The following is a 115,343-nucleotide window of genomic DNA, read 5'->3' on the forward strand; positions in this document are numbered from 1 at the left end:
ATAGACACAGACAGTTGAATGATAGGATCGCTTTGTGTTTGAAATTTGAGTTGTTTTAAAGTGTCAGTAAGAGAGGCAATAGCCTGTGACAACGAGTAGACAGCCAATTCAAACTCCAAAACATATCAGAAATAACGAAGATTACAGCTAAGGCCAGATCCCTAAATAGTGGGGAATAGCAAAGTATCAAGCGTGTGAACAATAATCTTTAACACAAAGTAATGTGCGCGGGAAAAAGTGTCAAGTTGCAGCCTGCCAAGCTGTGAGGTTAGCCGTAAATTCAACACTGAACCTCCTATTTTGAACGTATTTTCATGAGCTTGGCTATATTCGTTAAGCGTGTTTCTTTTTGTCCAAAACCCTGTCCATCTTAGACATTTTGTCCTTCTTGTGTTGCCTCTTCCTCAGATAATGTATGAATTAGTCGATCTAGGTTTGTTTTATGATTTTATTTGCTTGAGCGATAGTGAGTGCTCTTTAAAAATAGCGCCAAATATATCGTTAGGGTTATGAAACTAGATGAAAAAACAACAAAAAGTGCTGAGAGTATCTAGCTTGGCGCTAGCCATGAGCTTGGCTTATCAGGTTCAGGCTGATGAAATCGAAAGAGATCCAATTCTTGATGTGACAGACGTTATTGTGGTGCACGGTGAGCGCGCTTCAGTAACCGAGGCCGCTACGACTCATTGGAGCGTAGATGCGGAAGAAATTAAGGCGTCAGGCGCACAGAGTTTAGATCAAGTTCTTGAAAACGTTCCAGGGGTTTATGTGCGCGTGGGTGGTGATTCAACTCCACGAGTTGATATTCGAGGTTTAAAAACGCGCCACATTACTTTCTTAATTAACGGTGTACCAGCAAGTAGCACCGAAGATGGTCAGTTTGATCCAAGTGTTATCCCAACGAATCTAATTGCTCGAGTTGATGTTTCTGTTGGTCCTACATCTGTGCTGTATGGCCCGGGTGGAAGTGCGGGTGTGATTAACATTATCACTAAGCAAGGTGATGAATCATCTTCGCTGTCAGGTAAAGTAGAATCCGCTGCTGACAATACGCTCAATGCTGATATCAGTGCAGCAGGTTCAGGTGATAACTGGCAAGGTATTATGAGCGTGACTCATCAAGAAACTGATGGCACTCCAATGCCTGATGATTTTGAAGATACGCGCAATCAGATCGGTGATCTGCGCTTTAATTCAGACAGAAAGTTAACTAACTACTACGCCCAAGGTAGTTACTTCATCAACGATTCAACTAAGTTAATGGCTAATTACACTCAGCGTGATGGTGAGTGGGGGAAAGCACCTACCGTTGACCGCAAGAAAGCTCCCTCAAGGATTGAAGATTTCAATGAGCAAAGCATGCAACTTGGTGCAGCCCATGAAATAAACGAGAAGTATGTTGTTCGTGGTTTTGTCTACTATAACCAAACAGATATGGTTGAAAACTTCTATAACCATAGAATGAACAACCTAAATAGTATTGTTGAAAGTACCTCTAAAGTCAGCGGTACTAACCTTCAATTTATTAGCGAATTTGATTATGGCGCAGTGTTAACCACCTCTGTCATTGTTGAAAAGCAAGATTGGTTCTCTCATACAGATAAAATTCGTAGTGAAAAAGGCACGGGCAGTGGTGGCGGCTCTGGCGGCGGTCAAGGCAGTTCTGGTGATATCGATGAAAGCTTGATGGTTTATACCGGTGCTGCAGAGTACCAATATCAAGATGACGGTATATATGGCTACAGCTTAGGTGTTGCGGTTCACAATTACGATCTTGATGTGAACAGTGAGACAGACTTTTCAGCGCAAGCGTCTGCATTTTACCAAGTCACAGACTCAAGCCGTATCCATACAGGTCTTGCTCGAAAAGTTCGTTATCCATCGATCAGCGATCTTTACGCGCCTAACAGCGGTAACGTGAACCTAAAAGCCGAAGTTGCTAACCAGTTTGAACTGGGTCTACAGCAATCTCTACCTTTCGATACTCAGTTAGATATCAGTAGCTACATAACTGATGCCAATGATTACATTGCTAAAGATGATAACAACCACGAGCAAAACATTGGTGATTATCGCTTTATGGGGGTTGATTTGCAGATGACGAATCAATATTTCGATAGCCTAGGTTTAACGTTTGCCTATAGCTACATCGATACCGAGGACCGTGCTACTAATGAGCGTTTGCAATACCGTCCGACCCATAACTTGCGCCTGCAAGCGAGCTATGACTTCTCCTTTGGTTTAACGACACGTTTAAATGCTGAGCGCGTTATTGATCAAGTGAATGGCAAAGGTGTTCAGCTAGATAATTACACCTTAGTTGACCTAAGTTTGAGCCAGAATATCTGGCATGACAATTTAGAGTTATATGTCCGAGCTACAAACCTATTTGATGAACTTTATTATCAAAGCGACTTTATGCCACAGGCGGGTCGTCAGGTGTTTGTCGGTATTAACTGGCAGCTTTAGTCCATGAGTTTACTTGAGCTAGATGGGGTGAGTTTTCGCTATGACTGTGGCGAGCCGTTTATTCTGGAGGATCTTAATCTCCAGATTAAACCGGGTGAGTGTCACTGTATTAGCGGGCCGACTGGCTCAGGTAAATCGACGCTGCTTAAGTTGATTATGGGTGTTCTTTCACGGCCCTTTGACGGTGAAATGATTAGAACTGGTGACTTAACACTGGGTCTAGTGATGCAAGATCCCAATGTGCAGTTTATCCGTCAAAGTGTGGGGGCTGAGGTTGCTTTTGCACTGGAAAACTTATGTGTTCCGCTTGAGTTAATGCGGGCTAAAGTGATCTCCGCCTTAAGAAAGGTGGGTCTGTTTGTTCGCTTAGATATGCCGATTGAGCAGTTGTCTTTGGGGCAGAAGTACCGCGTCATGATAGCGGCTCAACTGGTTTTCGAGCCCGAGATACTCCTACTTGATGAGCCTTGGGCTCAACTCGATAACTCTGGGGTTGAAGAGCTTATATTGGTCTTGTCACAGCTAAAACGTGACGGGGTTGCGGTGCTGCTGGTGGATCATAACCCAAGGGCGTTTAGCGAGCTGGTTGATGCTTTTTATCATATGAAAGATGGAAGCTTAGTGGCTGGCTGTTTACCACCTGTTACTGTCGAGCATCTTGTTGGTGCTCCTGTATTGCTCGACACTTGCGTGGTGCAAGCTGAACCATTTGAGTTCAGCTTTATCGATCAAGCGCCACTGTTTAAGAGCGTAGAACCCTTAGCTATCTATAGTGGCGAGATTATCGCTCTGATAGGCGATAACGGTACTGGCAAGAGCAGTTTTTTGAAAACTCTTGCGGGGATCCAAGCGGATATCGGTAAGCTGCCTCTCACTGTGCTAGGCAAGCAACCTAAATTAGGTATTTTTGGCGCTGAGATGGGACTCCTGCTACAGGCGCCTAATCGTCAACTGTTTGAAGAGACTGTTTTAGGGGAGTTGCAGTTTAGCCTAAAGCGTTTCGGCTTGCCGCTACATCGGGCTGAGCAGTTGTTGGATGAGCTGGAGTTAAGCCATTTAGCCGAGCACTCTCCTCACAAACTCTCCTATGGTCAGCAACATATGGTGGCATTGGCCTCTTTAGTCTGCCTAAGGCCTAAAGTGCTTCTGCTCGACGACCCGTTTGCTGGGTTAGATGCTGAGTACCTTAATCGTGTCTGGTCTTTGCTGGTCAATCTTAGTCATAGGGGAAGTGCAATTTTACTGACGAGTCATCGGCAGATGGTAAACCTACCTGTCACTCGGTATTGGCAGGTCGAAGCGGGCTTTCTGCGCTGCGAATATGATCCCTCTGTTACTCAAACCTTGCAGTTCGGTTAGGTGAGTTTTGACTATGAAAACTAGGAGAGGTGTTCGTCATTCAACACTGGAACGAAACGCTGATAGAGGCTCAAAGTCCATTGGCTGGACTGCTGGTGCGCTGAGCTTAGCGTTAATCTTATCGAGTAGCGCATTTTTCATCCCACAAGATTATCTATTGGCGCTTATCGTTTGTGACATTGTCTTGGTTATCCATGGTGTTTTTCGCCGTGGTGACTTTTGGGTTCTGGGACGGGTGTTTCTCGTTCAACTTGCAATCACTCTGACGCTCTATTACTTAATTCACGGCCAAGAACAGCTAGTCCAAGGGGCCTTAGCTGTGGTTAGGGTGTTGCTGGCATTTATTCCTGGTTGGTGGCTATCAGTGAGCTGTAAGCCTGAGCAGATAGGTGAAGTCCTTGCCTGGATATTACCAGTCAAATGGGCCTTTGTTATCGCTGCCTCGTTAAGTTTACTGCCGACAATGACAACTGAGATTCGAGAGATATACCAAACTCAATGTCTGCGAGGGGCAAAAATATCCCCCAAGGCGTTGAGAGATCCAAGAAATTGGGCCGAGTTGATCCATTGCGTTGTTTTTCCACTCCTTATTCAACTGCTTAAGCTATCTAAGCAAACTGCGATGGCTGCTCAACTGCGTTATTTTGGCAAACATAAACGCACGACTCACTGGCGTTAGTCGTGCTCATCATTAAAGAAGGTTGTTATGGGTAAAGTTTTAAATTTCAGTCTGCAGGATGCACTTTTTATCGGTTTTTGCGCCACCTTACTGGTCGCACTAAAGAGCATGTTACGCCTTAAGTTAGGCATAACAGGTCACTCTATGTTTCTGATGACATTTTTCTATCTTATCTGCTACGGGGTTGTTGGTCGTGTGGGCTGTATTACCGCCTGTGGTCTGCTGTCTGGCTTGGTTGCCATGATGCTGAGTATCGGAAAAGGGGGCCCTTTGATCCTGATAAAGTTCGGTTTACCTGCCTTAGCGATGGACTTGAGCATGTTGCTGTTTTCTGGACTGTTGACCTTAAAGCTACGCTGTATTGTCGTTGGTTTAGTTGGTTGCTTTGCCTGGGCTGCCAAAAGCTGGGTTGAAAATCTGCTGGTGGGGATGACTATTCAGGTAGCCTTGGTGCAGTTTATGTTGAGTATGCTCAAGGGGGGCGTATTTACCATTTTGGCTGCATTAATGGTTCCCTCTGTGTTAAGTCGATTAAAAGCACATGATCTACTGTTTAACGAAGATGTGAAGTAACTCCTTGTGAGTGGTTACTTAGCTTGATTGCTAATTCTATTGCACTATTTTTCTAGGAAAAAAAAATGAATCTACCCCCATTGAAATCTTGGCTTATCTGTATTGATGATACCGATGATATTGGCACTAAAGGTACCGGTGAGATTGCTGAAGAGATTGCCAATCTGCTTTGTGATAGCACAAGTCTGCAACCTTGGGTGACCCGCCATCAGCTATTTGTACATCCAGATATCCCCTATACCTCTCACAACAGTGCCATGTGTTTTCGATTGGAGACTCAGGCGCAGCTTGAGCAGATAAAGCAGGTAGCGGTGAAGCATCTAGTTGAACAGAGTGCGCCAGCATCGGATCCTGGTTTAGCGATATTAGAGCTCGACACTGAGTTTGACTCAAACGCATTGGTTGAGTTTGGTTTGCTGGCCAAAAAAGAGGTGATAACTAAACCACAAGCCTATGAGTTGGCAGAAAAGTTGGGTGTATCACTCAGTGAGCATGGTGGTACAGGGCAAGGGGTGATTGGTGCGTTGGCTGGGTTAGGCTTACGCCTTTATGGTCAAGATGGCCGGGTGAAGGGGCAAGTTGATCTAGGTCAAGAGGAGTCTGAAGAGGGGGTTAAGTTAACCGTTGCCGAGGTACTTAAGCGGACTGGGCTGGGTAGGGTTATCAGCATCGAGGGTGAGATCTTAGATGCTTGTGAAATCTTGCACCTCACTAAGAAGGTAAAAGCTATCTACTATCAACATGAGTTTTCCTTGCTGGTTTATCGCCATGAAGGGCGCTGGTGTAATGCACTGAAAAAACATCTGAAGGCATATTAATCATGGAGAAAGTTATCGCGAGTTTTGAGTTTGATGGACAAGTGTTTCGCTTCAGGTTTGGTAATGAAAATGAGCTTGAGTCACGGAAAACTGCCAATGAGTGTTATCAATTCACGCCCGATGATGAGGATGAGCAGATCGATGACTTCCCTACCTCCTGCTATAACTGCATGAACAGACGTTGGCTTATCGATGGGATGGCATGTTCAAAGATTGAACGGATTTAATGTTGAATAGTAAAATCTATTTACTAAGAGGTATTTAATTTATATGAATCACTTAACCATAATGGCACTAAGGTTTTATGTTTTGATTTTTATCGGTTTTTTAGTTTATTAGTTGGTCTGGCCTCGCTAGTATATACTCTTCTAAAAAAATTAAAGAAGGTAAGCCGTACTAATATATTAATAAACGCTTACTGGTTTTTATCTTCTTTGGGAGAGTTTGTTCGTATGGTTGAATCGGTAGAATCTAAGGCTCATGTTAAGTTTCCTGTCTCAAAATTGAGCGTAGGTATGTTTGTTACATCGATTGATAATGATGGGCAAGTGGCCATAACCAATGCTGGTCAGATTAAAGACAGAGAAGCGATTAACAAGCTCATCAAAAATGGTATTAAATATGTTTGGGTCGATAAGGAGAGATCTGCCGACTCCTGTGGTTTTAAAAATACGGTCCAACCTCCTCCAACAGTAAAGAAGAAAGCCCCATCTAGAGAAGCATCACAACAAAAAGCCAAAAAGTTAGTGACCGAAGCGAAAGATCTATTAGCTAAAGTCTTGTCTGAAACCTTCGAGGGAAAGGCGATAGAGGTCGCACCTTTTGAGGAGTTTGCTGATAACCTTATTGATTCTGCTCTGCTTGATTCCGATGCACTCAAATGTGTGTCAGCATTAAGAACAAAAGATGCCTATCTGCTTGAACACTCCGTCAATGTCGCCTTTTTATTGATCACCTTTGGTCAGCACCTTAACCTTGATAAGCAAAAGCTTAAGGAGATGGCTGTCGGTGGCATATTGCATGATGTGGGTAAGATTCAAGTCGATGATAAAGTACTCCACAAACCGGGCAAGTTGAGCCAGGAGGAGTTTGAGCACATGAAGAAGCATCAGAACTTCGCCATGAATATTATGTCAAAAACCGATGGCATATCGCAGATAAGCAAAGATGTTTGTTTGATGCATCATGAGAAGCTTGATGGTAACGGTTACCCCAATGGATTAAAGGGAGAGGAGCTGCCACTTCATGGGCGTATGAGCTGTATTGTGGATATTTATGACGCCTTAACTGCTAAGCGTTGTTACAAAGATGCCATGAGTCCAGCAGCGGCATTTAAAGTGTTACTTAGCTTAACCCCTTTTCACTTAGATGAAGCATTGGTTTATCAGTTTATTCGCTCTGTTGGCGTCTATCCCGTAGGCTCTCTTGTTGAGCTCTCTGATGGTCGAATAGGGATTGTATGGCATGCAAAAGGTAGAGATGCACTACACCCGATACTGAAATGCTTCTATTCTATTAAACATAAACGCTATCTCGATGTGACGTTCGTTGATCTGCTTAAGAGTGATGCCAATATTGAACGCGGTATTTCCCCCTGTAGCCTCGATGTCGATCCAGCTCCATTTTATTGATCTATTTTATAAGTATATGCTTTTAAAGGGGCTAAGCCCCTTTAGGGCCATTTTTCGTTTTATGGCGTTGAAATTGATATAATTCACTCCATGTTTCGCTGCTTCTAGGTATTCCTCTTGTCAAAAAATCGCATATTTACCACCGCTATTTTGCTTATCTCCCTCGCTCTTTTAATCCCAGGTGTCACTCAGCCAATTCTGAGCATTAGTGGATCCATAGAGAAATCAGAGCTGACTAAAGCGGGGATAGATCAGCTGGCAACAAGCTTGGGAGATAACTCTGCGAGCGGCAATACCAGAGGTATGCTCTCCATGTTTAGTGGAATGTTAGGACTCAATGATCTGGAGGGGGAAGTTGAAGTCTTTCAGAAAACACGCAGTATCTGGGGAACAGTAGATGAGCTGTTTAGATCAGGAAATGCTGCCGTTGCAGCTTTAGTTATGCTGTTCAGCGTTATTATTCCAGTATTAAAGCTCTCATTAATGTTGCTACAACAACTGCCGATCACCCCCTCATTTAGACAGGCGATCACAGGCTTTACCACTAAGATTAGCAAGTGGTCGATGGCCGATGTGTTTGTGGTTGCGCTCATCGTCACCTATATGGCGGGTAATGCCTCGGCAGGCATGGGAGAGATGCTGAAAACCACGGCGAATTTTGAGGTCGGTTTCTACTATTTCAGTGCTTACTGTCTCTTTTCTATTGCCAGTACCTATCTGGTTAATACTGATGTTACAGAGTCAGATACTAGCTTGCCAGAAACTGAGAGAACTTAAGGTTTTCACCTGTTTGAGATCTGCGTGAACTCTCAAAAATCACTTAGGTAGGCCTGTGCTCACAAGTTTGTTAGTCGTTAGATATTTAATTGAATTTAACAGTGTGAATTAACTCTATCTCAGTATGATTTTATCAATTGAGAGACCTATGAAACGTCGAGATTTTATCACTGCTGGCGGCATTGCTGTTGCGAGCGCCCTATTTGCACCACACTTGTTTGCTACACCAAAGGGGAAGCCCTTGAAGATTCTCGCTTTAGTGTTTGATGATTATGAAACACTAGACTTACACGGTCCTGTTGAGATGCTGGGACATATGAGTCATGTGCAGATTCTGTTGGTGGGGGCCAAATCTATCATTAGAAGCTATCAGGGCCCTAAAGTGGTGACCGATATCTCGATGGAGCAGGTGACGCCCTGTGATCTTTTGATTGTCCCCGGTGGGATCGGCACCCGAACACTCGTTGAGGACAGTGAGTTGTTGAGTTGGCTACAAGCTCAGGAAAAGGTCTCTAAGAAGGTGTTTTCTATCTGTACGGGCTCCGCTCTATTAGCTAAAGCTGGCATTTTAGACGGTGTTAATGCCACGACCAATAAGATGGCTTATCAATGGGTAACAAGCTTATCTCAGAGAGTCCACTGGCAACCAAGTGCACGTTGGGTTGATGAGGGGAAGTTTCTGACCTCATCTGGCGTCTCCGCTGGAACAGATGCAGCCCTGTTTTATGTCCGCCAACTACGTGGTGAAGAGGAAGCAAGACGTATTGAACGGTTAACTGAGTATCACTGGAATGATGACTCGACTAATGATCCTTATGCCGTTGAGGTGTAATTAAAATTTCCGCCTTAGTTGTTATAGCTATTTATTAGTAAAAACGAGTATTTGTGAATTAATTGGAATATGAGAAATAATAACCACTTCTAATAGAGCTGCTTTGCATCTCTATTTATGCCACTACGTGGCGTTATATGGATTGAGTTCAAAGCGATGGAACTCTAGTCTGTTGGAGGACTGGCATGAAGAAGTGGTTAATTGTTTTATCTTGTACTGTATTCGTTGCAGCCTCACTGCTGACTAGCGGACTGACTCGTGCGCTAATTGATCTTGTTGCCTTTGCTAGTCTGCTGTGGATCGTACTGGTAATGAGATCAGATCCTAGCTCAAAGCAGGATATATAGCAGAGAGCTCACTCCGATAGCCAACCAAAGTATTACCCCTAAGGCGAGAGGTTTAACGCCTGCCGCCCGCATCTTTTTGACCGTGATCCCCGCACCAATTAAAAATAAACAAAGCACTAAAACACGCTTCGATAGGGCAAATATCACCTCAAAAGCCGCTTCTCCTTGAGGAAAAAAGTGGGCTATGGCGATGGCCAGACAGTAGAAGCCGATAAAGTAGGGGATGGTGATGCGCTTCTTATCTCCACCAAAAATGATGGCACTGATCAGCGCGATGGGAATGATCCATAGTGCTCTGGCTAGCTTGATGGTGGTCGCTGTAACGAGTGCTTCTTCACCATAGGCAGATGCAGCACCGACCACTGAGGAGGTGTCGTGGATCGCAATCGCACTCCATACGCCGAAATCATATTGGCTCATTGACAATAGATGACCTAGAGTGGGAAAGAGAAACAGGGCGATGGAGTTGAGTATAAATATGGTTGCTAGCGCAATGGCGGTCTGGTCGCTTTTTGCATTGATCGCTGGAGAAACTGCCGCAATGGCACTTCCACCACAAATCGCTGTGCCTGCAGAGATTAGATGGCCAGTTTTTGTATCAAATTTTAGGGCTTTGGTTAACACTGCACCCAATATTAAGGTGAAGACAATAGAGCCTAAGATAAGCGGAAGGTTAGCTAAACTCACTGATATCGCTGTCTGCAGATGGATCCCAAAGCCGAGTCCTATGATGGAGTAAGAGAGTAGCTTCTTAGTCAAAGTCGCGAGATCGAGATGTGCTGGCACTAGGCCTAAACTAGCCAAGGTAAACCCTAATACTAAGGCAATAGGAGAGGATATCTGAGGTAACAGACACAGGAAGCCAGTAATGACAAAAATAGCGACATGTATTTTATTCTGGGTTTTAGTGTTCATTAAAAGGCTGTCATTAGGTAGCTGTTCAGCCGTAAATTATAGCGTTTGGAATATGTTTAATAAATTAAATAGTGCTGACGGTTAGCGTAAGAAAAATTGAATCTAAGTTCTAGGTACTAGGAAAAGAAGATACGAGGACGGGCTTCGCCCTGCGAGAAAAGGCAAAGAAGGTCCTAGGTTCTAGGAAATGCAAAGATGGAAAAGCATATTTTCAGTAAGTTGGGCTTTAGCCCATCTAGCTTGGTTTATATTAAACATTTGACGGCATAAATGCCGACCTACAGAAAGACTAGAAAGGTTCTAGGAAAGCAGGTCCTAGGAAAAGAAGATACGAGTCGCCCTGCGAGAGCGCGACCTTGTCGCTTCTAGAAAAAGATAGATCCTAGATACGAGGTTCTAGGCCCTAGGAAAAGCACAAGCAAAGAGGTTTCATGAGCCTGCCTTTGAGATGCTTTTTACGCTTTTCCTAGCAGCCAACTTGTTGGCGCCCTAGCAGGTGCGTAGCACCGACCTCGCAGTGAGCTTGCGAACGCCCTAGGATCTATATTTAGAACTTATTTCGCTGTGCTTAGTGCACCTTCCCAAACGATTTGACGGTAACGGTCTGGGTTAGTGTCGCCTTCAGTGCTGAACAGCATGATAATCGCATCTTGGTCTAGACCAAGTTGAGTGCGGTACTCAGTGTACTCTTCACGGCTAGCTAGCATGTACAGTAGGCCAAGATTTAGTGCTCCTGACTCACCGCTAACAATTTTGGTATCGCCTGCTAGCGGGTTACCAAGAATACGCATACCTGTAGCTGTCACTTCATCTTCAACTGATGCGAAGAAGCTGCTGCACTGCTTTAGGATAGGCCAAGTCACTGGGTTAGGCTCGCCACATGCAAGACCTGCCATGATAGAGTTTAACTCGCCAGTTACGGCAACCATCTCACCTTTAATACCAGAGTTGTAGATGCAATCTGCTTTTGCAGGCTCTGCAATAATGGTCTTGAAGTTAGTCGCGCCAACTTTGTCAGCAAAATACCCTAAAATGCCGCCAGCCATTGCGCCAACACCCGCTTGTAGCATTAGGTGAGTTGGCTTAAGACCCATGGCGTCAACTTGCTCTTGGGCTTCAACTGCCATGGTCATATAACCTTGCGAGATCCAAGTTGGGATCTTGTCGTAACCTTCCCATGCAGTATCTTGTACTAGCATCCAACCATTTTCTGTGGCGGTTTGGTTAGCGATACGTACTGTGTCATCGTAGTTACAGTCAGTAACGATACACTCAGCACCTAGATTCTGAATACGAGTTACGCTTGCTTGAGATGAACCTTTTGGCATGTAAACAACAGCCTTTTGGCCCATTTCACGTGCAGCCCAAGCCACACCTGTTCCGTGGTTACCCGCTGTTGCTGTGGCAAACACCAATGGCTCGCTTAGCTTAGCTGCAACGGTTTTCATATCAATTTCACTGATATCTACATTTAAGTGCTCAGCTAATTGTTTACCTAATGCGTAAGAACCGCCTAACACTTTAAAAGCATTTAAACCGAAGCGGTAAGACTCATCTTTTACCAGAATCGCTTTAACACCTAAACGTGCGGCTAGCTGCTCTAGCGAGATAAGCGGAGTCGGTTGATAAGCTTCGATCTGCTGGTGGAATTGACGAGTTTGTTCTGCAACCTGGGCTGTGAAAAGCTCAGAGGTCTCGCCGTTAAAGAAATCATTTTGAGTCAGCTTTAGCATCATAGTAACCACTATATATTATGAACAAAGAGACCTCTGCCACCCTATCTGGAGGAGACAGAGAGGCAGGGGTTGGTAAAACAGGCTTATTACTTAGTAAAAGCGATCGCTTCTACTTCAACTAGCGCGTCTTTTGGAAGGCGAGCAGCTTGAACACATGAACGAGCTGGTGCTGCTTCAGTACCGAAAACTTCAGTGTACACTTCGTTGAAAGCAACGAAATCTTCCATATCGGCTAAGAAACAAGTGGTTTTAAGTACTGTATCAGTGCCTGCGCCAGCTTGCTCTAGAACAGCTTTAAGGTTCTTTAGTGATTGGTAAGCTTGCTCTTTGATCCCACCCTCTACGAAAGCCATAGTTGCTGGATCCAGTGGTAGCTGACCTGATGTAAATACTAACTTGTCGAAAGCAAGTGCTTGAGAGTATGGACCAATTGCAGCAGGAGCATTTTCAGTATGGATTACAGTTTTCATAGCTTAGTTATCTCTGATAATTAGGATTTAAATTCACGGATGTACTTGTACACCGCATGCTTGGTAATGCTTAAATGGTTAGCAACAATATTTGTTGCCTCTTTCAATTCAAAGATGCCGTTATCAAACAACACCTTAGTAATAGCTTTATTGCGGCCTTTTAGGTTAACGCTAGTATCTGCATCGACCTCAGATATCGCATGAGTTAACGCTTGCTCGACCACATCGCCAGCAGAAGCGCTGAAGTTCTCTGTCATATCGAAACTTTGATGCTGTGACGTATCAGGCATCAGAGTCTTGATGATCTCCGGAAATGGATGCGACAGGTTCATGTTGACGCAAAACATACCAATTGGCTTGCCATCTTCACCGGCGAGGATACAGGTGCTGGATTTCAACATCTCACCCCCCTTGTTATTACTGAAATAACTTTTAGGGGTGACCTCTCCGGTTTGCTCATAAAGGCGCAACATCTTCAGGCCAAGATCGGTAATGGGTGAGCCCTCTTTTCGGCCCGTGTGATGTCCATTGACTATTTTGACTACTGACTGTTCAAAGTTCTCTAAAGAGTGAATAACGACTTCACAGTGAGGGCCAATCAGATCAGCCATGCTGTCAGCTAAACGAAAGTAGCCTTCCAGTAACTCACGATCCCTTGAAGTAAATTCCGTTTTGTAGGTATGTTCTGTCGTTTTGATCATTTCAGATTACTTTTGTGAACTATAGATGCTGTTATTGTCAACGTTTTAGCTTTTTAACACAAGCCTACAATTAACTTTATGTAACTATGGGACGTTTTTTTGGGCTTTTACGCAAGTTAATTTTTCTGATAGTTCAATTTATTTGACTTTGATCATGCTTTTTCTGTTTGAGTACGCTGCCTTGGTCAACAAATTTTAACTGCAAGATCTAGGTCACATTTTTAAATTCTGCAAACAGTATGATGCGCAACAAGTTAACGATAGTTGACTAAAACAGGTTTCCGGTCACTTTAGTGACCTTTTGGCAAATAGGCCAGTTGTGTGGGATGTGGAGATAAAAATGAAAAGCATATTACAGCGTGGATTTACAACAGCAGAATTTGAGATGCGTGCAACTAAAGCTCAGCAGAAGATGCGTGAGTTAGAAGTTGACGCCATTCTGTTAACTACTGAGCCAAATGTGCGTTACTTTTCAGGTTTTCACACCCAGTTCTGGCACAGCCCAACTCGTCCATGGTTCCTAATTCTTCCCGCAGAAGGTAAGCCAATCGCAGTTATCCCTGAGATCGGTGCAAGCGGTATGGCGGGCACTTGGGTTGAAGATATCCACACTTGGGCTTCACCACGTCCAGATGACGACGGTATCAGCATCGTAGCTAGCGTACTTAACAGCCTACCTGCACGCTTTGGCCGTGTAGGTGCAACGCTAGGTATTGAGTCTCACCTACGTATGCCAGTGGCTAACTACTTACAGTTAACCACATTAGTAAGCAAAGAATTCGTTGACGTATCGCTAGCTATCCATGAGCTACGTCAAGTTAAGTCAGTGGCTGAGATCGACAAGGTTCGTGAAATCTGTCGTATCACTAACGTGGGCTTCGACAAGATCCCAGGTTACGCCAAAGCAGGCATGACTGAGCGTGAGATCTGTAAACAGTTCGGTATCGACATGCTGATGGAAGGCGCTGATGAATGTCCATACATCATCGCAGGTTCAGGCCAAGACGGTTACGACAGCATCATCATGGGGCCAACAGACCGCGTGATTGAAGATGGTGACGTATTAATCATCGACACAGGTGCGGTACGTGATGGTTACTTCTCAGACTTCGATCGTAACTGGGCATTTGGCCACGCAAGTGAACAAACAAAAGCGGCTTACCGTGCAACGTACGAAGCAACCACTATGGGCTTCGAGGCTGCACGTCCAGGTAACACCACTTCTGATATCTACAACGCAATGTGGAAAGTACTAGAAGCTAACGGTGCATTGGGTAACGACGTGGGTCGTCTAGGTCACGGCTTAGGTATCGAGCTAACTGAGCGTCCATCAAATACAGCAACTGACAACACAGTATTAGTGCCAGGCATGGTGATGACATTAGAGCCAGGCATGGTTTACGCACCGGGTAAGTCTATGGTGCATGAAGAGAATATCGTTATTACTGAAACTGGGGCTGAGTGGCTAAGCAAGCGCGCAGAACCTGAACTACTGATTATCAAATAATTTTAACAGCCATTGATCTCTCAGGAGGGGACTTGAGAGATCATCACTTAAGAGCATCTCATTATGATGAGTTTTGAAGCATTTACATCGTTTGAACAGCCGCTAGAGCATCAGCAGGCACCAAGAATCAACCGCGTACATATTGGTTTAGTGCAGTTAAGCACTGATCACAGTCTAGAGATGGACTGGGCTAAGTTACTCGGTACACAAGCAGGCGTATTTAGCTCTCGCGTCTACTACTCAAGCGAAATGACACCTGAAGCACTCGATCAAATCGCTAACGGCATCGTTGAAGCGTCTGATTTGATCGCAACAGGTCTGCCAATGGATGTGATGGCATTTGGCTGCACATCAGCTTCAATCATTATTGGTGAAGAGAAAGTAGCTGGTCTACTGACTCAAAACCGTGGCGACATTCCTGCTACCAACCCATGGACAGCGGCTAAAGCATCGTTTAAACATCTGAATGCGAAAAAAATCGCGGTGTTCTCTCCATACCCAACCAGCGTTAATTACCCTCTTTACCAACAACTAACCGATGCAGACTTTGATGTCGTGACCTTAGGTTCATTAGGTATCGAGCGCGATACAGACATTACTTTGGTCTCTAAAGAATCTATGTTCGCAGCACTTGAGCTAATGCTCAAAGATTCAGACGCTGAACTGGTTTTCATGTCATGCACCAACCTACGCGTACTCGATTATATCGAAGAGATCGAAGCTAAATTTGGTATCCCAGTTGTTTGCAGTAACTCAGCCATGTTCTGGCATGCGATGCACCTAACTGGCAAAGCCGCGATCTGTCCAGGTTACGGAAAATTACTTAATAATCAATCAGCATAAGCTGTTGACTACCGATAAAAAATTGTTGGAAGAATAATAATGTCTAATACACAGAAAGGTTGGTTGGCTGCTATTTTCGTTGGTCTATTGTGGGGTATCCCGTGGATCGTTGGTACACCTATTCTTGAGGTGATGGATCCTCAAGTGCTTGTTTGGTTACGTTACACCGTTGCCTTTATTACCTTAGGTCTAATCTTCAACATAGGTCTTGCGTCAGGCAAGATGACCAAGAAAGCCGATTTTAAACTGAATTGGCAGAACCGTAATGACATCTTTTGGGCTGCATGCTGCGGTATCATAGGCCAAGGCTCTTTTAGCTTCCTATCTTTCCTCTCTCTGGACTACATCACCGCCTCTGAAAACGGTGTGATCCAGGGTTTGATCCCAATTCTTATCTTGAGTGTCGGTTTCCTACGTCATAACGAGCGCTTCACTGTGATGCAGATGATGTGTGCACTAGGTGCTTTCCTCGGTGTGGCGATTCTAGTGATGGATCCACAATCTGAAACTCAAGGATTCAACATAGGTCACCTGATCTGTTTCGGCTCAGCAGCAAGCTTTGCCTGTATGGCTTACGCTCGTGCCAAGTTGGCAGAAAAGTATGGCTCTGTAGCGACGATGTTCCACCAGTTTGTCTTCGCATCGCTAGGTTTTGGTCTGTACCTGTTCGTTGTTGGCGCTGATTTTAGCTCTGCATTGAACGTATTCAGCTCGCCATTACGCATTATGTGTATCGTGATTTTAGGTGTATGTATCTCTGGTATGAGTTACCTAGTTTACATCTACGGTATGGAACGTGTTGGTGTTGACGGTACCGGTATGGCACTGAACCTAATGCCACTATCTTCATTCATCTTAGCGGTATTCGCTCTTGGTGAGCAGGTCACACCGATGCGCTTAGTGGCTATCGCTGTGGTTATCACCTCGATGATCGCCTTTATGAAGTTAGGCAATCAGAAGAAGGACAAGCCAGTTGAACAGGCTGCACTGAACACGACTAAACCTTGTCGTAGTCAGTAATAGAGTTATCAAGTTATCCAAGCTAAAAAGTCAATTTCTGAGTTTGATAGAAGTTAAACAAAAATAATATAAGGCTAATGATATGACTGTAACGAATAAAGATAATCTACTGGGATGGACTGCTGCGATTGCAGTGGCTGGGATCTGGGGCGTGACAGGGGTTGTATCTAAACCTCTTTCAATGGCCGTTGACCCTATGACTCTAGTGTTCTTTAGGTATGTTACAGCTGTCATTGGTCTCTCTGTTATCTTTATGATCACTTCAAGGTTCACATCTTTAAGCAAAGATTTGGGATCGTCCTTGAAGATAGATAAAGGGGATATCGCTAAAATTGCTCTGTGCGGCATCATTGGGCAAGGTGTGTTCTCACTGTTTAACTTCCTATCACTTTCCCACATCGGGGCGACAGAGAATGGCGTGATACAGGGGATGCAGCCTTTTGCGACTGTGTTTTTCGGAATGATGTTCATGAACTTTAAGATGAGCAAAATTCAGTGGGGCGCATTTATCGCATCGGCAGTGTGTATCTATGCCATGAGTGTGGGGCCAACTAACCAAGTTGAGAATGGCTCCTCTGTAATGGGTTATGTCTATGTTACTTGCTCCATGTTGTCTTTAGCGTGGACAGCTCACCTTAGGGCGAGCTTAGCTGAGAAGTATGGCTCTGTTGTGTCGATGCTATATCAATATATCTCAGTGGCGGTTATGGGCATTATCGTTGTGGTTGCGATGGACTTAGATCTATCACAAATCAACATTATTCTTGCGAACCCACTCCTGCTTGGCCTGTTGATCTTCCTAGGTATGGGGATCTCAGGTGGTAGCTACTTAATCCAGCTTTACTCTTTTAAAAAGATAGGTGTTGAAAAGGCCACCATGGCCCTGAACCTGATGCCACTTGTTGGCTATATCGTTGCGGTATTGACCTTAGGTGAGCAGTTACATCTCTCTAAAACCATCATTGTTTCGCTGATTGTAGTGGCGCTGTATGTGTTCACTAAATTTGAAGCAAAACCAGAAATAAACAAGTCACTGAAGCCACAAGAAGCTTAGTGGCTAGCTGTAAAATACGTAGGAAAACAGATGAATATCGAACAGAAAGTTATTGAATGGCGTCACCACATTCACCAGCACCCAGAGTTTGGCACCCAGGAGCACGAGACTGCTGCATTTGTGGCAAGCAAACTGGAAGAGTTTGGTATTGAAGTGCATACAGGTATCGGCGGCACAGGTGTTGTGGGTATTTTAAAGTGCGGTGACAGTGAGCGTTCAATCGGTCTACGCGCCGACATGGATGCACTGCACATTCATGAAGAAAACACCTTCGATTACGCATCGGTAAATGAAGGCGCAATGCATGCTTGTGGTCACGACGGTCACACGGCAATGCTACTTGCTGCAGCCCATGAGCTGGCACAAACTAAGAACTTCGACGGTACGGTTTACTTCATCTTCCAACCAGATGAAGAGCGCGGCACTGGCGCTAAAGCGATGATCGCTGACGGCTTATTCACCCGCTGGAAAATCGACGGCGTGTACGCGATGCACAACCTACCGGGTATTGAAGCTGGTCACTTCGTGACTCGCCCACACTCAGTAATGGCCAGTGAAAGCAGCTTTGAAATCGAAGTGCTAGCGACTGGCGGCCACGCGGCAATGCCACACATGGGTACAGACCCTATAGTTGTTGGCGCGCAAATCGTCACTGCAATTCAAACGATTGTATCGCGTAACCTAAGTGCGATTGATGAAACTGCGGTTATTTCGGTCACTGAGTTTGCCACTAACGGTACCGTTAACGTTATCCCAACTAAAGTGACCATCACAGGTGATACTCGTAGCTTTACTGATGGTGCGTTAAACAAAATCGAAAAAGCCCTTGAGCGCGTGGTTGCGGGTCAGTGTATGTCTGCAGGCGTTGATTACACTTACAAGTTCAACAATAGCTTCCTATCGACTATCAACACGCCAGCTGAAACGGCTTTCGCGGTTCGCGCTGCACAGACGGTTGTTGGCGAAGATAAAGTTAACGGCAGCTGCCAGCCATTCACTATCAGTGAAGACTTCTCGTTCATGCTACGTGAAGCGCCAGGTTGTTACATTCTAGTGGGTAACGGCGCAGGCTGTGGTTGTGGTAGCGTGGCGCTACATAAGCCAACTTATGACTTTAACGACAACATCTTGGTATCTGGTTTGAGATACTGGCAGACGCTTGTAGAGCAGTGCTTGGCTAAGTAGTTCGTTATAAACTATTTGCTATAAACAGCAGTGTATAGATTAAGGCTATGAGTTTAGGTTCATAGCCTTTTTTGTGTCTAATCTGTGGTTGATTGCGGCTATACCAGTTTGTGAACCTTTTAAATTAGATACCGATATCAGCGCCATAACTCATTTGAAGCTCTAGCCGAATAGATAAGGACTTACTCCTGTCACTCTTCTCAAATTTCAAAGCTCATTTTTAAAACTAAATTCAAAAAGCTGAACCTAGATTAAGGAATTTCTTATATTTTGCAGGTAACCTCCCGCGCCTGCTGTTTTTGCTATTTGGCTACCTGCTAGTTAGCACTGAATATGATTTTAAGAGGATTGCACTTGAGCACTTTGTTTTCACCGGGCCGCATTGGCAACATGACACTGAAAAATCGCTTTGTACGAAGCGCGACGTGGGAAAATATGGCGACTGAAACAGGCCATATGACCGACAAGCTGTACTCTGTGTATGAGGAGCTGGCTCAAGGTGAGGTGGGGCTGATAGTGACTGGCTATGCAAACATTGTTGCCGAGGAAAAGCCTAACGCAGGCATGATGGGTATGTACGATGACTCGTTTATTGTTGAGTACCAAAAGCTAACCGAACTTGTACATGGCTATGATTCTAAAATCGTCATGCAGCTGGCCTATGGTGGCACTAAGACTACATTCAATGTCGGTGAGCGAGTGATCTTTGCACCGAGCGCCATTGCTGAACGTGGTACTCAAACCTTAGGTAAGGCGATGACGAAGGAGGAGATTGATTACATCGTTAAAGCATTTGCACAGGCGAGCCTTCGCGCGCAAAAGTCTGGTTTCGATGGGGTTGAGATCCATGCAGCGCATACCTATCTTATCAACCAGTTCTTAAGCCCTTACTATAACCAACGTCAAGATGAGTATGGTGGCAGTTTAGAGAACCGTATGCGTTTCTTACTGGAGATCTACGCTGAGATCCGCAAGCTGGTGGGTGAGGATTATCCCGTTTTAGTGAAGCTTACTGCCTCTGAGTTTTTTGAAGGCGGATTAACCTTTGATGAAACGCGTACCATCTGTAAAAAGTTAGAATCGATTGGTGTTGATGCCATTATTATCTCAGGCAATATCCATGGCAATGCTAATACGGTGGTGGGTGAGTCATTTGATGGCTATACCATTCAAAATGAAGGCTACTTTCGTGAATTTGGTGCTGTTGTAAGTGAAGAGGTGAACTTGCCAATTATCACGGTTGGAGGGCTTGCTGATATCTGTGCCATCGAAGAGCTAGCTGAAACTACAAATATTCAATTTTTTGCGCTATCGCGACCTTTACTTGCAGAGCCACAGTTAATCAAACGTTGGTTAGCGGGAAGTAAGGTGGAGGTGGATTGTGAGCGCTGCTCAAAGTGCCGCACCAAACGAGGTAACTTTTGTGTCGTGTATAGAAAGCGCAGATAAGGGAAGTTGTACTGAGTTTAGTGGTGATTGAGGGGCGGTTGCTTGTTATTTGGTTCGTTTTCTAGATAAATGTCTCGACTCTTATTGCTAGTGTAGATTATTTTATCCTTTGGTAATGCTACAAATGGTTTAAAAGGATTTTTAATTATGCTCAACGAGAAGGTTCCAGTCGTCATTCATAACACACTAGAGAAGGTGTTCGAATCGGCACGATTAAGTAATAGTAAAACAGATATTGAAAGCTTTTATACCGAACTTATTCAGTCACCTTTATACCTGTTAAGTGATGCCTCCGATCCCGCTGATAATGAAGATGCTGAGGAGTTAGCAGGTCAAGGTGCGCAATCTATCAGTATTATGCAGTGGTATATCGATTTAGAGGATGGGGATGCTTTTCCTTTTACTCCAGTGTTTACTTCGCAACAAGCACTTGATGCTGCAAAAACACAGATGGAAAAAGAGGGCACAGAGTACCATGGTCAGCTTGAGTTGGAAGCCAGTACTGTTCTACAGATGTTAGTGAATGCCGATAGCGATATTATGCTCAACCCTAATACATCTTTGTCGAAAGCGATTGATGAGAATGAGATTAGATATATGCTCTTTCCTAGTGTGGGTTTGATTGAGCATCGAGGCCAGCTACAAATAGTGGGAGAGGTGTTGAATGCTGGACTGCCACTTCTGGACGTACTTCGTCAGATGTTATCGTCATATTCGAAAGTGAACGCTGCTTATTTAATTGATTCATGCCGTTTAGATTTTCAGAAAAGTTGCTCCGATCATCAGTTTTATCTAGGGTTAACCTTTGATGATACTGATTATGCCGATGAACTCAGTCGGATCCGTTCTGAGATTTTTAATATTCACCGTAAAATTGAGCTTAACGGTTGGGATATTAGCATCCACCTTGTTGAAACTGGTGATGAGATGAGTGAGTATCTTCTTGCTCAAACCTCACCGTTTTATAACAGATCCTTGATGAGTCGAATTAAATCTTGGTTTAGCTGATTCTATATCGTTCAGAGTCGATAGTTACTAGCCACACAGCGATAGCCTATAGCTAATATCGAGTTGGCCGTGTGTATTTAGCCTCCATTATGGGAGGCTAAAAGCTGGTTGATCTCATTATCTGTAAAATAGTGTTGATATTATACCAATCAGTATAAGAGGTTGATCTACTCAGAGTGTCTTTTGGCAAACTAATTCAAGGCGAATGGATGATAGAATGGTTGTTCCCTTGTGAATTCATTCAACGCAGAAGTAGGCAGCCAAAAACACTCCTTACAGGCGAGTTTTAGCGGTGCTGATGCTGTGTTAACGAGCTAAACCGTAGAATAACTATGCTTTTCACTCGTTGTCTTGCCTCAGAACCGCTAAACTCTCGCTGAGCGATCAAATCTTTATACTGATTGGTATTACCCCTCTCTAGTAACAATGAGTAATAGACAAATCTGTAAATCACCTTTTTATACTACAAAACTTCCAGCAATTAATTATTCAAAACTTTATAGCTAGTAACTAACGATTAAAAATACAGTTAGGTATAGATAGTGCCGCTTTTAATACTTATCGTTGTAGTGCTTTATTTACTTTTGGCTACCTAACTGAACCTATTAAATTGTTTTGTTAATTTCAATTAAAACAATTGGATAATTACAATGTTATTAGTGTAATTAAAACCACATCAATATGACATGTTTAACTAGTGAATACCGCCATTATTAATATTGCCTTTATAACAAAGACTTACTTTATATTTATATGTGGATAGTAAAATCAATAGAGTTGTACTGGTGCTTTAGATACTTTTAAAAACCTTTTTACTGTTCACACCCTGAGACGGATCTATTTTATAAAAATATTAACGAGGGTTTTATGGATATTAAAAATATCAAATATTATATCGGCGCCGCCGGTATTTTTCTAAGTTTAGGTGCTCAAGCGGCCCCACCTCTCTCTTTGAGTCAACCTGAATTAGCAAAAAATACAGAAATCAAAGAGATGCCAGCGCAAGATAATATGAAATTAAGACAGCGTGATGAGGTTGAGCGGGCACTCAATACCGACAGCTACCTGCTTAAGTTTGCTGAACCAATTCAAGTCGCTATTACGCCTGATAAGTGGCAATCGCAACTGGTGACCCAAGATGGTAAAAGCAGTGAAATGTCTATTTGGCGTACCAAAATTGTCTCTAGCGATGCGCTATCACTGAACTTTGGTTTCAGTGAGTTCTTTATGCCTGAAGGTGGTTCACTGCATATCTATACGCCAGATGGCTCGCAAAAGATCCGTCCCTTTACTGCAAAAGATAATGATGATCATGGTCAACTCTGGACACCCATGTTGAGAGGGGATAGCGCGGTAATCGAGGTCAATATTCCAACCAAGCAGTTAAAGCAACTCAAACTTAAGTTGAGTGCGGTCAACCATGGTTATTTAGGGGCCAATATAAAAGATATTTATGACACTCTATCTGGCTCCTGTAATGTTGATGTAGTCTGTGGTGCTGGTGATGAGTGGCGTGATCAGATACGTTCAGCCGCGGCAATCAGTTTAGGTGGTTCAGGTTTCTGTTCTGGTGGTGCGTTGAACAATACCGCCAATGACGGACGTGGCTTCTTCCTGACCGCTTTCCATTGTGGCATTAATGCTGGTAACGCAGCTTCATTGGTAACCTATTGGAACTTTGAGAGTAGTTACTGTCGAGATCCAGGTAGCGGTGATAGCGGTGGCCCGGGTGATGGAACCTTAGATCAGTTCAATACTGGTGCGATCTTTAGGGCTGGTTACTCTCCATCTGATATGACACTGGTTGAGCTTGATGATCCTTTCGACCCTGGTCACAACGTCTTTCTTGCGGGTTGGAACGCTGCCGATGAGACCTCCACATCTGCGGTTGCTATTCACCACCCTAGCGTAGATGAAAAGCGTATCAGTTTTGAAAATGACGCAACCACAATTACCTCATACGGTAGTAATCCCACTCCAGGAGACGGTACTCATATTAGGGTTATCGACTGGGATCTGGGTACAACCGAAGGTGGCTCCTCGGGCTCACATCTATTTGATCAGAATAAGCGAGTAATTGGTCAGCTCCATGGTGGTGGTGCTGCATGTGGTAATGATCTGTCAGATTGGTATGGACGCATACATACCTCATGGGATGGTGGCGGTACTGCTAGCACCCGATTGAGTACTTGGCTTGACCCTGAAAACACTGGCCAAATAGCCATAGACGGAATGAATGCAACCGATCCAGGTGACAATCAACTTCCTGTGGCTAACATGAATGGCCCATATCTAGGATTTGTTGATACGACTGTAGACTTCAGTAGTGCAGGCTCTGAAGATCCAGATGGAACGATTGTAAGCTTCCTTTGGGATTTCGGTGATGGTAGTGATACCAGCGAGCTTGAGAACCCATCCCATGTTTATACGGCCCGTGGTAACTTTGAGGTATCACTTAAAGTAACCGATGATGAGGGCGCGTCGAGAACGGCTTACACTCAGGCAGCTATCTTCGACCAAGGTGAGGATGAGCTGGTTAATGAGGTACCGAGAACCGATCTTGCAGCGGGTACTGGTGAAGCCATCTACTTCTATATGCAGGTGCCTGCAGGTGCGACGGATCTGGAGTTCATTACCGAGGGGTCAAACGGTGATGCAGATCTTTATGCTAAACAAGGTACTCTGCCGACGTTAAGTGACTACGATTGTCGCTCCTACTCATCAAGTAGCAATGAAACCTGTAGCTTCCCTACACCGACATCAGGTGTGTGGTATGTGATGGTTAATGCTTACTCTACTTATGATGGGCTGACATTGACCGGATCCTATAGCGCCGATCAGACTAACCTGCCACCAGTTGCCAGTTTCGATGCCAGCTTTACTGATGGTGAAGGCACCTTTACCAGTACCAGTACAGATGCCGATGGTAGCATTGTAACTTGGGCTTGGGACTTTGGTGATGGCAGTACTGGAAGTGGTGAGAGTACAACTCACAACTACAATAGCTCTGGTAACTATACTGTTTCGCTGACTGTTACTGATGATGACGGTGCTCAACACGCTGTGAGTCAGAGTTATGATGTGACTATTCCTGTTAGTGATATCGAGGCTTCTGTTATCCGTGCGCTTAAGTCACGCCGCGGCAGTGTGATGGTTGATCTCAGATGGGATGGCGCGATCGGAAACACTGTCAGCATCTACCGTGATGGTGAGATGGTGGCTGAGACGAGTAATGATGGTCGTTTCCGTGACCGTTTCAGAACTACCACAGCTGATAGCGCTGAGTATAAGATCTGTGACTCCTCTGGATGCTCTAACACCTTTACTGCAAGTTTCTAGACTGTATAGGTGATTGACGATAAACCCGGCTATATGCCGGGTTTATTTTTAATAGGAGAGATACCAATAGCATTACTCTTGATATGTTAGCTTGCCTGTTTCGTCGTAATACTTGCTGCTAACCTCTTTTCCTTTACCGTCTAGTTTCCTGAGTATCATGAGCTGGCCATTTTCATGGAAGACTTTAACTTGCTTATCTATAATGATGCCATCGGCATAGTGCTCGCGCTTTTGTAGTTGCCCGTTACAGTAAAACTGTTCGAACAATCCATGTTCAATATTTTTACGGTAATGCTCTATGGCTTGCAGTTGCCCGTTTTCTTGGCAAAATCTGAGTACTTTCCCGTCAAGCGTGATGGAGGGGTAGATGTAATGCTTCTCTGATTGACGATAGCCATTGGGCCAGTACGTATCTAGTTGTGAACGGTTACTTTGCCTATCATAGTTGAATTGGGTACGAATTTTACCGCTAAAGAAATAAGTGATTTCATTAAGCTTCTTTAGATCTTCATCTCGAAATTCACCATTACTGGAGAGCTGGCCATTGGCATAATAGCGTTTCCAGCGTTGTCGCTTCTCACCATTTTGAGCAAAATAGGTATGTATCCATTCTCGACCTTTTTCGTAGCTAATGCTCTCGACTATATCTTCGCCATCAAATCGTTTAAAACTATTGATAATACCCTCTTCGGTATAGAAATCTTCAGTTAGCTTTTCACCCTCTTGATATATTGTGCGGCTTCTTAATTTATCACTTTTATAGTGGTAAACCAGATGCTCACCATCTTTGAGGCCTTGATTAAACCAACCTTGGAATTTGAGATGTACTTCGTTAGCTGAAAAGCTAAAGCCGTGTTTTAGTCCGTCTTTATATTGAGCTGCGTTGAAATGATTGCCATACATGCTGGTGCTAACACCAATGCCAGTAAAGGGCTTACCACGATAACCCGTTAGGCAATCTTGATTGATGGTGAGCCCTTGCTCCTCTGTTTCCGAGCACTCTATCTGTTCAAGCTCTTCTTCATTAATGGGATGAGTTGGCACCTGCTCACAGCCGCTAAAAAACAGCAGTGTTACAATTAACGCTATAGGATTAGAGCTAAGCTTTACAGGCTTATTGAATGACAATTAGTGATGCTCCGTTTTAATGAGCTTACCGAATTGATCATAGTAGACCCAGTCACCAGATTGTCGATTGCTAATGTAGCTGCCTTCGCTGCGTTTCTCGCCATTGGGCCAGTAACTTTGCCATAATCCCTCTTTTCTCTCTCTTAAATAGGTGCCTTTTTCAGATAACTTACCGTTAGGGTGGAAGTAGCTGGCTTCTCCCTCCTTTTGCCCTTTGAGCCACTGCTCTTGATACTTTTTCTTACCTGTTTGAAAGTAATGAATAAGCTCGCCATCTAGTTTACCTTTTGCATAATGTGCTTGCTGCTTTAGCTGACCATTGCTGTAGTACTCAAGTTGCTTTCCATGTTGTTTTCCATCAAGAAACTCAACACTTAAGGACTGCATGCCATCTTCAAACCAAAGCTCCCAATGGCCAATCTGCTTTCCTTCAAGCATCTCTCCTTGACGCTTTACTTGACCGTTGTCGACGTAATACTCAGCGTAGGGACCTGTTTGCTCACCATTTTTATAGGTTTCACTGCGATAGCGTATTTTTTTAAAGCTGAAGTATTCGCGAAGGCCATTTAGCTTATTCTGTTGATATTGACTGGTACGATAGATATTGCCCTCAGGGATGGTACCAAAGGTGGGATCGCTCTCTTGATAGCGATAGTCTGTCCATAGTCCATCTCTTTGATTATCTAAATACTGCCCTGTGACGCGTCTGCGGCCGTTATAGTATTCAGCATAATCGCCATTAAGCTTGCCCTCTTTAAAGGTTTGCTTGCGGCTGACTAGTCCTTGTTGATAATGAAGCCAAAGACCCTCTTTTTCACCGTTAAGGTATTTACCTTCATCATTGGGATCGCCATTTGCGTACCAACGGGCATAGTTGCCGTGGTATGGGAAACGATAATTTGAGTCGCTTTTTTCTGTGGCGTAGTGAATAAGCTCTCGTGGAGAGCCTGTATCGTAAAATGATTCATATTTACCTGCCCACTTGCCATCAATTCGGGTTCCACGCTCCTTTAGAGTGCCGTCTTCAAAGTAGCTCTCAGCAGTTCCAGTTTGTTTTCCCTGCTTATACTGATTTAGGCTACGTACCGTATCTTTATCATAGTAGACGATTTGGTCCCCATGACGTTCACCTGCATGCCACTGTTCCCGTTTATGGATAACCCCCTGCCGATAACGCTCAAACTTTCCCTGTTTTAGCCCCATCTCATAATAGCCTTTTGAGATTAACCGGCCCTCTGAGTCATAGGTTTCTTGTATTCCCTGAAGTGGATATTGGTCGTTATCAGTTAAGTTTGAAGTGTGATAGTTGGTGACTTTTTTTAGCTCACCATTATCAAAATAGGTTTTTTGAGTGCCAGCTTGTTTGCCCTCTTTATAGTTCTGCTCAATGATCAATACACCAGAAAGGTTGTAGTAGGACTGAGCACCATCTAATAGCCCATTTTTGTATTGCTCTTTCTCCAACAAGGTTCCATTGTCACTGTAACGCAGTAACTCTCCTTGGCGTAGATCGTTTTGATAGTGTGATTGAATTGAGACCTGACCATTGGGATGATATTCAAGAGCATTGCCATTACGGCTATCTGCCTCATAGTGGGTTTCACTTTCAGGCGTGCCATCATCATAGGATCTCAGCCATTTTCCTTGGCGTTGTCCGTCAGCATTGTATTGACCTTTGACTAAGGTTTGCCCTTGGTTATTTTGTTCTAGATAGGGGCCTGATACTTGGTTATTAGCATATTGCTGACTGAGCGCCAATGTGCCATTTTCATGGTAACTCTCCCATAAACCATGTCGAAGATTATCTAAATAGCTCTCTTTAGCCTGTAATTTGCCGCTATTGAAAAATCGTTTTACAAGGGACTTTTGGCCCTCTTTATAATCCGTGGTTTGATAGATAGAGCCTTGACGATTATATTGCTCCCAGCGGCCAGTGGGCACACCTTTGATATAGTGCTGAATTTCATTTATGCCACCACTCATATCAAACAGCTGCCACTTACCATCTTGGTAGCCATTGAGGTACAGGCCATCGACCAGCTTTTGATTGTTGGGGAGAAAGACTTGCCATTGACCGTTTGGAAGCCCCTGTGAGAATTGCCCTAAGGTATAGCCTTGGTTATCCCTGACGATAGAGATATCGCCATTCAGTGCCATACCATTGGCTATGTTGTAATAAAAACCAACTCCGTCTTGCTGACGAACCTCTATCATGGCGGAGGAGATATTTTGTGTTGCTGATGCAGGTAAACTGATTAGTGTTACGCTAACCATGATGAGGCTTGCGATTATGGATTGGTAAAAATGCATTAAAACTTCCCTGACTTAATATCTTGTTAAAATCTAGTTATATCAATTACTCCATTGTCTGCATTATACATAAAATTAGAATCTCGGAGTAAATCAGGTTGGTTTTATCATCTTTTTACAATTCACCTTTTGATGTATTCGTCTGTTCTTTGTGGCGGAAGCATTGTTTATCTACTGTATCGGCTTCAGTCTATTTATTGCTTTTTCATCAATTTTAGGCTGTTCACTTTTACGAAAATTAAGGGGACGGTTTTCCGCACAGTGCATTCGTCATTTATTTGCTAAAACTGACTTTATTTTTGCGACTAACGCTTTATTTTTCGAGGTGTTTAGCGCATCTGGATGAGGTGATGTAAATCGGCCTACATCATTGTCAAAGTATCTACCCGAAGCGTTGGCAAACTCATCTGAAAGTGCGGCACGGCAAAGTATATCGACACCGATGTTTAAGTCTCCCCCTTTAATACCATAGGCCTCTTTTACCATTTTACTTCCTAATAACGAGGCTGGATTGAGCGAGATAATTGCTGGCCCCTTCTCTTTGTATTGCTCTGCCATATAGATTGACCACATGATTAGACCCAGCTTACTTTGTGCGTAAATGTTACTGTCTTCAATATCATTATTGGGTCTGGTTAAACTGTCTAAATCGACATGAGATTGGGCTGCCGATGAAAGATTGATGATTCGACCTGAGGTATCAAATAGGTCTACTAGCCGCTGCGTAAGTAAAAATGGCGCTATGGTATTTACAACAAAGCGAACATCTAGGCCATCTTCCGTATCTATTTTGACAGTTTTATATACACCAGCGTTATTGATTAGCACATCAATTTTTTGATGTTTATCCATAATTGTATCAGCGAGTGCTTCAACATCGGAAAGGTTAGATAGATCAGAGCAGTAACTTTCAACCACTCCTGCTCCTGCTAACCCTGATAATATTTCACTAACGTCTGCTAGCTTAGTTGGATTACGGCCATGGATTAGTACATGGTGCCCGTTTGAAACAAGAGCTTTAGCAGTCTCCAGCCCTATGCCATCTGTAGAGCCAGTAATAAGAATAACTTTTTTCATTGAGGAACTCCGTTAATAGCGATATAAGAGTCACCTCCTAGTAAGTACAGGCTTCACTAGGAGGTGATTTTTATATATAGCTAAGGCAATAAATAGTATTGAATAGATAACCGTAGTTAGCGTTGAAGCTTACTATTAATTAGTGTTTAGTTAATCTGGTATTAGTTAATATCCTGAACTTTCATGACCAAATCATCCCAATTACGCTGGTTGTCGATATCGTGTTGTAACCCTTGTTCATCAGCAATTGTAAAACGTTTAATAGCAGCTGTTTTACTGGTTGACTGGTAAAGCCAATATGCTTCTGCCTTAAGGGCCTCCTCAATCGGTTGATCGATAGATTCATATACCGCTCGCTTGCAAGCATTAATCGACTCTGCGGGAAATCTAGCAATACGCTGAGCTAGGTTTTTTACATAATCGTCAATTTCATCTGGCTCTAGTGCTTTATTGATAGTGCCGTATGCTTCTGCTTCATCTGCACCAAAATCTCGGGCGCTAAGAATTATTTCTAGTGCGCGGCCTAGCCCTGTTTGACGTGCCATACGAGATGCACCTCCACCACAGGGGAGAATACCCATCGCAACCTCCATCTGCATGAATTTGTATTTACCGCGTGCTGCAAAACGCATATCACACGCAAGAGCGAATTCATGTCCCCCACCGCGTGCAAAGCCTTCAAGTTTAGCAATGGTTGCTTGAGGTAATTTACTGATGCGATCTAATACTTTTTGTAAATCTAGAAGTTCCACCTCGCTGCGTGAAACGGCTTTGGTTGAAAGATCTTTAAGAAGATTAGTATCGTAGTGGCAAACCCAGATCTCTGGGTTTGCTGACTGGAATATAACAACCTTTACTTCATGATCTCTTTCCAGTCGCATCGCAAGAGAGTTCAAATCCGATATCATCTCAAGACCTTGTAGATTCACCGAACCGAAGTTAAAAGTGATGGTAAGGATTGAATCTTCAAGTTTTGCATTAAATGTTTTGTAACCTTCATAAGTCATGATCGTATTCCTTGTAATACCTTGCTATGGCGTTTTAGATACTTTATTTTTCAATTGAAAGTAAGGTTAACAATGTGTTGCTGAAATGATAATTGGACTGTTTAATAAAACAGTTATAAACATTCTTTAATAAAAGTGGGTTATGTTATTTAAGGAGATAGAACTGAAGAGTTAAATCTTTTGACGACGAAGAGTTGTCATATTTTATGTTCAATAAGGATAGAGATGAATATTGAAGATCTTAGACTTTTTGTTCGGCTTGCGGTGACAAATAACATTAGCAAGGCAGGACAAGATTTGGGCCTTTCTCCTCCTCTTGCAAGTATTCACATTAATCGATTGGAGAAAACCTTAGGCGCGCGTCTAGTTCATCGCACCACTCGAAAGGTTTCGTTGACTGAAGAGGGGATAACGTTTCTGCCCCATGCTGAGGAGATTATTCTTCGGGTAGATGAAGCTATGGAATCTGTAGGAAAAGGACTTACAAGACCTCAAGGAGTACTAAAAATTTCTGCGCCATCTTCATTTGGTCGCATGCATTTAATGCCCGCATTGAAAGGGTTTCTTACTCAGCATCCTGCTATTTCCGTCGACATACAGTTAACCGATACCATGGTTGACTTAGTTGCAGGTGGATTTGATGTAGGAATAAGAAATTCTGAATTAAAAAGTTCGAGTTTAGTTGCAAGAAAGCTAGCTGTAGATAGACGAATAATATGTGCCTCTCCTGAATATATTCGTGAAAATGGACAACCGAGTAGCCCTGAGGAGCTTAGAGATCACCAATGTATTAACCTTAAGGGCTTAGAAGGTTGGACTTTTGAGACTTTAAACGGAAACGTGAATATTAATACTAAGGGAAACGTACGTGTTGATCAGGGCGAAGCAGTAAGAGATGCATGTATCAATGGTATGGGGGTTGCTATGTGCGCAACTTGGATTGCTTACGAACATCTGAAACGAGGTGATTTGATTCAAATTTTAAAAGATTACCCCTTAATCGACGATGCATCAATCTGGGCAATATACCCGAGCTCAAAACTTCTTGCTCCCAAAATAAGGGCTTTTATTGACTATTTCTCAGTGTATTACGGAACTCCTGCATATTGGGATACTTAAGTGTCAGGAGTGTTTCGCTTTATGTATATTTTTTCTTAATGCTATCGAATCGAGTTAAATATAGCTGCGTCAGTACCTTTATCGTGTAAGACGCAGCTTTATAAAGCAATTAACGCATAGTAACGAACTCTTCGGCGCCAGTTGGGTGTATTGCGACAACGGCATCAAATTGCGCTTTGGTTGCGCCCATCTTCATGGCAACACCGAAACCTTGCAGTATCTCATCCATGGCGAAGCCTATGCCGTGAATACCGACAACGGTCTCCTCAGGGCCTGCACATACTAGCTTCATCTTACAGGCTTGACGGTGCGCCGTGACCGCTGTGTACATGGAGGTGAAACCTGAGGTGTAGCACTTAACATTTTCTGCACCGTATTGAGCAACGGCTTCAGGCTCTGAAAGTCCCATGGTACCGATAGCTGGGTGGCTAAAGACTACCGTAGGTATAAGCGTGTAATCCATCTTAGCATCAGCCATACCATTGAATAGACGCTCTGAAAGTAGACGGCCAGCTTTAACGGCAACTGGAGTTAGCTCAACGCCACCTTCGATGATATCACCGACACAGTAGATACCTGGATTGGTCGTGTTTTGCTGTTCGTCGACAACCACATAACCACGATCGTTTAGCTTAACTTGGGTATTTTCCAGACCGATATTGTTGGTTGAAGGTTTACGGCCAATCGCCCAGATGAGGCTATCGACTTCGAAGCTTTCGCCATTCTCAAGCTTAAGGGTTAGGCTGCCATCAGCATTTTTACTGACCGATTCTGGGGTGCTATTGGTATGAAGTGTCGGGCCATCAGTTGCCATTGACTCCATTAGCGCTTCGCTTAGCATAGGATCGAAGCTACGTAGCGGTGCATGCTTACGGACAAAAAGTTGGGTTTCACTGCCAAGTGAGTGCAGTACTCCGGCAAGCTCTACGGCAATATAACCAGCTCCGATAACAGCAACACGCTTAGGTTGCTCTCTTAGCGCGAAGAAACCGTCAGAATCGATACCATGTTCAGCACCAGGAATATTGGGAATGCTAGGTGAACCGCCTGTGGCGATCAGAATGTGATCAGCTGTGTACTCTTGGCCATCAACCTCTATGGTGCGCTCATTAACAAAGCGGCCATAACCGCGGACGAGTGTGACCTTGTTACTTTCAAGACCACGATCGTATGAGCCATGGATTCTTTCGATATAGGCTTCACGGCTGGCAACTAAGGTGTTCCAGTCAAACTTATTGACGGTGACATCGAAACCATAGTCTTTAGCGTATAGATGTAGTGCCTCAGCGACTTGAGCACCGTACCACATCACCTTTTTAGGGACACAGCCTACGTTGACACAGGTTCCACCTAAGGCTTTTGCTTCGATTAATAGTACCTTAGCACCGCGCATCGCCGCTCGGTTTGCCGATGCTATACCACCACTACCTGCGCCAAGACAGATATAGTCAAAATGTTGGGCCATTATTATCTCCAGAAGGGTTATACACTATAATCATTGTCCACATTGTAGGGGGAAAACTAAGCGCAAACCAGTAATTGATTATTCGTGCTCTGACTGGAGGAGTAGACCTGATGGCTAATCATTTTATTGCTCGCTAAAAAACTAACGTCGATATTGGCAATGGTCATGATCTGTCTGCTTGGGTCCCTCGGCGCCGCACTTCAAGCATTTCCACTCCTGCTCTCTGATACTTAGCTCCTTTTTATGGTAGCTATTTGCATTTGAGTTCCCCTTATCGTTGAGCTTTCTTTCAAGGTGATCCATACGTGCATCGAGCCAGCGACAGCCGGGATCATTGGCCACACTTGTTCGACTGGCAAGTTGCTGTTTACGCGAAAGCTTGCTCTTTTTTGATCTACTTTGACTTCTCTTTCTGCTCTTAGCGGGAGTGGATTGATACTCTTTGGTTGGTTTTATCGAGGGGATCTCCAGTGCACTCTCCTGTTTTGATGGTAGCTGTATGGGGTTACCTTGACTGTCGAGTACGGAGCCCAGCGGTAAGGGTTTGGAGTTACTAGCATGGGAAGGGGGGATTAGGCTGAGAAATAAAATGGTGAGTAGCAGTGGTAAATGAGTCGCAGCATTCAGCCTTGGGGTATGAGAGAGTGACATTCCATGTTCCTCTGTGAGAGTTTAAAGACAATCCCTGTCCTTTGTTCTATCTGTATCAAGACTATAAATCTAGTCAACAAGAGTGACTTTTTCAAACCGATATTTAACCTAATTGGTATTAGAATACCCAGGTTAAGTGAACCCCAGCAAAGGTTTGATCTAAACTGGATTCTACTTCATCCATCTTAGCTTCTAGTTTGATATCTTCTTGCGCGATCGTGTGACTAACATGCCCAGAGATAATGACATTTTGAGCTAACTGGTACTCAGCTTCGACACCAAACTGGAAATGGTTCGGACCATTGTGATCTTCGGTTGCATATTGAAAGTCAAAGGCTTGAGTTACATAGGGGGTAAATGTAAACCCATCTAAAAGCTCCCAACTGCTGTGTAGGCTGGCCTCGACAAAGTAACCGCTGGCCTCTGTGGCATAGGTGTAATTAATCGAGGGAGTCAGCCATTCTACGCCTGAGTAGCTAAGTGAGCCAAACAGCTCATTGTCGCTACAACGCTCATCACCATAAGACTCTATTCTTTGGTAGCCTAAAGTGGTTTCCAAGTTTTCAGTCAGCGCTATGCTGTATTCCAGGCCTAAATTCCACTCGGTGTAGTGCTGGCTATCGGCGCGGCCCATGGTGGCGTAGACATTGAGGTTTCCATGTTGAACAGCGGCGCTGCTCCAAAAGATGCCGCCTTTGTCTAAGTTGTTTCGCCCCTCTGAGATATAATCAGAGTCCCAACCTAGATCGATTAAATACTGTGTTTCATTGTCTTGATTTGGCGTGAATTTGTTAGTGCTATGGGAGTCGTCGATAGCCGAATTTGTGTCAGCCGCAGCAGGAGCTGCCATACTGATCAAGCATGTTAGTAGTGTGAGTGTCAGTGTGTTTTTCATATATGACTCAAATATAGGCTAGGTGTCTCAGTTTTGCGGATGATACAGCTCAGCTTTAATGTGTAAATGATAACGCTTTGTATTTGCGATCGGCTTATCAACTCCGGCAGTGTAAAGATTTGGTAAAGTATTTTTTTGAGCTGGGTCAAAGTATTGGCCTATTTAGCCTGATAGTCAGCCATATTATGCGCATAAATGTTTTACTTGAATATTGAAGTAAAAGCCCCATATCTATCTTAATCAGATTTTTGCGCTTTTTTCAGCGCTCCAATCTCTCTCTATCGCAGATGCTGAGGAATAATCATGAGCAACCCTTTGCTAACCAGCACCGTTTTACCCCCTTTTTCCAAGATTAAACCTGAACATATTCAAGCTGCTGTTGAGCAAGGCATTGCAGATTGTCGTAGTAAAATCGATGAAGTATTAGCCCAAACAGTGCCTTTCACCTGGGATAATCTTGTTGCTCCACTTGAGGAGACGGATGATGCCTTAGGTAAGATCTGGTCTCCAGTCTCCCATATGAATTCAGTTGTGAGTACGGAAGAGTGGCGCGCAGCCCACGATGCTTGTCTGCCACTGCTATCTGAATATGGCACTTTTGTCGGTCAGCATCAGCCCCTGTATCAGGCTTATAAATCATTGAGAGCTTCGGCAGAGTTTGAGCAGATGACTCAGGCGCAGCAAACTGTGATCGAGCATAGCTTACGAGATTTCGAATTGTCAGGGATCGGGCTAAATGATACTGATAAGCAGCGTTATGGAGAGTTGGTTAAGCGTATGTCTGAGCTAACCAGTAGCTTTTCAAATCAGCTACTCGATGCCACTCAGGCTTGGACCAAGCTAGTGACTGATGAAGCTGAGCTGGCTGGACTACCTGAATCTGCCGTTGCCGCAGCAAAAGCGATGGCTGCTGCGAAAGAGCAAGACGGTTGGCTATTTACTTTAGATTTCCCTTCATACTTGCCTGTGATGACCTATAGCGAGAATCGTCAGCTCAGAGAGGAGTGTTACCGCGCCTTTGTGACCCGAGCTTCAGACCAAGGGCCTAATGCCGGTGAGTTTGATAACGGTCCGTTAATGGATGAGATATTGTCACTTCGCCATGAGCTTGCCCAGCTACTAGGTTTCGATAGCTTTGCCCATAAATCTCTAGCCACTAAGATGGCTGAAAGCCCAGAGCAGGTGCTCGAGTTTCTTAATGAGTTGGCACTACGCTCCAAAGAGCAAGGTAAAACTGAGCTTGCTGAGTTAACCGAATTTGCAAAGCAGGAGTATGGCGTTACTGAATTAGCGTCATGGGATTTGAGCTTCTATGCAGAGAAATTAAAGCATCACAGATATGAGATCTCTCAAGAGCTTTTACGCCCATATTTTCCTGAAGACAAAGTTTTATCAGGCCTTTTCTACACGGTAAATCGCCTATTTGGGCTGAATATCACCGAGCAGAAAGAGTTTGATTCTTGGCATAAAGATGTGCGCTTCTTTACGATAGAGGACAGCGAAGGTGAGCACAGAGGTAGCTTTTACTTCGACCTTTATGCCCGTGAAGGCAAGCGTGGTGGCGCTTGGATGGATGATTGCCGTGCTCGTCGTCAGACGCCTAACGGCCTGCAAAATCCAGTTGCTTACTTAACCTGTAACTTCAATGCACCTGTTGATGGTAAGCCTGCGCTCTTTACTCACGATGAGGTTACGACACTATTCCATGAATTTGGTCACGGCATTCACCATATGCTGACCAAGATAGACGTGGCTGGAGTTTCTGGTATCAATGGCGTGCCTTGGGATGCGGTAGAGCTACCAAGCCAGTTTATGGAGAATTGGTGCTATGAGGAGGAAGCGCTGGCTGAGATCTCTGGTCATCATGAAACCGGTGAGCCACTGCCGAAAGCCATGCTAGATAAGATGTTGGCGGCTAAAAACTTCCAATCGGGTATGGGGATGCTACGTCAGCTGGAGTTTTCTCTATTTGATTTCAGAATGCATCTGGAATATGACCCACAACAGGGTGCAGATATTCAGGGTAAGCTCGATGAGGTGCGTAGTCAGGTTGCTGTCATTAAGGCTGCCGATTTTAACCGTTTCCAACACAGCTTTGCCCATATCTTTGCTGGTGGTTATGCCGCTGGATACTACAGCTACAAATGGGCTGAAGTACTTTCGGCTGATGCGTTTTCTCGTTTTGAAGAGGAGGGGATCTTTAACGCGGAAACTGGCCGCAGCTTCCTTGAAAACGTACTGCAGATGGGCGGAAGTGAAGAGCCGATGGAGCTATTTAAACGATTCCGTGGCCGTGAGCCACAAATTGATGCCCTGCTGCGTCATTCAGGGATCAATGCTTAAGTCTGTTTAATCTCAAAAATGCCAATCGGTTTAAATCGATTGGCATTTTTTATATTCATATTCATCAAGTTCAGAGCTAGCTTTCCCACAGGAGTAGTTTGCGCCAGCCATTTACATTTGCTGGACCGCCTTTTCTGACAACAAAGTTACGTATGACCCTTCCCAAGAATGTTCGACCTTTAGAGGCTAATTTTATGATCCGGTTAGACTCGTCGATGACCCAAGATATTCGCTCTAATCTTTGTTGTTTAAAGAGGTTGAAAATAGTATCAAGGTCTTGATGCTTATCGAGTAGATCCGCAAGGCAGTGAACATCCTCCAGTCCCATGCCAACACCTTGCTGTAGCGCAGGAGGGCAGCCGTGCAGTGCGTCACCAATTAACAAAACTGAGCCCGAGTATACCTCTCTAGATACGACGGATTGCAGGCGACCGGGAATAATATCTTCATCGCAAGCTACTGCCTGAATAGCTTCTACTACTTTATCTTCAAAGCCCTTAAAACGTTTTAATAGCCATTGCTTGTCTTGTAGCTTTGTCCATTGATGACCTTTATCCAACACATGTGCGTAACAGTAAACCTTGTTGTCTGGCATTGGGTAGCGCATAAAGAAGCTGTCTGAGCCTAAGTAGTAGGTTGGTTGAAGACCGGCTGTTGGTTGATCGATTAAAAATCGCCAATTGGTCACCTGTAGATCTTCAAGCTCCGGCTGATTAAATGTCAGTTCACGCACTTGTGAGTTGATACCATCTGCGCCTATTACACAATCGAACTCCTCTATACGGGAATCGCTAAAGGTGACCCTAACTCCTTTATCTAGCTGCTCTATGTTACGTGGACTGGTATTGAAAGTGACTTTACTCTCCATGTCTTTGCGTAATAGTGCCAGAAGCTTAGCCCTAGGAAGGGCAAGGAAAGGTTGATCATTAAATGGTGGAGTAAGTAGAGAAGCCGAAGATAGTAAGTGACCGTTAGGTTTTACATATTTTATCTTCTGCACTGCGTAGGAGAGCTGAAGTAATTCATCTTTCAAACCTAGCTTTTCTAAACCAGCTACAGCATTGGCAGGTAAACAGATCCCTGCACCATCCTGACTCCACCCTGGTGATCGTTCAATTAGTGTGTATTTTTGTTGTAACTGGTCAAGGCGGCGAGCGAGAGCTAATCCTGCTATTCCTGCGCCAACAATTAAGATTTTCATCGATTATCTTTATGCTTATCAAAGGAAAATTTTCCACAGTATGGCATATAAATAGTTTATCCATAGCTGATCTTATCGACCCGATTAAGTGCATGAGAGTGAGTTAGTTTAAAAGCCGAGAGAGGATAGGTGGTATAGCTTGTCTTGTTATCTGGTATGACCTTTGTTAGCCTTTGCGCTCTTAATTTTCAAGGATGTGGGCTAAGTTCTAGATGAATCTCTATTTTAGGCTGTTTTGGTTGTTTGTTTGGCGTGTACGCCACTGTAACTCTATCGGTTTTTTAGGCACCAGCCGTATTGCTTATCGTGCTTTGCCCTGTGACTGTGATATCAATTTTCACGTGACTAACTCTCGTTATCCTGCATTTTTGGATCTGGCCAGAACCTATATGTTGGCTGAAATGGGCTTTTTGAACCGTTTTATTAAACTAAAATGGATGCCGATTGTTAATGCGGCCGAGTTCACCTATATCAGAGATATAAAACCTTTTACTAAGTTTGAGATTGAAACCAGGCTAGTAGGGTGGGATGAAAAGTATTTCTATATTGAACAAAGGTTTGTCAGTGACAATACCCTGCACTGTATCGTGCATGTACGTGGTGTGTTTGTGTGTAAGGGTAAACAAGTTCCGATTGATACCATGGTGAAAGAGGTCAATTTTGAAGGCCCTGCCCCTGAACTGCCAGCAGAAGTGGTGAAATGGAAGGAGTTTTTGCAGTTAAAGAAAGAGCAAAACATGTAGAACCCATTGCATTTTAATGATTAAGCTTTTGCTAGAACCTAGAACCTAGAACCTAGAACCTAGAACCTAGAACCTAGAACCTAGAACCTAGAACCTAGAACCTAGAACCTAGAACCTAGAACCAGCTAGTACTCAAGCCTAGAGCCTAGAACCAGCTAGTACTCAAGCCTAGAAGTTAGCTTAGAGCTATTATGGTATTGGCCTGCGGCCTATTAATACCTCTGTTTCGGCTAACTCTATCTCCTCTTTTACTTGCAGGTAGGCTCCTCGCAACTGAGCTTGAGCCCAGTAACGGCTTAGGTTGTCATATTTAAAAATTTGAAAATGATCTTTAGCGTAGAGTAGGCAGGGGATGAGTGCACAATCGGCTAAGGTTAAGCTGTCGCCGCATACCCAGTGGCTAGTTTCGAGAATATCATCGAGGTATTGCAGAAAGCGTTTGATGCTTTTTTCTAACTGTTTAAGCTTTATATGATTGGTGTCCTCAGGGTTAAGTTTTTGCTGCTCATACTCAAAAAGTACATTACTGAGCTCAAGATCGATCAATCTGTCCTGTAGTCGAGTATCAAGAGCGAGTGAGGGGCTAATTGGGAGCAAGCGAGTGCCTTTTTTAGAAAACTCATTATCTATGTACTCAATAATAATGCTGGATTCAGGCAGCAGTACTCCCTTCTTACTCTTAAGTAGCGGCACTTTCCCCGGAGGGTAAAACTGACAAAAATCTTGTCTGGAGAGGGGATCGGAAAGCTCTACTACTCTAGGATAGAAGTTTGCCTGCTTTTCATAGAGTGCAAGTAAGACTTTTTGCGAATAACGGGAGAGAGGGTGATAAAACAGTTCCATTCCCGCCTCCTAGATCGTTGTGCTTTTGTGACTGTATTCGTTTTTAGGTTTGCAGTAGTTAATTCGACTGCTGTTATTGGTAACTCTAGCTTATTATTCTTAACTCAGTTCCGTATCAAATTCAATCTTTCATATTCTCAGGTTTCATCTTGATTTGGATAAAGTCTAAAAATGCTTTTACTCTTGGGGGGATAACTTTGTCGAATGGGTGAATTGCGTAGACTCCACCTTCATCGAGGTGATAGTCAGGTAGAATATGTATTAACTCACCTTGTGCTATCTCATCTTCTACTAAGTAGCTGGGCAATATAGCAATACCCGCTCCCTGCTTAACCATCTGCGAAATTCCATGTCTGCTATTGCAGCAAATAAATGGAGAAACCTTAATGGTAAATTTATCGCCATAGCTGTTCTCTAACAGGAATGATTGAGGCAGATGAGTCGACGTTTGCAATATCCATTGGTGGTTTAACAGCATGTCCGGATGTAGGGGAGAACCATGCTGTTGAACATACTCTGGCGTAGCCACGATATATTCATCGAACTGACCTAGTTTGATGAAGCTGGTATCTGTTGGTTGTTGAGTCTCATTTTGAATGGCGATATCAACACTGTTTTCCAAGCGGTTGATGCGCCTGTCATCTAATTGAAGGTTGATCTCGAGTTTAGGAAACTGTCGACGAAACTCACCAATATGGGGAGTGATAAACTGCTCACCAAAGCAGATAGGGGTTAATAATGACACTCGTCCCCTGAGCTCAGTGCTTTTTGGCTGAGTGGTCTCTTCAGCTTGTTTCGCCAGTAGCAAGAGTTCAGCGCAGTGATGGTAAAGTTGCTGGCCATCTTCCGTTAGCGCCATCTTGCGTGTTGTACGCTCAATCAGCTGAGTCTCACACCTCAGCTCCAACTTTTTAAGGTGTTGACTCACCATAGAGCGACTGATCCCTAGCTCATCAGCCGCTCCAGTTAAGGATCCCTGTTCGACCACGTTAGCAAACACTAACATTCGATAGAGCTGAGCTGAGTCCATCACCATCCCCTCATGTAGTACCTCAGCTCAAGCCCACTCTTTGTTTATTGATAGTTAGCAACAAGCCAAGGTATATAAAGATTGTTTATTAAAACTAGGGCGAAGAGAGGAGTTTGTCCAGAATACTTTAGGGCAATAGTAGCCGCTATCAATGGAGCTTGGGGATGAGAGAAAAAAGCCGCTAATGGATGGGGTCATTAGCGGCGGTAAATAGGTTGGCAATTATAGTCGTTTATGGGGGACTCAGTAGTGATGCCGAACCTATGGCACTAGAATGACTGTTAGCTCTTCAATGGACAACTCGCCTAAAAAGCAGTTGACAGCTTAAGATGCCTTAAGTGGATTTAGTGAGATGGGGTTGTGGCTAAAACCTGGCTTTACTAGCAGCTCTGGGATCATTTTTCGTTGCTAATCCCTCTCTCTCTAGCTTGCTTTCTCTTATTGTTTTCATACTATAGAGCCCAATATTTGTTTGAATGTCAGTATAAAAATATGAGCCAGTTAGAATCTTTTTCAACTATTTATCAAAGAGCAAGTGAGCGTAAGGGGGGAGATGAGAGCCTTGAAAGTTTGCTTACTTCCAGTTTGACGCCAGATGAGATTGGTCAATATAAAGATGCTGAACTTCTCTCTGAGATGAGTAAAAAGGTATTCCAATCAGGGTTTATCTGGCGAATCGTTGAGAATAAATGGTCGGCGTATGAAGAGGCTTTTTTTGGTTTTGAGCCACACAAGGTATTGATGTTATCTCCTGAGCAGTTACAGGAGCGGGCGAGCGATCCTAATCTTATTCGTCATATGAAGAAGACCATGGCTATCTATGATAATGCCTTGATGACCCATGATATTGCCCGTGAGCACGGTAGTTTGGCTGAATATATCGCTAACTGGCCAAGTGAAGAGATCACACAACTTTGGGCAGTGCTTAAACGCCGTGGTACTCGATTAGGTGGCAATACTGGCCCCTATTTTCTGCGAGCGATAGGCAAAGATACTTTTTTGCTTACTGGGGATGTGCAAGGCTACCTCACTTCTCATAAGCTGGTTGACTTTGGTTTTAGCTCCAAGAGCGGTTTAAAACAGGTTCAGGGGGTCTTTAATACTTGGCAGCAGCAATCTGGTCGCAGTTTAGCTGATATCAGCCGAGTGCTTGCTTGCAGTGTCGGGGACAATCGAATTTAAATTTTTAAGCAAAAAAACCAGCCCGGTAGGGCTGGTGGATGTTCGCCAAGAAATTAGCAATAAATAGAGATAAAGATTGAGCTATGTAGCAGGGTAAAACTTAGAACTTAAAAGCTTTTACTGACACCGATTACAAATCGGTCATCAAAAATTTCTGTTTGTGTACCATAAACCTTATGTGTCTCATCGACGGTGCTGCCGTGGTATCTAAGGTCAAACTTTAGGCCTGCATAAGTTTTGCTGATACCTAAATTCCAGTGACCCCAACCTTCGGCGCCTTCGCCATCAAGGTCTTGGTAACCAACTGAGCCTGAAAGGTTAACGCCATTGCTGAACTCATAGCTTGGGTGAATTGCGTAGTTAACACCTTGCCAGCCATCGACACCAAACCAATCATCTATCGTTGGTGTTACTTCCAACTGTATGTTGGCTTGACCAAACTGCTTACCCACTTTAAGCCAAAGCTCAGTGTAGTTTGAGTATGAAGCACCTGGGTAAAGGTATGAGAAGACCATCACGTCATAGGTGATACCGCTGTCACCAAATTCACCTGCTTTACCGATAAATGGCGCGGTAACGATCTCAAGATTTGGATCGGCGAACTTGATGTTAGAAGCGAAAACACCACCATACCAACCATCATCGTTACCCCAACCTAATGTACCTTGTACTACAGGGACATCACCGTCTAAGGTTTCAGATTCACCACGGAAAACATAGTCAGATGCAAAAGTTAGGTTGCCATTGATGGTACCGCCTAGCACTTGATTATTCTCTTCAGCCTGAACCTGAGTCACAGAGGCTGCTGATAGTAGTAATCCACTTAGTAGTAACTTGTGTTGAAGTGTCATCTTGATAGTCATGGAAGTCATCTCATTTAATGTATTTGTTAGCACAGAAGCACTATAGGGGGTAGTTGTGAATAGCAATGGGGTGTGGGATGAATCAATCGCTAATAAATATGAACAATTATGAATGAATTGCTATCAGACGGAGTCAACTGAAGGTGTGAAAAATTTAGTTAATTACTCCAATAGTTTCAGCGGCCATTAAACATGCAGGCAACAAGCATATCTAACTGACGATGGATTTAACTTATCTGTAACACAAGAGTCTGATCTAGTGTATAAATTTGCATTAGCTTACAAAATTCCGACTGCTTCTCCTTGTTGCAAACCGCCAGTTATGAGATAAAGACAAGTTCAAATCTTACACAAAAAATTATGCTGCCCACGTGTATAAGCTGCGGAGTTTCCTGCTGCTCGTATTTGTGACCTCGACTGGTGGCGTCAATTAGGAGTTCTCATGCGGCAAATAGTGAAAATTGCCTCTGTTATAAGTGTGGCGTTATGGATAACTGGCTGTGACCAAAAACCAGAAGGTTCAGGTACAGCTGCAGGCCCACAAAGTGTACCTGTAAATGTGATAAAAGTGGCAACTCAACCTCAGGAGATCACCTTAGAGTTGCCAGGCCGAAGCCGTGCGTATTTAGAAGCAGAAGTGCGTCCACAGGTCAGTGGTATTGTACTGGCTCGTAGTTTTAATGAGGGTGGAGAGGTCAAGAAAGGCCAGTCTCTTTATCAAATTGATGCGTCGCAGTATGAAGCTGCGCTAGTGAGTGCGAAGGCCGAGCTAGAGCGCGCACAGGCAGCTGAAAAGTCGACTAAGGCAACGGCTAAACGTTTTAGCTCACTGATTAAAAGTAAATCTATTAGTCAGCAAGACTTTGATACTGCAGAGGCTAACTACCTAGAAGCTAAAGCCAGCGTTGCTGTTGCAAAAGCGGCAATTAACACTGCTGAAATTAACCTTGCATACACTAAAGTAGAATCACCAATTTCAGGCCGTATCGGCAAATCTAACGTGACTGCGGGTGCGCTAGTTGGTGCAGGTCAAGCGCAAGCATTAGCCAATATTTCACAGCTTGATCCGATTAATGTTGATATCGTTCAATCGAGCACGCAGATGCTACGCCTTAAGCAACGTATCGCCAGTGGCCAGTTGTTGAATGATAATACAGCTCCAGTTGCCCTGTTTTTGGAAGATGGCAGCCGTTACAGCCATAAAGGTAAGCTGCAGTTCGCAGAAGTTACCGTCAATGAAAACACCGGTGCCGTGGTATTACGTGCTGAGTTCCCTAACCCGGATGGTTTACTACTACCTGGTATGTTTGTTCGTACTGTACTGACAGTGGGAACAGACCCTGAAGCGATTTTGGTGCCGCAAAAAGCCGTGACTCGTAACCCTAAGGGGCAGGGTGTTGCAATGGTGGTCAATGCTGAGAACAAGGTTGAGCCTCGTATTGTAGAAACTGCTGAGGTTATCAATCATCAGTGGCTGATCACTAAAGGCTTAGAGGCTGGCGACCAACTGATTGTTGAAGGTCTGCAGAAGATACGTCCTGGTGCGCCAGTTACACCTCAGTTAATTTCTGAAGCGAAAGCTCAAGCAGAATAGTAGGGCAAATTTATGGCACGTTATTTTATCGATCGCCCCATTTTTGCTTGGGTGATCGCCATTATTATTATGCTGGCGGGACTGATGGCCATTAAGGGCTTGCCCGTATCCCAGTATCCCAGTATTGCGCCGCCAACGGTGGCTATTACCGCTAACTACCCAGGTGCTTCAGCTAAAACGGTTGAAGATACTGTAACGCAGGTGATTGAGCAGCGTATGACTGGTCTTGACCACCTGCGCTATATCAAATCTACCAGTGATAGTTTTGGTAATGCAGAGATCACCCTAACCTTTAATGCTGAAGCAGATGGTGACATCGCTCAAGTACAGGTGCAGAACAAGCTACAGTTGGCGATGCCTTTGTTGCCTCAAGAGGTACAAGCACAAGGTGTAGGCGTCGCGAAAACCAGTGCTGGCTTCTTGATGGTACTGGGTTTTGTTTCTGATGATGGCAGCATGGATAAGGCGGATATTTCCGATTATGTTGCGGCTAATATTCAAGACCCAATGAGCCGTGTTGCAGGTGTGGGGGACATTCAACTATTTGGTGCACAGTACGCGATGCGTATCTGGTTAGATCCAATGAAGCTGAAGCAGTACTCATTGACCAGCGCCGACGTGGTGATGGCGATCCGTGAGCAAAATGCGCAAGTTTCTGCCGGTCAGTTAGGTGGTTCACCAGCGGTGATGGGACAGGAGCTAAACGCGACTATCTCGGCCCAGAGTCGTCTACAAACCGCTGAAGAGTTTGAGCAGATTGTACTGAAATCCGATGTGAGCGGCGCCAAGGTATTCCTCGGTGATGTCTCAACAGTCGAGGTCGGTGCAGAAAGCTACATGGTGAACTCTTTCTATAATGGCAAACCTGCATCAGGTATGGCGATCCAGCTGGCTGCTGGTGCTAACGCACTGGATACAGCAGCGGCTGTTATGGCTCAAATTGATGAGATGAAGCCATTCTTCCCACAAGGTTTGAATGTGGTTCTGCCATTCGATACGACACCATTCGTGAGTAAGTCTATCGAAGGGGTTGTACATACTCTTCTGGAAGCTGTAATACTGGTATTCTTTATTATGTACCTGTTCTTGCAGAACTTCCGCGCAACGCTAATCCCTATGATTGCAGTTCCAGTGGTATTGCTGGGTACATTTGGGATCTTGGCGGTGACGGGCTTCTCAATCAACACCTTGACCATGTTTGCTATGGTGCTGGCCATCGGTCTTCTGGTGGATGACGCCATTGTTGTGGTGGAGAACGTCGAACGGGTGATGGCTGAAGAGGGCTGCAGCCCACTGGAAGCGACTCGTAAGTCGATGGATCAGATCACTGGTGCCTTGGTCGGTATCGGTTTGACGCTGTCAGCCGTATTCGTGCCTATGGCATTTATGTCTGGCTCTACTGGTGTTATCTACCGTCAATTCTCTATCACTATCGTGTCAGCCATGGCGCTGTCGGTATTGGTCGCTGTGATTCTAACTCCTGCGCTATGTGCCACTATGCTCAAGCCTGTGGAGAAGGGTCATGGGTACACCAACAAAGGCTTCTTCGGTTGGTTTAACCGTACGTTCGATCGCTGGACGTCACGTTACGAAGCAAGTGTCGCCGTTATTATCAAACGCACTGGTCGTGTATTTGTTATCTATCTGGCGCTAGTGGTTGCTACTGCTTGGGTATTTATGCGCTTACCAACGGCATTCTTACCGGATGAAGATCAGGGCGTTATCTTCTCTCAGGTGATGTTGCCAGCAAACGCAACTCAAGAAAGCACCATGAAGGTGATGGATAAAGTGAGTGACTACCTGCTGGAATCTGAAAAGGAAAACGTACAATCTGTATTTGCGGTTTCTGGTTTTAGTTTCGCGGGTATGGGTCAGAACATGGGTATCGCCTTTATTGGTCTGAAACCTTGGGATGAGCGCTCTAACCCTGGTCAGGATGTACAGTCGATTGCCAATCGCGCTATGGGCTACTTTATGACGATTAAAGAAGCCTTCGTGTTTGCATTTGTTCCTCCTGCGGTATTGGAGTTGGGGACAGCGGGTGGTTTCGATCTCTTCCTACAGGATAAGAACGGTCAAGGCCATGATGCGCTTATTGCAGCCCGTAACCAGTTGTTGGGCATGGCGGGACAAGATCCTAATCTAGTGGGTGTACGCCCTAATGGTCAGGAAGATGCACCTCAATACAAGCTTAATGTCGATCATGCCAAGCTCCGTGCTTTAGGTCTTAGCATCAATGATGTGAACAGTGTATTGGCAACGGCTTGGGGTGGTAGTTATGTGAATGACTACATAGATCGCGGCCGTGTTAAGAAGGTATTTGTCCAAGGTGAAGCTGAGTCGCGCATGCAGCCAGAAGATCTAGACAAGTGGTTCGTACGCAACGATCAAGGTGAGATGGTGCCTTTCTCAGCTTTTGCTACTGGTAGCTGGGAGTTTGGTGCACCGCGTCTGGAGCGTTTCGGTGGCTTACCTGCGGTAAACATTCAAGGTGCAACCATACCTGGTTTTAGTACTGGTGCTGCCATGGACAGTATTGAGACGATGGCGGGTAAGTTACCTGCTGGTTTCGGTATCGCTTGGAATGGTCTCTCCTATGAAGAACGCTTATCGGGTAATCAGGCGCCTATGCTATATGCCTTGTCTATCTTAGTGGTGTTCTTGGTATTGGCGGCCCTGTATGAAAGCTGGTCAGTACCTATTTCGGTCATATTGGTGGTTCCGTTAGGGATTATTGGCGCGCTGTTGGCGACCTATGGTCGTGGCCTTAATAACGACGTATTCTTCCAGGTGGGTCTGTTGACCACTGTAGGTCTGGCGACTAAGAACGCTATCTTGATCGTAGAGTTTGCGAAGGAATACTATGAGAAGGGCGCCTCTTTGACCGATGCAACCTTGCATGCAGTAAGAGTGCGTTTACGTCCAATTCTGATGACCTCACTGGCCTTCGGTTTAGGTGTTGTGCCGTTAGCTATCAGTACTGGTGTTGGTTCTGGTGCACAAAACGCAATTGGTACCGGTGTTGTGGGTGGCATGCTAAGTTCTACCTTCCTAGGTATCTTCTTTGTGCCACTATTCTTCGTGATTGTTGAACGTATTTTCAGTAAGCGTGAGCAGAAAAAGAAAACAAGCACAGAAGTTGCTGAGTGATCTAATTACTCTTTGATAAAAAGCCCGGCACCTGCTGGGCTTTTTGTTGCTTCATACACAAAATGGAGCCTTAAATCTCTCTTATTAAGAGAATAAAATTCACTCTTAAATTGCAACTTCTTCAGTGCTAAAAATGGGTCTATTTTATCTTTTAAGTGTCTTTATAAAGACTTATATATCAGCTACACCTTTAATATCTTCTATAATAGAGCTAGTAGGTTCATTTTTAGCTGCTAAATCTCAGGGTAAACTCTTAGTGATTATTGGCAGTAAAGAGCCCATTTTAAACAGGAAATAGAGAGAATATAAAAGTAAGAAATATAAGCCAAATATAAAAATAAGAACTGTTTCCTTGGATATATATTTCAGGAGGAGGGCTATGGTTAGTCGTAGAAATTTAAAGCAGGAGCATGAACTTGCCGTGCTGAACTCTTTTGCCGACCACTTAAAGCTAGAGGGAAAGTCGCTTGAAATTTTAGAGCAACCAGACCCGCCTGAAGCCATTGTTAATATTGATAAAACCAAAACTTGGATTGAGATCACCGATGCATTTCTAGATGAGGAACATGCTCGCAGTTTAATGAATAGTATCGCCGATGATGTCCCTCACATTGTTGATGAAACACGTGACGAGGCTGAGATTGAGCCTGACTTCCAATCTGTGGTTCATGGGGTGATTGCTAAGAAGTATGATAAGAAAACTATGCTGCAAGCCCATAGAACATTCGGGCGTGGGATCTTACTCGTCGGTATCTTTACTCCGTTTAACTCTGCCAGTGGTATTGCTGATGAGGAGAGAGAGAATATACGTGAGCTGGTGGACAATAAAGCCAAGGCGATATTCGATAAAATCTATGTTTACGATGGCACCCTAAAGCACAAGTTTTATCTTCTATTTGAGCAGTTGTAACAGTAAGGAAAGAGTGGCTCGATAAACAGAATTTACCGAGCCATGTTTCATGCTAGTTACTCAATAACTCTATGGCGTGTAGTAGGTGGCAGCACCTGGGCCTACAGGGAAACCAAGTACGAATACCCACAGGAAGAAGAAGCAGGTCCAACCGATAAAGAAGACGATTGAGTAGGGCAGCATGGTTGCGATTAGCGTACCTATTCCTAAGTTCTTCTTATACTGCGAAGCAACCGCTAAGATCAGTCCAAAATAACTCATCATGGGGGTGATAAGGTTAGTCACTGAATCTCCAATACGATAAGCCGCCTGAATGGTTTCAGGTGCGTAACCAACCAGCATCAACATGGGGACGAAAATCGGTGCCGTTACAGCCCACTGAGCCGATGCACTGCCGAGCATAAGGTTGATAAACCCACACATCATAATAAACAGTACAAATACTAGCGGGCCTGTTAGGCCGATAGCGTTTAGGGCATCGGCGCCAGATACCGCAAGCACTGCACCTAAGTTGGTCCATTTAAAGAAGGCAACGAACTGAGAGGCAAAAAAGACCAGGACAATATACATGCCCATTGAGCTCATGCTGTTAGACATGGCATCAATTACATCTTTATCACGTTTCATGGTGCCGACGACTTTACCGTAAACAAGGCCTGGGATCGCAAAACAGATAAAGATAAAGGCGACGATCCCTTTAAGGAAAGGTGAGCCTGCAACGAGTCCTGTTTCTGGGTCTCTAAGCGGGCCACTCTCAGGTACTACGGTGAGTGCAACTAATACTGAGAGGATCAAAGTGGCGATACCTGCTGCTTTTAGTCCCTTTTTCTCTAGCGTGGTGACGCTGTCCATCGATTGATTAGACAGATCAATATTGGCCTCACTTGGATCGTACTTTCCAAGTTTAGGCTCGACAATCTTCTCTGTGACTAAGGCGCCCAAACCTGTGATAAGGAAGGTCGAAACAAACATAAAGTACCAGTTCACCTCTGGACCAACGATATAGTCAGGGTCAATCATCTGGGCTGCTGCTTCAGTGATCCCCGAGAGTAGAGGATCGACAGTACCTAGCAGTAAATTTGCGCTGTAGCCACCGGAGACACCGGCGAAGGCGGCCGCTAGACCTGCCAAGGGATGACGACCAAGGGAGTGAAATATCAAGGCTGCCATTGGGATAAGCACCACATAGCCAAGCTCTGAGGCGGTGTTCGATACGATACCTGCGAAAACTAAGGTTAAGGTAACAAGGCGTTTAGATGCGCCCATCACGAGTAAACGCATGGCAGCCGAGAGCATGCCAGAGCGCTCAGCAATGCCGACACCTAAGAGTGCTACTAGTACGGTACCAAGTGGAGTAAATCCGGTGAAGTTGGTGACAAGGTTTGAGACTATCATTCTCAAGCCTTCGGCGTTCATTAAGCTGACGACGTGGATAAGACCATCTTCGCTGCGGCCAGAGGCGCCAACAGGTCTTGGATCTGTCACGGTAAGCTCAAAATAACCAGCAATACCGCTGATCACGATTACGGCCATACAGAAGATGGCAAAGAGTGTAATGGGGTGGGGAAGTAAATTACCTAGACGTTCGACAATATTCAAAAAGCGGACAAATGCGCCACTTTGTTTCTCAGGAGACCCTGAAGAGTTGAGATCTTGCGGCAAGCTCTCATCTTTATTCAATCCCATTTTTTATCCCTTTTATTATATTTTTTACCGTCTGTGTACTAATTATCATTAGTCGCGGCTTTTTCTTACTCGAAATATCCGAGTGGACTCTTCATAGTGTCCTAGTTGCTTTAATTCAAACTTAATTTGGCTTAAAAATGGACGTGGAAAGGCGATAATATCACCATTATGGCTCCTTGTTAGACTTCTTAAATTGGTTTGGTGTCATCTGGGTTCGGCGTTTAAATTCAGTATAGAAGGAGGACTTGCTGTTATAACCCACCTCGTAGGCGATATCTATGATGCTCATATTTGTATTGATGAGCAGATGTTGGGCATCTTTAATTCGATATTGGTTGATCAGATCGAAGTAGTTTCCTTGAGTTTGTTGGTTGATGATCTGAGACAAGTGGTGGGTACTGAGCTTAAGCTGTGAGGCTAGTTTGCCCAATGATAGGGTTGAATCTTTATAGATCCCCCCCTCCATCAATATATTAAGGTGATGGATCACCTCTTTTGCCAAATCATTGGTCACCGATGAGCGGTATTGTCTATCCGGTGTATCAGCTTCTGGGCTTGTTTGGCCTACCTCTTGTTGGAGCTCTTGTGCTTTTGGGGGTAACAGCTGATGCAGGTCGGCATCTGATATGAGCTTCTTCCCCAGCACTGGCAGGTAGTAAAAGATCATGCAGCTGATTGCTGTTATCACCAGGAGTATGGATGAAATCATCCAGGTAAATTGGTGTGGTAGCCGAAATAGAAAGAAGAGAAAAATCACGATAAAGCTGAGGCTTATTCCTAGAAATGCACCCTTGAGTTTGTTCATCTCTCTGAGTACATCTTGCTTCTTATTGTTGAGTTCTATATGCAGTTCTCGCCAGCTTAGGTAGAGGTAGAACAAGCCTAAGCTACTGATAATGAGCAGACGAGAGAAGCGGATAGGCGTCATTGACAGCGGCCAAGATATCACCTCTTTGGCATAAACCTGTGAGAAAAAGTGGCTCTTACCTACTTCATCCAAAAGGTTATAGGGCATCATGATAGCGAGATAGATAAATGGAATTACTAGGTGTCTAGCATTTCTCCATTGAAACTCATCACTTAAACCAACACTGGCTTTGAAATAGAGATAGAAAAAGATAGGAACCGAGACAGATAGAGGGCCAGAGATTGAGATGATGTAGAGAAAACTCCCTCCCTCCTCAAAAATTGCCAGTTCGATCATCAAGCTTATCAAGCCCACCAACATCAGTGAAAAGCAGAGTCGCGCCTTGGCATTTTGATGGGGCGTGGTGGCCGCATATCCCATCATAAAGAAACTCATTCCAACAGAGATAAGCAACAAGATTGTCATTAACTGCATGGCTTTCCTCTGCTGTACCTTGTGATGTCCATAAGTGGCTTGTGTTACTGCGCTTTAACAATTTAAACACTAAAAATTGAGGTGCGAATTATAACCTTATGATTTTTATTGTAAATAAAAAAGTCCGAACGGGTCGGGGCGGTCGAGTAGAACCGATATAGATAATAAAGTAACAAATGGTTATCAAACCATGAACTTTTATTTTGATGAAGTGGTGTGCCCATGGAACTCACAGGGGGGCAGCTACCAGAGGTTTAATTGCGATGAAATATAATAATAAACAGAGACACCTTACACCGATCGCACTGGCATTAACATTTGCGTTAGCCGGTTGTAATAGCAGTGATAGTGAGCCAGAAGAGGAGGTGGTGCTACCAAGTACCGCCAAAATTGAGTACACCTCCTTTGGTGTTCCCCATATCACAGCATCAGATTTTAAAGCCCTAGGTTATGGGCAAGCCTATGCCCATGCTCAGGAAAATATGTGTACTCTGGCTGAACAGATCGTTGAGGTTCGTGGGGAGCGAGCAGTGACTTTTGGTGCCGGCAACGGTAACTCAAATCTCATCACAGATTTTGGTACTCAGGCCTTAAATATCTATAGCGATGCAGAAAACTCCATTGAGGGGATGACCGAGGAGCAGTTTGACTTGCTGACAGGTTACGCGGATGGTTTTAATCAGGCGGTGATCGATAAAGCGGGCTCACAAAACTACCCCTCTCCCTGTCGTGGCGTCGATTGGGTTCCTGAAATAACGGTGACCGATCTGCAAGCTTATCATCTTAAATTAGCGCTATTTGCCAGCGGTGGTGCATTAAGTGCGCAAATTGCGACAGCCTCGCCCACCACGAGTGAAAAGGCATTAGGGCAAACCTTCAATGAGATCGCCGCTCAAAATGAAGGCTTAGGCAGTAATGGCTGGGCGCTAGGCCGTGATAAAACCGAATCTGGTAGCGGTATGCTGCTCTCTAATCCACATTTTCCCTGGAGCGGTAACCTACGATTTGTGGAGAATCACTTGAAGATCCCCGGTGAGATGAATGTTACCGGCGTCTCTTTTGTTGGTGTCCCTGGCGTGTTAATCGGCTTCAATGAACATGTTGCTTGGACTCATACCGTTTCTCAATCTAAGCGTTTGACTACCTATCGCCTGACGCTAGACCCTGCCGATCCGACTCGTTACCTCTATGATGGTGAGTATAAGCAGATGACGAGCCAAGATTATAGTGTCTCAGTTCAGAACGAAGATGGTAGTCACTCTGAGGTGAAAAAGACCCTCTACTCCTCCCATTATGGCCCCATGATTGGCTGGTATCCTGATGGCAGTGCAGTGACCTATCGCGATGCGAACCTCAATAATGGTAATATGGTTAGTCAATGGTTTGCCATGGGACGAGCGACCTCCATTGAGGAGTTTGAAGCGGCTTTCTCGACTTACCAAGGGATCCCTTGGGTCAATACCATGGCCACAGATAATAAAGGCAACGCCTTCTACATCGATGGCTCAAGAGCACCTAACCTTAATGCCTTTGCGCTGACTCTGTTAAAAGACTTTGTTAATAATGACCCTGTAGGTAAAGCGTTGTGGCAAGGCGGTCGTGGTCAGCTTGTACTCGATGGCAGTATGTCACTATTTGAGTGGATAGATACTGGCACTACGCCTATCCCTGGCGTTGTTCCCTTTGAGCGTGCCCCCAAAGTGATGCGTAGTGATTATGTTTTCAATGCTAACAGCAGCCACTGGCTTACCCATGGTACTGAGCCGTTAGAGGGATACTCCCTTGTATATGGTCCAGAGCAAACGATCCGTAGCCCTCGTACCCGCATGAATGCCACTATGTTAGAGGAGCATTCACCTCAAGGGATCTCAGGTGCTGACGGTAAGTTCAATATTGATGAGCTGAAAGGAGTGGCTACCAGTGAGCGAGCACAAGTTTCTGAGCTACTTAAAGATCAGTTAGTGGAGCGCTGTACAGGCGTGACGAATATTATTCTTGAGAGTCAGGAGGTTGTGGATATCTCAGCTGCATGTACCACATTAGCAAATTGGGATGGTCTATACCGTAATGACAGTCAGGGAGCTCATGTTTTCAGAGAGTTTCTTAAAGTGTTCGATGTTGGCGGTGAGCAAGCCTTGAGCGATAGCCTCTTTAGCAAAGGGTTTAATGTTAAAAGACCTATAGCAACACCTTATCAATTGATGAAGCATGAAGGCAGCAGTAACAGCGACCCTATTTTGCAAGCATTAGCTGGCACAGTTCAGCATCTTGCTAGCGTGAATATTCCACTGTCTGCACCACTAGGTTCAATCCAATATCATATGAAGAATGATGAGAAGCTTGCTATTCCCGGCGGTGGAACCATAGATGGGGTCTTTAATATCAACACAGGTAGCAGTGCTAAGGTTGCCGCTTATGGTTACCCAGTATTTCATGGGGCGAGTTGGCTAATGGCGCTGGAGTTTACAGAGTCTGGACCTCAAGCTGAGGCCTTCTTAACCTATGGTCAGTCACACGACCCTGAATCTGAGCACTTTGTAGATCAAACGCGTCTGTTCTCTAAGGGGGAGTGGCGACCTGTTGTGTTTACTGAAGCGCAGATAGAAGCTGATTTGGTTGATACGATTGAGTTAACTTTAGATTAAATTTATCTTGTTGATGTTCATTGGGCGTACTCTTCTGAGTGCGCCCTTTTTCTAATTTTTAGGCAAAAAAATGGACCCATGCAGGTAGAAGCATGAGCCCAAAAAGGGGATGATGGTGGTGCGATTAACCTCTAGATATTATCTAAAAGCTAATTATTTGGTTGAGCCTAATATAACGATAACTGTCTGAACCGAGACTGAATGAGATATCCAAATTAGTCATAATTTAATCATGGTTTTACCGATAGTTTTTAGGCTGGATTTAGTTTGGATTTATCGCTCAGTAGATAAAAAAATGGCCTCTGGGATAGAGGCCTAAGTAAGACACGATTAATAAGCGTCCTTGGTGGGATATACCCAAACAACTTCAAGATGCAGGATTCAGCATGTCGAGGTTGCTTGGGTATACATATTAAACGTTATAGCCTGTACGATTGCTGAATAATGATACAGAAGCGAAAACTATTCCTTTACCCAGCATACAATCTCCCTCTAATAAGGATTATCTTAGCTTTAGTTAGGCTTGAAGGGCTGTGAGGCGAGTTTTTTTTGAGGTGGTGGTTATTTTTTACCGTTTCTATTTTTTGCTTAGTGTTACTGTTAACAAAGGGTTACACTATTTCTCGCCTAAGAATTTATTTTAAATCGTAATTAAAGGCATTAATTACCGGTTTTACTTTATCTGGTTCGTTTATTCGGGCTTAACTAACCTAGAAAGGCTTTTTTAGTCAGACTATTTTGAAATATGCACAATTAGCACCCTCTTTAATTCGGTTTTTCTAGTTGATAAATCGCTGGAAATAGTGGAGAAAATAGGTGATGGTAGTGGGTTGTGGCTTGATAAAGATTGAATATCTGGATAAAAAATAAAAGCAATAAAGAACAATAAGGACATAGTATGGATGGAGTGTTATTAGGTTTAGGTCTGGTGGTGATTATTGCCTACCTTTGGTATGTCAGCTTAGTTAAAAAGCGCAATGCGGGGCGTGAGGCGCTTTCAGGTATAGATGTACAACTGAAGAAAAGGGCTAATGTCGTTCCTAATATTTTAACGATCGCTAAGAAGTTTATGGATCATGAGAAATCACTTCTTACTGAGATCACTGAGTTAAGAACCCAAGTTACTAATAGTTATGATAACAGTGACGCCACGGAGATTAAGCAACATCTGGCTGCTGCTGAACGCCTTAATAGCAAGATGGGGCAGTTGATGGTGACGGTAGAAGACTACCCTGAGCTTAAGTCTGACAATACCATGCTTCAGGCGATGCAGACCTATAATGAAGTTGAAGCGCATATTTCAGCTGCGCGTCGTTTCTATAATGCATCGGTGACAGAGTTGAATAATGCGGTGGAGATCTTCCCCGGTTCAATTATCGCTTCGATGGCCAATATTAAGGTGATGCCTTTTTATGAAGCTGATGAAGCCGCTAAAGCGCCAGTTAATGCCGCAGATTTCCTGAATTAATCTTAATTGCGGCCCTTGGCCGCAAGCTGCCACCGAGCTTAAATGAATATTGTTAGTTTTATTTTTGGGGCGCCGATTAAGCCTAAACGTCAGTCTAAACCTCTCGTTGCTGTCGGCGATGAATTAACCTCTCTACAGGCTCACTATGATGAGCATATTGAGCCATTAACCCGTAAGTTTGAAAACCGTCGTGTTGCTAGTTTAAAAGCTCTTAGACAGCGACTGTATATGAGCTTGGCTATATTTGCCGGTGTTCTTATTATTTCGGTGCTTATCGATAATCAACAGAGATTAGGGCTTCCTTGGCCGTTTTTTCTTCTTCCTCTTATCCCCTTAATCTGGTGGTCCTCACGACCCGTTTCACGTTATAAATCCGATGTAAAACAGCGAGTCTTCCCTAAGATTTTTCGCTATTTTGGTGATGATTTTATCTTTAGCTCTACTCACCAAATGAGCCTCTCGGCGTTAAAGCGCTCTAAGCTACTCCCCAGTTATGATAATGCGAGTTTTGAGGATTATGTTCAGGGAACTTATAAGGGGGTAGAGATAGCTATTAATGAGCTTGAGCTAACTAAAGAGGTGAAGCGTGATAAACGTCGTGAGACACAAACTGTATTCAATGGGGTGATGGTGCAGTTGAGCTGTCATAAGCCTTTTACTGGCCATACTGTGGTAGTAAAAACTCGAGGAGGATTAATCAACTTCCTTTCAGATTCTTTTAAAAGCCTCTCTCGAGTAAAACTTGAAGATGTGAGGTTTGAGAAACAGTTTGATGTGTTCTCTTCGGATCAAATTGAAGCAAGGTATCTGTTAACTGTGACCTTTATGGAGCGGCTTCAGGAGCTGGCTAGTTGCTTCAGTGGCAAGATACAGTGCGCATTTTATGATGATAAGTTACTTATCATGTTGGCAAGCAGTGAGGATAGATTTGAGTTGGGGTCCATCTTCCATGGTGCCACCTTTGAGTATGAGTTCAGTCAGATTAACAAAGAGATGCGTCAGTTATTTGCTATGATTGAAGTACTCAAACTCGATGAATATACGGGCCTATAGATGATATTAGCAAGTAGAGAAGTAAGCTTGTTTAGAGGGATGCAGATACTCTTTGTTTTTCTAGTCACCCCACATGCTCTCTCTACACAAGCTGCAGATAAGCCTCACTATAAAGCGAGCCGCTCAGAAAGCGGTCTGGTTGTGACAGGGCAAGTTAATGAGCTAGCCTCAGAGCCTGTTGGCGTTAAAATGTTAGATAACAGCAGTGCTCAGACTATCAACAGCTCCTCAACTTCTCTTAATCGCTCAACAGTGCCCCCCAAGCCTGTAAAGAGAGCTCAAGCTGCATCATCACGCCATGTGCTGGATAACTCAAGTGCAGGAAAGCAGTACCGCTTAGAGACGACTTTAGATGACCGCGTAAAAGTTTATCAGTATCAGGATGAGAATGGTGTGGCCGTGTTTACCGACCACGCCCCAGGTGCGAGCGAGTATCAAGTTATCCTTTACGATTGCTACGCCTGTCGACCGGATTCAGATCTTGATTGGAAAAAGATGCCGCTTTATTCGAAACGCTTCGATGATCTAATTCAACTTGCGGCGAGAAACCATCAACTTGAACCCGCTTTGATCCGTGCAGTTATCCATGCTGAGTCTGCCTTTAATGTCTATGCCATCTCAAAAACTGGTGCTATGGGCTTGATGCAGCTAATGCCGGAAACTGCCAAGGAGCTTGGGGTTAAAAATGCTTTTAAACCTGCGCAAAATATCGATGGTGGAGCTCGATATTTAGCTAAGATGCTTAAACGCTTTGGTGGCGATATCGAGCTTGCCTGCGCTGCTTATAACGCAGGCCCAACAAGGGTCACCGAACATAAAGGGATCCCACCATACCCTGAGACCATAGCGTATGTTGAGCGAGTAAAAATACTGCTAAAGCGTTATCAAAGCTTAGGGTGATCTCAGTGTGGGCAGAGCGTGAACTCGCATTAAAATAGGCAGCATTAAGCAGTACTTAGCTCCCTACCTGACTCTATGGCTGAATTAAGATGTCTCCAGACCATAGGGGCGACAACGGCAAAAATCACTAAGTTGGACACTGGCATCGCCAACCATACTCCATTTATTCCAAATACCTTCGGAAGGATAAAGAGGAAGGGGAGTTGAACCACCATATTACCAACAGATATCCACAGGGATCTTCCACCTTGGTTTACGGCCATAAAATACATGATCGCCAGTACCACAAATCCATCGAGAAACATTGCAAATAGATGCAGTTGAATACCGACTATTGTCTCTGTCATCAAGGCTCTATCTTCACTGTTAAACAGCCCGATAATGGCTTCGGGAAACAGGTTTAAAATCAGCACCCAAAGCAGGCCCGCAGAGATTGAGACCTTAGCGGCAAGCTGAAACATACGTTTGATGTTTTTTGGCTCCCTAGCGCCGAAAAAGAAACTGACTGGAGGCTGCATCCCTTCACCGAGTCCCTCTGCGACAAAGTAGTACAGCACCATTAGATAACCAACAATTGCAAATGCCCCGACCGTTAATGAAGATCCATACTCCATAAATAGGCGGTTATGGAGCGCAAATACGAAGCTGGTATACAGGTACATGACAAAACTGGAGGCGCCCAAAATCATGATCTTTCCGGCCAGCTTTGGACTAAAAATGAATGCAGAGGCGTTAAATTTAAAGTCTGTTTTTGATGAGATAAAGTAGCCGATCCCTAAAATAGACACAGATATCTGGGCCGAGATAGTGGCGATAGCTGCGCCTTGAAGGGCCATATTAAATTGTACAATCAGCAGATAATCGAGCACGATATTTAAACATGCGCCCATGACCATCAAGCCGGTGGCGATATTTGGGCTTTCATCATTGCGAACAAGAATAGGGATAGCAGCTGCAAGAATTGTAAAAACCAAAGACCAAGTAAATGGGGTGGTGTATTGCTGCGCCATCAGTAGGGTTTGCCCGCTACCGCCTTGCATGAGCAAAAGGGTGTCGACACTCAAATTTAATACTATAGAGCCGATTAATCCAAAGCCAATAACGAGCAGAAGGGCGCTGGCTAAGGTGTTATTTACTTTGGTTGATACTAATTTTTTATCATCGCCAGTTAGGCTATTCTCACCGCGATTGATGGAGAGTAAGCTGCCTGAACCCATGCCTATCATTAGGCCAATACCAGCAAAAATATAGATGATAGGCCAAGCCATATTGATACCTGCTAGCCCTTGGTAGCCAACGTACTGGCCAATAAAAATACCATCAACAATTTGATATAGACCGTTGACCAGCATCGCCGCGACCGAAGGAATGGCGTAGCGCCAAAATGTTCGGCTGATTGAGCTTGATGTCTGATCTGATGGTGATTGATAGCTGTGCATGAGTTTCTACTGGTATTAATGGGTAGCGATAGAGTATCTTCAAATTTCGGATTGAATAAGTTAGTAAGTATCCGCATATCGGATAGGTAATTTAGGGATTGGTAATAATAGTGATAGGGAGAGCAGAGTGAATTGGAGTCTGTACCAGCTGGAAGCTTTTGTTCTATCGGTGAAATATGGCTCGTTCTCGGCGGCAGCAAGAAAGCTGGGGAGAGCACAGTCACGAATTAGCACTGCCATTGGTCACCTTGAAGATGATCTGGGTTTTGAGCTGTTTGATCGAAGTGCCAGGCTTCCTGTTTTGACCCCTTGCGGTGAAGATATGTTTATTGAGGCCCAAGCGGTACTGCAGCAGTGCCAGCGTCTTGAGTCCCGCGCTATGACGTTATCAACGGGGCAGGAGATAAGCCTGACGGTTGCCATGGATGAGGCGGTGCCGATCAATGCATTTGAGTCTCTGTTTGAGCAGGTATCGATCAAGTTTCCACTGTTAAAGCTTACTATCATCAATGGTTCACAAGATGATATTGGCTTGTGGGTTGATGAGGGGAAGGCCGATATGGGCATCTTATTTCACTCTCGCAACGAACTGCCTGAGTCGTTGGAATTTATGTCCATTGGCCAGTTTAAACAGTCTTTGATTGTGTCGGTAAATCATCCTCTTGCTCAGTTTTCGGCACCTAAAATTAAAGAGTTAAACCAGCACAGACAGCTAGTGATCCGTGACCGAATGGGAGATAAGCAGGCAAAAGCACTCGCTGCTAACCATTGGTATATCGACAGCTACTACTATATGACAGCTCTGGTTATTCGTGGAGTGGGTTGGGCGCTCGTTCCTGAGCATATCGCTAATAGTGAGTGGTATTCAGATGACATTGTGACCCTATCAACAGAGCATATCCCCTCCCCATTATTGGTTGAAATAGGCGTTGTTAATCGGCGGGATCAAGCTTATGGTCCTGTAATGGAGTGGATCTTTTTAGAAATTGAGTCCATGTTTAAGAATAAAGTGAATAATTACAGCAACAAGTCGGAATCTCCTTAAAGAAGATTGGAAGTAGAAACAAAGATTAGGGAGAGGATGATAAGGTGAAAGTATGCAAACAGGCTTAGAGCAACAACTTATAGAGCTTGAGCTTTATCTGCTTAAGTCTGAAGTAAGATCTTCGGTAGAGGAGCTTGCTAGCTTGATCCACGATGATTTTTTAGAGTTTGGTGGCTCTGGAATTCGCTTTGGCAAGGAGGAGGTATTGATGAGGCTGCCTAAAGAGAGGTGTCCAGAGTTTTGCGCTACCGACTTTGAGTTAAGGGTGTTAACGCCAGATCTGGCACAACTACTTTATCGTGCATCCATGATTAAACCCGATGAGTTTATTACCCGCTACTCTCTGCGCAGCTCCCTTTGGAAGAGAAGTGGAGACAATTGGCAGATGATTTTTCATCAGGGCACGCCCTGTGAAGCATTTTAATTTGAGTATCAACCTCATGACTAAAAATAGAAAGAGCCAGCTTAAAGCTGGCTCTTTTTATGGCCTGATCTCATTGATTTAGCTTATTGGCTTATAACCCTGATGTTGTGCTGAGCGGTGTTACTCAGGCACTTCCTGCTTAATGGTGATTTTGCCACCGCCTTGATTTAACACAGGTGAGAGATACTCAAGTATCTCACTTGCCTTAGTATCGAGCTGCCAAGGTGGATTAATGATCCACAAGCCTGCTGCTGTCATACCAAATTCGTCGCTGTCGGCTCTGATCGCTTGTTCGATCCTAAGCTGATTTTTAATGCCGCTTTGAGCGAGAATTTTTAGCATACCCTCTGTTTGTGCGCGGTTAACCACCGGATACCAAAGCATGTACACCCCGGTCGCAAACTTCTTGTGGGCCTTGATAATTGCATTGGGCACATCTTGATAATCAGTTTTTATCTCATAACTTGGATCAACTAAGATAACCCCGCGTCGCTCACGAGGAGGAACTGCAGCGATTAGCCCCTTTAAGCCATCATCTTTGACGACACGAATATAGCGGTCACCAGTGAACTGCTCCTCAAGCAGAGCATGGTCAGCACCGTGAAGTTCATGGAGCACCATGCGCTCTTTTTCATGGCGGTTCATATCGACAAATGCTGGCGAGCCAGGATAGAAAGAGAGCTCCGATTTGCCTTGGTTAAAGTGAGCCACATCTGCAATGTATTCAGCCAGTGGCTCAGGCAGATCCTCTTTTCCCCATAACTTAGCCACGCCCTCTAAATATTCACCTGTCTTTTGGGAAAACTGATCCGTGAGCGCATAACCGCCAGCGCCGGCGTGAGTATCGATATAGGCAAAAGGTGTTGGCTTCTTGTGCATCAGTTTTAGCACTTGCAGTAAAACAGAGTGCTTTAATACATCGGCATAATTGCCTGCATGGTAACCGTGGCGATAACTCAGCATGATGATTCCTAAAGGGTTTCGGCATAGCGATAAGCTGGATATCGTTAAAGGATAACTGAACTTGGCTTTGCGAGATTAATTTGGGTACGGCAAATATTGCCTGATTTGACGGATTATAACTCAAACGCTTTAAAATATATCTCCTGAAGGGAGCTTTTGGCATAATAGAGAGATAATCACGCCAGATCGAGCCACAGTGACCCAAGTTAATCAAACTAAAACCAGTTATGGCATCTTCTTTAATCGCCATTATCCCACTATTGAGTCTGCCTGCGAGCGCTGGGGCCTTGTTTATGATGCCAATGCTGAGTTTGAACTGGTATTTGAAGATAATATTCTGACTCTTATAAAGCGAGATGAGCCTAAGTTGAAAGGGATCTCGGTCGATTTTGTGTCTGGTGCCGTGGCGCATAGACGCAAATTTGGTGGCGGTCGAGGTCAATCTATCGCGAAAGCGGTTGGGCTAAAACAGGGGGTTAATCCCAGTGTTGTCGATGGCACCGCAGGGCTTGGCCGCGATGCGTTCGTTTTGGCGAGCTTAGGGTGTAATGTCACTATGGTTGAGCGTCATCCTGTAGTGGCTGCACTGCTAGAAGATGGTCTGCGCCGCGCCTATGAAGATGCGGAAATTGGTGACTGGATGCGTGAGCGTATGAAGCTGTTTCACGGCTCGAGCATTGATTCACTAGCTGATGCAGCGCACTCATCAAATACAGAGGTGGACGTGGTCTATCTAGATCCCATGTATCCCCACCGTGAGAAATCTGCCTTAGTTAAAAAAGAGATGCGTGTGTTCCAATCATTAGTTGGTGCCGATCTTGATGCCGATGGTTTACTTGCCCCTGCAATGGCGCTAGCAAGTAAGCGAGTCGTCGTAAAACGTCCCGATTATGCTGAAGATTTAGATGGCGTTAAACCGAGCATGGTGATCGCCACTAAGAAAAACCGTTTCGATGTCTATGTACGGGCGGCGATGACGGCTTAAGTTTTCTCGTGAGCTGTCTGGCTTCTGGTATTTGTTGCGATTAAATAGGTAAGTAAGCTAAAGAGGGTGATACCAAGTCCATCGGCGGCTAAGTCCATCATATCTAATGTTCTTGTGGGGATTAGCCCTTGGCTTAGCTCCTCTATCAGAACAAACAGGCTAACGGCTGTGCTGCCCCAGTAGAGCTTAAATCTTCCTATTGAAAGGGTTCTACAGCGGGAAGCTAAGTTAGCAAGCAGTGTGAGTAATCCAAATAATCCGAAGTGGCCGAGTTTGTCGCCATAGGGGAGGGGTTGGATAAGGTCAAAAAACAGATTACTGCTTCCTGTATTTGCTTGATAGATGGCCCATAGAATAAAGGCAAAAAAGCCTAATGCTATGCTTACTGTGAGTTTATAGAACACGTGCTTAAATCCTTTTTGCCTCTCCATTGGCCTCATTGTGACGATTACTCTGCATATGTACAGTGAATGAAAGTTAACAGTTATCCTTCATGTGCTAAGAACTCAATAATTTGTTCCATATTCAAGTCAAAGTCATCCGCTCTGACACATTTAACTATCTCTTCGCTCTCAAATACTGCTAAATCTATATCTTGTGCAGCTTCAAAATGTTTTGGTTTAAGGCTATAGAAAGGTTTTACTATCGGCCTTATAGGATCTTTATGGTTATGGCTTTCTACAATTGCGAGTCGATTTGAACTAAGTTGTACGAGTGCACCGACTGGGTATACTCCCATACACTGAATAAATGAATCGACTAGAAAGTCATCAAGTTGATTGTCTTTTGCTAATGCGCGTAAAATTGTAAAAGCTTTGACTTGAGGGTAGCCCTCTTTATAGCATCGGCTCGAGGTTAACGCATCGTAAATGTCGCAGATGGATATCATTCGCCCATATTGAGTGATCTGCTCGGCAGATATTTGATTAGGGTAACCTTCACCGTTTAATTTCTCGTGGTGTAATTTAGCGACCTCTAAGCTTAATGCGCTTATTCCTGGTGTTTTTTCTATGATACTGATTGAGTGTGATGCATGAGTTTTCATTATCTCAAACTCATCATCAGTCAATTTGTCGGGTTTATTTAAAATGTAATCGGGCACCATGATCTTGCCGACATCATGGAGAAAAGCGCCAATGGCTATTTCATGGGCTATCTCTACATCTATCTTTAAATAGAAAGCAAAAATGGTGAGCAGAATAGATACGGCAACCGAGTGTTCAAGTAAGTACTCATCTTTGTGGCGTATATTAATTACGCAGGCTAATGCATCTGGATTATCAAAAATGAGGTAGAGTGATTTTTGTGTGATTGCTTTTACTGGGGCTAAGTCCAGAGGGCAGCCATTTTTGGCATCGTGAAATAGATTTTTTTGAATGTTCTTGGATTCGTTAAACACTTTGCTGGCTTCATATATATCTTGGTTAAAGCCAGGGATAAGGCTAGCCCTTTCTTTAGAAACTGATCTAATTTGAGACTGTTTCCTGGTCTTACTTGTATCAATGAGTAGACGTTCAACGCCCTTTCTTCTTAACTCATCAATCATACTCTCACTTATTAACCAGCTTGCTTTTGTCAGGTGAAATCTGTTTTTAGGCCTAGTGATATCTAATACGTACATGCCAACTTGAACTGAAGAGATATCTTGTTCGACAATCATAGGCTAAAGTCCTTTTCTCTAAGCTAAGCTCGCAGATCGTCTAGCCACGAGGCTATGGTTACGTTAAAAGTATGGATTACAACATCGACAAAAACCAGATATTCACTTACTTATTGTAGGTATTTATTGGTGAGAATTTAGCCTAATATTAATACTAGAAATTTAAATACTGATTGAGGTCGATGATGATTAAACAAGGAGAGAGAGTTCCAGATGGCACCATGTTGGGTGAGCTGACTAATGAGGGGATGCTGACACACTGTGTGACTGATCTTTTTGCTGGTAAAAAGGTGGTACTGTTTGCCGTCCCTGGGGCTTTTACACCGACTTGCTCTCAATCACATCTGCCGGGGTTTGTGGTGTTGGCCGATCAGTTTAAGGCTAAAGGCGTTGATCTTATTGCCTGTGTTTCGGTGAATGATGCCTTTGTGATGAAGGCTTGGGGTGATAGCCAAAATGCATCTGAGGTTATGATGCTGGCAGATGGCGATGCCAGCTTTACTAAGGCTATTGGTTTACAGGTGGATACGGCTGGTTTTGGTGGTATACGTTCCCAGCGCTATGCCATGGTGCTAGAGGATGGCGTGGTTACCGATCTCAATGTTGAAGCTCCTAAGATGTTTGAAGTGAGTAAAGCTGAAGTTATTCTGGATCTGCTTTAAACCTAGATGCTTGTCTGTATATAGGAGCTTTAAAGCTCCTTTTTTGTTTAGGCCACTTTTAATTCTTTCTTCTCTATACCTAAGCTTAACTCTATGTTTTCAACGCCCAGCTCCACTTCGGTGGCAATGATGGATGTTTGCTGTGATGCTGCAAAGGCTTGGTTTCTTAGAGTTTCCATAGAGGCGCTAAAATTATCTAAGTAGTTGACCTGTTGCAGTGCATTGACCGAGCCCTGTTTTGCTGTCACTGCCATATCACGAGCCTGAGATTGAACCTCTTGAGCTAAATTAGAGAGACTTTGTGCTCTGGTTTTCTGGCTAATTGCTGCTTGGGATATGCCTGACATACTGGTTTCTAGTGACTGATTTGCATTGGTTAACTGAGCTAAAATCCCCTGGATCTCCTTTAAAGACTCTTGTGTTCGGTAGGAGAGGTTACGTACCTCATCGGCTACCACGGCAAACCCTCTACCTTGCTCTCCTGCCCTAGCGGCTTCAATGGCTGCATTGAGTGCTAATAAGTTAGTTTGCTCGGCAATATTACCGATAACATCAATAATTTTAGACACGTCAACGACAGAGGTTGTCAGCCCTGAAAGTGACAAATGACACTGCTCTACGGCATTTTGAGTCTCTTGGGTTGCTAGTAGTACGGCTTCCGATTCGGTGTGGCTTAACTGCATCTGTTGCATGGTTTGCTCTGCACTTTGCTCAACCAACTTAGAGGTGTTGTTGACCTCTTGAGCCAAGAGTTTTATCTCATCAGTTTGTGATTGTGCATCTGTGACTATGGTTTGGGTCTCCTCTGTGCTGCGTGTGATCTGTGTAATACGGCTGACAAGTTTAGAGAGTGAGAGTGATACCTGACTTATCTGTTGCCGTTGGGATTCATCTTCATCCTCAAAGCGTTGTAGTAGCTGGTTAAAGTGACCAGCTATCTGCCCGGTTTCACAGCGCCTCTGTATGGTGAGTCGCTGACGATTATTCGATGCACTGAGTGTATGAAATGCTTGGTTTAACTGTTTTAGGGGAGCCACAACTCTTCGCTGCTGAAGGATAAGATAGGTGATGGCAAATAGTGCAAGTATGGAGACAACGATATAGAGCGTGTATTGTAACTGATTTTTAATCTGCTGATTCTGTATTGATTGAGCTTGGCTGAGAGTCAGAAATGCTTGTTCAATCTCAACAATTTCCAACTTGAGTTGTGACTGAGTTGCTTGATTTTCTTGCAACAAGCTATGTGTATTCGCCACCTCTTTATTGTAACGTTCAGTTAAGCTCAGTAGTTCGAGGTAAAAATCTTCCCCTACCTCTATGACCTCACTTTCTGAGCCTCCTAGCTCAAATTCGTCCGCTTCTTGGGTCTCGAAAATACCTATCAGCGGCAGCGCCTCGAGTGTATCATGCCAAAGTAATAGCTCCCGAATATTGGTTTCTAGATAGGTTTTCAGCTTTCTATCTTTGCCTATCAAATAGTCTTGGGTGAGCTGGGACAGTTGATAAACTAACGGAGGCAGTTGGCGGGTGATAGCCAGATATTGCGCTGCCAATTTGGGATGTTCAGCCTGAGCTTGGATAGCGTATTTGGTTAGATGACGATTGTTGTCCATCATCTCTGACTCAGCGTGGGCCAATAGCTGTCTCGGGTTGCCTGCAAGTTTACCTGCGGCGCGATAATCGGTATCGAGTCGTTGAATAAATTGGTTTATGAGTGATGCAAGATTATCTTTGTCGCTGTCCATAAACAGGGTGAGTTGGCTCTCTATCTGCTGTAACAAGATTTTTGCCTGCTCAAGTTTATTGGCAGCGCCTGTGGTCAGATAGACATCTAGCTCTCCTCTTACTTCAACCAGAAAGCCTTGTTGTAACTCTTGGAGTTGAGTTGCTCTATTTTCAATCTGCTGACGCTCTTGGTTACTCCATATCACCACGGAGGCAAGTAAACCCGCGAGAAGCAGTAAGCAAGCGGAAGCGGAAAGAGAGAGGGTTGAAATTTTCATCCTTGAGAGGCCAGACTACAGAGTTTGGCTGTAGATTATGACGCTTGTGTTGCAGGCTTATGACAGTAATAACTGTTTTTCAGAACAGTGAATTCCACTAATTTAGAGTAGTTTAGCTTAAAGGAAGCCAGACCTGAGCATGGAGTCCACCTTCGGCTCTATTGGTGAGTATCACCTCACCTTGGTGGCGATCGACAATACGTTTGATAATAGCGAGTCCGAGCCCTGAGCCTACACTACCTCGAGCAATATCTCCCTGTGTAAAAGGCTGAAACAGTTCGGGGATCTGATCTTCAGGTATACCTGGGCCATTATCTTCGACACTAAATCCGACACGCTTGCCGTCAAAATGGGAGCTTAACTTGACCCAACCTTGACCATAACGGAAGGCGTTCTCTACTAAGTTACTGAGAATACGCTTAATAGCGATACCCTGCATGGGGATATCAGGGCAGGTGGCGAGCTCCACCTCGATTTTGCCTTCACGGTTTGACTCTGCTTGCACTACGTCCTGAATCAGATAGTTGATCTGCTCCTGCTCTCGGGTACTCTCCTGATCTTGACGAATATAGGCGATAAACTGGTTAATGATGGCATCCATATCTTCAATATCGTGGACTATGCCATCTTTAAGGTATTCATCCTCTTCAACCATCATCTCTGAAGCGAGACGAATACGGGTCAGAGGGGTGCGAAGATCATGGGAGATCCCCGCCATCAACAAGGCTCTGTCTTGCTCGAGCTGTTTCATGCTGTGGGACATCTGATTGAAGGCGTTGGTTACTTCGACAATCTCTGTAGAGCCATTTAGTGGTAGCGGTTTAGGGTAATCTCCCATTGAGACCAATATCGCCGCCTTTTGTAGACGCTTTAAAGGCCTATTTTGTTGTCTAGCGAACCACCATCCGCCAGCAACACTGAGCGCACCTATGACCATTAAATAGAGAGTGAGAGGGGAGAGATCATACTCATTGAAGCCCGTTAGCGGGACCTTTATCCAGATTGAGGGCGCTTGAGGGGGACGGATCCAGATCTCAAAATCATCGCCTTGGGCAATTCTGACTTCAGCCTTGCCGCCTAAGTGTTCTGACATCTGAGATGATAGAAAGCCATAATAAGTGGTCTGCTCTATGCCTGCAGCCCTTGCTTGTTTCTGGTTATATATCTTCATACCATCGCCGCGAACTTTTGCGTTGAGGGCATCGACCATAGTTAGATGTTCACGGCCAACATCGACACCGTCGACGAAAAGTAGCTTCACCTGACGGGCAATCAGTTGGTTAATTTGCTGATAGGTTGGTTGAATAAAGTAGGTGGCCACAGAGAGGTAAGACACTAATTGGTTGATCAGCAATAGGCTGCCAATTAGCATCACAGTTTGACTGAATGAACTACGGGGAAGGATCTTTTTTAACCACTTCACTCAGGTCTACCTTATTGTTTTAGATTTATTCGGCCAACAAACTTACGGCTTTATCGACGAGCTGCGCCATCGGGAACAAAGACATAACCCAGTCCCCATACCGTTTGGATATATCTAGGGTTGGCCGGATCTCTCTCTATTAGGCGTCGCAGACGTGATACCTGAACATCAATTGAGCGCTCAAGAGCTGAGTAATCACGCCCACGGGCTAAGTTCATTAGCTTATCACGGGAGAGTGGCTCTCTAGGGTGGCTGACAAGTACTTTGAGTACGGCAAACTCACCACTGGTGAGAGAGATAGCCTCTTCACCATGGTACATCTCGCGCGTTGCTAAGTTGAGGGCAAACTCACCGAAGGTGATCTCCTCCTCCTGCTGAGTCGGGGCACCTGGTACATCTGGGGTTTGGCGACGCATTACCGCTTTGATTCTGGCAAGTAGTTCACGAGGGTTAAAGGGTTTTGGCAGATAGTCATCGGCGCCGAGCTCTAGACCGATAATACGGTCCACTTCATCGCCTTTAGCGGTTAGCATCACAATAGGAATAGGGCTGCCATTTTGGCGCAGTCGGCGGCAAATTGAGAGACCATCTTCCCCCGGCAGCATAAGATCTAATACCAGCAGGTGAAAATTCTCACGTTCGAGCAGTCTGTCCATCTGCTCAGCGTTGGCGGCACTGCGAACTTGATAACCTTGCTCCATTAGATAACGCTCGAGTAAGGCTCTTAGCCTCATGTCATCATCTACAACGAGTATTTTAGAGGTTTCCTGTCCCATGCTTATTATCCTTTTGATAGGGATCCGATGGTAATCGGTAGCCAACTGGCTGATATTGAATACGAATATTTATTATAGGGCTAATATAGCTGCTTTTCCCCATCGAAGACCAGAGGTGATTTAGCCCAGCCTGCTTCTGTTATCAATCTGTTTCTTTAATGATTGCCGTTAACATGTTGAATTATAGGTTTAAGCTTGCTTTATTGCTAGTTGGTAATCGAAATTGTAACTAAATTGGATCACGATTAATTCTTGAATTGATAGCATCAAATTAGCACTGTTTCTCTTGCTTCTCCTTCTGAGCCATTTCATTAAAAATAACCTTTGAGTAGCTCACTTTTCTAGGTCGATTGGTATAAACTAGCAGCAGATTATGCTCCAGCTTAGATTAAGCACAGAGCGGTAAAGATGAATTATGTATTGCCAAGGCGTAAGCCTCGGCAGAGAGTGAGATCGAGATACAAATGACTGCGATGTTAATCACCAGGAAGGGCTGGCAGGCCTTAGATAAAGAGCTGAAATACTTATGGAAAGAGTATCGCCCAGAGATCACTAAGAAGGTGCAGGAAGCTGCAGCCCAAGGGGATCGAAGTGAGAATGCTGATTATACCTATAACAAGCGCCTGCTAAGACAGATAGATAGTCGAGTTCGCTATCTGGTGAAACGGGTGGAAGATCTCACCATTGTCGATTATTCACCGCAGCAGGAGGGCAAGGTCTTCTTTGGTGCCTGGGTAGAGCTCGAAAATGAGTCGGGCGATGTGGTTCAATATCGTATTGTCGGGAAAGATGAGCTGGATACTAAGTTAGGTTATATTACTATCGACTCGCCAATGGCAAGGGCCTTAATCGGCAAGCAGGTGGATGATGAAGTGGTCGTAAAAACCCCATCAGGTGCTAAAGAGTGGTATGTAAATAAGATTCAATATAAGGCGTTTAAGGATGAGTGAGCCAGCTGTAGCGGATAGTGGAGAGATTCAAGATCCTTTGGTACCTGACTGGGACAGAATAGAGTTACCGAATACCTGGGCCGATGAGATAAATTTTAAGACCTGGACTAATGTAGGGCGGCTATTTCGTTCTTTGTTTAAGAAGGGCAATGGTCGTATTGAGCTGCCAGTGGAGTTTCCTGATAGCTTGATGGATAAAGGTGAGCTTCCAAAGTATCTACAACAGGAGTTTCACGGTATTCCCAATGGTAACTTCTCTAACAATATTACCCGAGGCTACATCAGTGCGTTTGATGGCACTATGTTGGGTAAAATGAAGCCAGTGCGTAAGGAGATCGCCTCTTGGTTTAGCTCGGCGACTCGTGTACTGGATATTGGTTGCGCTGGTGGTCAGATGGCCGCAGTAGTAAAAAAGCAGGGCATTGAAGATGTGTGGGGCGTCGATCCCTCTCCCTATCTTCTTAAACATGGAGCTAAAGCAAACCCTGATGTTAAGTTTGTACAGGGGCTTGCCGAAGATCTTAAGTTTGCTGATAAGCGTTTTGATGGGATCACGGCAAGTTTTCTATTTCATGAGATTCCCCCTAAATACATAGACAGGGCACTGAGTGAGTGTCATCGGGTGCTCGATGAGGGAGGATTACTCGCTATCTGTGAGCCTTCATCGATTCAATTTAAAGGTGGTTGGTGGCAGATGTTTAAAGGTTATGGCTTTACGGGGCTTTACTTTAAATGGCTGGCTAATCATGTTTATGAGCCTTTTGTTCCCGCTTGGCATAAGCAAGATATCGCGACTCTTTTACAGAGGCATGGCTTTGAGGTGTTAATCAACCGTAGAGGTATGCCTGAACATACGGTATTGGCTAAAAAGCTCACAAGTTAACAGACTTTATTCACTTGAGATCGGTCACTCTCTGATGACCTGAATCCTGTATTTCCAAATGACTTGTGGTATCTTGGGCGCCACTACGTTTTTTACTCTAGGCTCGACACTACTTCCTATGCAAATGACGCAAAATATCGCCCAAATCATAGCTCAAGAACTCAATGTTCGTGAGCAACAGGTCTCCGCCACTATCGCTCTTTTAGATGATGGTTCTACGGTCCCATTTGTTGCCCGTTACCGTAAAGAGGCGACAGGGGGGCTTGATGATACTCAGCTACGTACTTTAAATAGTCGCTTGAGTTACCTGCGTGATCTTAATGATAGGCGAGAAGTGATTCTGTCGAGTATCGATGCTCAAGGTAAGTTAACTCCTGAGTTGAGAAAATCCCTGTTTGATGCTGATAGCAAGACGCTTCTGGAAGATCTTTATCTGCCCTATAAACCAAAGCGTCGTACTAAAGGTCAGATTGCCATTGAAGCGGGTATCGAGCCATTAGCCGATCTACTACTGGGTAATAGAGGCGCCGACATAGAAGCTGAAGCGGGTAAATACATACAGGCTGAAGCTGGTTTTTCTGATACTAAGCTAGTGTTGGATGGTGCTCGTTTTATCCTGATGGAAAGATTTGCTGAAGATGCGATTCTGCTTCAGAAAGTGAGACGACACCTAACTGAGAACTCAGTGCTAGAAAGTCGCGTAACTAAAGGTAAAGAGCAGGAAGGTGCTAAGTTCCGTGACTATTTCGAGCATACTGAAAAGCTAACTAAAATCCCATCTCACCGTGCACTTGCAATGCTTAGGGGCCGTAACGAAGGCGTACTTAGTTTGAGCATGAATGCTGATCCCAGCAATGAATCTAAGCGTGGTAGCTACTGTGAAGTGATCATTGCTGACCATTTTAAGCTTAATCTTGGAGCTGGGGATGTCGATGCTTGGCTGAAAACTGTGGTTACAGCAACTTGGCGCATAAAAATTGCTCTGCAGATGGAGAATGAGTTTATAGCTAAGATGCGTGAACTTGCAGAGTCTGAAGCAATCAATGTATTTGCTCGTAACTTGGGCGATCTCTTGATGGCACCGCCAGCGGGAGCTAAGGCGACATTAGGGCTAGATCCTGGTCTAAGAACTGGAGTGAAGGTTGCGATTGTCAACAATACGGGCAAGTTAGTCGCCCACACGACAATTTTCCCTCATGCGCCTCAAAATCAGTGGGATAAGTCCGTTCGTACTTTAGCCAACTTGGCAAAAATGCATAAAGTTGAGTTGATAGCTGTGGGTAATGGCACGGCGTCAAGAGAGACAGATAAACTGGCGGGTGAACTTATCGCTGCCGTCAGAGATGAACTGCCTAAGATCACCAAGATCATGGTGAGCGAAGCAGGAGCATCGGTTTACTCTGCTTCTGAGCTTGCTGCCGATGAGTTTCCAGATCTAGATGTGTCTATTCGTGGCGCGGTTTCGATTGCACGACGTTTACAAGACCCGCTTGCTGAGCTGGTTAAGATCGAACCTAAATCTATCGGGGTCGGCCAGTATCAGCATGATGTCAGTCAAAGCCAACTTTCATTATCTCTTGAGAGTGTTGTTGAAGATTGCGTAAACAGTGTTGGGGTTGATCTAAATATGGCGTCTGCGCCATTACTGGCTCAGGTTGCTGGTCTTAATAAGACACTTGCAAGAAATATCGTGACCTACCGTGATGACAATGGTGAGTTTACTGAGCGCAAACAGTTGCTTAAAGTTGCTCGGCTAGGCCCTAAAGCCTATGAGCAAGCGGCAGGTTTCTTACGTATTTTGAATGGAAAAAATCCGCTAGATGGCTCATCGGTTCACCCAGAAGCGTACTCTTTGGTAACCGCTATTGCCACGGCTAAAGGGCAAGCGCTTGATAGCTTGGTGGGGAATAGTGAGCTGCTTAAAAGCCTCAATGCTGCCGACTATATTACTGACAAGTTTGGTCTGCCAACGGTGACAGATATCTTAGCTGAGTTAGATAAACCTGGTAGAGATCCACGTGGTGAGTTTAAGACTGCTGCGTTTAAAGAGGGTGTTGAGAAGGTTAGCGATCTAAAACCTGAGATGATTTTAGAAGGGGTTGTGACAAATGTGACTAATTTTGGTGCATTTGTGGATGTGGGAGTTCATCAGGATGGGCTGGTACATATCTCATCGTTAACAGATAAGTTTGTTAGCGATCCCCATACCATAGTTAAAGCCGGTGACGTGGTTAAAGTGAAAGTCATGGAGGTGGACGCTGAGCGTAAGCGCATTGCATTGAGTATGCGTCTCGACGAGAAGCCTAGTGAAAAATCCACCAATCGTACAACCTCTAAGACGACGGGGGGCAAGCCTAATCACAATGGGGGCGGTAAACCTCAAAACCGAGCTAAACAGAAACCTCAACCAGCCAATGCTGCTATGGGCAATGCCTTTGCTGACGCTTTTGCCAAACTAAAGAAGTAGTTACTGTTTGGATGCATAAAAATGCCGAAGCTAACGCTTCGGCATTTTTGTATCACGGGCAACACATAAGTAAAAAGTATGAGGATTTTGGTATAAAGTATGAACTAAATGTTTCTAAATGTGTCTGATATAGCTATTAGGGCTCCAAAGAGAGCCGAAAACTATTCAGGACATCTAAAAATGCGTACTTCATTGTCTTATTTAGGGCCATTTCGCTCAATTCTCACCTTCTGTTTTATCTCGTTACTGTTTCTAACATTGAGTCGTATTGGCTTAGGCATATGGCAGGCTGAACGTGTCGCTGCGGTTGATGGCTGGTCTCATCTCTTGATTCAGGGTCTGCGAGTCGACTTTGCTAGCTTATGTTGGTTATGGGGAGTTGCTGCATTGGGGACAGCAATCTTCTCAGGTGATCATATTCTTGGTCGAACCTGGAAAAGTATTCTACGAATATGGTTAACCTTGGGCTTGTGGTTGATTGTATTTTTAGAGATATCAACACCGTCATTTATTGAGGAGTATGGGTTTCGTCCAAACCGACTTTATGTCGAGTACCTTATCTATCCTAAAGAGGTGTTCTCCATGTTGTGGAGTGGCCGCAAGTTTGAACTTATCTTAGGTATGCTTGTTAGTGGATTGACCTTGTGGGGAGGCTGGAGACTGAGTGGGACGTTACTTAAAAACATAAGTTACCCACGTTTGCTCATGCGTCCGGTTATTACGTTAGCCGTGATTCTTGTGACTTTGCTAGGCGCTAGATCCACCTTAGGCCACCGCCCGTTAAACCCTGCCATGGTGGCATTCGATGACGATCCTTTGGTGAACTCCTTAGTGATTAATTCAGCTTATTCATTAGTTTTTGCTATCGATCAGATGAGGAATGAGGCCAATGCCTCTCAGATTTATGGCCATCTGGATGATCAGGTGGTTATCGATACTGTACGTCGAGACAGCGGACGTTTATCTGAAGCCTTTACCTCTACAGAGTTTCCCAGCATGTCGTTTAATCAAGCCACGTACCAAGGTAAACCGAAAAACCTTGTGATCATCTTGCAGGAGAGCTTGGGTGCTCAATTTGTTGGCAGTTTAGGTGGGTTGCCTTTGACACCGAATATAGACAGTTTATCTCAGGAGGGCTGGTCATTTGAGAACCTCTACGCTACAGGAACACGCTCTGTTCGAGGCATTGAAGCGGTTGTAACAGGTTTTACCCCAACACCAGCTCGCTCTGTCGTTAAACTCGGTAAGAGTCAAAACGATTTCTTCTCTATTGCTAGTTTATTGAAAAAACATGGTTATGAGACTCAATTTGTCTATGGAGGGGAGAGCCATTTCGATAATATGAAGAGCTTTTTCTTAGGTAATGGTTTTAGTGACATTGTCGATGAAAATGACTATGAAAATCCTAATTTTGTCGGTTCCTGGGGAGTATCAGATGAAGATCTGATGCGAAGAGCTAACAGTGAGTTTGAGCAGTTCCACAAGGAGGGCAAGCCTTTCTTTAGCTTAGTGTTTAGTTCGAGTAATCATGATCCATTTGAGTTTCCAGATGAGCGTATTGAACTGTATGAGCAGCCAAAGCAGACACGTAATAATGCGGCTAAGTATGCAGATTATGCCATCGGTGAGTTCTTTAAACTGGCTAAAGAATCTAGCTATTGGAAAGATACCATCTTTCTTGTGGTTGCCGACCACGACAGCCGAGTTGGTGGCGCAAGTTTAGTGCCTATTCCACGTTTTAGGATCCCTGGGATCATTCTGGGAGAGGGAGTTGATGTAAAGCATGATAAGCGCATAGTCAGTCAAATAGACTTAGCACCCACCCTGATCTCTTTAATGGGAATATCGTGTAACTACCCTATGTTAGGTCGTGATCTAACCCAGACAAGTGAAGATTGGCCCGGTCGTGCCTTGATGCAATACGATAAGAATATGGCTTACCTTAGAGGTGATGATGTCGTGATCTTACAGCCTGATCGTGATCCCGCTGGCTTTAAATACTACTCAAAAACAGGGTTATTATCGAAGTCTCCTCAGAGTGATGAGATGAAGCTAGCTGCAAAAAGTTGGGCATTATGGGGAAGCATGGCTTACCAAAAAGGCTTGTATCGCGTGGCGACTGATGACGTCGAGCTGGTTACTATCAGATAAAGGCTGAGATTGCAGATTGAGTGACAGGCTCAGTCTGCCCCTGGTAGAAGGCTTCAATGTGTTGGCCAAACATCTGATAAACTTCTGAAGGCTGATTGAGTACTGGTGCTCTTGTCTCTTTTCCGCCTTCATTTCTATTTGCGCTCATCTCGTACTGATTATTACGAATATCTCGCCTTTGCAGAGCTGGTTTTCCCTTGAGAAGGTCTTTAACCATTAAGGCCTGTTGCGGTTGTGCTTGCTGCTGTTGCTGCTTAGTATCCTCTTGCTGTTGCCCGGTACCTTGCTGCTTTCCTTGACTCTTTTCATTTAATCTTGCAAGCACATCAGCGTGCTGTGCGGTGCGTTCATGCTGAGGAGTAAAGGGGCGCTCTTCATGACCTTTGGTCATCTCTTGTGGCGGGATCACGGGAGGTCTTTGGAGGTTATCTGTGCGCGCAGCGTCGGTAGCGGCATTGGTTGTCGCTATGGGCACATTGGGGTAGTTGGTGACGACTAACATAATATTTATCTCCGACCTCTGGTTAAATAATAACCTTGTTTAGGTCGGAGATAAAGTGGCTAGGCTTAAAATTTATTTAACCAATCTGTTAAACCCGTAAGGAACTCATCCCTGTGGGAGAGGAAAGGGGCGTGTGAAGCTTTTGGGAGTAAGAGATCGGTAAAATGCGCCTGATGGTTAGGCATCAATGGTGGGACGCGTCTAGGCACTAGTCCATCTAATCGGCCCCAGACCCTTAACCAAGGCTGCTCTATTTGAGGGAGTTGAGCTCTAAGGTCTATGTTTTCCAACATCTTCAACCCCTGAGCTAGGGCTGAATTCTTGGGTAAAGGTCGAGAAAGAACCAGCTCCTTTAGCTGCTTTATGTCCTCTTTTGCTGTTGCGCTTCCCATGACTTGGATCGCGAGAAAGCGCTCGATTGTTTTACCGATATTTTGCTGCAGTTGAGTTGAGAACTGCGATAGTACTTGAGGAGGGATCCCTGGCCAAGACTCATCCTCACGTGCCATAAAACAGGGTGAGGAGGCGATGGTGACTAATCCTCTGACCTGCTCGGGATATCTTAAGGCCGCCTTAGTTGCGACTAAACCACCCAAAGACCAGCCTATCCAGATAGCTGTGTTAGGAAGTTGATTAATAATGGCATCAACCCAATCATCTAGATCGCCATCAATTGGGTCACTGTGCCCGAAACCGGGCAGATCGACATAGTGGACTCTATACTCAGATAGGGACGCATGAAGCGGAGTGAAGACCGAACTATTGACTCCCCAACCATGGAGGATGACCAGCTCTTGACCTTGGCCAATCGATTCTATGTGTAAGCTCGAACTCATTCAGCGGGCTTCCTGATTCTCAAGTTGTTGTTAATCTCTATATTGGAAAACAGGTGGTTTGAACCTATGAAGCAGAAAATGAGTGCTGAACTCGAATCTCTATGGGGCCAGCTTGTGTTTCGTGTCTCTTCAATGAAATCTGTGTTGATTCGAGACTGGCCGCTTTCATCTGTCTTTATTAAGAGTATACAGTGGGTTTCTGCAAGTTTACCGAATCGCTGCTTGATGTGCCATCAAAGCGTCTTACTGCCGTCTAGAGGCCTTTGCTCTGCGTGCTTAGACAGTGGGCTGTATCACCAACCTATCTGCCAAGGTTGCGGTTGCTCAATGCAGGTTCAAACAAAATTTTGTGGCCAATGCACTAAGAGTCAACCTTTGAGCGTTATAGCTCCCTGTAGTTATCATCAAGGGTTAGGGCGATGGATTGGGGCGATGAAATACCAATCTCAATTTGCAGCGCTTCCTATTTTATCTCAAGCTTTAGTCTGTCGAGTTCGAGAGATGGAGAGGTTAAGCTTACTGCAACTTCCTCAGGTTTTGATCCCTGTGCCGCTACACGCTAAGCGATTAAGAAAGCGAGGTTTTAATCAGGCTTGGTTGATTGCTAATGAAATTTATAAGCAGCTAAATATTCCCATTGTAACGAATGCTGTTGAGCGTGTTGTCGATACAAGATCCCAAGCTGGATTGACCGGAAAGCAGAGGCGCCATAATCTCTTATCTGCGTTTAGGCTTGCCGATGATCTCCCCTATCAGAGAGTCGCTTTAATAGATGATGTGGTGACAACAGGGACGACGGCTAAGGAGATAGCCAGTTTACTCGAAAAACGGCATATCCATGTGCAGGTCTGGTGCTTAGCAAGAGCTGAAGCACCGGGGCTGCTGGATTGACTGAACTAGTTCAATGCCGGAATGAAGTAGAGCGCGTTAGCGTAAATTTTCTCTGAACCTAGCCAGATATTTCTAAACATCAAATTATCAGCCAACAGCACCACGGCTCCTTTACCTCTGGGCTCGACCAATATTGCGGGACTCTCAGATAGGCTCCTTTGATACTCCTTGGCAAGGTAACCGCTTAAAAGTGGCCTCTGTGCGTACTTAGCAACTTGGCTAAATGGTGTGGAGCTGTCTTCAAATCCTAAGGCTTTATTCTTCAGTATCGGTAACTTTGAGTCTGGCATACCAAAGCTAAGTGGGTGGCTAGTATCGAGCTTAAGTTCGAGTATTGCTCCGCCGATAGATTGACGAGCCGATAGAGTATCTTTGTCACCAAAGCTTAAGTCACTGCTGTCAAAAAGCAGCTTAAAAAACCGAGATTCTTTAAGATCGGCTTTAAGTAAGTGATTCTTGTTAAGCCAACTTAATGCGCCCTTTTGAGCAATAACGACGCCGCCTTTACTGGCAAACTGACCAAGTTTTCTTGCAAACACTTCATTCATTGAGGAGTAGTGGCCACCCGGTAGTAGTACATGGGTATACTCACTCAATGGAATTTGAGACACGCGTGTGGCATCAACTAAGGTCGTCGGTATGCCAAGCTTAGTATCTAGGTAGTACCAAAGCTCTCCAGCTTCAGACTCATCAACGCCATAACCTGTGATAATTAAAGGTTTCACCGGCTTAATTGAGTGAAAATCAGGGCTGCCTAAATCGATTCCTGAGCTACTCGCACTGGTGTTAACCGAAGTGATATTGATTGGATGATTTTGTTGAAATTGAGTGATGATACTTTTGAGTTTCTCAAAGGAGCTTTTCGACTGCTTGAGCGGGACTTGTAAGCTGCCAGCAGGATAATGTTGCTCTTTACCGTTAACACGGACACTGAAAGGCTTAGCTGCAAACTTTACATGTATGTTTTTCTCAAGGAGCTGCTCAAGTAGGAGCGCAGCTGAATCTTGTTGCCAGTTGATAAGCAGTGCAACAGCTTCTGGCTTGAGTGTTAATTTGTCGAGTGCTGGTGGTTCTGTCGATAACACATCTATATCGAGTTTGACCCCTCTTGCCATATCCAGATCGTAAGCATCCTCTAAGTTCCAGCTTGATACATCATAAAAAGTAGGGTCGTTAAACTCTTTGCGGTTATCAAACATAGCGAGCAGTAAACTTTTCTGTGCTTGGTGAAGTGGTATGAACAGGCTGCCATTCACGGCAAACTCTCTATTTTTTTGAGTTACTGGCTTAGTCAGGTAGTAGAAGGTGATCTGGTGTTGCTTGAGCAGATCTTCTAGATCTTTCACTCTAGCTCTGTTTTCGTTTGCACCAATTAAGTAGCCTGCTTGGCGGCCCTTTAGCTTTGCTTTATCTCTGCCTTGATAGAATTGACTCTGGTAATCAAGCAATGGTTCTTTGAGTGCCAAAGCGCCTTTCAAGCTTGATATAGACGTTGCAAGGTGGTTGTTGATGGCATCATTTAAGGTTAATTCACTATTATCTGTGGCTTGAACTTGACCCTTAGGACTTGATTGTTCAAATAGCACACCGATTGAGCCATTAATATCTGGGTATGTGGAACCTTTGCCATAGAAGTAATCGTCGAATACTTGGCGGCTGAAGTATTCCTGACCCTCTTTATCGAGTGCTTGACGATGAAACTGAGCGAGTTTTTCCGTTAATTGTTGGTTTTTCTCAGGGGTCAAAGGATGGGTTCTTTCTGGGACCCCAGGTTGAAAAAAGTAGCTGCTATCACTATTCATCTCATGGAAGTCACCAACATAATGAGGCTGCCACTTGTGAAAGAGTGCAACTCTACCACGAGACTCAGGATGGCGTAGAAACAGCCAGTCACGGTTGAGATCGGCAAAATAGTGGTTGGTTCTTCCTGTTGGCCAGTTCTGTTTATGCTCTTTATGACGAGGATCACTAACATCGACCTGACCGCGGTAATTATTGGTCCAGTTAGAGAAGCGATCAAAACCATCGGGGTTTTGGGTCGGGGTGATAAGCACAACCGCCTCATCGAGAAGTTGTTTTACCCAGCTGTCGTTACTACTGGCTAGTAGATAACTCAAGGCTAACGCTGTATGAGCCCCGCTGGCTTCATCTCCATGTATCGAATATGCCAACCAGATAATGAGGGGGCCATTCTGCTTTTTGCCTGATTTAGCCTCTTTACGTTGAGTAAGGATCTCATCTAAATGCGCTTGATTTGATTTTGATGTGATAACGGCTGTTAATTGTTGTCTCTGTTCAAAGCTTTCACCACTGTGCTCAATGGATAATCTCTCACTTTCATTGGCGAGCTGTTTTAAGTAGTAGTTGATCTGATCGTGTCGTAGATGCCATTTTCCTAATGGGTAGCCGAGAAATGCTTCAGGTGACGTTAACCCAGAGCTAGACGTTAAATTTGAGACTGAGCTCAAATTTTGAGTGGTAGCTGCAAATGCAGAAGGCAAAGTAACGAACAGATAGCTGGCCGCAAAAAAATAAAGCAGAGCTCTTAGCATGGGAGTATCTTTATACTTGTAATATAAGGTTAAATTAGCATTTAGATGCTATTTTATCCATAAATATTATCGACAATAAGTTGAAGCTAGAGGGCCTTTACAGCGTAATTCTTTCAATAAAAAGGGTAAACCAATTTAATTGAGGGCTACAAAGCTTGACCCAGTCAGAGTATCATATGAGCAATCCATACTAAAACACTCAAGTTTTACCTGACGGAGCTTGTCTTAATGATCACCATTTCCGATGCCGCTCAGGCTCATTTTGTTAACTTATTAGCAGATCAGCCTGAAGGAACTCATATTCGTGTATTCGTAATTAGCCCTGGTACAGCGACAGCTGAGTGTGGGGTTTCATATTGTCCACCTGATGCTGTTGAGGCCGACGATATGGAGTTAGAATACAATGGCTTTAATGCCATGGTCGATGAGAAATCAGCGCCTTTCCTTGAAGATGCCACGATCGATTTTGTTACCGATCAGCTTGGTTCACAATTAACGCTAAAAGCGCCAAATGCAAAAATGCGTAAAGTCGCTTCAGATGCGTCGCTTAATGAACGTATTGAATATGTGATCCAGTCTGAAATTAACCCTCAACTTGCTAGCCATGGTGGAAATATCATGTTGCTTGAAGTCACTGAGGATGGTGTTGCTATTCTACAGTTCGGTGGTGGTTGTAACGGCTGCTCTATGGTAGATGTGACACTGAAAGATGGTATCGAAAAGCAGCTGCTTGAGATGTTCCCTGGTGAACTAACAGGTGTTAAAGATGCGACAGAGCATCAAGCTGGCGATCACTCGTACCAGTAAATTTAGGATTTGATAAATAAAAAAGCGAGTGGATATTATGTCCACTCGCTTTTTTGTTGCGTTAATTAGATAACTTTACTTAAGCGGTATCGATAGTGGAGTGTTAGCGTTAGACTTCTTGCCAACATAAACGCGCTCATGGCTGCCCATAGGGCGTGATTGCCGTTATCTTGCAGCAGAAACCATACGGGGAAAAATATCCCGAATGTGGATATTATCATGCTGTTTCTCATGACCTTGCCCTTAGCGGCCCCAATATATACACCATCAAAAAGATAGGAGCCAAATGAGAGTAGCGGAAGCAGTACCACCCAGAAAAGAAACTCACTAGCGACTAATCTCACATCTTCGATACTGGTTAGTAGCCTGATGATACTCTCTCCTCCAAAGGCGAAAAGTAGCGTGAATAAGACCGCGGAAATTCCAGACCAGAGCCAGGCTAAAGTGACACTCTCTTGCATTAACTTTCTGTTTTTCTGGCCATAAGCGCGGCCAACTTCCGCTTCAGCATAATAAGCAATACCATCTAACGCGTAGGAGATAAGCAGTAATAGATTCAGTAACACAGCGTTTGCTGCAACGGTTTTATCTCCTAATCCTGCGCCTTGAAATGTCATAAAGGCAAAAGATAGTTGCAAACATAAGCTGCGAATAAATATATCAGCATTAAGGGTAAGTAGTTTGTGATAACTGCTGATGTTCAGCTCTTTACATAGCGCTAAAAATTTGAAGTTTCCTATTTTATTTAGCTCTTTATAAACCATGGTAAAGGCGACAAGGAAACCAGCCATATCGGCAAAAACTGAAGCGAGTGCAGCACCTTTGACTCCCCAGCCTAAACCTAGAACGAATAGAACATCGAGCCCTATATTGGCTAAGTTAGCGACAATGAGTTGCCACATTGCGGCTCTAGGTTGTTGCCTGCCAAGTAACCAGCCCAAAAGAACCAGATTGAGCAGTGCAAATGGGGTTGACCAGATCCTGATACTGAAATACTCGCGGCAATAGCGTTCGACCTCAGCACTGGCATCTGTGAGTGATAATGCGCCATTGAGAATGGGGAGTTGCAGTACTACCGCAGTTACACCTAAAATAAGCGCTAAACTTCCCGCTTGAAGTAACAATTTGTATTGGGTTTGTGTGTCTCCCGCCCCAAAGGATTGCGCGACTAAGCCTGTTGTAGCCATCCTTAAAAAGCCTAGCATCCACAATATAAGTGTGATGATAGTTGAGCCAACAGCTACACCGCCTAGATAGTAGGCATTACTTAAATGACCCACTACAGCTGTGTCCACAAGCCCAAGTAAAGGGACTGTGATATTGGACAATATCATGGGCAGAGCGAGTGCCAATAACTGTTTGTTTTTCTGTCTGTTTAAGAGAAGTTCAACAGGGGTCATATTATCTCAGAGGTTCGATATTTTATGTTTAAAAGCATGCTAGTAATTCTGTCTGCAATGATCTGTTTTTCAGCGCAGGCAGCTGTGATTTTACAATATCACCATGTTTCAGCTTCAACACCCGCTATTACTAGTGTGACACCAGAACAGTTTCGTGAGCAGATGCAGTATTTAGCTGAAAATGATTTTATTGTTAAACCGCTTTCTCAGGTTGTAGATGCGATAAAGGCAGAGCAGGCGATTCCTGATAAAACTGTGGTAATAACCTTTGATGATGGCTATCGAAGTATCGCCAAAACAGCCCATCCTATTTTAAAGGAATATGGTTTTCCCTACACCTTATTTGTCTCTATTGAGCCGATAAAAGCAAAGTATCGTGAGATGATGAGTTGGGAAGAGCTTGTTTTACTGTCGAAGGAGGGGGCCGAAATTGCAAACCATAGTTGGGCTCATGAGCACTTGATTCGAAAGCTCGAAGGAGAGACGCAGGAGAAGTGGCTTGCTAGAGTGGAGGAGAATATTTTAAAGACGGAGCGGGAGATAGCGTTAGCTACTGGCCAAAACCATAAGATGCTAGCTTATCCGTATGGTGAGTATAACCAAGCGATTGAGTCAATGCTTGCACGCCATGGCTTTATTGGTTTAGGTCAGCAATCTGGGGCTGCGGGACACTACTCATCGCTTACTGCTTTACCTCGATTTCCTGTTGCCGGAGTTTATGCGGATTTAACTAGTTTGAAAGTAAAGTTACACAGTTTAAATATGCCGGTTTTATCGCAGAATATGAGTGATCCTGAGCTGAAAAATGGTCACTGGAGGCCTGAGTTAAAAGTGACTTTGGATATCAGTGATATCTATCCACATCAGATGATGTGCTATATCCAAGGTCAAGGCGCAAAAGCACCACTTTGGCTTAGTGGGAATGAGTTTAGTATAAGGGCAGAATTAGATCTTCCAGTTGGAAGATCCCGTTATAACTGCACTGTACCCAGTAAAAGTAGAACTGGCTATTATTGGTTTTCACAGGCTTGGGTGAGAAGTGCCAGTGAATAAAACTCTCTTTATCTGCTTATTTCAATAGAGATAGAATTTTTTGTGGGATCCTATCGATATGTAGGATCTCACTGCTAGCTTCAATATCGACCGCAGCGCCAGGCATTCCCCAAACGACAGAACTGGCTTCATCTTGAGCCACGGTGAAAGAGCCTTGATTTTTCATGTTAAGTAAGCCTTTGGCGCCATCTTTGCCCATTCCAGTGAGAATAACCCCTAATGCAGATTTGCCTACCGACTCTGCAACACTATCAAAAAGCACGTCAACAGAGGGTCTATGGCGGTTAACAGGGTCTGTATCTAGCAGTTTGGTATAAAGGGACATCCCCTTTCTTTCTACCACCAAGTGCGCACTACCTGGTGCTAAATAGGCTGTACCTGGTTTTAATAGCTCTCCTCCCTGAGCTTCAATGACAGTCATGCTTGCATTACTATTAAGGCGCTTAGCAAATGAGGTGCTAAAGGCTGCAGGAATATGCTGGGCGATGACAATAGGAGATATGTCATGTGGGAGCTGGCAGATTAAACGTTGAATCGCCTCGGTCCCCCCTGTTGATGCTCCTATAGCGATCACCTTATTTCGTGAATAGGTTGATTTCTGTTTGTCGCTGCTTGGCTTAGGTATTGGAGTATATGGCCGAATGGTGCTTTTGGAGGCAAAATGAATCTTTTCAATCAGCTCCTCCCTGTACTCCATTAGCCTGCTGGTGAGATCAGATTTAGGCTTTAAAATAAAATCTACAGCGCCGATAGATAATGCTTCTAAGGTGACTGCTGCGCCTTTTTCTGTGAGGGTTGAGACCATGATGACTGGCATAGGTTTAAGCTTCATCAGGTTTCTAAGAAAAGCGATCCCATCCATTTTTGGCATCTCTATATCCAGAGTCAGCACATCAGGATGCAGCCTTTTTATCTGTTCTCTTGCTTCGTAGGGATCTTCTGCAGTACCGACAACCTTGATATCTGGCGCATCGCTTAGTAAGTGGGTCAGTAGTTGTCTTACTAATGGTGAGTCATCAACGACTAAGACTTTTATCATAATATATTCCTTTTTTAGAACCATGCCGCACAAAATGTCCAGTGTGAGGAATACCATTCCTTTTGGATCTTAAGTGCAGAATGTTCAAGGCTTAATATTTTTAAAGGTGGTGCGCAGAAAATTTGGGTTTAGCCAATTTCTTACCACCATGGCCTAAAGGCCTGTATATTGTTTGCCCTATAAGATCGAACTCTTCTGAAATGTTCACTAATGTTTCCGAGTGTCCGATAAATAGATATCCCTGTGGACTCAGCATTTTTCTAAATTTTGCGATAATTTTTTGTTTTGTTTCATTATCAAAATAGATGAGTACGTTGCGACAAAATATGGCATCGAAAGGGCCATTCATTGGCCATTTTTCTAATAAATTAAGTTGCTTAAAATGAATCATTTTTTGAATGTTGGACCGCATCTGTATATGTTGATTATCTGCAGTGTGGCGTACATATTTATCAAGGTAACGTGCTGGCAAGTTAGTCACAGAATCTCTGGAGTAGTTCCCAATCGAAGCTTTTTCTAGCACATTAGTATCGAGATCGGTGGCTAGAATTTTTAGATCCCACTGAGAGATGGGAAAGTGTTTTTCCAGTGTCATGGCGATGCTGTAGGGCTCCTCTCCCGTAGAGCATGCCGAAGACCAAACCCTGAGCCTTTTCTTACTTTTCCTCTGCCATTCTGGAATGACAACTTGTTCTAAGTAGTCAAAGTGATGCCCCTCTCTAAAAAATGCAGTTAAGTTAGTCGTTAATGCATTAATGAAGTGAATTCGTTCATCGGGAGTATTTGAAACAAAAGAGCAATATTGAGTAAAGTCTTTTAGATTCAGCTGGCGTAGACGACGACTCAGTCGTGAGTACACCATGTGCTTTTTTCTCTCTGGTAATACTATCCCTGTATTTTCGTAGGCAAGACTTCGGATAAACTCGAAGTCTGCCTTCGTCATAGAAAACTCCTTTTCCTCTATGATTTCCAATTGCTTCTCCTAAAATTCATTCCACTCTTCATCACTAATATTGAGATTTCCATGGGAGTCGCCGGAAACTAATGCCAGTGGTGCTGAAGTGAGACCTGAGCTAGTTTGCTCTTTAGCTTGAAAGAAGCTGAGCTGATTCTTCATATTACGAGCCTGCTCTGCCATGGCGTCCCCTGCAGCAGAGACCTCTTCAACCAATGCTGCATTTTGTTGAGTCATCTCATCCATCTGAGAGATCGCTTTATTAACTTCCTGGATCCCTGAGGACTGCTGGTCTGATGCAATACTAATTTGGCTTATCATATCAGCCACTTTTGTGACGGCTTGCACTATGTCTTGTAGTGTTTCTCCTGATTGATTCACCAGCTGAGTACCATCTGTTACCTTACCTACGCTGTCGCGTATCAGCTCTTTAATCTCCTTCGCGGCTCCTGCACTTCGTTGTGCTAGGTTTCGAACCTCTCCGGCAACGACGGCAAAACCTCGTCCCTGCTCACCTGCTCTTGCGGCCTCAACTGCTGCGTTTAGTGCTAATAAGTTAGTTTGGAATGCGATTTCGTCAATAACACCAATGATATCAGAGATACGCTTACTGGAATCATTGATGGCTTCCATGGCTGTGACGGCTTGCTCTACCACCTTACCGCCATGATCGGCTTTAGTATTTGCTTCCTGAGCTAACTCATTCGCCAGTGTCGCATTTTGGGCACTTTGAGTTACAGTGGCTGTCATCTCTTCCATACTTGATGCTGTCTCTTCGAGAGAGGCTGCTTGCTCTTCGGTTCGTTGACTAAGGTCTGAGTTACCTTGAGCTATCTCTTCTGCACCAGATGTCACCGTATTGGCTGACTCGTTAATGCCCCCAATTACTTCTGTTAGCCTCGATGCTGTCGCGTTTGCATCAGTTTGTAATTTGCGGAACTGACCATCGTAATCTCCATTTATTTGGCGGGTTAAATCGCCTTTAGCAAGCCCGTCAAACATATTGACCACATCGGAGATAACGCTATCTGCAATACCAACTAAACGGTTTAGTCCATTGGACAGATTGAGGAAGAAGCCCTCTTTCCCATCGGTAGATACTCTGTGGCTTAAGTCACCAGCCGCAGCCGCTGAAATTATTGTGTCTATCTCATGTTCTATTGCCACCTCTGCTGTACGGTCGGTCCACTCAACGACTGTCCCTATCTTGTCACCGTTGGTGTCTTTTATTGGATTAGCAACAACTTTGAAGGTTCGACCACCAACGTGGAGCTGGCTTGAATAGGTGCTGTTTAGATTACCCAAGAGGTTACGTTGATGGCTTGGGTTTTTATGGAAGCCGTCTATATTAACCCCGATGAGATTATTAGCGTCGAAGTTAGGCAGATCTTTGACAATGTCTGATTGTGCTGCTCTAAACATATTGGACACTGCATTGTTCATATAGATAATATTTAGATCTGCGTCAGCCACCATGGTATTGGCTGATACGTTATCGAGAGCTTGTTTAATTCGTGCATTTTCAGCTGCCAGTTTCTGCTCTTCGGCTTCTTTAGCCAGCTTAGCAGTCACATCTAACCACTCCACTACGGTTCCAGTGCGCTCGCCATTATTAAATACTGGTGTCGCGATTAAGTTAAAGGTTAAGCCTGATACTTTGATACTGGTTTCATAAGTACTGGTTAGTTTGTCTAGAAGATTGCGCTGGTGGCTTGGTTTTTGATGGAATATATCGATATTGGCGCCCATTAAGGTTGTCATATCGAATCGGGTGAGAGTTTCTTGTAACTTACGTTCATTCTCAGAGAGCATAGCTTTAAGAGAATCATTAAAGTAGATGATCTCATAATCTGCATTTGCCATCATCACGTTTGCTTGGCATACATCCAATGCTTGTTTAACGCGTCCTGTCTCAGCTGCGGCCTGTTTATCTTCCGCTTCTTTAGCGAGTTTTGCGGTAATATCTTGCCATTCGACGACGGTACCTGTTCGTTCTCCATTATCGAAGACTGGCGTTGCAATGAGACTGAAGGTGAGGCCTGATACTTTAATATCAGTCTCATAGGTGCTGGTAAGTCTATCTAACATACCTCGTTGATGAGCTGGGTTTTTGTGGAAAATATCGATATTGGAACCCATTAAGGTGGACATGTCGAATTGATTAAGGCTCTCTTGCAAGGTACGCTCATTTTCACTCAACATCTCTTTGAGGGAGTCGTTAAAGTAGACAATATTGTAATCTGCATCAGCCATCATCACGTTGGCTTTACACACATCCAGTGCTTGTTTAACACGGCCTGTTTCTGCAGCTTGCTGTTGTTCTTCGGCTTCTTTAGCGAGTTTTGCGGTAATATCTTGCCATTCGACGACGGTACCTGTTCGTTCTCCATTATCGAAGACTGGCGTTGCGATCAGACTGAAGGTGAGGCCTGATACTTTAATATCAGTCTCATAGGTACTGGTAAGTCTGTCTAACATACCTCGTTGATGGGCTGGGTTTTTATGGAAGATATCGATATTGGAGCCCATTAGTGTAGACATATCGAATTTACTTAGGCTCTCCTGCAGAGTGCGTTCATTTTCAGATAGCATCTCTTTAAGTGATTCGTTGAAGTAGACAATATTGTAATCTGCATCAGCCATCATGACATTGGCCTTACACACATCCAGCGCTTGTTTTACGCGGCCAGTTTCTGCTGAAGTTCTTTTCTCTTCAGCCTCTTTGGCAAGTTTCTCTGTCATATCTATCCATTCAACCACAGTACCTGTTCGTTTTCCGTTTACAAAAATTGGACTGGCGATGAGATTAAACTTTAATCCTGCTACTTCAATGTTTGCTTCGTGGCTACCATTAAGGCTTTCAAGGACTCTTCTTTGATGGGCTGGGTTACTGTGAAACATATCAATACTTTTGCCGATGAGATTCTTAGTATCGAAATTAGAAAGACTGCTTTGAAGGGCTTTTTCATTTTGGCTAAGCATTTCGGTAACTGAATCATTCATATAGGAAATGTTAAAGTCGGCATCAGCCATCATGACATTGGCCTGACAAACATCCAGTGCCTTGATGGTGGTTTCATCTTGTTGTCGCTTATGATGCAACTCCTCAATCCTGTTGGTCAGGAGCCCCCAGCTAGGCAGATCTATGTCGGAAAAGTGCGGAGGTTCATTATTGAGTAAAGCGTTGCTAACTTCATTAAGCGCTTGATCTGTGTGCTTTTGCCATTGAGTTAGCTTAAGTAGGCCAGCAGCAATCAATAAGATAGCGAGGACCTGAGCCGTTGCTATCCAACTTGTTGCTTGTCCTGTTAAGGATAAGGCTAAGGCAATAGCACTGACCAGCAAACCTGCTATCGGCAAGGCTCTAGTGTTTGATATGTTGGCGTAGTTTGCTTCCATTCGTTTATCCTCGTTATATCTGTTTATTCATTGACTGCTTGTGGCTGCTGAGCATCGATATTATGAATTAGGTTAGAAAGTTGAGATGCCTCTGGCAGGATCTCACTGCCGAGTAGCTTGTTAATATCTAAGAGGATCACCATCTTATCTTCTGTGTTGGTTAACCCTTTTATAAAGCCTAGATCTGTTTCGTCACCAAAGTCTGGGGCGTTGCGAACATCACCATGGTTGACGCTAAAAACATCTGATACGGCATCGACAACAATGCCGATGACCTTGTGATCACTAGCGATAGCAACTTTGACTACGATGACCACTGTGGTTGCACCATACTCTAAGGTTTCAATGCCGAACCTTTGCCTCAGATCTATGATGGGAACTATGGTTCCTCTAAGGTTGATAACCCCTTTAACATGGCTAGGAGAATTAGGGATGATGGTTGTTGCTTCCCAACCTCTGATCTCCTGAACTGAAAGAATATCTACCCCATACTCTTCACTCGCCATGATGAATGTTAGGTATTGCTGGCTGATATCATCTGCAATGGCTTGTTCTTGCTGGGTTATCTGTGTCATATCAAGCTCCGTCAATCCTTTTATACGTTGTAAATATCCATTCCAGTTTAAGCTGCATGTTCTTTCATATTGGCAATTCCGGCTAAGGTTACTAATCCAGAGATATCGATAATAAGAGCCACAGTTCCATCACCTAGAATTGTTGCACCGGAAACTCCCGGTACTTTGCTGTAGTTGTCTTCTAGGCTTTTGATGACAACCTGTTGTTGCGAGAGAAGCTCATCAACAAGTAGGCCTATTTTTTCGTTATTAGAGTCTACAACCATGACTAAGCCGTCTCTAATCTCCTGAAAATCAGCGTCATGTCCAAACTCTTGAAACACCTTAACGACCGGAAGGTACTCTTCTCTGAGCCTGACCAGTTCGTGATTTTCGCTGATACGATTAATTCTCTGCTCTTCAACTTGCAAAGATTCATGAATTGAGACTAAAGGAACGACGTAGGTGTGCTGTCCAACTCTTACTAGTTGTCCATCAAGTATAGCCAAGGTCAGTGGTAGGCGTATGGTGAAGCGACTGCCTTTATCTTTAGTGGATTTAAGTTCAATTGTGCCATTGAGTTCATGAATGTTTCGTCGAACAACATCCATGCCGACACCACGTCCGGAGAGATCAGAAACTGCCTCTGCAGTTGAAAAGCCAGCTTTAAAGATAAGTTGATGAATGGCATCTTCACTTAACTCTTCATCTTCAGTTACTAAGCCTTTATCGATCGCTTTTTTATGAATAAGCTGGGTGTCGAGCCCTGCTCCATCATCAATGATCTCTATGATGATGTTGCCGCCTTGATGAAATGCATTGAGAGTGATGCTTCCTTGCTCCGGCTTACCTTTACTTACCCTAACTTCAGGGGTCTCAAGACCGTGATCTAAAGAGTTTCTGACAAGGTGAACCATAGGGTCGACTATCTTTTCCATCACAGTCTTATCTAACTCGGTATCTTCCCCTTTGAGAATGAGCTCAACCTGTTTTCCTAGTTGTTGACCTATATCACGAACGAGTCTAGGAAAGCGGTTAAAGGCAAAGCTGATGGGGAGCATACGTATCTGCATCACACTCTCTTGCAGATCTCGGGTATGTGAGGCGAGTTGTTCTAGTCCCTGTTTCATTGAAAGTAGGGACTCTTCATCTATCGTATCTTGTTGACCTATTTGGCCAAGCATTGCCTGGGTTATGACTAGCTCTCCTACCATATTGATAAGAAGGTCTATTTTTTCGATACTGACACGTATAGAGCCACCTTCAGGTGTCTTTGCTGGTGTAACAGCCTTAGGTTTAGCGATAACCTCTGTGCTAGGAGATGCCTCTGTGTTAGCGGGAGTTCCTGCTTCTTCTGCTTGCTCTTTAACTGGTGCGTCTGTTTCTTGGTGGTAGTTAATCGTGCATTCATCTTCGACCCATTCAAACACCTCTTTTATCTGCTCTAAAGGTTTATCTGTCACTAAGGCAAGCTGCCAATTGAGATAACAGGCTTCAGGATCCATATCGGAGAAGTCGGGAAGTGTGGAGTCGACTAAAGTCACCTCTAGTTCACCTAGAAGTCTTAGCTCATTAAACATTAAACTTGGGTCGTTACCGCATCGAAGAATGTCTATACCAGGTTGAAAGTCAATAATCCAAGTGGTGTTTTGGGGACTGCTCTCCCCACTACTTGATTCTGTTACGCTCTGCTCCTCTTCTGACTCTGATGAGTTTTGTGCGAGGGCTGCTGTAAATCTGGTTTCTAGTTGTGCTAATAAAGGGTCTGCAAAATCAACTTTGCGCATTAATGCATCTATCATGTTACGTAATAGATCGACCGATAGAAGTAACATATCTTGGTGATCTGTCGTCATCTGACGGCGACCATCTCTTATTTCATCGAGAAGTGTCTCAAGTAGATGGGTGTAATCAGCAACTTGAGTGAAGCCAAACGTAGCACTACCGCCTTTAATAGAATGGGCGGCTCTAAAGATGGTGTTGATAGATTCATCATCAGGCTCATTGACTTCAAGTTTTAGGAGTTCAGACTCCATGCTTGCTAGTCCCTCTAAGCTCTCTTCAAAAAATACCTGACTAAATTGACTAAGATCTATTTCCATATTTAGTTGCCACCGTTAGGTCCATATATTGTGATTAACCTAGTACTTTTCGTACTGTTGCAAGAAGTTGATCTGGGTTAAACGGTTTTACTATCCAGCCTGTTGCCCCTGCAGAGCGCCCTTCATGTTTCTTATCAACTCCAGATTCTGTCGTTAACATTAATAAGGGGGTGAACTTGTAAGCTGGAAGTGTTCGTAAGTTACGGATTAAGGTTAATCCATCCATTACAGGCATGTTGACGTCGGAGATAACGAGGTCAAATTCTCCTCCTTGAGCAGCTTTGAGGGCTTCATCCCCATCACAAGCCTCTGTCACATCAAATCCAGCTGTTTTTAATGTAAATCCAACCATTTGACGCATTGAAGCCGAATCATCGACGGCAAGTATTTTTTTCATTAGGTATCCTCCTCAAGCGTATCCACTTTTAGGTGCGGGAGTGAGATCCCTAGTTCTCCTAAGCTTTCTAAAAGGTCATCTTGGCAACCTAGCCAATCTACCTTCAGAGAACGGGCATCACATGTTTTGGAAAAAAGGTGAAGCAGCTGTGCACCTGCTGTGTCCACTCTAGATAATTGACTTGCATCGATATGAAGTATTTCTGCTTGTGTAAATAACTCACAAAGTTGAGTAAACACAGGCTGAATATTTCGAATCGTTATCTCTGAATCCAATTTAATAGTTTGATCCGACATTTAATTTTTCCTTTGGATTACTTTTGTCCATCCCTGCAAGATCAAAAGATAGTAGGCAAATAGGAGTATTTCCTCTTTTGGAATAAATTTTTTCGAATACATTTAGTTAAGAGATATGTATAGGGGAGAGGATAGTGGCTTGGTAGAGAGACGTTTTGTGGCTTTAAGTGATTGTATTTAGCTGGTATTTTATTGCTGTGTGCTAACGATTTTTCCTATATCTGAGATTAAGTTTTTAGTTAAAATTTGTGGCAGTGTTCCAGGTGTCGAAGATTTAGGTTTTATGATGGCTACTTTTCTTCCCTCTGGTGAGATTAGCGCCATAGAGGCACTATGATCTACTTGATAATTCTCTCCCTCTCCAACCATAGCGTAAACAAAGCCTAAATCGCGAGTTAGCGGAAAAAGCTGGGCATGCTCACCAGTAATTGCTGTGAATTCGGGGTTAAAAAAATCCATATAAGCGAGCAGTTTCTCTTGCGTGTCTCGTTGAGGATCAACAGAGAGAAAGATAATTTGCAGATCGATATCTTTTAATAGCTCAGGGTAAGCCGCACTGAGTTTCCCCATGGTTGTAGGGCATACGTCTGGGCACGAAGTATAACCAATGAAAAATAGACTCCATTTATCGGCAAGTTGTGAGTTTGAAAATAGGTTTCCATGTTGATCTTTCAGAGAAAAAGGCGCTAACTTTTTTGCTGTTGGGAAGATAAAGCTAGTTGCGAGCTCAGGTTCAGCGCGATGAGATTTAAACTGGATAGCAGCGGCAACGCCTAGCCCTAAAAGAGCTAGACCGAATATCGTTGAAATGACAACTGTTAACCGCTTACTCATAAACCGATCCTGTTCTGCTATTGATAAGGCTTAAACCCAAAGGTAGTGGTCGACTAAAAGCACGATAAATAACAACATTAAGTGATAGATGGAGAAGCGGAAAACTTGCATCGCCAAACCAGGTTTATCATCAAATTTTAGTTCCCAGGATTTATAGATAAAGCCGCAACTCAAAAGTGTCGAACCTACCAGATATAATGGGCCACACATGCCAACCAAAACTGGGAGAAGGCATGCGATTGCAAGCAGTATGGTGTAAAGCAAGATACAGGTTTTGGTAAATTCTGTACCATGAGTGACTGGTAGCATGGGGATATCCACTTTGGCGTATTCAGCCTTTCTATGGATAGCTAATGCCCAAAAGTGGGGCGGGGTCCAAGCAAAAATAATGATGACCAGTAACAGGGCGTTGCCGTGAAACTCTCCAGTCACCGATGTCCAGCCTAATAATGGTGGCATAGCTCCCGCTAACCCCCCTACAACAATATTCTGCGGCGTGGCTCGTTTGAGGTAAGCGGTGTAGACAACAGCATAACCGAGTAAGCTGGCGAAGGTTAACCAAGCGGTTAACTCATTGACCAAGGTGTAGAGTAAAACAAAGCCTAGTACAGCAAGAGAGATAGAGAAGGTTAACGCTTTCGTTATCGAAACACGTCCCTTAGGTAGAGGTCTGTTATAGGTGCGAGCCATCAATCCATCGATGCGTCGATCGATTAAATGGTTAAAGGCGGCTGCTGCGCCAGCCATCATGCCGATACCTAGAAGTCCAAAGATCAGCGGCTGTAATGGCACAGCCCCGGGTAGTGCCAGACACATTCCCACTAGAACAGTTAGTAGCATTAAGGCGACAACTTTAGGCTTTGTCATCTCATAATAGGCGCGCCATTGGAGTGGCTGACTCTGGGTGTCACTTGACGAGATAGAAAGTGGTTTTGCCATGGCTAATCCTCTGCATTGGCGTTACGCCGTTTTGTTTAGTTATAGTGCGTAATCAATTCTGTTAATCAAATATCTGTATTGGCCTTTGTCATTGCGAATGTTTTATGCTTTTCGCCACAGTGCGTAATTAATAAAGACTAAGTTAAGTAGTAGTAAAGCTGCGCCGGCATTATGGGAAACTGCAACACCTAAAGGCAGGTGAAGCACGACATTGCTTATTCCTAACGCAACCTGTAAGCACACGAGTAAAACCAGCAGTAAAGCGGAACGCTTCAGTAGTGAAGATTGAGATTGTTGATATAACTTAAAAGCTAACCAAAATAGCATCGCAGCGGTGACTACTGCCCAAAATCGGTGAACAACATGTATTGTCATCCTCGAAGCATAATCTAATACGCCAAACTCATAGGTATCATGCTCTCCCTGAAAAGGGTTAAAAGCTTGAGCGAGTTTCAGGTTGTTATACCAGTCACCTTCACAAATAGGTAAGGTTGTGCAAGCAAGGGCCGCATAGTTTGAGGAGGTCCAGCCTCCAATAATGATCTGTAAAATTAATACGCCTAAGCAAATTAATGCGAGAGGAGCAAGTTTACGAGCAATGGCGTCTCCTCCGGGGATCCTCAATGGTTTAGTTCGCAAATACAGTAGCAGCAGTAAGGCTATTAAGCTAAATCCTCCAATAAGGTGGGACATCACCACGACAGGCATGAGCTTCATTGTGACTGTCCACATGCCTAGGGCTGCTTGGAACACGATCAATAGGGCGATCAATCCTGGTAATTTTTTAGGGGCTTCATCTTTTTTCAAACAAAGAATAAAGATTAGTAGTACCAATAAACCAAGAGCGCCAGCGATATACCTATGTATCATCTCTAACCAAGCTTTTTTGGGCTCTACCTCATGGCCAGGAAAAGTCGCTTGCACTTGAGATAGTTCATGAGCTTGGCTCGGCACTTTCAACATGCCATAACATCCTGGCCAGTCGGGACACCCGAGACCGGCATCAGATAGTCGGGTATAAGCCCCCATTAATATGACGCACAGGGTGAAGATGATGGTTATTTTTAGTAGAGAGGGGATCTGCATTAGCCAACCCTCGACAGCTTCAGCATTTTTCTAAGATCTGATACTAAGGATTTTCCTTGGAGGACCTGCTCTTCTCGACCCGATACCGAAGGATATCGCATCACTAAACTACCTAATGGATCCACAATGATCATCTGCTGCTGGCTGAGCATCTCACTCATCTGATTGTTTGCTTTAGCTGTCTCAAATGGGCTGTTTGATAGTGCGGAAATATCACTTTTATCGTTAACTAGTATTAGGGTATGGACTCTGTCTTGCTCTCTTCCTAAAGCCACATGGCTTTGTTGAAGAATATAGAGACGATCTTGACAAACTTGCTCGCAGATTTCAGGAAGTAGGTAGAGAAGTTGCCACTCTTTAGGTTTAGGGTTTTCCATGGCAAGAGAGGAGTAACTGGTACCTGTAGTAAGCAGCTCTCCCTTATTGGTAGCGCCGCCTTGATACAGATCTAAACTCAGCACAATTTTTGCGGCGACCACAGGTAGGATAAATACCAGTAGTAAAATAAGAAGTGGTTTCTTGCCGCTCTTTTTTGGGGAGTTCATACTCTCTCCTCTCGTTAGATACCTCGCAGGATCTCCTAAAAAATTAGATGATCTCTCTATCGAGGTAACACTAGTTTTGTTTCCCGAGACGGCTAGGAAACGACTTTTATTATCTGTATTGGTAGTAAAAAACTGCCTAATACCTAACCTACTTGGTCTTGTTTCTGTTGGCAATAGTCATTTGTACTTATTGTCATCTTATTGTTTTTACTATTTCTTTTTTAACCTGACTCTGATGAAGTAGAACACGAGAAGTGCAAATGCAACAGCCATAGAAAACCACTGGAGGGCATAACCTAAGTGTTTTTGAGCCGAGAGGGGGATCGGTTGCCATGGATGGGGCAGGTTGATTCCCTTAATGCTCTCTGGTTGAAGCACTGCTAATGCCACGGGATGGTTCAATGTGGTTTCTATCTGTGAAATATTTAAGTTCTGAACTCTTTTAGGCCATCCCTCTTCGGCAAAAAGATCTGAGCTCATAGGGTTCGCTTGTTTCTGATAAAGGCGCCCCGTGAAGGTCTGAGATTGATTAATGTGCGGCAGCTTAGGGAGCACTCTTCTGTCATTGCCAGCAGGGACAAATCCGAGTTCAACCAGTAACCAAGGGTCGATGGGATTGACCTGCATAACTTGCAGTGCAAGGTAGCCAACTTGACCATTAAAGATTTGATTGTCGAGTAAAAACACTTTGTTTCCCACTGGGGTGACAGTGGTACTAAGTTTGTAACCTGTGAGTGGCTCGCTCGCAGGAAGCGAAAGCAGTTTACGATATGAGAGCGGAGCCGCGGCTTGCCTAGAGGTTAGTTGAGATTGTAGCTCCTCTTTTAACTCTGCGCGGGATAACTGCCAGAAACCTAGCTTGACCAGAAGCAAAAACAGACTCACAGTAGCAAGTATAACCAGCACTTTGGTGCCTCTCCAAAATAGCCGAGGATTACGAGTGAATACACTATTGGTGTTTAAATTAGTTTTAGTACTGCTACTGCTTTTCATCTTATTTAATCTTGCCCGAGCCCTATTTATAATGGTGAAAGGGGAGAGTAAAGTCCCCATGAGCCAATATCTTGGTCGTAGAGTTATCTTCTCCGTGCTGGTGGTTGTGCTGTTATTGCTGGCCATGGCAACGGGCGTTATCACACCCAATATAAGGCCATATTGAGCGAGTAAGGTTGTTCACTAGAGCGCTGATTATTTTTTCTGATAAATTGTTTTGGTTGAACACCCAAAAAGGGGTTGCCGCGCAGTGCTCATATAGAGATGCGCAGCTAGTCTGTTTCGATTAAAGGACGTAGACAAAGATAAATAGGCATAACCAAACTACGTCAACGAAGTGCCAATACCAGCTTCCTGCCTGAAATGCGAAGTGCTTATCAGGTGTGAAATGTCCTTTTAAAACCCGGAAAAAGAGTACGATTAAAAATACAGTTCCCAGCGTGACATGCATACCGTGAAAGCCTGTTAGCAGGAAGAAGGTGTTGCCGTAGACGCCAGAATCTAAGGTTAATCCCATCTCCTGATAGGCATGAACATACTCTTCTACTTGCAGACCTAAGAAGGCAAATCCAAGTAAAATCGTTATTCCTAACCAGACTGAAATTGCCGAGCGTTTTCCTTTCTCAAGGCTAACATGGGCCATATGCAAGGTGATTGAAGAGGTGAGAAGTATGAGGGTGTTGTAAAGGGGTAAGCCAGTCCATCCCATTGCTTGGGTCGTTGTACCGTCAGGAGTTTTGACTAAAGGCCATATCGCTTCAAATCCAGGCCAAAGTACTTCGTTGGTCATAGCATTATTAGAATCACCACCTAACCAAGGTACTGCAATCATTCTGGCGTAGAGCAGAGCGCCAAAAAATGCCGCAAAAAACATAACCTCAGAGAAGATAAACCAGCTCATTCCCTGTCTGAATGAACGATCCATTTGTTGGGAATAAAGTCCACTCATAGACTCGGCGATAACGGTTCTGAACCAGCCAAAAATCATATAGATGATGACGGCGATTCCTGCGAGTAGTATATATCCGCCGCTACTACTCTCTGTATTGAGTTGTTGTACATAGCTTCCCGCGCCGAAGGCGATAAGAAATAGGCCTATTGCGCCAATAATGGGCCAGGCGCTTTGGGCTGGGACATAGTAATGTTCGTGCTTAGTTGTCATCTTGCTGCTCCTTGCTCTATCGCATCAACATATCCACGATCTGTGATGTTGTAGAGGGTATAAGAGAGAGTCAATGTTGATATGGATTCTGGTAAATCCGGATCCACAAAAAATATCAGCGGTAACTCTGCGCTGGCTTTGGCCGTTAATCTCTGTTGATTAAAGCAAAAGCACTCTGTTTTATTAAAGTAAGCCGCTCCTTGACCTGGGGATACAGATGGAATTGCCTGTCCAAGCGTCTCCTCCATTGAGAGGTTTATCGCTTTAAAGTTAGTTCTTATTAACTCACCTGGATGAACCTGCATTCGTTTCATCTCAGGTGTAAACTCCCAAGGCATATCACTCTGTATCTGTGCCATAAATTCAACGGTAACCGTTCGGCTTTTATCTATGGTCATAGCTTGATAGCTGCTTGCTGTATTACTGGTTTTGCCATTTATTCCTAGTTGCTCACACAGGACATCATAGAGAGGAACTAAGGCAAAACCGAAGCCGAACATGCCAATAGCACCCGCTATCAACATAGAGATCAGCTTTTTATTCGATTCTGCCTTCTCCATGATTATTTAATCTCCGGCGGCGTACTAAAGGAGTGGTATGGAGCAGGACTTGGTAGAGTCCACTCTAAACCTTCGGCGCCATCCCATGGTTTTGCCTCAGCTTTTTCACCGCTGCGTATGCACTTGATGACCACATACAGGAAGATTAGTTGAGATAAACCAAAGGCGAAACCGCCAATTGAAACTATCTGGTTTACATCAGCAAACTGCACCGCGTAATCAGGGATCCGCCTTGGCATACCTGCTAAGCCTAAGAAATGCATCGGGAAGAACAGCACATTGACCGAGATGACAGAGGTCCAGAAATGGATCTTGCCCCACTTTTCATCGTACATATTGCCTGTCCACTTAGGTAGCCAGTAATAGGCGGCTGCCATGATTGAGAATATAGCGCCTGTGACTAACACATAGTGGAAATGGGCAACCACGAAATAGGTATCGTGGTATTGGAAATCAACAGGGGTGATCGCCAACATCAATCCAGAAAATCCTCCAATGGTAAAGAGAATAATAAAGGCGACAGCAAACAACATCGGGGTTTCAAAGGAGATTGATCCCCGCCACATGGTTGCGACCCAGTTGAACACTTTCACCCCTGTAGGCACCGCGATCAGCATAGTACAGTACATAAAGAAGAGCTCTGCAAAAACAGGCATACCCGTTGTGAACATATGGTGTGCCCATACTAGGAATGAAAGTATTGCGATACTGGCGGTTGCGTAAACCATGGAGGAGTAACCAAACAGAGGTTTTCGACTGAAGGCTGGCACAATGGCTGAGATGATACCGAAAGAGGGTAAAATCATGATGTACACTTCCGGATGTCCAAAGAACCAGAAGATATGCTGGAACATCACAGGATCTCCACCACCTGCTGCATCGAAGAAGCTAGTGCCGAAGTATTTATCGGTCAATACCATGGTCACAGTACCTGCAAGAACTGGCATCACCGCAATCAATAGGAAAGCTGTGATAAGCCAAGTCCACACAAACAGAGGAAGCTTCATCCACGTCATACCAGGTGCACGCATGTTGACGATTGTCACCACAACGTTAATAGCACCCATGATGGAGCTAATTCCCATAATATGCACTGCAAAGACGAAGAGTGCAGTGCTGTCTGGGCTATAAGTTGTGGATAGGGGAGCGTAGAAGGTCCAACCAAAGTTGGGACCACCACCTTCCATAAATAGAGAGCTCAGCAAGATGGCGAAAGCGAAAGGTAAGATCCAGAAGCTCCAGTTGTTCATTCTTGGGAGTGCCATATCCGGCGCGCCAATCATCATGGGAATTAGCCAGTTAGCTAATCCTGTGAAGGCTGGCATTACGGCCCCGAATACCATGATAAGACCATGAACTGTGGTCATCTGATTAAAAAAGTTTGGCTCAACAAGCTGGAGTCCGGGCTGAAAAAGTTCGGCTCGAATAACCATGGCCATCGCGCCACCAGTGAGGAACATGATGAAGCTGAACCAGAGATAGAGCGTGCCTATATCTTTGTGGTTTGTAGTGAAAAGCCAGCGTTTAATCCCAGTCGGCATCGCTTCATGATGGTCGTCATGGTGATCTGCTTGATTATGTTCTGGCTCTATATTGTCTTGTGCATCGTGTGTTGTACTAGTCATAGCGTTCCCCTATTGACCATGCTGATTAACATCAGCAGCCTGAACCATATCGCCTGTGTTGTTACCCCATGCGTTTCGTTCATAAGTGATCACGGCTGCAATCTCTTGCGGCGTTAATTGTGCCCCGAAAGCCTGCATAGCGGTTCCGGGTTTACCCTTGATAACCATATCAAGGTGGCCCGTTACTGGGCCTGTGATCACTGGGCTGTTTACTAATGAAGGGAAGGCGCCAGGGAGGCCTGTTCCTGCAGCCTGATGACAAGCAACGCAGTTGGTCATATAGACCTTCTCGCCCATAGCCATGAGTTCATCCATGGTTAAGTCATCTAATACAACGGCTTTAACCTCTTCGACCACTTCTGCAGCGGCCTCCTCAATCTCAGGTAAGGTTACTGGAACTGCAGCTTCTGACTCGCTCGGTGTTGCGGAAGCTGGGCTCGCGGAGCTGATATCTGCCGCTTGAACAGTATCACCAGAGTCATTGCCCCAAGCATTACGCTCATAGGTAACCACAGCCGCAATTTCTGTTGCAGTTAACTGCTTAGCGAAGGCTTGCATTGCAGTGCCAGTCTTACCATTTAAAACAATATCAACATGACCTGCGACAGCGCCTTTAATCAGAGGACTGCCAATAAGAGAGGGAAACACCCCAGGAAGACCCGCACCGTTCGGTTGGTGACATGCAGCGCAGTTTGCCATGTATACCTGTTCTCCTTGAGTCATTAGTTCATCCATACTCAAGGTTTTACTCAATGCTGCTTGGGCTTCTGCGGCAGCAGAGCTTGCTTTACTCTTCTGCTCAACTAACCAAGTATCGAAATCTGCTTCAGAAACTGCTTCGACCACAATTGGCATAAAGCCATGGTCTTTGCCACATAACTCAGCACATTGGCCTCGGTAAGTTCCTGTTTTGTCTATACGTGTCCAAGCTTCATTAATGAATCCTGGATTGGCATCTTTTTTAACAGCGAAAGCGGGCACCCACCACGAATGGATGACATCTTCTGAAGTCATAAGAAAACGCACTTTCTTGTTGATTGGAAGAACTAAGGGGTTATCAACCTCAAGGAGATAGTTCTCTCCTTTTGCCTCTGTGCCATCGATCTGTTCTCTGGGAGTGGAGAGTAAGCTGTAAAATTCGATATCTTCATCAAAATAGCTGTAATGCCATTTCCATTGAGAGCCGGTAACTTTAATTGTGATATCGGCATCGGAAGGATCTTCCATTGCGATCAGGGTTTTAGTGGCGGGTATTGCCATTAAAATAAGTATGATAAAAGGCACAACGGTCCAAGCTATCTCAACCTTTGTACTTTCGTGAAAATTAGCCGCAATCGCACCTTTGGATTTTCTGTGATTGATCATGGAATAGATCATCACACCAAAGACCAAGATTCCGATGGCACAACAGATATATAGGATGATCATGTGCAGGTTGTACACCTGACCACTGATCTCCGTAACCCCTTGAGTCATATTCAAGGGCATCTCTGATGCCAACATGGGTGGCGTAAACAGCAACGCCAGAAAACAATACAGCGCTTTCTTCACTAGACTTCTCCTCTGCCAAAATATAAGACAAAGAAGAGTCACACAGTAAGTCTCTGCTCTATGCAAACTCTTCAGTTCCCAAAAAAGCAACGATGACATCAAAGTACGCTAGCGGTTTTACTTATTATTGTGAAAGTAGCAGTCTTTTTTGCTGCTGAAGTTAACCACATCTGTACCTACTACAGAATATATCTGTTTCGATTTCCGCTAGGTAAACAATGCAGTTATATCACTGGGAATTGATTTACTTTGCAGACGACTAAATCGCTTTGGATATAACAAATTATCGTTGTTATGTTTCTAACTTACTGTGTGTTGAAATATTGATCAAGATCACTTTTTCTTTATTTTTAAATTAATAATGCCATTTCATATAGGTATTTAGCAGGTTTCGATATTGTTAAATTTTTCAATCCTAGGTATTGATGAAGAGATAGTCATTTTCTTTTTAGTCACTAAAAACCTCATGGTGTATGGGTTTCAAAGCCCTTTATATAAGCTTGAAACTCTTTAGATATGCTGGATATTCAGATGTTTTTTGAAAGTGCTATTCGCAAAAAAGCCCCATAAAAGGGGCTTAAGAAGATAGGGGGAGAGATTAGTGAACGGATGAAAATAAACTTGGTTGCAAAGCTGAGTCGATAATAGGGTTATGGGTATTTACCTGAGAGCTTGAATTTGCATCCTCAATAACAACGCCCAACGCTCTAGCACTTTTAGCAACAATTTGAAGACGGCGGCTATCACGTGCATCTAACGATTGAGTCCAACAGAGCACTGCGCTAGAGGTGCCACTTGTCAGTGCTTTTTCCATTGCCCAGAGGGTTTCCACTTCATCTTTTGCATGTACCAAAAGTACGCGGTTCATTCTAACACCGGCTTCTGCTAGCAGCTTCTTGTAGCCTATATTCGGTGGGCTGATTAACACTATCCACTGTCCCTGCTGGCTTAATGTGGCAAGCTGTGAGCTCACCTGTTTTAACTCTTCACGCCCTTGTGTAGAGCTGGCTACAGAGGAGATAGTACTGCTTTGTAGCTGGCTGGAGTAATGAGTCTGGTGATCTATCCAAAGTCCAGGATGTCTTGGGCCATTGCCGATTAATGTGTTCATTGCCAATCTCCATTGCGAATAACACCGACAGCCAATCCTTCAATACTTAGGCTTTGGTTAGTTAGATCAACGACTATAGGACTGTAATCTTCATTTTCTGCATGAAGGTAAACAGTACTGCCTTTTTTCTCGAAGCGTTTAACTGTTACATCATCTTCAACACGGGCAACGACAACCTGACCGTTTCTTGCTTGCTCAGCCTTATGGACAGCCAGAAGATCTCCTTCGAGAATACCGATATCTTTCATGCTGTCGCCACGTACCCTAAGTAGAAAGTCGGCACTTGGATGGAACATATTTGGATCAACTTGATAATGCTGTTCAACATGCTCTTGAGCTAGGATAGGCTCCCCAGCTGCAACTTGGCCTATCAAAGGTAAGCCTTGCTCTTCAAGCTCCTCTGTTTGAGCTAACCTAATACCACGAGATGTACCAGGAATGATCTCAATACAGCCCTTTTTAGCTAGAGCCTTTAGGTGTTCCTCAGCAGCGTTGGCGCTTTTAAAACCTAAACGTTTAGCAATTTCTGCACGGGTTGGAGGCATGCCTGTTTCGGCAATATTGCATTTAATTAGTTCAAGAATTTCAGCTTGTCGTGGTGTTAAAGGTCTCATTATCAATCCTGTCTTTCTATACAGTAACTGTCAGTATATACAGTATTTTGATCAGTGCAAGTATTAACCAAATTTTATCTGTTTTTCTTATCTGTACTATTTAAGCTCTGTTTTTCTCTCTGATAGCAGCGGTTATCTAAGGCTTGAGCTAATTTGGTGGAATTATTCAAAATCTGGTACTCTATGCAGTTATTAAATTAAACACATTGCATAAGAATAATGTCCAAACAAGACTCCCTTTGGTTTAAATCACTGCGCTGGCTTCAGAAAAAGTTGGTGCATACTATTGTTGTGCCGCAAGAACCGTTTAAGGATCTAAATCTAGATCCTGAGAAACCGCTCGTTTATGTGATGAAGACTGAATCTCTCAGTGACATCGCAGCTCTCAGTGAGATCACGGGAGAGCTAGGTTTACCTAGCCCTTATGAGCCATTAGAGGTTGAAGGGCGGTCAACGCCTAGAGTGGTATGCCTAGAGGGGGCTAAGCCTCTTATGGGGAAAAGGGAGAGTAATGAGTTCTTCCTAAGTAGCTTTATGGATCTGTTAAAGGCACATAAAGAGAGTCCAGATCTCGATATTCAACTGGTACCTGTGAGTCTCTATTGGGGAAGAACGCCAGGTAAAGAGGATGACACGATGAAAGCCGCTGTGCTTGAGCGTGAGAATCCAACTTGGTTGCGTAAATGTTTGATGATCCTATTTTTAGGCCGACATAACTTTGTTCAATTCTCCAATTCGGTCTCGATACGTTATATGGCCGATGAGCATGGCACTGATAAGCGTATCGCACATAAACTTGCCCGCGTAGCCCGAGTGCACTTTAGCCGTCAGCGAAAGGTGATGACAGGCCCAGTTTTACCTAAGAGGCAGGCCCTTTTCCATGCCTTGATTAACTCAGAAAGTTTAAAGAGAGCGATTCAGGAGGAGGCGACGAGCAAGAAGATTTCAGAGGTTGAAGCCAGAGCGAAGGCGATGGAGTATCTGGATGAGATTGCTGCGGATTACTCAGACAGCTTAGTGCGTATTGCTGAGCGCTTCCTGACCTGGTTGTGGAATAAGCTTTACAAAGGTATCAATATTAAGGGAGCTGAACAGATCCGTCAGCTACACCATGATGGCCATGAGATCATCTACGTGCCTTGTCACAGAAGCCATATGGATTATCTGCTGCTCTCCTATATTCTCTATTACCAAGGTATGGTTCCGCCTCACATTGCAGCGGGGATCAACCTGAATTTCTGGCCTGCAGGCCCTATGTTCCGCCGTGGTGGTGCCTTCTTTATTCGCCGTAGTTTCAGAGGTAATAAACTGTATACCGCTGTGTTTCGCGAATATCTGGATCAACTTTTCACTAAAGGTTACTCGGTCGAGTACTTCACCGAAGGTGGACGTTCAAGAACCGGACGCCTATTGGCACCTAAAACCGGTATGATCGCGATGACGCTTAACAGTGTACTTCGTGGAATGGAGCGCCCAGTGACTTTGGTGCCTGTCTACCTTGGTTACGATCATGTAATGGAAGTGGCGACTTACCATAAAGAATTAAGTGGTAAGAAGAAAAAGAAAGAGTCGGTTTGGCAGGTTTTTGGTGCTTTGCGTAAGCTAGGAAACTTTGGTCAAGGCTATGTGAACTTTGGTAAGCCTATCACCTTGCATAGTTTTCTAAATGAGCAGGTTCCTGATTGGCGTGAGGAGATCGCGAGCGACCCTGAGCAGAAGCCAACATGGTTGACCCCTGTGGTTAACACTCTTGCGAATCAAGTCATGACCAATATCAATGACGCTGCGGCGGTGAGCTCAGTCACCTTGACTAGCTTAGTTCTGCTGGCGTCAGAGCAAAATGCTCTCGAGAGAACTCAGCTTGAGAAGCAGCTGGATCTCTATCTTAAGTTGCTAAAAGATCTACCTTATACCTCATACACATCTGTTGTAGAAGGTGATGGCAAGCAGCTAGTCACTCAAGGCTTAGAGCTGAAGAAACTACAGTTAGATAGCGACCCACTGGGTGATATCGTCTCCATTGATGAGAGTATCTCCATTGCGATGACCTATTACCGTAATAACATTATTCACTTAATGATTATTCCTTCACTGGTTGCTAGCTGTTTGACTCAACATGAGCGGATCACCAGAGATGAGATCAAAGCGATTATTGCCGACTTCTATCCTCTGCTTGAAGCTGAGCTGTTTATGGGTGTTGAAGATACCGATAAGTTAGTCGAGCAGATATTAGATCTGTTTATTGAGCAGCAGTTGATCCGTGAAGATACTGGTTTCAGTGTGGTTGAGACCAGCATTAATCAGTTATTGCTGCTTGCTGGCACTGTGAGTGAGACGTTGCAGCGTTACGCCATCATCTTTAATCTGTTAGCCGATTTCCCAGAGATGGAGCGTTCAGATCTAGAGGCTGAAAGTCATAAATTGGCGAAGCGTTTAGGTGCCCTTCATGGCATTACCGCACCTGAGTTCTATGATAAGAATCTTTATAGAACCTTGAGTGTGAAGCTTAAAGATCTAGGTTACCTCAAAGATAACGGTAATAAAGCCGATGTTGAGAGAGTTCGTGCGTCAGCCAATGGCTTATTGAGGTCTTCTGTTAGGCAGACCATAGTCGATAGTGTTGCAGCGGAGCGCTCTGCTTGATAATTAACAGTGAGTATGGGGCCGTAAATCGGCCTCATCATCTTGAAAGCGGTTTTATTATATTGGCAATCATTGGCCATAGTTCAGATTTGGAGAGTTAGGGTTATATGGCCAATCATATGAATGCAGCCAAAGATAAGGCTGCGGGTAAGTCTCTGCTTGGCGGAGCGATGATAGTTGCGGGTACAGCGGTTGGTGCAGGAATGTTTTCCCTGCCTGTTGTTGGTGCCGGTATGTGGTTTAGCTATTCAATTCTAATGATGTTAGGTGTCTGGTTCTGTATGCTGGTTTCCGGCTTACTACTACTTGAAACCAACCTTCATTTCGAGCCTGGCTCGAGTTTTGATACCTTGACGCGTGAAACTTTAGGTCAGTTTTGGCGAATAGTGAACGGCTTATCTATCGCCTTTGTGCTCTATATTTTAGCCTATGCCTATATCAGTGGCGGTGGCTCTGTCGTTAACCATAGTCTGCAAGTGTCAGGTATCGAGTTGCCTCAAAGCCTTGCTGGCTTAGTTTTCGCCTTAGGTTTGGCGTTTATTGTTTTTATCAGCACTAAGGCTGTCGATAGGATCACCACGATCATGCTCGGGGGGATGATCATCACCTTCTTCCTTGCAATCGGTGATCTGCTGATCGATATCGATACAGTGAAGTTGTTTGCACCTAATGGCGAGGACACTTATCTACCTTACATTTTAGCTGCACTGCCCTTTGGTCTTGTGAGTTTTGGCTATCACGGTAATGTGCCGAGCCTGGTTAAGTATTACGGCAAAAAGCCTAATACGATCATCAAGGCGATACTGATCGGCACCTTGATCGCATTTGTTATCTATGTCTGCTGGTTAGTGGCTACCATGGGGAATATTGCCCGTGGTGACTTCGTTAATATTATCGCCCAAGGCGGTAATATGGGGGTCTTGGTTTCGGCTCTGTCTGATGTGATGAGCAGTAGCTGGTTAACTACCATGTTAACGATTTTTGCAAATCTAGCCGTTGCTTCTTCGTTCCTAGGGGTTACCTTAGGTTTGTTTGATTTTCTGGCCGATCTTTTTGGCTTCGATGAATCCAGAGGTGGACGCTTTAAAACGGCCGCAGTGACCTTCCTACCACCGACAGTGCTTGGATTACTTTTCCCGAATGGCTTCTTGGTTGCCATCGGTTTTGCAGCACTTGCGGCGACAGTTTGGACTGCGATTGTACCAGCAATGATGGTGTACAAGATTAGAAAGAAGTTTCCTAATTCGACCGGTTTTAAAGTTCCTGGCGGTAATGCGGTGATTGTCATCGTAATGTTGTTCGGTATTATTACCGGAGCCTGTCATTTATTAGCGATGGCGGATCTACTGCCTGTATACGGGTAAGGTAAAGATTCAGTCTGAAAGCCCTCTTCTGAGGGCTTTTTTGTTTCTATTTCTTTAGATTAAGTCTGTCGAGATATTGCTGTGGAGTGCACCTTCTCAAGCGTTTGAAGGCTCGGCTAAAACTCTGTTGATTGGCGTAACCTAATAAGCTGGCAATCTCATCTATCTCCTTGCCGTCCAACATATACTTAATTGCCTGATTACTAATAATATAATTACTTATGGTCGAGAAGCTGAGACCTAAATACTGTAAACGTCGTTGTAGCTGCTGTTCGGAGATATTAAAAAGCTTAGCGACCGCTTTCACCTTAGGCAGACCATAAAAACGTGAGTAGTTGATCATCTCAAAAAGCACTTTAGGTGCATCATGGGGCTGAGGCATGTTGAGGTATTTCTCAAACAGGGATCTTGGCATGGTGACAGGAGCATTAAACTCCTGATCTGGACTGATTGAGTGCACCATCTCATCAATATCAAACCAGATCTCAGTTTGGGCTGCATTCCAAACTACCGGAGAGCCAAATAGCTCCGATACTTGCTCATGACCTATTGCTGAACCACTGAGTTGTACCCGAATTGGGCGATAATCTTTGCCTAAAAAATGGCGCTGAGCATTAAGTAAAGTGATCGCAACTCTGAGGGAGTCTAGACTCTTTTGTTGCTTAAAAACATAGGGGTTTTTATAGCACCATTTCATAATTTTGGCCGATTGGCTCACATAGTAACTGGCTCCGGAGTGCAGGCTGACGACTCCGTAGTTGATCCTACGTATGCTCATCGCTACATCTGGGGTTGCGAGTGGATCAATTCCCGTGATCTCTAGCCTATTAAAATGCAAATACTCACTGAGTTTGACCATATAACAGGGATCTTGGCTAAGTTCTGCAAGCTCTGTTAACCAGTGGCCGACTTGAGTAAAAGGGATAAGAGCCATAGGCTCCTGCATTAAGGTTTGAGGGATATTGAGATCCCGATAACCGATCCCAAATATCTGCTGCATTCCATCAAATACAGGCTTTAAGTAACAAACTCGAATAAATGAAGTGTTAAATTTCATAGGCAGGTCTTCCAATAGCTGAAGGCTGATTTAATCATAAATGGTGTAAACTTGATATGTTTGGCCTCAATCTATTGCTCGTTTATGGATAAAGGTCAGACAATAGGTTTTTAAGTTTATAGGAGGCCATTTTCATGAGTTTACTGGGTATGCCGTTTGTCGATACGGGGGCAGATACAGCACTTCATGTTGTTGCCTTGGTTGTGATGGTCGTCACAGTGTCTGCCGTTGCAGTTGGGTTTTGGAAGATACATGAGATGCCTATCAATAAGGCGCATAAAGAGGAGCATCATCAGATAGGGCTTATCACTGCACTCACATGGATTGGTTTTGTGTGGCATTGGGTATGGGTGTTAGCCGTATTTGTTGCATTTGTCGATGGTGAGAAAGCACTAAGAAAGTTAAGAGATATTTGGCATGAACAACCAGACAACTCAGCCCAGCAATCCCTAGAGGCTCCTCAGTCAGATAGAGAGGTTACCAATAATGCTTGAAGGCTTGGCTGTTTGGGCTCTATTTATCTACCTGCTTCGTTTAGTGGGTATGCCGTGGAATAAATTTTCTAAGGCGTTTGCCTATATCGGTGGCGGAGGTTGGCTGCTATTTGTTTGGGTCGGCCTACTAAACTTTACCCCTATGGATCTCTCTGGAGGCTCACTGGTTCAATCTCCTCATATTCAACTGCGCCCCGCATCGAGTCAGATTAAAGGTTCGGTTAAACATATCTATGTCGAACCAAATCAACGTATTGAGCAGGGGCAGCTTGTGTACGAACTTGATGATGAGCCCTATCAAATTGCGTTAAATAAGGCCAAGGTGGATCTCAATGCCGCTGAAGTTGCATTAAAGCTTGCCAATGAAGATGTAAAGCTTGCCATGAAGCAACATCAGAGTGTCTTGGCTGATACTAAGATTAGTCAGAGTCAGGTAGTGGCTGCACAGAAAGATCTTAGCTGGAAGGAGAAGACCCTGACTCGCTATGTTGAGCAAAATAGAGTTGTTCCTGACACTATCACTAAGAGCCAGTTAGATGAGCAACAAACGGCTGTTGCTTTAGCTCAGTCGCAGCTAGCAAGCTATGTTGCCAGTGTCGAGAAAGCGACGTTTGCAGAGCATAAAGCGGGACTTGAGATTGAGAAAGCACACCTTGCGGTCGCCAGTCGTCAATCGGATCTAGCTGGCCAAGCTGAAACATTAGCGAAGGCGCAATGGGATCTGGATAGCACTAAGGTTTATGCCCCAGCAGATGGCTATCTGACAAATTTTATTATGCGAGAGGGGCAGTTTGTCGGGCTTGTACCACGTATTGCGATGTACACGGATGAGAAATACGTCTTGATGCGGGTAAACCATCAGGCAATACGTAATGTTAAGGTGGGCCAAAGTGCAGAGTTCGCTTCTGCTGTTTATCCCGGTAAGGTGTTTCGTGCTCAAGTTGAAGGGATTGTCGAGGCAACTGGTGAGGCTCAGGGAAGCTTATTGGCTCGTGATGATAATGTACGCCAAACGACGGGACAGAACCTTAATAATAAGCATCACTTTGTTCGATTGAAGCTGGAGGAGGGGGAGTATGACCTCCCCGTTGGGGCTGTCGGTCTAGCTTGGATATCTGCAGAAAAGCCCACTGCACTGCTGAGCTTTCTCGACGTGATCCGCGGCATTATTATCCGAATGAAGTCACAGATATATTACTTCTACTCAATTTAAGATATACCCCAACCTCAAGATCAGGGGTTGGGCTTTTTTGCGTGTGTTGTTGGTGTTTACTGTCGGTATTTATCGAAGGGTTACTCTGATAGTTGGTTACGCCCTTTCTTCTTTGCGCGGTAGAGGGCTTTATCGGCTTCTTTCATGGTTTGCTCGAAACTCTCGCGGTGTTGATGGTCGGCGACTCCGATGGAGATGGTGACATTGACGACTCGTTTACTGTTTCTTTCCTGAGCTTTATTTCGTTTTGCCTTTGTTTGTTTCTTACGCTTCTCATCTCGCAGTACGATGTCATACTTCTCTATCTCTTTACGCACCTTCTCTAGGTGAGGTAATACCGATGAGAGATCTTTGCGAGAGAACACTATAGTGAACTCCTCGCCACCATACCTAAACGCCTTGCCACCGCCAGTGACCTCTGCAATCTTACTGGCGACTAACTTCAATACTTGATCGCCAACATCATGGCCATAGGTGTCGTTAAACTTTTTAAAGTGATCGATATCCAGCATGGCAACTGTATATTTTCGTCCTAAAGAGAGCACTAAATTATAGAGTGCTCGCCGAGAGGCTAAGCCTGTTAACTCATCACGGTAGGCAAGAAAATAGGAGTCGGCCAGTACAGTTAGCAGATAGATAATGGCTAACATTGAAAGAGATACTGCACTTGGGAGATAGTTTGGCAGTAAAAAGTTCACACCCCATAGGAGCAAAGTAATGACGATAGCGGTACTGACTAGATTTGATAACCAAAGCCCCCGTAGAAATACTAGTAGCGTACATAGGGAAAGTAGGATTAATGTGCGGATCTCTATGGTAATAAATTCGGGGAGGTAGAGCTTAAGATCATTATCGAAAGTTACATTGGCCCACTGCCAGCCAAAAGCAGCGCTGAAGCTGAGTATAATGCCTAAAGTACGTATTAGACTGTGGGGAGATAGAAGGCCTCTGTCCTTAATGAAAGCAAACCATGTGATAGTGAAAACGCCGCCAAGTAGAAGCTGTTCTGAATAATTATCTAGCCCCTCAATAGTAAATTGAGCGGAGCTAGTAAATAGATAATAGGCTTGCAATAGCGCTGCAAGGTAGGCTAAACGGCTGCGGTTAAATTGAATGGCTATCAATATGCTAATGGATAGCAGCCAAAAAGGGAGCTGCGCAATGGTTTCGTGCCAAGCATTTAAGCGGGGTTGAGAAAACTGAAAGATAGCCAGCGACAGGGCTGTAACAAAGAGTGGCAGAAATAGAAAGCGACATCTGTGGTAAAAAGCCGACAAAACAAACCTCAATAATTAATCTGGCTAATAGATAACTTCGTTGTGAAAGTTATCTAGCACCCGAAAATCGACGCCGAAGTAGGGTTCAATTTAGATGTAACCTTAGTTAAAAAGCAGGTTACCTGATGCAATACCATATACAGAATTTGATGATTTGGGTACGTTTTTATTACTCGAGACTGGTTGTGATTGAGCTTAGTGAAAATGTGAGCCTAGTTTTTAATGTTTAGCTTCTAGTTCTCTATTTCAGGTTTCATGGTATCAGCAACAATGTGTATGACTATGATCCATGCTTGCCTAACTTCATCTGTGTATTCGCTGCCTAATCCTGTTTTTAGGGTGTAAAGCAGCGCATTACCTACAGGAGTAAAGTGACTCTTTTTGACTCCATAAGCGTTATGTCGCTGAGCGAGTTGTTGCAGAACCGGAACTAAAGTATTGAGATCATCTAAGCCATCGACAGCGGCTTTTAACATGGCGACGAGTTTACGCCCCTGCACTTTTATGTTGTTTCTAAACAGAGGCTTTAAAGAGGGATCTATCTTAAATAGCGAGTCATAAAAAAGATCTGCTGCCTGTTCAGAGATAGGTTCAACTAAGCTAAACGAGTGTTGAACTAGCTGAATTTGCCTTTGTGTCAGTGCCATGATCTATCCTCTGTTCAAAACCTAATTTCTCTAAAACCTAGCAAGTGAGAGAGATTGTTAGGTTTGCCATTAGGCCTGCTTTTAATATTGCTCACTATCGAGAATTATTCTCCCCATCTCATTTAGCATAGACAGAAAACCTAAAACAAGCTTAACTAAATACATTAAAACACACATATTTTATATCGATTGGTACCATTTCGCTGAGGATAGAGCAATGAAGGTAAATCAATACGTTCATGGGCAACCTTGCTGGATAGAGCTTGCAAGTCGCGACGCCCATGCTGGCAAACAATTTTATAGCACTCTCTTTGACTGGAAGGTGCAGGATATGCCAATCCCCAATGGGGTCTACTCTATGCTTGCCCTTGAGGTTGAGGGAGAGTGCTCAGATATTGGCGCCGCCTACCAGATGCCGGAAACCATGTCAGAGCAAGGCGCACCAACTACTTGGACTGTCTATTTTGCTGTCGATAATGTCGATGCTACTGTGGCTGCGGTGATCTCAAACGGTGGCAACTTAGAGTTAGGCCCTCATGATGTCGGCACGGCTGGACGGATGGCTCTGTTAAGCGATCCTGAGGGAGCAAGGTTTGCTATTTGGCAAGCTGGTGATCATATTGGTGCTAAACGTCATGGTGAAAATGGCAGTTTATGTTGGGTGGAGCTGGCAAGCCGAGATGGTCAGGATGCTAAGACATTTTATAGCTCCTCATTGGGTTGGGATTCTCGTCAAGATCCAATGCCAGACTTTACCTATACCGAGTGGTTGGTCGAAGATGTTCCCTTTGGCGGCATGATGGAGATGACCGAAGAGTGGGGAGAGATGCCTGCCCATTGGATGCTCTATTTTGCGGTTGAGGATTGCGATAAAACTGCAGAGATGGCGACAAGCCTAGGGGGCCAAATCTGTGTTCCTCCAACCAATATACCTGAGGTGGGGCGTTTTAGTGTGATTAGCGACCCCCAAGGTGGTTTCTTCTCCGTTATAACTCTGAACTCAGTGGAGTAGTGAGCTTTATAGAGTAGTGCTAACGCATAAGTAAAAACGCCTGCTCATGTGAGCAGGCGTTTTGTTTTGCTATAACCTATTTGCTAGTCTTTCTTCAGTTTACGTGAATAGATAAGCAGATAAAGTGCAGGTAGTACAAACAGTGACAGCAGTGGTGCTGTGACCATACCACCAACCATAGGTGCTGCTATCTTCTGCATTACATCGTTGCCCGAACCCGCCCCCCACATGATGGGCAGGAGCCCGAAAAAGATGGTCGCTACTGTCATCGCTTTAGGACGGATCCGCATCACAGCACCTTCAATGAGCGCCTCTTTGAGATCGCTTACAGCCTCATAACCACCACTCTCTTTTCTATGTTTAATGGCATTGTTGAGGTAGACCAGCATCACAACCCCGAACTCTGCGGCAACACCTGCTAGTGCAATCATACCCACAGCAACAGCAACCGACATGTTGAACTCTAAGAGATAGAGAAGCCAGGTACTGCCGACTAAAGCAAAAGGTAAGCTCATCATGATAATAGTCGCCTGCAGCGTCGAGCCAAAGGTCAGCATCAGCAGGATAAAGATCACGCCTAGCGCCATAGGGATCACCTTTTGTAACTTGGCATCTACCCGCTGCATATACTCATACTGACCGGCAAAAACGTAGCTATACCTTGGCGGTACGACAAGCTCGCTGTCCAGAGCAGTTTTTGCTTGCTCGATATACTCACCAATAGAGGTACCCTCTATATCGACAAAGACCCATGAGATTAGGCGACCATTTTCGCTTTTCAGCATGGGCGCACCATCGGTGATTTCGATATCAGCGAGATTGCGCAGAGGCAAGTAATGTCCTGTTTTAGTGATCACAGGTAGCTCTCTGAGCTTTTCGATATTATCCCTTAACTCTCGCGGATAGCGTAGGTTTATGGGGTAGCGCTCAGCGCCTTGAACTGACTCACCGATATCCATACCACCAATGGCATAACGCACCACATCTTGAATATCGGTTAGGGTCATGTCGTAGCGAGAGGCCACATCTAACTTAGGTGTGATATCAATATAGCGTCCACCACCTACACGCTCAGCGTAGGCTGATTTGGTATGCGGAAGTTTGCTTAAAATCGCTTCGATATTGGTGCCTATCTTCTGCAGTTCATCAACATCCCCCCCTGTGATCTTAATGCCTACAGGGGTTTTTATCCCTGTAGAGAGCATATCGATTCGGGTTTTAATGGGCTGTACCCAAGCATTAGTCAGCCCTGGTACTTTTACAGTTTGCTGTAGCTGCTCTATGATATCTTTAAGCTCGAACCCTTCGCGCCACTCATCCCGTGGTTTAAGCATGATGGTGGTTTCCAGCATAGTTAATGGCGCAGGATCTGTGGCTGTTTCTGCGCGGCCGACCTTACCAAAAACACGTTTAACCTCAGGAACGGTTTTGATCAAACGATCGGTTTGCTGCAGAATTTCAGCTGCTTTACTGGCACTGATCCCCGGCAGAGCCGTTGGCATATAGAGCAGATCTCCCTCCTCAAGTTCAGGCATAAACTCACTGCCGATATTACTTAGCGGGTACCAAGCACTCATTAAGGCTATCAAGGCGACAACCAGTGTCATCTTAGGAAACTTCAATACCAATGTAAGCGAAGGCTTATAGATAGCAATCAAGAAGCGGCTAATCGGGTTACTGCTCTCTTTTGGTATTTTCCCCTTAATAAAGAATCCCATAAGAATCGGCACTAAGGTGATTGAAAGCACTGCAGCCGCAGCCATTGCAAATGTTTTAGTGTAAGCGAGTGGGCTAAACAGGCGACCCTCTTGAGCTTCTAGTGCAAATACGGGCACAAAGCTGAGAGTAATAATCACAAGGGAGAAGAAGAGGGCGGGTCCCACCTCAATAGAAGCCTCTGAAACAATTTTCCAGTGCTCAATATTATTAGGGGAGCGGTTATTCTTCTCTCTGAAATGCTCCAGATGCTTATGCATGTTCTCAATCATCACAATCGCACCATCGACCACGGCACCGATGGCAATTGCGATACCGCCTAAGCTCATGATGTTGGCATTCACCCCCATCTTATTCATCACAATAAAGGCGATGAGGATAGCTAAAGGAAGCGTGATCACTGCGACTAAGGTTGAGCGTGCATGCAAAAGAAAGAGCAGGCAGACTAAACCGACAACAAACATCTCTTCGATGACCTTGTGGAAAAGGTTTTCAACTGAACTTTCAATCAATTGAGAGCGGTCATAGGTCGTGATGATCTCGACCCCTTCCGGTAAACCAGACTTTAATTGCTCAAGCTTAGTCTTAACCGCTTCTATTGTAGCTAACGCATTCTCACCGTAGCGCATCACTATGATGCCACCCACAACCTCTCCCTCACCATCGAGCTCGGCGATACCTCGTCGTGATGCAGGGCCTTTACGCACCGTTGCGACATCTTTGAGTAACAAGCCTGTTCCAGATGGACTGGTTATCCCAAGTGGGATCTCTCTGAAGTCATCCAAGGTTTGACGGTACCCTTTGGCCCGCACCATGTACTCAGCTTCCGCCATCTCTATCACGGAGCCGCCAGCTTCAGTATTGGATTTGGCTATGGCATTTTTTATGGATGCAATATCAAGCTTATAGATAGCTAGCTTATCTGGCTCTATCACTATCTGATAGGTCTGCTCCATGCCACCAACGGTA

97 protein-coding genes (2 of these 97 cut by a window edge) are annotated in these 115,343 nt (G+C 44.4%); 46 read left to right on the plus strand and 51 right to left on the minus strand.

Translation table 11 applies throughout. The features are described 5' to 3' along the window. Nucleotides 1-107 carry the 5' end (the start) of an isochorismate synthase gene (locus tag SWOO_RS00500; RefSeq protein ID WP_012322743.1) on the minus strand. Its footprint begins 1,252 nt before the window's first position, so only the first 107 of its 1,359 coding nucleotides appear in the window; the start codon lies at nucleotides 105-107; its stop codon lies beyond the left edge, outside the window. 412 nt (nucleotides 108-519) lie between these two features. On the opposite strand from SWOO_RS00500, the gene SWOO_RS00505 reads away from it, so the two are divergent. From SWOO_RS00505 to SWOO_RS25720, 10 genes are all read left to right on the plus strand, one after another. After that, on the plus strand, nucleotides 520-2,469 hold the full coding sequence (locus tag SWOO_RS00505) for a TonB-dependent receptor (protein ID WP_012322744.1): 1,950 nt from the start codon (nucleotides 520-522) through the stop codon (nucleotides 2,467-2,469). Between the two features lie 3 nt (nucleotides 2,470-2,472). Continuing rightward, nucleotides 2,473-3,828: an ABC transporter ATP-binding protein gene (locus SWOO_RS00510; RefSeq protein ID WP_012322745.1), complete on the plus strand. Its 1,356-nt coding sequence runs from the start codon at nucleotides 2,473-2,475 to the stop codon at nucleotides 3,826-3,828. 13 nt (nucleotides 3,829-3,841) lie between these two features. Beyond that, nucleotides 3,842-4,507, plus strand: a complete 666-nt coding sequence (locus SWOO_RS00515; RefSeq protein WP_012322746.1) for an energy-coupling factor transporter transmembrane component T — start codon at nucleotides 3,842-3,844, stop codon at nucleotides 4,505-4,507. A gap of 27 nt (nucleotides 4,508-4,534) precedes the next feature. Beyond that, a complete protein-coding gene (locus SWOO_RS00520; RefSeq protein WP_012322747.1) occupies nucleotides 4,535-5,080 on the plus strand; it encodes a hypothetical protein in 546 nt (181 codons plus the stop codon). A gap of 80 nt (nucleotides 5,081-5,160) precedes the next feature. Next, nucleotides 5,161-5,898 carry a DNA-binding protein gene (locus SWOO_RS00525; protein ID WP_041417864.1) on the plus strand — a complete coding sequence of 246 codons (738 nt, stop codon included), beginning with the start codon at nucleotides 5,161-5,163 and terminating at the stop codon, nucleotides 5,896-5,898. 2 nt (nucleotides 5,899-5,900) lie between these two features. Beyond that, entirely contained in the window at nucleotides 5,901-6,125 is a 225-nt protein-coding gene (locus SWOO_RS00530) for a hypothetical protein (protein WP_012322749.1), read from the plus strand. 225 nt (nucleotides 6,126-6,350) lie between these two features. Then, nucleotides 6,351-7,529: an HD-GYP domain-containing protein gene (locus SWOO_RS00535; RefSeq protein WP_012322750.1), complete on the plus strand. Its 1,179-nt coding sequence runs from the start codon at nucleotides 6,351-6,353 to the stop codon at nucleotides 7,527-7,529. Between the two features lie 117 nt (nucleotides 7,530-7,646). Next, the gene (locus tag SWOO_RS00540; RefSeq protein WP_012322751.1) at nucleotides 7,647-8,306 is read left to right on the plus strand and encodes a paraquat-inducible protein A; all 660 of its coding nucleotides are present in this window, start codon (nucleotides 7,647-7,649) and stop codon (nucleotides 8,304-8,306) included. Nucleotides 8,307-8,454: 148 nt separating this feature from the next. Next, on the plus strand, nucleotides 8,455-9,138 hold the full coding sequence (locus tag SWOO_RS00545) for a DJ-1/PfpI family protein (RefSeq protein WP_012322752.1): 684 nt from the start codon (nucleotides 8,455-8,457) through the stop codon (nucleotides 9,136-9,138). A gap of 185 nt (nucleotides 9,139-9,323) precedes the next feature. Beyond that, entirely contained in the window at nucleotides 9,324-9,485 is a 162-nt protein-coding gene (locus SWOO_RS25720) for a hypothetical protein (RefSeq protein WP_012322753.1), read from the plus strand. Here the strand turns inward: SWOO_RS25720 and SWOO_RS00550 are convergent. The 4 genes from SWOO_RS00550 to SWOO_RS00565 form a co-directional block, all read right to left on the minus strand. Then, entirely contained in the window at nucleotides 9,468-10,400 is a 933-nt protein-coding gene (locus tag SWOO_RS00550) for a YeiH family protein (protein ID WP_012322754.1), read from the minus strand. The two genes, SWOO_RS25720 and SWOO_RS00550, sit on opposite strands and share 18 nt — an antisense overlap. A 554-nt stretch (nucleotides 10,401-10,954) precedes the next feature. After that, the gene (locus SWOO_RS00555; RefSeq protein WP_041417865.1) at nucleotides 10,955-12,133 is read right to left on the minus strand and encodes a diaminopropionate ammonia-lyase; all 1,179 of its coding nucleotides are present in this window, start codon (nucleotides 12,131-12,133) and stop codon (nucleotides 10,955-10,957) included. Between the two features lie 89 nt (nucleotides 12,134-12,222). Continuing rightward, nucleotides 12,223-12,606: a RidA family protein gene (locus SWOO_RS00560; protein ID WP_012322756.1), complete on the minus strand. Its 384-nt coding sequence runs from the start codon at nucleotides 12,604-12,606 to the stop codon at nucleotides 12,223-12,225. A 20-nt stretch (nucleotides 12,607-12,626) separates the two neighbouring features. Then, the gene (locus SWOO_RS00565; protein WP_012322757.1) at nucleotides 12,627-13,307 is read right to left on the minus strand and encodes a helix-turn-helix transcriptional regulator; all 681 of its coding nucleotides are present in this window, start codon (nucleotides 13,305-13,307) and stop codon (nucleotides 12,627-12,629) included. 340 nt (nucleotides 13,308-13,647) lie between these two features. Here SWOO_RS00565 and SWOO_RS00570 point away from each other — a divergent pair, with 340 nt between their 5' ends. The 8 genes from SWOO_RS00570 to SWOO_RS00605 all read left to right on the plus strand — a co-directional run bounded on the left by SWOO_RS00570 (nucleotide 13,648) and on the right by SWOO_RS00605 (nucleotide 24,712). Next, nucleotides 13,648-14,814 carry a M24 family metallopeptidase gene (locus tag SWOO_RS00570; protein ID WP_012322758.1) on the plus strand — a complete coding sequence of 389 codons (1,167 nt, stop codon included), beginning with the start codon at nucleotides 13,648-13,650 and terminating at the stop codon, nucleotides 14,812-14,814. A 63-nt stretch (nucleotides 14,815-14,877) separates the two neighbouring features. Next, a complete protein-coding gene (locus SWOO_RS00575; RefSeq protein WP_012322759.1) occupies nucleotides 14,878-15,657 on the plus strand; it encodes a maleate cis-trans isomerase family protein in 780 nt (259 codons plus the stop codon). Between the two features lie 39 nt (nucleotides 15,658-15,696). Continuing rightward, the gene (locus SWOO_RS00580) at nucleotides 15,697-16,677 is read left to right on the plus strand and encodes a DMT family transporter (RefSeq protein WP_012322760.1); all 981 of its coding nucleotides are present in this window, start codon (nucleotides 15,697-15,699) and stop codon (nucleotides 16,675-16,677) included. 82 nt (nucleotides 16,678-16,759) lie between these two features. After that, a complete protein-coding gene (locus SWOO_RS00585) occupies nucleotides 16,760-17,731 on the plus strand; it encodes a DMT family transporter (RefSeq protein ID WP_012322761.1) in 972 nt (323 codons plus the stop codon). Nucleotides 17,732-17,761: 30 nt separating this feature from the next. Next, the gene (locus tag SWOO_RS00590) at nucleotides 17,762-18,916 is read left to right on the plus strand and encodes a M20 aminoacylase family protein (RefSeq protein WP_012322762.1); all 1,155 of its coding nucleotides are present in this window, start codon (nucleotides 17,762-17,764) and stop codon (nucleotides 18,914-18,916) included. Nucleotides 18,917-19,270: 354 nt separating this feature from the next. Further along, nucleotides 19,271-20,365 carry an NADH:flavin oxidoreductase gene (locus SWOO_RS00595; RefSeq protein WP_012322763.1) on the plus strand — a complete coding sequence of 365 codons (1,095 nt, stop codon included), beginning with the start codon at nucleotides 19,271-19,273 and terminating at the stop codon, nucleotides 20,363-20,365. A 147-nt stretch (nucleotides 20,366-20,512) separates the two neighbouring features. Then, complete coding sequence (locus SWOO_RS00600; protein ID WP_012322764.1) at nucleotides 20,513-21,373, plus strand: enhanced serine sensitivity protein SseB C-terminal domain-containing protein; 861 nt, start codon at nucleotides 20,513-20,515, stop codon at nucleotides 21,371-21,373. 867 nt (nucleotides 21,374-22,240) lie between these two features. Further along, nucleotides 22,241-24,712 carry a PKD domain-containing protein gene (locus SWOO_RS00605; protein WP_012322765.1) on the plus strand — a complete coding sequence of 824 codons (2,472 nt, stop codon included), beginning with the start codon at nucleotides 22,241-22,243 and terminating at the stop codon, nucleotides 24,710-24,712. Between the two features lie 72 nt (nucleotides 24,713-24,784). Here the strand turns inward: SWOO_RS00605 and SWOO_RS00610 are convergent, their stop codons facing one another. From SWOO_RS00610 to SWOO_RS00625, 4 genes are all read right to left on the minus strand, one after another. Beyond that, entirely contained in the window at nucleotides 24,785-25,840 is a 1,056-nt protein-coding gene (locus SWOO_RS00610; protein ID WP_012322766.1) for a toxin-antitoxin system YwqK family antitoxin, read from the minus strand. After that, nucleotides 25,841-28,150: a toxin-antitoxin system YwqK family antitoxin gene (locus SWOO_RS00615; protein WP_012322767.1), complete on the minus strand. Its 2,310-nt coding sequence runs from the start codon at nucleotides 28,148-28,150 to the stop codon at nucleotides 25,841-25,843. A gap of 270 nt (nucleotides 28,151-28,420) precedes the next feature. Further along, entirely contained in the window at nucleotides 28,421-29,227 is an 807-nt protein-coding gene (locus tag SWOO_RS00620) for an SDR family NAD(P)-dependent oxidoreductase (RefSeq protein WP_012322768.1), read from the minus strand. Between the two features lie 161 nt (nucleotides 29,228-29,388). Further along, nucleotides 29,389-30,234 (minus strand): enoyl-CoA hydratase/isomerase family protein, encoded by an 846-nt coding sequence (locus SWOO_RS00625; protein WP_012322769.1) that lies wholly within the window; start codon nucleotides 30,232-30,234, stop codon nucleotides 29,389-29,391. Nucleotides 30,235-30,459: 225 nt separating this feature from the next. On the opposite strand from SWOO_RS00625, the gene SWOO_RS00630 reads away from it, so the two are divergent. Next, the gene (locus tag SWOO_RS00630; protein ID WP_012322770.1) at nucleotides 30,460-31,353 is read left to right on the plus strand and encodes a LysR family transcriptional regulator; all 894 of its coding nucleotides are present in this window, start codon (nucleotides 30,460-30,462) and stop codon (nucleotides 31,351-31,353) included. 109 nt (nucleotides 31,354-31,462) lie between these two features. Here SWOO_RS00630 and gorA read toward each other — a convergent pair whose 3' ends face one another. From gorA to SWOO_RS00645, 3 genes are all read right to left on the minus strand, one after another. Continuing rightward, entirely contained in the window at nucleotides 31,463-32,818 is a 1,356-nt protein-coding gene (gorA, locus tag SWOO_RS00635; protein WP_012322771.1) for a glutathione-disulfide reductase, read from the minus strand. Nucleotides 32,819-32,959: 141 nt separating this feature from the next. After that, entirely contained in the window at nucleotides 32,960-33,469 is a 510-nt protein-coding gene (locus SWOO_RS00640) for a hypothetical protein (protein ID WP_012322772.1), read from the minus strand. A gap of 118 nt (nucleotides 33,470-33,587) precedes the next feature. After that, complete coding sequence (locus tag SWOO_RS00645; protein WP_012322773.1) at nucleotides 33,588-34,364, minus strand: hypothetical protein; 777 nt, start codon at nucleotides 34,362-34,364, stop codon at nucleotides 33,588-33,590. Between the two features lie 303 nt (nucleotides 34,365-34,667). Between SWOO_RS00645 and prlC the strand changes: the two genes are divergently transcribed. After that, nucleotides 34,668-36,707, plus strand: coding sequence for an oligopeptidase A (gene prlC / locus SWOO_RS00650; RefSeq protein ID WP_012322774.1), 2,040 nt, complete (start codon nucleotides 34,668-34,670; stop codon nucleotides 36,705-36,707). A gap of 76 nt (nucleotides 36,708-36,783) precedes the next feature. On the opposite strand, the gene SWOO_RS00655 is transcribed toward prlC, so the two are convergent. Then, nucleotides 36,784-37,908, minus strand: a complete 1,125-nt coding sequence (locus SWOO_RS00655) for an FAD-dependent monooxygenase (protein ID WP_012322775.1) — start codon at nucleotides 37,906-37,908, stop codon at nucleotides 36,784-36,786. Nucleotides 37,909-38,120: 212 nt separating this feature from the next. Here SWOO_RS00655 and SWOO_RS00660 point away from each other — a divergent pair, with 212 nt between their 5' ends. After that, nucleotides 38,121-38,651 (plus strand): thioesterase family protein, encoded by a 531-nt coding sequence (locus SWOO_RS00660; RefSeq protein WP_012322776.1) that lies wholly within the window; start codon nucleotides 38,121-38,123, stop codon nucleotides 38,649-38,651. A gap of 189 nt (nucleotides 38,652-38,840) precedes the next feature. On the opposite strand, the gene SWOO_RS00665 is transcribed toward SWOO_RS00660, so the two are convergent. Continuing rightward, nucleotides 38,841-39,494: a glutathione S-transferase family protein gene (locus SWOO_RS00665; RefSeq protein WP_012322777.1), complete on the minus strand. Its 654-nt coding sequence runs from the start codon at nucleotides 39,492-39,494 to the stop codon at nucleotides 38,841-38,843. Between the two features lie 121 nt (nucleotides 39,495-39,615). Beyond that, on the minus strand, nucleotides 39,616-40,524 hold the full coding sequence (locus tag SWOO_RS00670) for a LysR family transcriptional regulator (protein WP_012322778.1): 909 nt from the start codon (nucleotides 40,522-40,524) through the stop codon (nucleotides 39,616-39,618). A 492-nt stretch (nucleotides 40,525-41,016) separates the two neighbouring features. Between SWOO_RS00670 and SWOO_RS00675 the strand changes: the two genes are divergently transcribed. Further along, nucleotides 41,017-41,706, plus strand: a complete 690-nt coding sequence (locus SWOO_RS00675; protein ID WP_041417449.1) for a DNA-3-methyladenine glycosylase I — start codon at nucleotides 41,017-41,019, stop codon at nucleotides 41,704-41,706. 107 nt (nucleotides 41,707-41,813) lie between these two features. On the opposite strand, the gene SWOO_RS00680 is transcribed toward SWOO_RS00675, so the two are convergent. Continuing rightward, nucleotides 41,814-42,569: a TorF family putative porin gene (locus tag SWOO_RS00680; RefSeq protein ID WP_012322780.1), complete on the minus strand. Its 756-nt coding sequence runs from the start codon at nucleotides 42,567-42,569 to the stop codon at nucleotides 41,814-41,816. Between the two features lie 442 nt (nucleotides 42,570-43,011). Between SWOO_RS00680 and SWOO_RS00685 the strand changes: the two genes are divergently transcribed. The 3 genes from SWOO_RS00685 (at nucleotide 43,012) to SWOO_RS00695 (ending at nucleotide 48,223) form a co-directional block, all read left to right on the plus strand. Beyond that, nucleotides 43,012-44,163: an efflux RND transporter periplasmic adaptor subunit gene (locus tag SWOO_RS00685; RefSeq protein ID WP_012322781.1), complete on the plus strand. Its 1,152-nt coding sequence runs from the start codon at nucleotides 43,012-43,014 to the stop codon at nucleotides 44,161-44,163. 12 nt (nucleotides 44,164-44,175) lie between these two features. Next, nucleotides 44,176-47,313, plus strand: a complete 3,138-nt coding sequence (locus SWOO_RS00690) for an efflux RND transporter permease subunit (protein ID WP_012322782.1) — start codon at nucleotides 44,176-44,178, stop codon at nucleotides 47,311-47,313. Between the two features lie 379 nt (nucleotides 47,314-47,692). Beyond that, nucleotides 47,693-48,223 (plus strand): hypothetical protein, encoded by a 531-nt coding sequence (locus tag SWOO_RS00695; protein ID WP_012322783.1) that lies wholly within the window; start codon nucleotides 47,693-47,695, stop codon nucleotides 48,221-48,223. Nucleotides 48,224-48,292: 69 nt separating this feature from the next. Here the strand turns inward: SWOO_RS00695 and SWOO_RS00700 are convergent, their stop codons facing one another. Further along, entirely contained in the window at nucleotides 48,293-49,909 is a 1,617-nt protein-coding gene (locus SWOO_RS00700) for an AbgT family transporter (protein ID WP_012322784.1), read from the minus strand. A gap of 166 nt (nucleotides 49,910-50,075) precedes the next feature. After that, complete coding sequence (locus SWOO_RS00705) at nucleotides 50,076-51,251, minus strand: helix-turn-helix domain-containing protein (RefSeq protein ID WP_012322785.1); 1,176 nt, start codon at nucleotides 51,249-51,251, stop codon at nucleotides 50,076-50,078. A gap of 263 nt (nucleotides 51,252-51,514) precedes the next feature. On the opposite strand from SWOO_RS00705, the gene SWOO_RS00710 reads away from it, so the two are divergent. The 4 genes from SWOO_RS00710 (at nucleotide 51,515) to SWOO_RS00725 (ending at nucleotide 57,317) form a co-directional block, all read left to right on the plus strand. Continuing rightward, the gene (locus tag SWOO_RS00710; RefSeq protein WP_012322786.1) at nucleotides 51,515-53,896 is read left to right on the plus strand and encodes an acylase; all 2,382 of its coding nucleotides are present in this window, start codon (nucleotides 51,515-51,517) and stop codon (nucleotides 53,894-53,896) included. Nucleotides 53,897-54,794: 898 nt separating this feature from the next. Then, the gene (locus SWOO_RS00715; protein WP_012322787.1) at nucleotides 54,795-55,364 is read left to right on the plus strand and encodes a LemA family protein; all 570 of its coding nucleotides are present in this window, start codon (nucleotides 54,795-54,797) and stop codon (nucleotides 55,362-55,364) included. Between the two features lie 42 nt (nucleotides 55,365-55,406). Continuing rightward, nucleotides 55,407-56,417, plus strand: a complete 1,011-nt coding sequence (locus SWOO_RS00720; protein WP_012322788.1) for a DUF3137 domain-containing protein — start codon at nucleotides 55,407-55,409, stop codon at nucleotides 56,415-56,417. Continuing rightward, nucleotides 56,418-57,317, plus strand: coding sequence for a lytic transglycosylase domain-containing protein (locus SWOO_RS00725; protein ID WP_012322789.1), 900 nt, complete (start codon nucleotides 56,418-56,420; stop codon nucleotides 57,315-57,317). A gap of 44 nt (nucleotides 57,318-57,361) precedes the next feature. On the opposite strand, the gene SWOO_RS00730 is transcribed toward SWOO_RS00725, so the two are convergent. Next, nucleotides 57,362-58,756: an MATE family efflux transporter gene (locus SWOO_RS00730; RefSeq protein ID WP_012322790.1), complete on the minus strand. Its 1,395-nt coding sequence runs from the start codon at nucleotides 58,754-58,756 to the stop codon at nucleotides 57,362-57,364. A gap of 127 nt (nucleotides 58,757-58,883) precedes the next feature. Here SWOO_RS00730 and SWOO_RS00735 point away from each other — a divergent pair, with 127 nt between their 5' ends. Then, on the plus strand, nucleotides 58,884-59,801 hold the full coding sequence (locus tag SWOO_RS00735; RefSeq protein ID WP_012322791.1) for a LysR family transcriptional regulator: 918 nt from the start codon (nucleotides 58,884-58,886) through the stop codon (nucleotides 59,799-59,801). Between the two features lie 52 nt (nucleotides 59,802-59,853). Continuing rightward, a complete protein-coding gene (locus tag SWOO_RS00740) occupies nucleotides 59,854-60,225 on the plus strand; it encodes a nuclear transport factor 2 family protein (RefSeq protein WP_012322792.1) in 372 nt (123 codons plus the stop codon). Between the two features lie 120 nt (nucleotides 60,226-60,345). Here SWOO_RS00740 and SWOO_RS00745 read toward each other — a convergent pair whose 3' ends face one another. Continuing rightward, nucleotides 60,346-61,188 (minus strand): 23S rRNA (adenine(2030)-N(6))-methyltransferase RlmJ, encoded by an 843-nt coding sequence (locus SWOO_RS00745; RefSeq protein ID WP_012322793.1) that lies wholly within the window; start codon nucleotides 61,186-61,188, stop codon nucleotides 60,346-60,348. 196 nt (nucleotides 61,189-61,384) lie between these two features. Here SWOO_RS00745 and SWOO_RS00750 point away from each other — a divergent pair, with 196 nt between their 5' ends. Next, nucleotides 61,385-62,173: a class I SAM-dependent methyltransferase gene (locus SWOO_RS00750; protein WP_012322794.1), complete on the plus strand. Its 789-nt coding sequence runs from the start codon at nucleotides 61,385-61,387 to the stop codon at nucleotides 62,171-62,173. Here the strand turns inward: SWOO_RS00750 and SWOO_RS00755 are convergent. Both SWOO_RS00755 and SWOO_RS00760 read right to left on the minus strand, forming a co-directional pair. After that, nucleotides 62,170-62,577 carry a VanZ family protein gene (locus tag SWOO_RS00755; protein WP_012322795.1) on the minus strand — a complete coding sequence of 136 codons (408 nt, stop codon included), beginning with the start codon at nucleotides 62,575-62,577 and terminating at the stop codon, nucleotides 62,170-62,172. The genes SWOO_RS00750 and SWOO_RS00755 overlap by 4 nt on opposite strands. Nucleotides 62,578-62,657: 80 nt before the next feature. Continuing rightward, nucleotides 62,658-63,833, minus strand: coding sequence for an HD-GYP domain-containing protein (locus tag SWOO_RS00760; RefSeq protein WP_012322796.1), 1,176 nt, complete (start codon nucleotides 63,831-63,833; stop codon nucleotides 62,658-62,660). A gap of 185 nt (nucleotides 63,834-64,018) precedes the next feature. On the opposite strand from SWOO_RS00760, the gene SWOO_RS00765 reads away from it, so the two are divergent. Beyond that, entirely contained in the window at nucleotides 64,019-64,495 is a 477-nt protein-coding gene (locus SWOO_RS00765) for a peroxiredoxin (RefSeq protein WP_012322797.1), read from the plus strand. Nucleotides 64,496-64,542: 47 nt separating this feature from the next. On the opposite strand, the gene SWOO_RS00770 is transcribed toward SWOO_RS00765, so the two are convergent. The 3 genes from SWOO_RS00770 to ompR form a co-directional block, all read right to left on the minus strand. Beyond that, nucleotides 64,543-66,498, minus strand: coding sequence for a methyl-accepting chemotaxis protein (locus tag SWOO_RS00770; protein ID WP_012322798.1), 1,956 nt, complete (start codon nucleotides 66,496-66,498; stop codon nucleotides 64,543-64,545). A 112-nt stretch (nucleotides 66,499-66,610) separates the two neighbouring features. Beyond that, entirely contained in the window at nucleotides 66,611-67,921 is a 1,311-nt protein-coding gene (gene envZ / locus SWOO_RS00775) for a two-component system sensor histidine kinase EnvZ (RefSeq protein ID WP_012322799.1), read from the minus strand. A gap of 50 nt (nucleotides 67,922-67,971) precedes the next feature. Beyond that, nucleotides 67,972-68,697, minus strand: a complete 726-nt coding sequence (gene ompR, locus SWOO_RS00780; protein WP_012322800.1) for an osmolarity response regulator transcription factor OmpR — start codon at nucleotides 68,695-68,697, stop codon at nucleotides 67,972-67,974. A 464-nt stretch (nucleotides 68,698-69,161) separates the two neighbouring features. Here ompR and greB point away from each other — a divergent pair, with 464 nt between their 5' ends. From greB to SWOO_RS00800, 4 genes are all read left to right on the plus strand, one after another. Next, nucleotides 69,162-69,647 (plus strand): transcription elongation factor GreB, encoded by a 486-nt coding sequence (gene greB / locus SWOO_RS00785; protein WP_012322801.1) that lies wholly within the window; start codon nucleotides 69,162-69,164, stop codon nucleotides 69,645-69,647. Next, nucleotides 69,640-70,530 (plus strand): class I SAM-dependent methyltransferase, encoded by an 891-nt coding sequence (locus SWOO_RS00790; protein WP_012322802.1) that lies wholly within the window; start codon nucleotides 69,640-69,642, stop codon nucleotides 70,528-70,530. Before greB ends, SWOO_RS00790 begins: the two co-directional genes overlap by 8 nt. 118 nt (nucleotides 70,531-70,648) lie before the next feature. Then, complete coding sequence (locus SWOO_RS00795) at nucleotides 70,649-72,997, plus strand: Tex family protein (protein ID WP_041417450.1); 2,349 nt, start codon at nucleotides 70,649-70,651, stop codon at nucleotides 72,995-72,997. Between the two features lie 180 nt (nucleotides 72,998-73,177). Then, the gene (locus SWOO_RS00800) at nucleotides 73,178-75,148 is read left to right on the plus strand and encodes an LTA synthase family protein (protein WP_012322804.1); all 1,971 of its coding nucleotides are present in this window, start codon (nucleotides 73,178-73,180) and stop codon (nucleotides 75,146-75,148) included. Here the strand turns inward: SWOO_RS00800 and SWOO_RS00805 are convergent. Further along, entirely contained in the window at nucleotides 75,141-75,650 is a 510-nt protein-coding gene (locus SWOO_RS00805) for a hypothetical protein (protein ID WP_012322805.1), read from the minus strand. The two genes, SWOO_RS00800 and SWOO_RS00805, sit on opposite strands and share 8 nt — an antisense overlap. 65 nt (nucleotides 75,651-75,715) lie before the next feature. Next, nucleotides 75,716-76,486, minus strand: a complete 771-nt coding sequence (gene bioH, locus SWOO_RS00810; RefSeq protein ID WP_012322806.1) for a pimeloyl-ACP methyl ester esterase BioH — start codon at nucleotides 76,484-76,486, stop codon at nucleotides 75,716-75,718. 132 nt (nucleotides 76,487-76,618) lie between these two features. On the opposite strand from bioH, the gene SWOO_RS00815 reads away from it, so the two are divergent. Further along, the gene (locus SWOO_RS00815) at nucleotides 76,619-77,377 is read left to right on the plus strand and encodes an amidophosphoribosyltransferase (RefSeq protein WP_041417870.1); all 759 of its coding nucleotides are present in this window, start codon (nucleotides 76,619-76,621) and stop codon (nucleotides 77,375-77,377) included. Between the two features lie 5 nt (nucleotides 77,378-77,382). On the opposite strand, the gene SWOO_RS00820 is transcribed toward SWOO_RS00815, so the two are convergent. Then, a complete protein-coding gene (locus SWOO_RS00820; protein ID WP_012322808.1) occupies nucleotides 77,383-79,929 on the minus strand; it encodes a M14 family zinc carboxypeptidase in 2,547 nt (848 codons plus the stop codon). A 228-nt stretch (nucleotides 79,930-80,157) separates the two neighbouring features. Between SWOO_RS00820 and nfuA the strand changes: the two genes are divergently transcribed. Next, the gene (gene nfuA, locus SWOO_RS00825) at nucleotides 80,158-80,736 is read left to right on the plus strand and encodes a Fe-S biogenesis protein NfuA (protein WP_012322809.1); all 579 of its coding nucleotides are present in this window, start codon (nucleotides 80,158-80,160) and stop codon (nucleotides 80,734-80,736) included. Between the two features lie 65 nt (nucleotides 80,737-80,801). Here nfuA and SWOO_RS00830 read toward each other — a convergent pair whose 3' ends face one another. After that, nucleotides 80,802-82,136, minus strand: a complete 1,335-nt coding sequence (locus SWOO_RS00830; RefSeq protein ID WP_012322810.1) for an MATE family efflux transporter — start codon at nucleotides 82,134-82,136, stop codon at nucleotides 80,802-80,804. A gap of 24 nt (nucleotides 82,137-82,160) precedes the next feature. On the opposite strand from SWOO_RS00830, the gene SWOO_RS00835 reads away from it, so the two are divergent. Further along, nucleotides 82,161-83,189: a polysaccharide deacetylase family protein gene (locus tag SWOO_RS00835; protein ID WP_012322811.1), complete on the plus strand. Its 1,029-nt coding sequence runs from the start codon at nucleotides 82,161-82,163 to the stop codon at nucleotides 83,187-83,189. A gap of 16 nt (nucleotides 83,190-83,205) precedes the next feature. Here SWOO_RS00835 and SWOO_RS00840 read toward each other — a convergent pair whose 3' ends face one another. The 12 genes from SWOO_RS00840 to SWOO_RS00895 form a co-directional block, all read right to left on the minus strand. Continuing rightward, on the minus strand, nucleotides 83,206-84,228 hold the full coding sequence (locus SWOO_RS00840; protein WP_012322812.1) for a protein-glutamate methylesterase/protein-glutamine glutaminase: 1,023 nt from the start codon (nucleotides 84,226-84,228) through the stop codon (nucleotides 83,206-83,208). Nucleotides 84,229-84,328: 100 nt separating this feature from the next. Continuing rightward, nucleotides 84,329-85,171 (minus strand): CheR family methyltransferase, encoded by an 843-nt coding sequence (locus SWOO_RS00845; protein ID WP_012322813.1) that lies wholly within the window; start codon nucleotides 85,169-85,171, stop codon nucleotides 84,329-84,331. Between the two features lie 39 nt (nucleotides 85,172-85,210). Beyond that, entirely contained in the window at nucleotides 85,211-88,582 is a 3,372-nt protein-coding gene (locus tag SWOO_RS25360) for a methyl-accepting chemotaxis protein (RefSeq protein WP_012322814.1), read from the minus strand. Nucleotides 88,583-88,605: 23 nt separating this feature from the next. Beyond that, nucleotides 88,606-89,157 (minus strand): chemotaxis protein CheW, encoded by a 552-nt coding sequence (locus tag SWOO_RS00855; protein WP_012322815.1) that lies wholly within the window; start codon nucleotides 89,155-89,157, stop codon nucleotides 88,606-88,608. A gap of 47 nt (nucleotides 89,158-89,204) precedes the next feature. Next, nucleotides 89,205-91,238 carry a chemotaxis protein CheA gene (locus tag SWOO_RS00860; RefSeq protein ID WP_012322816.1) on the minus strand — a complete coding sequence of 678 codons (2,034 nt, stop codon included), beginning with the start codon at nucleotides 91,236-91,238 and terminating at the stop codon, nucleotides 89,205-89,207. 34 nt (nucleotides 91,239-91,272) lie between these two features. Beyond that, entirely contained in the window at nucleotides 91,273-91,635 is a 363-nt protein-coding gene (locus SWOO_RS00865; RefSeq protein WP_012322817.1) for a response regulator, read from the minus strand. Next, the gene (locus SWOO_RS00870; RefSeq protein ID WP_012322818.1) at nucleotides 91,635-91,931 is read right to left on the minus strand and encodes an STAS domain-containing protein; all 297 of its coding nucleotides are present in this window, start codon (nucleotides 91,929-91,931) and stop codon (nucleotides 91,635-91,637) included. The genes SWOO_RS00865 and SWOO_RS00870 overlap by 1 nt, the downstream gene beginning before the upstream one ends. Before the next feature lie 189 nt (nucleotides 91,932-92,120). Then, a complete protein-coding gene (locus SWOO_RS00875) occupies nucleotides 92,121-92,765 on the minus strand; it encodes an SCO family protein (protein ID WP_012322819.1) in 645 nt (214 codons plus the stop codon). A 30-nt stretch (nucleotides 92,766-92,795) separates the two neighbouring features. Continuing rightward, nucleotides 92,796-93,704: a heme o synthase gene (gene cyoE / locus SWOO_RS00880; RefSeq protein ID WP_012322820.1), complete on the minus strand. Its 909-nt coding sequence runs from the start codon at nucleotides 93,702-93,704 to the stop codon at nucleotides 92,796-92,798. Between the two features lie 102 nt (nucleotides 93,705-93,806). Continuing rightward, complete coding sequence (locus SWOO_RS00885; RefSeq protein ID WP_012322821.1) at nucleotides 93,807-94,790, minus strand: COX15/CtaA family protein; 984 nt, start codon at nucleotides 94,788-94,790, stop codon at nucleotides 93,807-93,809. Further along, a complete protein-coding gene (locus SWOO_RS00890; RefSeq protein WP_012322822.1) occupies nucleotides 94,790-95,335 on the minus strand; it encodes a hypothetical protein in 546 nt (181 codons plus the stop codon). The genes SWOO_RS00885 and SWOO_RS00890 overlap by 1 nt, the downstream gene beginning before the upstream one ends. 210 nt (nucleotides 95,336-95,545) lie before the next feature. After that, nucleotides 95,546-96,241, minus strand: coding sequence for an SURF1 family protein (locus SWOO_RS00895; RefSeq protein ID WP_012322823.1), 696 nt, complete (start codon nucleotides 96,239-96,241; stop codon nucleotides 95,546-95,548). Nucleotides 96,242-96,275: 34 nt separating this feature from the next. On the opposite strand from SWOO_RS00895, the gene SWOO_RS25725 reads away from it, so the two are divergent. Beyond that, nucleotides 96,276-96,494: a DUF2909 family protein gene (locus SWOO_RS25725; RefSeq protein WP_012322824.1), complete on the plus strand. Its 219-nt coding sequence runs from the start codon at nucleotides 96,276-96,278 to the stop codon at nucleotides 96,492-96,494. A 120-nt stretch (nucleotides 96,495-96,614) separates the two neighbouring features. Here SWOO_RS25725 and SWOO_RS00900 read toward each other — a convergent pair whose 3' ends face one another. From SWOO_RS00900 to lexA, 6 genes are all read right to left on the minus strand, one after another. Then, nucleotides 96,615-97,490, minus strand: coding sequence for a cytochrome c oxidase subunit 3 (locus SWOO_RS00900; protein ID WP_012322825.1), 876 nt, complete (start codon nucleotides 97,488-97,490; stop codon nucleotides 96,615-96,617). Beyond that, the gene (locus SWOO_RS00905) at nucleotides 97,487-98,050 is read right to left on the minus strand and encodes a cytochrome c oxidase assembly protein (protein ID WP_012322826.1); all 564 of its coding nucleotides are present in this window, start codon (nucleotides 98,048-98,050) and stop codon (nucleotides 97,487-97,489) included. Before SWOO_RS00905 ends, SWOO_RS00900 begins: the two co-directional genes overlap by 4 nt. Before the next feature lie 2 nt (nucleotides 98,051-98,052). Next, complete coding sequence (gene ctaD / locus SWOO_RS00910; protein ID WP_012322827.1) at nucleotides 98,053-99,675, minus strand: cytochrome c oxidase subunit I; 1,623 nt, start codon at nucleotides 99,673-99,675, stop codon at nucleotides 98,053-98,055. A gap of 9 nt (nucleotides 99,676-99,684) precedes the next feature. Beyond that, nucleotides 99,685-101,226, minus strand: coding sequence for a cytochrome c oxidase subunit II (gene coxB, locus SWOO_RS00915; RefSeq protein ID WP_012322828.1), 1,542 nt, complete (start codon nucleotides 101,224-101,226; stop codon nucleotides 99,685-99,687). Nucleotides 101,227-101,824: 598 nt separating this feature from the next. After that, a complete protein-coding gene (locus SWOO_RS00920; RefSeq protein WP_012322829.1) occupies nucleotides 101,825-102,337 on the minus strand; it encodes a cell division inhibitor SulA in 513 nt (170 codons plus the stop codon). Beyond that, entirely contained in the window at nucleotides 102,334-102,951 is a 618-nt protein-coding gene (lexA, locus tag SWOO_RS00925; protein WP_012322830.1) for a transcriptional repressor LexA, read from the minus strand. The genes SWOO_RS00920 and lexA overlap by 4 nt, the downstream gene beginning before the upstream one ends. A 219-nt stretch (nucleotides 102,952-103,170) precedes the next feature. Between lexA and plsB the strand changes: the two genes are divergently transcribed. Further along, nucleotides 103,171-105,594: a glycerol-3-phosphate 1-O-acyltransferase PlsB gene (gene plsB, locus SWOO_RS00930; protein WP_012322831.1), complete on the plus strand. Its 2,424-nt coding sequence runs from the start codon at nucleotides 103,171-103,173 to the stop codon at nucleotides 105,592-105,594. A gap of 107 nt (nucleotides 105,595-105,701) precedes the next feature. Beyond that, complete coding sequence (gene mtr / locus SWOO_RS00935; protein WP_012322832.1) at nucleotides 105,702-106,958, plus strand: tryptophan permease; 1,257 nt, start codon at nucleotides 105,702-105,704, stop codon at nucleotides 106,956-106,958. A 46-nt stretch (nucleotides 106,959-107,004) separates the two neighbouring features. On the opposite strand, the gene SWOO_RS00940 is transcribed toward mtr, so the two are convergent. Beyond that, complete coding sequence (locus SWOO_RS00940) at nucleotides 107,005-108,015, minus strand: AraC family transcriptional regulator (protein WP_012322833.1); 1,011 nt, start codon at nucleotides 108,013-108,015, stop codon at nucleotides 107,005-107,007. Between the two features lie 134 nt (nucleotides 108,016-108,149). On the opposite strand from SWOO_RS00940, the gene SWOO_RS00945 reads away from it, so the two are divergent. Further along, nucleotides 108,150-108,509 (plus strand): hypothetical protein, encoded by a 360-nt coding sequence (locus tag SWOO_RS00945; RefSeq protein ID WP_012322834.1) that lies wholly within the window; start codon nucleotides 108,150-108,152, stop codon nucleotides 108,507-108,509. Further along, nucleotides 108,502-109,722, plus strand: a complete 1,221-nt coding sequence (locus SWOO_RS00950) for an HlyD family secretion protein (protein ID WP_012322835.1) — start codon at nucleotides 108,502-108,504, stop codon at nucleotides 109,720-109,722. The genes SWOO_RS00945 and SWOO_RS00950 overlap by 8 nt, the downstream gene beginning before the upstream one ends. An 80-nt stretch (nucleotides 109,723-109,802) precedes the next feature. Here SWOO_RS00950 and SWOO_RS00955 read toward each other — a convergent pair whose 3' ends face one another. Beyond that, nucleotides 109,803-110,999, minus strand: coding sequence for a GGDEF domain-containing protein (locus tag SWOO_RS00955; RefSeq protein WP_012322836.1), 1,197 nt, complete (start codon nucleotides 110,997-110,999; stop codon nucleotides 109,803-109,805). Between the two features lie 233 nt (nucleotides 111,000-111,232). Next, a complete protein-coding gene (locus SWOO_RS00960) occupies nucleotides 111,233-111,646 on the minus strand; it encodes a globin family protein (protein WP_012322837.1) in 414 nt (137 codons plus the stop codon). A 217-nt stretch (nucleotides 111,647-111,863) separates the two neighbouring features. On the opposite strand from SWOO_RS00960, the gene SWOO_RS00965 reads away from it, so the two are divergent. Then, nucleotides 111,864-112,658 carry a VOC family protein gene (locus SWOO_RS00965; RefSeq protein WP_012322838.1) on the plus strand — a complete coding sequence of 265 codons (795 nt, stop codon included), beginning with the start codon at nucleotides 111,864-111,866 and terminating at the stop codon, nucleotides 112,656-112,658. 83 nt (nucleotides 112,659-112,741) lie between these two features. Here the strand turns inward: SWOO_RS00965 and SWOO_RS00970 are convergent, their stop codons facing one another. Next, nucleotides 112,742-115,343, minus strand: the 3' portion of a protein-coding gene (locus tag SWOO_RS00970; protein ID WP_012322839.1) for an efflux RND transporter permease subunit. 533 nt of this gene lie beyond the right edge of the window; 2,602 of the gene's 3,135 nt are visible here — the last part of the coding sequence; the start codon falls outside the window, past its right edge; the stop codon is at nucleotides 112,742-112,744.

This window comes from Shewanella woodyi ATCC 51908 (assembly GCF_000019525.1).
In the GTDB taxonomy this organism is placed as follows: Bacteria; Pseudomonadota; Gammaproteobacteria; order Enterobacterales; family Shewanellaceae; genus Shewanella; species Shewanella woodyi.

Excerpts from the sequence above, each read along its gene's own strand:
- SWOO_RS00505 (WP_012322744.1), top strand. The coding sequence starts at position 520 with ATGAAAAAACAACAAAAAGTGCTGAGAGTATCTAGCTTGGCGCTAGCC.
- SWOO_RS00510 (WP_012322745.1), top strand. The coding sequence starts at position 2,473 with ATGAGTTTACTTGAGCTAGATGGGGTGAGTTTTCGCTATGACTGTGGC.
- SWOO_RS00515 (WP_012322746.1), top strand. The coding sequence starts at position 3,842 with ATGAAAACTAGGAGAGGTGTTCGTCATTCAACACTGGAACGAAACGCT.
- SWOO_RS00520 (WP_012322747.1), top strand. The coding sequence starts at position 4,535 with ATGGGTAAAGTTTTAAATTTCAGTCTGCAGGATGCACTTTTTATCGGT.
- SWOO_RS00530 (WP_012322749.1), top strand. The coding sequence starts at position 5,901 with ATGGAGAAAGTTATCGCGAGTTTTGAGTTTGATGGACAAGTGTTTCGC.
- SWOO_RS00535 (WP_012322750.1), top strand. The coding sequence starts at position 6,351 with ATGGTTGAATCGGTAGAATCTAAGGCTCATGTTAAGTTTCCTGTCTCA.
- SWOO_RS00545 (WP_012322752.1), top strand. The coding sequence starts at position 8,455 with ATGAAACGTCGAGATTTTATCACTGCTGGCGGCATTGCTGTTGCGAGC.
- SWOO_RS25720 (WP_012322753.1), top strand. The coding sequence starts at position 9,324 with ATGAAGAAGTGGTTAATTGTTTTATCTTGTACTGTATTCGTTGCAGCC.
- SWOO_RS00550 (WP_012322754.1), bottom strand. The coding sequence starts at position 10,400 with ATGAACACTAAAACCCAGAATAAAATACATGTCGCTATTTTTGTCATT.
- SWOO_RS00555 (WP_041417865.1), bottom strand. The coding sequence starts at position 12,133 with ATGCTAAAGCTGACTCAAAATGATTTCTTTAACGGCGAGACCTCTGAG.
- SWOO_RS00560 (WP_012322756.1), bottom strand. The coding sequence starts at position 12,606 with ATGAAAACTGTAATCCATACTGAAAATGCTCCTGCTGCAATTGGTCCA.
- SWOO_RS00565 (WP_012322757.1), bottom strand. The coding sequence starts at position 13,307 with ATGATCAAAACGACAGAACATACCTACAAAACGGAATTTACTTCAAGG.
- SWOO_RS00570 (WP_012322758.1), top strand. The coding sequence starts at position 13,648 with ATGAAAAGCATATTACAGCGTGGATTTACAACAGCAGAATTTGAGATG.
- SWOO_RS00575 (WP_012322759.1), top strand. The coding sequence starts at position 14,878 with ATGATGAGTTTTGAAGCATTTACATCGTTTGAACAGCCGCTAGAGCAT.
- SWOO_RS00580 (WP_012322760.1), top strand. The coding sequence starts at position 15,697 with ATGTCTAATACACAGAAAGGTTGGTTGGCTGCTATTTTCGTTGGTCTA.
- SWOO_RS00585 (WP_012322761.1), top strand. The coding sequence starts at position 16,760 with ATGACTGTAACGAATAAAGATAATCTACTGGGATGGACTGCTGCGATT.
- SWOO_RS00590 (WP_012322762.1), top strand. The coding sequence starts at position 17,762 with ATGAATATCGAACAGAAAGTTATTGAATGGCGTCACCACATTCACCAG.
- SWOO_RS00600 (WP_012322764.1), top strand. The coding sequence starts at position 20,513 with ATGCTCAACGAGAAGGTTCCAGTCGTCATTCATAACACACTAGAGAAG.
- SWOO_RS00605 (WP_012322765.1), top strand. The coding sequence starts at position 22,241 with ATGGATATTAAAAATATCAAATATTATATCGGCGCCGCCGGTATTTTT.
- SWOO_RS00615 (WP_012322767.1), bottom strand. The coding sequence starts at position 28,150 with ATGCATTTTTACCAATCCATAATCGCAAGCCTCATCATGGTTAGCGTA.
- SWOO_RS00620 (WP_012322768.1), bottom strand. The coding sequence starts at position 29,227 with ATGAAAAAAGTTATTCTTATTACTGGCTCTACAGATGGCATAGGGCTG.
- SWOO_RS00625 (WP_012322769.1), bottom strand. The coding sequence starts at position 30,234 with ATGACTTATGAAGGTTACAAAACATTTAATGCAAAACTTGAAGATTCA.
- SWOO_RS00630 (WP_012322770.1), top strand. The coding sequence starts at position 30,460 with ATGAATATTGAAGATCTTAGACTTTTTGTTCGGCTTGCGGTGACAAAT.
- gorA (WP_012322771.1), bottom strand. The coding sequence starts at position 32,818 with ATGGCCCAACATTTTGACTATATCTGTCTTGGCGCAGGTAGTGGTGGT.
- SWOO_RS00640 (WP_012322772.1), bottom strand. The coding sequence starts at position 33,469 with ATGTCACTCTCTCATACCCCAAGGCTGAATGCTGCGACTCATTTACCA.
- SWOO_RS00645 (WP_012322773.1), bottom strand. The coding sequence starts at position 34,364 with ATGAAAAACACACTGACACTCACACTACTAACATGCTTGATCAGTATG.
- prlC (WP_012322774.1), top strand. The coding sequence starts at position 34,668 with ATGAGCAACCCTTTGCTAACCAGCACCGTTTTACCCCCTTTTTCCAAG.
- SWOO_RS00655 (WP_012322775.1), bottom strand. The coding sequence starts at position 37,908 with ATGAAAATCTTAATTGTTGGCGCAGGAATAGCAGGATTAGCTCTCGCT.
- SWOO_RS00660 (WP_012322776.1), top strand. The coding sequence starts at position 38,121 with ATGAATCTCTATTTTAGGCTGTTTTGGTTGTTTGTTTGGCGTGTACGC.
- SWOO_RS00665 (WP_012322777.1), bottom strand. The coding sequence starts at position 39,494 with ATGGAACTGTTTTATCACCCTCTCTCCCGTTATTCGCAAAAAGTCTTA.
- SWOO_RS00670 (WP_012322778.1), bottom strand. The coding sequence starts at position 40,524 with ATGGACTCAGCTCAGCTCTATCGAATGTTAGTGTTTGCTAACGTGGTC.
- SWOO_RS00675 (WP_041417449.1), top strand. The coding sequence starts at position 41,017 with ATGAGCCAGTTAGAATCTTTTTCAACTATTTATCAAAGAGCAAGTGAG.
- SWOO_RS00680 (WP_012322780.1), bottom strand. The coding sequence starts at position 42,569 with ATGACTATCAAGATGACACTTCAACACAAGTTACTACTAAGTGGATTA.
- SWOO_RS00685 (WP_012322781.1), top strand. The coding sequence starts at position 43,012 with ATGCGGCAAATAGTGAAAATTGCCTCTGTTATAAGTGTGGCGTTATGG.
- SWOO_RS00690 (WP_012322782.1), top strand. The coding sequence starts at position 44,176 with ATGGCACGTTATTTTATCGATCGCCCCATTTTTGCTTGGGTGATCGCC.
- SWOO_RS00695 (WP_012322783.1), top strand. The coding sequence starts at position 47,693 with ATGGTTAGTCGTAGAAATTTAAAGCAGGAGCATGAACTTGCCGTGCTG.
- SWOO_RS00700 (WP_012322784.1), bottom strand. The coding sequence starts at position 49,909 with ATGGGATTGAATAAAGATGAGAGCTTGCCGCAAGATCTCAACTCTTCA.
- SWOO_RS00705 (WP_012322785.1), bottom strand. The coding sequence starts at position 51,251 with ATGCAGTTAATGACAATCTTGTTGCTTATCTCTGTTGGAATGAGTTTC.
- SWOO_RS00710 (WP_012322786.1), top strand. The coding sequence starts at position 51,515 with ATGAAATATAATAATAAACAGAGACACCTTACACCGATCGCACTGGCA.
- SWOO_RS00715 (WP_012322787.1), top strand. The coding sequence starts at position 54,795 with ATGGATGGAGTGTTATTAGGTTTAGGTCTGGTGGTGATTATTGCCTAC.
- SWOO_RS00720 (WP_012322788.1), top strand. The coding sequence starts at position 55,407 with ATGAATATTGTTAGTTTTATTTTTGGGGCGCCGATTAAGCCTAAACGT.
- SWOO_RS00725 (WP_012322789.1), top strand. The coding sequence starts at position 56,418 with ATGATATTAGCAAGTAGAGAAGTAAGCTTGTTTAGAGGGATGCAGATA.
- SWOO_RS00730 (WP_012322790.1), bottom strand. The coding sequence starts at position 58,756 with ATGCACAGCTATCAATCACCATCAGATCAGACATCAAGCTCAATCAGC.
- SWOO_RS00740 (WP_012322792.1), top strand. The coding sequence starts at position 59,854 with ATGCAAACAGGCTTAGAGCAACAACTTATAGAGCTTGAGCTTTATCTG.
- SWOO_RS00745 (WP_012322793.1), bottom strand. The coding sequence starts at position 61,188 with ATGCTGAGTTATCGCCACGGTTACCATGCAGGCAATTATGCCGATGTA.
- SWOO_RS00760 (WP_012322796.1), bottom strand. The coding sequence starts at position 63,833 with ATGATTGTCGAACAAGATATCTCTTCAGTTCAAGTTGGCATGTACGTA.
- SWOO_RS00765 (WP_012322797.1), top strand. The coding sequence starts at position 64,019 with ATGATTAAACAAGGAGAGAGAGTTCCAGATGGCACCATGTTGGGTGAG.
- SWOO_RS00770 (WP_012322798.1), bottom strand. The coding sequence starts at position 66,498 with ATGAAAATTTCAACCCTCTCTCTTTCCGCTTCCGCTTGCTTACTGCTT.
- ompR (WP_012322800.1), bottom strand. The coding sequence starts at position 68,697 with ATGGGACAGGAAACCTCTAAAATACTCGTTGTAGATGATGACATGAGG.
- greB (WP_012322801.1), top strand. The coding sequence starts at position 69,162 with ATGACTGCGATGTTAATCACCAGGAAGGGCTGGCAGGCCTTAGATAAA.
- SWOO_RS00790 (WP_012322802.1), top strand. The coding sequence starts at position 69,640 with ATGAGTGAGCCAGCTGTAGCGGATAGTGGAGAGATTCAAGATCCTTTG.
- SWOO_RS00795 (WP_041417450.1), top strand. The coding sequence starts at position 70,649 with ATGCAAATGACGCAAAATATCGCCCAAATCATAGCTCAAGAACTCAAT.
- SWOO_RS00800 (WP_012322804.1), top strand. The coding sequence starts at position 73,178 with ATGCGTACTTCATTGTCTTATTTAGGGCCATTTCGCTCAATTCTCACC.
- SWOO_RS00805 (WP_012322805.1), bottom strand. The coding sequence starts at position 75,650 with ATGTTAGTCGTCACCAACTACCCCAATGTGCCCATAGCGACAACCAAT.
- bioH (WP_012322806.1), bottom strand. The coding sequence starts at position 76,486 with ATGAGTTCGAGCTTACACATAGAATCGATTGGCCAAGGTCAAGAGCTG.
- SWOO_RS00815 (WP_041417870.1), top strand. The coding sequence starts at position 76,619 with ATGAAATCTGTGTTGATTCGAGACTGGCCGCTTTCATCTGTCTTTATT.
- SWOO_RS00820 (WP_012322808.1), bottom strand. The coding sequence starts at position 79,929 with ATGCTAAGAGCTCTGCTTTATTTTTTTGCGGCCAGCTATCTGTTCGTT.
- nfuA (WP_012322809.1), top strand. The coding sequence starts at position 80,158 with ATGATCACCATTTCCGATGCCGCTCAGGCTCATTTTGTTAACTTATTA.
- SWOO_RS00830 (WP_012322810.1), bottom strand. The coding sequence starts at position 82,136 with ATGACCCCTGTTGAACTTCTCTTAAACAGACAGAAAAACAAACAGTTA.
- SWOO_RS00835 (WP_012322811.1), top strand. The coding sequence starts at position 82,161 with ATGTTTAAAAGCATGCTAGTAATTCTGTCTGCAATGATCTGTTTTTCA.
- SWOO_RS00840 (WP_012322812.1), bottom strand. The coding sequence starts at position 84,228 with ATGATAAAAGTCTTAGTCGTTGATGACTCACCATTAGTAAGACAACTA.
- SWOO_RS00845 (WP_012322813.1), bottom strand. The coding sequence starts at position 85,171 with ATGACGAAGGCAGACTTCGAGTTTATCCGAAGTCTTGCCTACGAAAAT.
- SWOO_RS25360 (WP_012322814.1), bottom strand. The coding sequence starts at position 88,582 with ATGGAAGCAAACTACGCCAACATATCAAACACTAGAGCCTTGCCGATA.
- SWOO_RS00855 (WP_012322815.1), bottom strand. The coding sequence starts at position 89,157 with ATGACACAGATAACCCAGCAAGAACAAGCCATTGCAGATGATATCAGC.
- SWOO_RS00860 (WP_012322816.1), bottom strand. The coding sequence starts at position 91,238 with ATGGAAATAGATCTTAGTCAATTTAGTCAGGTATTTTTTGAAGAGAGC.
- SWOO_RS00865 (WP_012322817.1), bottom strand. The coding sequence starts at position 91,635 with ATGAAAAAAATACTTGCCGTCGATGATTCGGCTTCAATGCGTCAAATG.
- SWOO_RS00870 (WP_012322818.1), bottom strand. The coding sequence starts at position 91,931 with ATGTCGGATCAAACTATTAAATTGGATTCAGAGATAACGATTCGAAAT.
- SWOO_RS00875 (WP_012322819.1), bottom strand. The coding sequence starts at position 92,765 with ATGAGTAAGCGGTTAACAGTTGTCATTTCAACGATATTCGGTCTAGCT.
- cyoE (WP_012322820.1), bottom strand. The coding sequence starts at position 93,704 with ATGGCAAAACCACTTTCTATCTCGTCAAGTGACACCCAGAGTCAGCCA.
- SWOO_RS00885 (WP_012322821.1), bottom strand. The coding sequence starts at position 94,790 with ATGCAGATCCCCTCTCTACTAAAAATAACCATCATCTTCACCCTGTGC.
- SWOO_RS00890 (WP_012322822.1), bottom strand. The coding sequence starts at position 95,335 with ATGAACTCCCCAAAAAAGAGCGGCAAGAAACCACTTCTTATTTTACTA.
- SWOO_RS00900 (WP_012322825.1), bottom strand. The coding sequence starts at position 97,490 with ATGACAACTAAGCACGAACATTACTATGTCCCAGCCCAAAGCGCCTGG.
- SWOO_RS00905 (WP_012322826.1), bottom strand. The coding sequence starts at position 98,050 with ATGGAGAAGGCAGAATCGAATAAAAAGCTGATCTCTATGTTGATAGCG.
- ctaD (WP_012322827.1), bottom strand. The coding sequence starts at position 99,675 with ATGACTAGTACAACACACGATGCACAAGACAATATAGAGCCAGAACAT.
- SWOO_RS00920 (WP_012322829.1), bottom strand. The coding sequence starts at position 102,337 with ATGAACACATTAATCGGCAATGGCCCAAGACATCCTGGACTTTGGATA.
- lexA (WP_012322830.1), bottom strand. The coding sequence starts at position 102,951 with ATGAGACCTTTAACACCACGACAAGCTGAAATTCTTGAACTAATTAAA.
- plsB (WP_012322831.1), top strand. The coding sequence starts at position 103,171 with ATGTCCAAACAAGACTCCCTTTGGTTTAAATCACTGCGCTGGCTTCAG.
- mtr (WP_012322832.1), top strand. The coding sequence starts at position 105,702 with ATGGCCAATCATATGAATGCAGCCAAAGATAAGGCTGCGGGTAAGTCT.
- SWOO_RS00940 (WP_012322833.1), bottom strand. The coding sequence starts at position 108,015 with ATGAAATTTAACACTTCATTTATTCGAGTTTGTTACTTAAAGCCTGTA.
- SWOO_RS00945 (WP_012322834.1), top strand. The coding sequence starts at position 108,150 with ATGAGTTTACTGGGTATGCCGTTTGTCGATACGGGGGCAGATACAGCA.
- SWOO_RS00950 (WP_012322835.1), top strand. The coding sequence starts at position 108,502 with ATGCTTGAAGGCTTGGCTGTTTGGGCTCTATTTATCTACCTGCTTCGT.
- SWOO_RS00960 (WP_012322837.1), bottom strand. The coding sequence starts at position 111,646 with ATGGCACTGACACAAAGGCAAATTCAGCTAGTTCAACACTCGTTTAGC.
- SWOO_RS00965 (WP_012322838.1), top strand. The coding sequence starts at position 111,864 with ATGAAGGTAAATCAATACGTTCATGGGCAACCTTGCTGGATAGAGCTT.